This is a genomic window from Colwellia sp. BRX8-5, from assembly GCF_014077325.1.
In the GTDB taxonomy this organism is placed as follows: Bacteria; Pseudomonadota; Gammaproteobacteria; order Enterobacterales; family Alteromonadaceae; genus Colwellia_A.
Window position 1 is genome coordinate 1 of the sequence record NZ_JACGVR010000017.1, and the last position, 88572, is coordinate 88572.

Annotated in this window: 73 protein-coding genes, 7 tRNA genes and 1 pseudogene; 35 read left to right on the forward strand and 46 right to left on the reverse strand. The window is 37.3% G+C overall.

Going from position 1 to position 88572, the window contains the following annotated elements; all coding sequences use genetic code 11:
• Positions 1-225: 225 nt before the first annotated feature.
• The 7 genes from H4J62_RS12210 to H4J62_RS12240 all read left to right on the forward strand — a co-directional run bounded on the left by H4J62_RS12210 (position 226) and on the right by H4J62_RS12240 (position 5612).
• Positions 226-474, forward strand: coding sequence for a hypothetical protein (locus H4J62_RS12210; protein WP_182218683.1), 249 nt, complete (start codon positions 226-228; stop codon positions 472-474).
• Positions 475-569: 95 nt separating this feature from the next.
• Positions 570-3275, forward strand: a complete 2706-nt coding sequence (locus H4J62_RS12215) for a DNA polymerase (protein WP_182218682.1) — start codon at positions 570-572, stop codon at positions 3273-3275.
• Between the two features lie 152 nt (positions 3276-3427).
• Positions 3428-3799 (forward strand): hypothetical protein, encoded by a 372-nt coding sequence (locus H4J62_RS12220; RefSeq protein ID WP_182218680.1) that lies wholly within the window; start codon positions 3428-3430, stop codon positions 3797-3799.
• 124 nt (positions 3800-3923) lie between these two features.
• The gene (locus H4J62_RS12225) at positions 3924-4442 is read left to right on the forward strand and encodes a hypothetical protein (RefSeq protein ID WP_182230909.1); all 519 of its coding nucleotides are present in this window, start codon (positions 3924-3926) and stop codon (positions 4440-4442) included.
• 95 nt (positions 4443-4537) lie between these two features.
• Positions 4538-4678 carry a glycine zipper domain-containing protein gene (locus tag H4J62_RS12230; protein WP_182230910.1) on the forward strand — a complete coding sequence of 47 codons (141 nt, stop codon included), beginning with the start codon at positions 4538-4540 and terminating at the stop codon, positions 4676-4678.
• Between the two features lie 152 nt (positions 4679-4830).
• Positions 4831-5424: a hypothetical protein gene (locus H4J62_RS12235; RefSeq protein WP_182218781.1), complete on the forward strand. Its 594-nt coding sequence runs from the start codon at positions 4831-4833 to the stop codon at positions 5422-5424.
• A complete protein-coding gene (locus tag H4J62_RS12240; protein WP_182230911.1) occupies positions 5421-5612 on the forward strand; it encodes a hypothetical protein in 192 nt (63 codons plus the stop codon). Before H4J62_RS12235 ends, H4J62_RS12240 begins: the two co-directional genes overlap by 4 nt.
• 47 nt (positions 5613-5659) lie before the next feature.
• On the opposite strand, the gene H4J62_RS12245 is transcribed toward H4J62_RS12240, so the two are convergent.
• The 12 genes from H4J62_RS12245 to H4J62_RS12300 form a co-directional block, all read right to left on the reverse strand.
• On the reverse strand, positions 5660-8740 hold the full coding sequence (locus H4J62_RS12245) for a TrlF family AAA-like ATPase (protein ID WP_182230912.1): 3081 nt from the start codon (positions 8738-8740) through the stop codon (positions 5660-5662).
• A 569-nt stretch (positions 8741-9309) separates the two neighbouring features.
• A complete protein-coding gene (locus H4J62_RS12250; RefSeq protein WP_182218297.1) occupies positions 9310-10500 on the reverse strand; it encodes a site-specific integrase in 1191 nt (396 codons plus the stop codon).
• A gap of 420 nt (positions 10501-10920) precedes the next feature.
• Positions 10921-11006 (reverse strand) — tRNA-Leu (locus tag H4J62_RS12255).
• A 98-nt stretch (positions 11007-11104) separates the two neighbouring features.
• Positions 11105-11180: transfer RNA gene (locus tag H4J62_RS12260), tRNA-Gly, on the reverse strand.
• 55 nt (positions 11181-11235) lie between these two features.
• A tRNA-Gly gene (locus H4J62_RS12265) sits at positions 11236-11311 on the reverse strand.
• A 95-nt stretch (positions 11312-11406) separates the two neighbouring features.
• A tRNA-Leu gene (locus H4J62_RS12270) sits at positions 11407-11492 on the reverse strand.
• A 93-nt stretch (positions 11493-11585) separates the two neighbouring features.
• Positions 11586-11659 (reverse strand) — tRNA-Cys (locus H4J62_RS12275).
• A gap of 49 nt (positions 11660-11708) precedes the next feature.
• Positions 11709-11784, reverse strand: a tRNA-Gly gene (locus tag H4J62_RS12280).
• Positions 11785-11921: 137 nt separating this feature from the next.
• Positions 11922-12509, reverse strand: coding sequence for a CDP-diacylglycerol--glycerol-3-phosphate 3-phosphatidyltransferase (pgsA, locus tag H4J62_RS12285; RefSeq protein WP_070373704.1), 588 nt, complete (start codon positions 12507-12509; stop codon positions 11922-11924).
• A gap of 135 nt (positions 12510-12644) precedes the next feature.
• Positions 12645-14495 carry an excinuclease ABC subunit UvrC gene (gene uvrC, locus H4J62_RS12290; RefSeq protein WP_182218299.1) on the reverse strand — a complete coding sequence of 617 codons (1851 nt, stop codon included), beginning with the start codon at positions 14493-14495 and terminating at the stop codon, positions 12645-12647.
• A gap of 3 nt (positions 14496-14498) precedes the next feature.
• A complete protein-coding gene (gene uvrY, locus H4J62_RS12295; protein ID WP_070373705.1) occupies positions 14499-15143 on the reverse strand; it encodes a UvrY/SirA/GacA family response regulator transcription factor in 645 nt (214 codons plus the stop codon).
• A 183-nt stretch (positions 15144-15326) separates the two neighbouring features.
• Positions 15327-15581 (reverse strand): hypothetical protein, encoded by a 255-nt coding sequence (locus tag H4J62_RS12300; protein WP_070373706.1) that lies wholly within the window; start codon positions 15579-15581, stop codon positions 15327-15329.
• A 184-nt stretch (positions 15582-15765) separates the two neighbouring features.
• Here H4J62_RS12300 and fabA point away from each other — a divergent pair, with 184 nt between their 5' ends.
• On the forward strand, positions 15766-16281 hold the full coding sequence (gene fabA, locus H4J62_RS12305; RefSeq protein WP_070373707.1) for a bifunctional 3-hydroxydecanoyl-ACP dehydratase/trans-2-decenoyl-ACP isomerase: 516 nt from the start codon (positions 15766-15768) through the stop codon (positions 16279-16281).
• Between the two features lie 175 nt (positions 16282-16456).
• Positions 16457-19054 (forward strand): EAL domain-containing protein, encoded by a 2598-nt coding sequence (locus H4J62_RS12310; RefSeq protein WP_182218300.1) that lies wholly within the window; start codon positions 16457-16459, stop codon positions 19052-19054.
• Here the strand turns inward: H4J62_RS12310 and H4J62_RS12315 are convergent.
• The 3 genes from H4J62_RS12315 to aroG all read right to left on the reverse strand — a co-directional run bounded on the left by H4J62_RS12315 (position 19051) and on the right by aroG (position 22015).
• Positions 19051-19974, reverse strand: a complete 924-nt coding sequence (locus H4J62_RS12315; protein WP_182218302.1) for an ABC transporter ATP-binding protein — start codon at positions 19972-19974, stop codon at positions 19051-19053. The genes H4J62_RS12310 and H4J62_RS12315 overlap by 4 nt on opposite strands.
• Positions 19971-20783, reverse strand: coding sequence for a hypothetical protein (locus tag H4J62_RS12320; RefSeq protein ID WP_182218303.1), 813 nt, complete (start codon positions 20781-20783; stop codon positions 19971-19973). The genes H4J62_RS12315 and H4J62_RS12320 overlap by 4 nt, the downstream gene beginning before the upstream one ends.
• Positions 20784-20962: 179 nt before the next feature.
• Complete coding sequence (aroG, locus tag H4J62_RS12325) at positions 20963-22015, reverse strand: 3-deoxy-7-phosphoheptulonate synthase AroG (RefSeq protein ID WP_182218309.1); 1053 nt, start codon at positions 22013-22015, stop codon at positions 20963-20965.
• Between the two features lie 304 nt (positions 22016-22319).
• Here aroG and H4J62_RS12330 point away from each other — a divergent pair, with 304 nt between their 5' ends.
• From H4J62_RS12330 to secF, 3 genes are all read left to right on the forward strand, one after another.
• Positions 22320-22757 (forward strand): hypothetical protein, encoded by a 438-nt coding sequence (locus H4J62_RS12330; RefSeq protein WP_182218305.1) that lies wholly within the window; start codon positions 22320-22322, stop codon positions 22755-22757.
• Between the two features lie 125 nt (positions 22758-22882).
• Positions 22883-24733 (forward strand): protein translocase subunit SecD, encoded by a 1851-nt coding sequence (gene secD / locus H4J62_RS12335; RefSeq protein ID WP_404842401.1) that lies wholly within the window; start codon positions 22883-22885, stop codon positions 24731-24733.
• Positions 24730-25650 (forward strand): protein translocase subunit SecF, encoded by a 921-nt coding sequence (gene secF / locus H4J62_RS12340; protein ID WP_182218308.1) that lies wholly within the window; start codon positions 24730-24732, stop codon positions 25648-25650. The genes secD and secF overlap by 4 nt, the downstream gene beginning before the upstream one ends.
• Before the next feature lie 90 nt (positions 25651-25740).
• Here the strand turns inward: secF and H4J62_RS12345 are convergent, their stop codons facing one another.
• The 3 genes from H4J62_RS12345 to H4J62_RS12355 all read right to left on the reverse strand — a co-directional run bounded on the left by H4J62_RS12345 (position 25741) and on the right by H4J62_RS12355 (position 30140).
• Complete coding sequence (locus H4J62_RS12345) at positions 25741-26262, reverse strand: GNAT family N-acetyltransferase (RefSeq protein ID WP_182217638.1); 522 nt, start codon at positions 26260-26262, stop codon at positions 25741-25743.
• Positions 26263-26320: 58 nt separating this feature from the next.
• Positions 26321-27505, reverse strand: coding sequence for a cystathionine beta-lyase (locus H4J62_RS12350; protein ID WP_182217637.1), 1185 nt, complete (start codon positions 27503-27505; stop codon positions 26321-26323).
• Between the two features lie 121 nt (positions 27506-27626).
• Positions 27627-30140: a DNA polymerase II gene (locus H4J62_RS12355; protein WP_182217635.1), complete on the reverse strand. Its 2514-nt coding sequence runs from the start codon at positions 30138-30140 to the stop codon at positions 27627-27629.
• Positions 30141-30280: 140 nt separating this feature from the next.
• Here H4J62_RS12355 and dinG point away from each other — a divergent pair, with 140 nt between their 5' ends.
• The 9 genes from dinG (at position 30281) to H4J62_RS12400 (ending at position 40045) form a co-directional block, all read left to right on the forward strand.
• Complete coding sequence (dinG, locus tag H4J62_RS12360) at positions 30281-32398, forward strand: ATP-dependent DNA helicase DinG (protein WP_182217642.1); 2118 nt, start codon at positions 30281-30283, stop codon at positions 32396-32398.
• Positions 32399-32401: 3 nt separating this feature from the next.
• On the forward strand, positions 32402-33046 hold the full coding sequence (locus H4J62_RS12365) for a pseudouridine synthase (RefSeq protein WP_070373717.1): 645 nt from the start codon (positions 32402-32404) through the stop codon (positions 33044-33046).
• A gap of 4 nt (positions 33047-33050) precedes the next feature.
• Positions 33051-33551 carry an NUDIX hydrolase gene (locus H4J62_RS12370; RefSeq protein WP_182217640.1) on the forward strand — a complete coding sequence of 167 codons (501 nt, stop codon included), beginning with the start codon at positions 33051-33053 and terminating at the stop codon, positions 33549-33551.
• A 63-nt stretch (positions 33552-33614) separates the two neighbouring features.
• On the forward strand, positions 33615-34766 hold the full coding sequence (gene mnmA, locus H4J62_RS12375) for a tRNA 2-thiouridine(34) synthase MnmA (protein ID WP_182217633.1): 1152 nt from the start codon (positions 33615-33617) through the stop codon (positions 34764-34766).
• Between the two features lie 34 nt (positions 34767-34800).
• Positions 34801-35424: a high frequency lysogenization protein HflD gene (hflD, locus tag H4J62_RS12380; protein WP_182217631.1), complete on the forward strand. Its 624-nt coding sequence runs from the start codon at positions 34801-34803 to the stop codon at positions 35422-35424.
• Positions 35425-35474: 50 nt separating this feature from the next.
• Positions 35475-36845, forward strand: coding sequence for an adenylosuccinate lyase (gene purB, locus H4J62_RS12385; RefSeq protein ID WP_070373720.1), 1371 nt, complete (start codon positions 35475-35477; stop codon positions 36843-36845).
• Positions 36846-37118: 273 nt separating this feature from the next.
• On the forward strand, positions 37119-38288 hold the full coding sequence (locus H4J62_RS12390; protein WP_182217630.1) for a cupin domain-containing protein: 1170 nt from the start codon (positions 37119-37121) through the stop codon (positions 38286-38288).
• 20 nt (positions 38289-38308) lie between these two features.
• Positions 38309-38773: a GNAT family N-acetyltransferase gene (locus H4J62_RS12395; protein ID WP_182217628.1), complete on the forward strand. Its 465-nt coding sequence runs from the start codon at positions 38309-38311 to the stop codon at positions 38771-38773.
• A gap of 228 nt (positions 38774-39001) precedes the next feature.
• Positions 39002-40045: an amino acid dehydrogenase gene (locus H4J62_RS12400; protein WP_182217626.1), complete on the forward strand. Its 1044-nt coding sequence runs from the start codon at positions 39002-39004 to the stop codon at positions 40043-40045.
• A gap of 107 nt (positions 40046-40152) precedes the next feature.
• Here the strand turns inward: H4J62_RS12400 and H4J62_RS12405 are convergent, their stop codons facing one another.
• Positions 40153-41601, reverse strand: coding sequence for a glyceraldehyde-3-phosphate dehydrogenase (locus tag H4J62_RS12405; protein ID WP_070373724.1), 1449 nt, complete (start codon positions 41599-41601; stop codon positions 40153-40155).
• Positions 41602-41755: 154 nt separating this feature from the next.
• Here H4J62_RS12405 and H4J62_RS12410 point away from each other — a divergent pair, with 154 nt between their 5' ends.
• Positions 41756-42556: a DUF2989 domain-containing protein gene (locus H4J62_RS12410; RefSeq protein WP_182217624.1), complete on the forward strand. Its 801-nt coding sequence runs from the start codon at positions 41756-41758 to the stop codon at positions 42554-42556.
• A 29-nt stretch (positions 42557-42585) separates the two neighbouring features.
• Here the strand turns inward: H4J62_RS12410 and msrB are convergent, their stop codons facing one another.
• Together msrB and gndA are read right to left on the reverse strand one after the other, a co-directional pair.
• The gene (msrB, locus tag H4J62_RS12415; protein WP_182217623.1) at positions 42586-42960 is read right to left on the reverse strand and encodes a peptide-methionine (R)-S-oxide reductase MsrB; all 375 of its coding nucleotides are present in this window, start codon (positions 42958-42960) and stop codon (positions 42586-42588) included.
• Between the two features lie 14 nt (positions 42961-42974).
• Entirely contained in the window at positions 42975-44513 is a 1539-nt protein-coding gene (gene gndA / locus H4J62_RS12420) for an NADP-dependent phosphogluconate dehydrogenase (protein WP_182217621.1), read from the reverse strand.
• A gap of 200 nt (positions 44514-44713) precedes the next feature.
• On the opposite strand from gndA, the gene gap reads away from it, so the two are divergent.
• Positions 44714-45718, forward strand: a complete 1005-nt coding sequence (gene gap, locus H4J62_RS12425; RefSeq protein WP_070373727.1) for a type I glyceraldehyde-3-phosphate dehydrogenase — start codon at positions 44714-44716, stop codon at positions 45716-45718.
• A 287-nt stretch (positions 45719-46005) separates the two neighbouring features.
• On the opposite strand, the gene H4J62_RS12430 is transcribed toward gap, so the two are convergent.
• Genes H4J62_RS12430 through zwf form a run of 5 tightly spaced genes read right to left on the reverse strand, consistent with a single transcriptional unit; the run spans position 46006 to position 51697 of the window.
• Complete coding sequence (locus H4J62_RS12430; protein ID WP_182217619.1) at positions 46006-46653, reverse strand: bifunctional 4-hydroxy-2-oxoglutarate aldolase/2-dehydro-3-deoxy-phosphogluconate aldolase; 648 nt, start codon at positions 46651-46653, stop codon at positions 46006-46008.
• A 3-nt stretch (positions 46654-46656) separates the two neighbouring features.
• On the reverse strand, positions 46657-47643 hold the full coding sequence (locus H4J62_RS12435; RefSeq protein ID WP_070373728.1) for a glucokinase: 987 nt from the start codon (positions 47641-47643) through the stop codon (positions 46657-46659).
• Positions 47640-49478, reverse strand: coding sequence for a phosphogluconate dehydratase (gene edd / locus H4J62_RS12440; protein ID WP_070376951.1), 1839 nt, complete (start codon positions 49476-49478; stop codon positions 47640-47642). The genes H4J62_RS12435 and edd overlap by 4 nt, the downstream gene beginning before the upstream one ends.
• 15 nt (positions 49479-49493) lie before the next feature.
• Positions 49494-50189, reverse strand: a complete 696-nt coding sequence (gene pgl / locus H4J62_RS12445) for a 6-phosphogluconolactonase (protein ID WP_182217618.1) — start codon at positions 50187-50189, stop codon at positions 49494-49496.
• A gap of 38 nt (positions 50190-50227) precedes the next feature.
• Positions 50228-51697 (reverse strand): glucose-6-phosphate dehydrogenase, encoded by a 1470-nt coding sequence (zwf, locus tag H4J62_RS12450; RefSeq protein WP_182217616.1) that lies wholly within the window; start codon positions 51695-51697, stop codon positions 50228-50230.
• A gap of 372 nt (positions 51698-52069) precedes the next feature.
• On the opposite strand from zwf, the gene H4J62_RS12455 reads away from it, so the two are divergent.
• From H4J62_RS12455 to H4J62_RS12465, 3 genes are all read left to right on the forward strand, one after another.
• Entirely contained in the window at positions 52070-52918 is an 849-nt protein-coding gene (locus H4J62_RS12455; RefSeq protein WP_070373731.1) for a MurR/RpiR family transcriptional regulator, read from the forward strand.
• 73 nt (positions 52919-52991) lie between these two features.
• The gene (gene pyk, locus H4J62_RS12460) at positions 52992-54443 is read left to right on the forward strand and encodes a pyruvate kinase (protein WP_070373732.1); all 1452 of its coding nucleotides are present in this window, start codon (positions 52992-52994) and stop codon (positions 54441-54443) included.
• A gap of 189 nt (positions 54444-54632) precedes the next feature.
• Positions 54633-55637 (forward strand): ATP-dependent 6-phosphofructokinase, encoded by a 1005-nt coding sequence (locus tag H4J62_RS12465; RefSeq protein WP_182217614.1) that lies wholly within the window; start codon positions 54633-54635, stop codon positions 55635-55637.
• A 72-nt stretch (positions 55638-55709) separates the two neighbouring features.
• Here H4J62_RS12465 and H4J62_RS12470 read toward each other — a convergent pair whose 3' ends face one another.
• The 5 genes from H4J62_RS12470 to H4J62_RS12490 form a co-directional block, all read right to left on the reverse strand.
• Complete coding sequence (locus tag H4J62_RS12470) at positions 55710-56921, reverse strand: EAL and HDOD domain-containing protein (protein WP_182217612.1); 1212 nt, start codon at positions 56919-56921, stop codon at positions 55710-55712.
• 171 nt (positions 56922-57092) lie between these two features.
• Positions 57093-58379 carry a hypothetical protein gene (locus H4J62_RS12475; protein ID WP_182217611.1) on the reverse strand — a complete coding sequence of 429 codons (1287 nt, stop codon included), beginning with the start codon at positions 58377-58379 and terminating at the stop codon, positions 57093-57095.
• A 33-nt stretch (positions 58380-58412) separates the two neighbouring features.
• Positions 58413-58985 carry a tRNA-(ms[2]io[6]A)-hydroxylase gene (locus H4J62_RS12480; protein ID WP_070376952.1) on the reverse strand — a complete coding sequence of 191 codons (573 nt, stop codon included), beginning with the start codon at positions 58983-58985 and terminating at the stop codon, positions 58413-58415.
• A gap of 104 nt (positions 58986-59089) precedes the next feature.
• Entirely contained in the window at positions 59090-63547 is a 4458-nt protein-coding gene (locus tag H4J62_RS12485) for a thrombospondin type 3 repeat-containing protein (protein WP_182230914.1), read from the reverse strand.
• Positions 63548-63721: 174 nt separating this feature from the next.
• Positions 63722-64402, reverse strand: coding sequence for a hypothetical protein (locus H4J62_RS12490; protein ID WP_182218024.1), 681 nt, complete (start codon positions 64400-64402; stop codon positions 63722-63724).
• A 162-nt stretch (positions 64403-64564) separates the two neighbouring features.
• On the opposite strand from H4J62_RS12490, the gene H4J62_RS12495 reads away from it, so the two are divergent.
• Complete coding sequence (locus H4J62_RS12495; protein ID WP_182218022.1) at positions 64565-65095, forward strand: DUF2937 family protein; 531 nt, start codon at positions 64565-64567, stop codon at positions 65093-65095.
• A gap of 226 nt (positions 65096-65321) precedes the next feature.
• Here the strand turns inward: H4J62_RS12495 and H4J62_RS12500 are convergent, their stop codons facing one another.
• The 11 genes from H4J62_RS12500 to H4J62_RS12550 form a co-directional block, all read right to left on the reverse strand.
• Positions 65322-65612 (reverse strand): integration host factor subunit alpha, encoded by a 291-nt coding sequence (locus tag H4J62_RS12500; RefSeq protein ID WP_070373739.1) that lies wholly within the window; start codon positions 65610-65612, stop codon positions 65322-65324.
• Positions 65613-65615: 3 nt separating this feature from the next.
• Entirely contained in the window at positions 65616-68027 is a 2412-nt protein-coding gene (gene pheT / locus H4J62_RS12505; RefSeq protein WP_182218021.1) for a phenylalanine--tRNA ligase subunit beta, read from the reverse strand.
• Between the two features lie 11 nt (positions 68028-68038).
• Positions 68039-69019: a phenylalanine--tRNA ligase subunit alpha gene (pheS, locus tag H4J62_RS12510; RefSeq protein ID WP_070373741.1), complete on the reverse strand. Its 981-nt coding sequence runs from the start codon at positions 69017-69019 to the stop codon at positions 68039-68041.
• A gap of 215 nt (positions 69020-69234) precedes the next feature.
• Positions 69235-70569, reverse strand: a complete 1335-nt coding sequence (locus tag H4J62_RS12515; RefSeq protein ID WP_182218019.1) for an ammonium transporter — start codon at positions 70567-70569, stop codon at positions 69235-69237.
• Entirely contained in the window at positions 70556-70894 is a 339-nt protein-coding gene (locus tag H4J62_RS12520) for a P-II family nitrogen regulator (protein ID WP_182218017.1), read from the reverse strand. Before H4J62_RS12520 ends, H4J62_RS12515 begins: the two co-directional genes overlap by 14 nt.
• A 329-nt stretch (positions 70895-71223) precedes the next feature.
• Positions 71224-72327, reverse strand: coding sequence for a phosphoribosylaminoimidazolesuccinocarboxamide synthase (locus H4J62_RS12525; protein ID WP_070373743.1), 1104 nt, complete (start codon positions 72325-72327; stop codon positions 71224-71226).
• 275 nt (positions 72328-72602) lie between these two features.
• Entirely contained in the window at positions 72603-72962 is a 360-nt protein-coding gene (rplT, locus tag H4J62_RS12530) for a 50S ribosomal protein L20 (protein WP_070373744.1), read from the reverse strand.
• A gap of 15 nt (positions 72963-72977) precedes the next feature.
• Positions 72978-73172 (reverse strand): 50S ribosomal protein L35, encoded by a 195-nt coding sequence (rpmI, locus tag H4J62_RS12535; protein ID WP_070373745.1) that lies wholly within the window; start codon positions 73170-73172, stop codon positions 72978-72980.
• 214 nt (positions 73173-73386) lie between these two features.
• Entirely contained in the window at positions 73387-73941 is a 555-nt protein-coding gene (infC, locus tag H4J62_RS12540; RefSeq protein WP_070373746.1) for a translation initiation factor IF-3, read from the reverse strand.
• A gap of 115 nt (positions 73942-74056) precedes the next feature.
• Positions 74057-75967: a threonine--tRNA ligase gene (thrS, locus tag H4J62_RS12545; RefSeq protein ID WP_070373747.1), complete on the reverse strand. Its 1911-nt coding sequence runs from the start codon at positions 75965-75967 to the stop codon at positions 74057-74059.
• A gap of 140 nt (positions 75968-76107) precedes the next feature.
• On the reverse strand, positions 76108-77751 hold the full coding sequence (locus H4J62_RS12550) for an NAD(P)/FAD-dependent oxidoreductase (RefSeq protein WP_182218015.1): 1644 nt from the start codon (positions 77749-77751) through the stop codon (positions 76108-76110).
• Positions 77752-77892: 141 nt separating this feature from the next.
• Here H4J62_RS12550 and fdxA point away from each other — a divergent pair, with 141 nt between their 5' ends.
• From fdxA to H4J62_RS12575, 5 genes are all read left to right on the forward strand, one after another.
• Positions 77893-78222: a ferredoxin FdxA gene (gene fdxA / locus H4J62_RS12555; RefSeq protein WP_182218013.1), complete on the forward strand. Its 330-nt coding sequence runs from the start codon at positions 77893-77895 to the stop codon at positions 78220-78222.
• 62 nt (positions 78223-78284) lie between these two features.
• Positions 78285-79169, forward strand: a complete 885-nt coding sequence (locus H4J62_RS12560; protein ID WP_259364622.1) for a fructosamine kinase family protein — start codon at positions 78285-78287, stop codon at positions 79167-79169.
• A 129-nt stretch (positions 79170-79298) separates the two neighbouring features.
• Positions 79299-79520 carry a CPXCG motif-containing cysteine-rich protein gene (locus H4J62_RS12565; protein ID WP_070373751.1) on the forward strand — a complete coding sequence of 74 codons (222 nt, stop codon included), beginning with the start codon at positions 79299-79301 and terminating at the stop codon, positions 79518-79520.
• 149 nt (positions 79521-79669) lie between these two features.
• Entirely contained in the window at positions 79670-81031 is a 1362-nt protein-coding gene (locus H4J62_RS12570; protein ID WP_070373752.1) for an MATE family efflux transporter, read from the forward strand.
• A 102-nt stretch (positions 81032-81133) separates the two neighbouring features.
• Positions 81134-81210: transfer RNA gene (locus H4J62_RS12575), tRNA-Val, on the forward strand.
• 667 nt (positions 81211-81877) lie between these two features.
• On the opposite strand, the gene H4J62_RS12580 is transcribed toward H4J62_RS12575, so the two are convergent.
• The 4 genes from H4J62_RS12580 to H4J62_RS12595 all read right to left on the reverse strand — a co-directional run bounded on the left by H4J62_RS12580 (position 81878) and on the right by H4J62_RS12595 (position 83866).
• Positions 81878-82660: a class D beta-lactamase gene (locus tag H4J62_RS12580; RefSeq protein ID WP_182218011.1), complete on the reverse strand. Its 783-nt coding sequence runs from the start codon at positions 82658-82660 to the stop codon at positions 81878-81880.
• 171 nt (positions 82661-82831) lie between these two features.
• Complete coding sequence (locus tag H4J62_RS12585) at positions 82832-83047, reverse strand: GDCCVxC domain-containing (seleno)protein (protein ID WP_182218009.1); 216 nt, start codon at positions 83045-83047, stop codon at positions 82832-82834.
• Positions 83035-83424, reverse strand: coding sequence for an organomercurial transporter MerC (gene merC, locus H4J62_RS12590; protein ID WP_182218008.1), 390 nt, complete (start codon positions 83422-83424; stop codon positions 83035-83037). The genes H4J62_RS12585 and merC overlap by 13 nt, the downstream gene beginning before the upstream one ends.
• Positions 83425-83488: 64 nt before the next feature.
• Positions 83489-83866 carry a MerR family transcriptional regulator gene (locus H4J62_RS12595; protein ID WP_182218027.1) on the reverse strand — a complete coding sequence of 126 codons (378 nt, stop codon included), beginning with the start codon at positions 83864-83866 and terminating at the stop codon, positions 83489-83491.
• 592 nt (positions 83867-84458) lie between these two features.
• Here H4J62_RS12595 and H4J62_RS12600 point away from each other — a divergent pair.
• The 3 genes and pseudogenes from H4J62_RS12600 to H4J62_RS12610 all read left to right on the forward strand — a co-directional run.
• The gene (locus H4J62_RS12600; protein WP_182218006.1) at positions 84459-85190 is read left to right on the forward strand and encodes a hypothetical protein; all 732 of its coding nucleotides are present in this window, start codon (positions 84459-84461) and stop codon (positions 85188-85190) included.
• Between the two features lie 560 nt (positions 85191-85750).
• Entirely contained in the window at positions 85751-88087 is a 2337-nt protein-coding gene (locus H4J62_RS12605) for an ATP-binding protein (RefSeq protein ID WP_182218004.1), read from the forward strand.
• A 238-nt stretch (positions 88088-88325) separates the two neighbouring features.
• Positions 88326-88572, forward strand: a pseudogene (locus H4J62_RS12610) (transposase); the annotation flags it as partial.

An 88572-nucleotide genomic window follows, 5' to 3' on the forward strand; every position in this document is an offset into this window, starting at 1 on the left:
TTTTATTTTTATTTTTAATTAAAATCAGTAACTTAACAAAAATACACCTACTTATTTATCATTTGTATTTCTTAGCAAATATAAATTTTCACTAAATTTCACACTATAGAGATAAGAGCAACAAAGCTCTTAATAACTGACCTAATCATTAGGTTTTATTTAAATGTAATGTGCTTACACGTTGCAGCCGAGCATAAAGCTCATAACTTTTATTAAGGTGAAAACATGGCTAAGAAAATATTCTTTCCTAACGGCGATTTTGCTAGGGATTCTATGATTGGCGTTGGTACGCTTACTTCTAAAGGAGTAATGATTAAAGACAATAATTCATCGATGCTAAGTAACATTATTGAACCAGATGAAGTAAAGCGTTTTATCATCCGCGAAGAGATAGAGAAAATTGTTGATGCGTGTGATGCAGGTAGATTTTACCAGCCAAATTGGGATGAACTGCTTAAAGATACAGATGAATAAGTACCCTAAATAATGAAATGCCCTAGCCGCCACCGCTAGGGCTTTTTTCGTTTAACCCTGAAAATTTTCGTATAAAATAAAATGAGTAAATAACTATGACAAAATTAGTAGTAAGCCCTAAATTTCATCAGCAGGAAGCTTTTGATGAATCTTATATTTCAGACTTAGATGTTCTTCGTCTTACAACGCAAGAAATTAACGACGCTGACGGTTCGTTAGATGATGTTGTATCAGCAGAAGGTGGCATCTTATATATCGGTATTGATAGTGAATGGCAACGGATCCGAGATAGAGATTCCAACCACATTCTTTGCTACACAGCCGCAGTGTATACCAAGGATAAAGATGGAGAGCCGCGAGAGCGTTTATACATTATCGATACTGAAGGTCCAAGACGTTCGCAGCGCTTATCACTTGATAAATTCTTAGGTCATATTGTTCACCAAGCAAAAGACGATAAGATGATAACCGTATGGCCTAAAAAAATCGTTGTTTTTTGCCATTTCATGCGTGCTGATATCGTTAATTTCAGTGACTTTTGGAATACAGATAATAAACACAGCGTTGAAGGTTTGCGTAACACAGTAGCAAGCTTAGGTTTACCTAAAAGTATCGTTAAGGAAGCAAACATTGGTCAAGATACCGATATTATGTTTATTGGATCTAACCAACGAGTTAAACGTAGTGCTTTAATACTTAAAGATAAAAACAGAAAGCCTCGTCTAGCCCAAGTGAAATTTATTGATACTTTATTGCTATCACCACTTGCTAGCGGCTCGTTAGAAAATATTGCTAAGCTGATTGGTTTCGACAAGCTTGAGTTACCTCTAGGTCATAGCATTGATAATATGCTTAAGCTAAAGGATGATAAGCCTGAGATATTTGAAGCATACGCTTTACGTGATGCACAAATTTCGCTTCGCTTTGGCTTGCATATGATGAAAACCATCAAGCAAGAATTTAATCAAGATACCCTCCCTTCAACACTAGGAAGCCTTGGTGTAAAACTGGTTAAACAAAGCTTTGATGATGAAAAACATTTTCAAAGTGTTTTTGGTTTATCTCATCATAAATCTTCTTATTTCAATCATAAAAATAAAAGAGTACAAACGCGTGACGAAGTGCTTATCGACCCTGTCGTTGATACATTTTATAAGCTAGCAACTCATTCTTTTAAAGGTGCCCACAATGTCGCCTATGCAATAGGAGCTACTGAAAATGAAGTGGCTACAGACCTTGATTTAACTGGTGCCTATTCAATGGGGCTTTTAGACTTATGTGAGCCTGATTATGACAACGCCAAACACACTACAAACACTGATGACTTCAAAGGACATGTTTTAGGTTTTGCTTATGCTGAGGTTGAGTTTCCGGAAAGCGTTCGGTATCCGACAATTGCTTTTAGAGCTGGCACTAACGGTTTATATTTTACGCGAAAAGGTACCGATTATGTCACTGCTGCTGAGATAGATTTAGCTTTACGTTTAGGTGCCAGCGTTAAAATATTAACGGGTTGTGTCCTTCCTTGGAAAAATGACAAACGCTTTTTTGAACCTGTTATCAAAGACCTTCGAGCTAAGCGCCAACAATTCCCTAAAAAGTCGACTGAAAATGAAATGTATAAACTGATCATGAACAGTATCTACGGCAAAACAGGGCAAGGATTATCAGGTGCTACAGGCTTTAATACCTCTTCTGGTGAAAGTAAGAAAATTCCACCTAGTGATATCACTAACCCTTTCTTCGCAAGTCATATTACAGGGCTAATTAGGGCTGTAGTGGGAGAGTTACTTAACAGCTTACCTGATGACGTAAAATTGATAAATGCTATTACTGACGGTTTTTTATCAACCATCGAGATAAAAGATCCTAATAATATCCAACTACATGAAGTTGATACATCGGGCGAGTTATGCCAACGTTTTCAAGCATTGGTCCACAGAGTTGATCCTGGTGCGCATATGTTAGAAGTCAAAAGTAAATCAAACCAGTTAATCTGTGGTAAGACGCGACTCCACTTTACTACTGAGCCTCATCCTGAGTGGTCTGAGACCAAGAGCCAAGTATTAGCTAAAGGTAGTATCAGCTTGCCTAAAGAGCATTTATCAAAGCCACATAAGTTTATGGCAGAGACTTATCTAAACCGGACAGCACAACAGAAAATCACCAACACGCATCTAATTTCTACTAGGCAGCAATGGCTAACAGAAAGTGATTTGATTGCTTATAAACGCGAAATAACGTTGAACATGGAGTTTGATTTCAAGCGTAGACCTTTTAATCCAAGAATGGTAAATACGCCATACGGTGACTGTTTAACATTTGATACTGAGACTTGGAATACGGTCGACCAAGGTCTTATAGCTAGAGGTATCTTCGATCAATGGCGACAAAGCAACTGTTTAACTACCATTGAAAAATTTCATGAATTTGATGATTATTATCAGTTACAGCTTGCTAAGAAAAATACAGGTTTGAGAAGGTTAGCTTCTGAAAGTTGTGGTGACCTTTTCATTAAGTTATTTATTAGAGCCTATAAGCAAGGAAAGTTTGGCTTAACTAAGGCAGGAACAGATAAATCAATCAGCGAATGGTTGATAGATAGCGGTTATTCCAGTGGCATTAGTAGTTTTTCAAATGCTAAAAAGGGTAAGTTTTTTGAGTATTGTTTGCCTTATACCCATAGTGTGATGGAAGCGGTAAAACTTGTAAAAACTAAATTCCCTGAGTTACCTCTAGCGCCATTCTTTACGGTTGAGGCATTAAAGAATGTACTTCAAGATTTAGCTAAAACCGAATAAATGGCTGTTTTAATAACTTATCACTACTGAAATAAAGTTGTTTTCAACCATATATAAAAAATATGAAGAACGAACTTTAACCCCTCGATATATCAAAACCTTAAAGGCTATCCATTTATTTGGATAGCCTTTAAGGTTTTAGGAATTAAGACATGCAATTAATCAATTATTTTCCTGACATTAATCAGTTACAACTACCTAAAGCTATAGCTAAACGTGCTATTGAATTATTCATTGAACCTTTCGATACTCAAGCAGAGGCACAGTTTTATTGGCAAAGTGGTCAAACACAATTGTTAATACTAACTAAAAGTAATGATGTAGATATGTTATCTACGTTATTAAGCCCTGCGTTATGCCAACAAGTTGATGATGCTATTAATAACCCTGAGTTTGTTGAAGCATTACCTGATGAGTATGCCCTATCGCTCACTATCCATAGTGCTGACGGTAATGGTTTATATGTGATCCGCCCACTTGATATCGATATTGAGTTTATTAACCAAACACCGGCTCAATCATGAACTGTGAGCAACTACTACAAATCATTTGTAATGCTGATATACCGTTAGCACTTCGGGCTGATGCACAGACATTACTTCATTATATTAACCCACAATTTATAACCAACCTTGAGAGAAAATTCTTATGAGTACAATAAAAGCAAAAGCGATAAAGCAAATAAACACTAGTTCAAAACCTGAGTTATCAGTAATTGAAGATAAAGCTGATGTTCAATATTTAACATTAAAAACAGGCACTGCCGCTAAACTATCAACAAAATCTAGTGGAAAAATAGGTTTTGAAATAGCTCAGCATAGTGAAAGTAAAGAAATCTATTTAAGATTAACCACTAATTCGAGTGCTGGCCTTTTCAGCAAAAAATGGATATTGGTTTCTGACATTGTTGAACTTTTAAATAAAAATAAAGATTTAAAGCCTTTTAAGTCATCATTATTCAAGGAAATTATTTCTGGAGGCTCCAGTAACAATATTTCCTTTACTGCTGCGATTTTACGCTCTGATGATATAGGATTTATTAAGCCTTCTGAGAAGAATTTATTCTTACATACTGTTAGTGATGATTTAGATGAACGCGCTGCTTTTATAGAGCAATTAACGCCAATAACTTCAAGTATTTCTCCTGCTGATAAAAAGACGAAGTAACTTCTTGTATTACTTAATATTTATAGCAGGAGTTAATACCGTTGAAATCAAAAAAGACTAGTTCAAACACAAATAATAAGTCACATGTAGAAGTTATGCCTAAACCTTCTAATTCAGCCCTTAATGGAGCTTTGACTGGTGTTATGATCGGCGCACGCTTTGGTCCACAGGGTGCAATTGTCGGTTCAATTATCGGTGGTGTGGTTGGCTTTATCGTTGATGAAGTGAATGATTAATGCTTTCTAGCCCATTTAATTAAAATCAGTTTAACTTAATAAACATAACTGATTTTTTTTGCTTTAATCTTAAATTATGCCCCCTGAAAACCCCTAATTTATCCCCACTTTTTCTTAACAAGTAATTATAAAAATCTACTTAGGAAAAATTTATGAAAATATTATTCTGTTCACTTAAAGGCGGTGTGGGTAAAAGCTCATTAGCTGCTAACCTTGCCACTTACATTAATTCTGTTTATGTAACCAATGACATAGTAGTACCTAATAAAACAGAGGTTTATCAAATACCTCACTCAACTAAACGTATACCCTTCGAATTTCAACACTTAAAGAATGTTGTTTTTGATTTCGGTGCTATGAGCACTAATATCGACCCTAAAGTATCTCATGCGGTTAGATTTTGTGATGTTTGTGTGATCCCTACTTTAATGGATGAGCGTAGTGTACAAGCAACAATTGAAACTTATAAGTTGCTTGAGCCAAGTGGCTTACCAATTGTCATTATTATTAATAATTTTACTGATAAAAAGAAGCATGACAAAGTGCATGATTATTTAATTGAAGTATTGAATCATCCACCTATTTATTCAATTCGTAAAACAACTTTATTTGAACGAGTAGCAAAAGACGGAGAACAATGGCTTAGACTTATCCCCAATGACTTGGGTGAATATCAACTAAACAAATCGCGCCGAATTCATGAACAAGTTTATGACGCGATTATTGCTTATGGTGGTTTTTTATGAAAATACAGACATTAAAAGAAATTGAACATTCGATAGGTGGTAGAACTAAATCTGATAATAGGAAGGTAAGATTAACGTTCTACTTGAACCCTAGCGAAGCTAGGTTTCTTAAAGATTATGCCAGTAATAATGACCAATCTATCAGCGAGGTTGTAAGACGATTATTAAAAAAGGTGATCAATAAATAAATTAACTAGATGAAGTAGCTTTTGCTACTTCATCTTTATTTTATTAATTACATATATTTTATTTTACGATTATCAAAAGCAGGCATAGTTCCTTCTAAAACGTCGACTACTTTGTTATTTATAACGCTGCATTCAATTGCTCCTGAAATATAATTAATATTATGACTGTCAGACCGAATAAATTCACAGTGAATTATTTGTTCGGCATCACAAACTACTGCCAAATTTGGGTTATGGGTAACCATAATTATTTGTCTCTTCTTTTTTGCTTCTGTCAAGACAGGAACTAATAGACTAACAATCGTTTCATTATCCAAATTCTCTTCTGGTTGATCTAGAATAATTGGCTTATTGCCTTTATCAACTAGTAGATAGAAAATAAGAAGTAAAGCCCCTCTCTGCCCTGGTGAAAGCTGCCCTATTTGTGCATCTTGGAACATCAAAGTGTATCTAGGATCTAGGTACTCTAATCCAAATATGAAATCATAAACTTCGTTAGTAGTTCGGTCTTTCTTCAATAATGACTCTACACCTGGTAATTTTGAAACTGTTTCAAGCTTGTCATGCAATTCTTGAACAAATTCCCTAAGAGACAACTTATTACTTATATCGTGTCTATCCATCATATCTTTTAGCACTGCTAAACTTTCACTATCTCCTCTAAATTCACCGGTTGTTTGTTTTACCAGCGCGAACAACTTACTGTAGACAAGCTCGGGGGTACTTTTTATTTCAGCCTTAAATTGAAGCTTGTACTCATCACGTATCAGTGCGTTATTTTGAATCAATTGTTGAACTGGGTTAAATAAAGATTCTCTACTAATACGTTGTTCGTCTAATCTATCAAAAATTTGTTCGGTGATGCTCATACGCTGAGCTTGTAATGTTATTCTTTTTACTGGCAATTCATCTAACTGCTCTAATCGGTGCTTTAACCCCTCGAATGTATCCGGTAAATCTTTTGAACCTAGTATTTCACTTTCTTTTTCTACCCAAACTTTTAATAGCTCTAAATATTGTTGATAATCCTGTTGTGGTCCATTTAATTTTGCATTCAATGGCCCTCTTTTATCCAACCGAGAAGCTATATCTACATCAAGCTGTTGATTATTAGCTGTAATCTCACTGTTTCGAGTTTGAATAAATTGAAGGTTTACTATTAACTGTTCATCTTTTGTTTCTAGCGAAATTAAAGTATCAACTCCCATTCCCAGAATAATAGCATCGGGTGAATACTCTGTTCTAAACTGAGTAATAGCCCTTTTGACAACATCGATTCCTTCTTGAATATTCAAACAAGCCTTTTTCTTTAAAGCAAGTTGAGTCATTTCAGCTTTATTAGCTTCCTGTTGACTCACAATGGACTCAATTTCCAAAGCAATCTGGGTTAGTTCAGCAGATGCTACCTGTTGTTCGGTAGATAATTCGCTAGTAGGCTCAGGAATTTCTTCGGGCTTAATTCTTGTATGCTCTTGAATCAGCCTATTTTTTTGATTTAATTTCTCTTCGATTGATTTGCGAGTTTCATCCGACATTTGACCTTCAATAGATGATATCTGACGGTTAAGCTTATGTAATGCGCTTCTTAAGCTGTCAAAGTAACTTCTCAATGAGCTTTCTTGCTGTTCAATAAGTTGGTCAAAATTATGTGCACCTAACCTAGTGGCATCATCTGCATGAGAGAAAATAACAGATCTTAACTCTTGCTCAAAAGAATCTGACTTACCAGAGACATGAGCATTACATAACTCTTCGAAATGCCCTTGTGGTATATACTTCACATACTCAACATTTTCAGTTGCTGGATTTTCATTCAGGTTTTTTTCTAAAACTTGTCCATCTACCCATATTGCTTTTGCGATAAAGTGTTTAGCTGGCGCTCCCGTTTTACCTCTAAAACGGTTTTCCTTTAAAAATGAAAAGTGATGACTTTGCTTTGAGTTTCCTAACAATGCAGTAATATCTGCTAAAGCACTTTTACCGCTTCCTTTATTACCAATAATAGCAACTAAATCATGATTTAAAGTTAACTTTGTATTGTCTAGCCAATGTTCACTGAATGTCGATTCCGGCTCTTTTATTACTTCAAGTTTATCTATAAATATGCTTCTATTTTCTTTAACTAATTGTATTTTAGGGGGTATTATTCCGATAAAAGAGCGCTTTGCAGGTTCTTTTATCGCCTGTTGTAACCCTTGAAACGTTGGGTTAGCTTTTATCCATGTAGCTTTACCTGATGGATAATCACCATAACCACGGCGATCATTATTTCCTTGTTCACCAATAAACCTGTGGGCGTCACTTCCTGAAACGGCAAGTCTTGGTATGTTATTTAAAGCAAGTTGAAAATCACCGATCCAAGCTTCATTCTGTGTAGTTTTAATACCAGAAAAAGCTTCCCAAAGGCTAAGGTTTCTAGTCTCAAATATAGGCGAGGTTTTGAATAACCCTAAAACATATGCATAATGCTCATTACGTTCTATCCCAGCTAATCCATCACTAGTATCAAAAGGCATAAACCCTATGGCTTGTTCATTTTTTACTTTAGTTATAGCTTGCTTATAACTCTCGCAGTTCAATTCAGCCATTTTAGAACCAGCTTGTAGAGCAAACTCGCGGTCCTCCATCACTCGACCACGATCAAAGGAATGGTGTTTTAATTTTTCGCTAGGGACAAAACGAGCATACTCAATAAGAGCTTGATCAGATAAGTTTCTAACATCCTCTCCGGCAAACTCCAACTTCAAATTAGATTTAAAATCTATAAGTTCTTGGTCATCAATTTGATCGGAGAAGAGAACATGTGCGTTTAATCTACCTTTCAAAGGGGACATCAGACGTAGTTCTATCCCAGGAAAAACGGTTTTTTCCAATTTTGGAGCATCTGCTTGAGATAAGCGATGCTTTAAAGCGAACCAACCGTCAAAAGTCCAATAATCCATAATTGCAAATACTGCTGGCTCAGCCGAGTTAAGTGCATTGATCATTTCATCAACCAAGGAGGCATTTTCAGGAGCGCGAGGGTCGCTGTTGAACCTTTGACCATTCCAATGGAATGAAGCTGGAGTATGTATATGGAGATCCCATTTCCGCCATTCGGATCCATTGGGGTATTTACTATTAATCATTAACATTTCCCTATTTTAATGAACAAGTTGGCTATTAACCTAGTCCATATTTTTATATATGATTGTAACCATCATGTTTTTATTCAACTATCAAAAAAGAAAAATCAATCAACTTTACAGCCCTGAATTAAAAAACACAGTGATCTCACTTACGCAAATATTACTGTACCCCTAAAGGTAAATCAAGTTAATTAGTCTTTAAAAATAATAGGTTATGCGACAAACAAAGAAAATAAAACTATATTTTTATAGTAATGTTTTCGAGTACACATAATGTATAATATTATTGATTTTAGGATGAAATTTATCTACCAAACATTCCCTTATGCCATAAAGTGATCTATTTAGCATCGACCTAAAATTTTATTAAAAAATACTTAAGATTAGTGGACGAACCTTCTTCGTGGGATGCTTTATCCCTCGCTATTTACTTTAATAAAAAAATTACTACTTTCATTACACCGTTAAAACACTGGTGTAATGAAAGTAGTAATTTTAATGGCTTAACTAATCAAGTATTTCCTGTCCATATACGTGATTTTAACGTCTACTTTGAACTTTTAGCTAAATTAAATTGAAATTAAATCGCTAACCGTTTGCCCTACCGATCTTTGACGTTGCTCAGTTACCTTAGAATACCTTTGCGAACTAGCTATATTAGCGTGACCCAATTGGATCATCACATCATACAAATCACGCCCACTCGAAATTAAAGCCGTCGCTACACTGTGGCGACAAGTATGAAAACAAACTTCTTTACGATTTATCCCCGCTTTCTTAAGAATTACGTCGTAAGCCCATCGAGGTTCAGATATGTGTTTACCCGTGATCAAACTCGAAAATATATACGGGTTACTTTCACGTTTAGGTAATTCACAGATTAGCTTCATCATTTCATCGCTAAGATAGATTTCACGGCTTTTTCCTGATTTTGTCATAGGAACATAGAGTTTTCGTTTAACTTTATCTAAATGCTTCCACTGAGCTGTCAGTAACTCCATTTTACGAACGCCTGTGTAAAGCAGTAAAGCTATAAACCGACCTGAAAATATATTAGGATACTTAAGCGCTTGCTTAATTATTTTCTGCATTTCACCAATAGTGAAATAACGTGTTCTGGTGTTATCTTCTTTTAGTAGTTTAATTTTATTAGCTTGATTAACCTCAATAATTCCCCAAGAAATCGCTTGCTGTCCCATTGTTTTAAGCAAGGCCAATGTTCTGTTACACGTAGCCTTAGCAAATATTTTGGTAAAGCCTTCCCCTGATAACATATCCATTTGTAGCCTCTGTATATCTAAAGCTGATACTTCATCGTAATACTTATTACCGAATCTTTTACTGACGTAATCTGTGTATCTTTGGAGATCATGCTTCCATGACCGTTTATTTTGCTTGATGTAGGGTAAGTAACTGTCATTGAAGTAATCATTTAACGTTGGCATTAACTTTTGATTTTCACGCTCTTGCTTAGGGTCAACACCTGATGCAACTTGCGTTAAGTGTTTTCTAGCTATGCTACGGGCATCGTTAACATTGATATCTGGAAATTTACCGATTGTTAATGAGCGTTTTTTAGATTTTATCTGATAGCGAACTAAATACCTTTTGCTTCCTGTCTTACCGACTAATAGCTTAAGGTTTGATACTTCAGTATCAGTATATTCTTGATCAGTTGATCTAGAATCAATGTCATTAGCAGGTAAAGCTTTTAGTTTTGAATTTGTAAACTTGAATCGAGTTTCGTTAAGTACTGGCATTATTAAAATCTCCGCGATTATTTAATGGATCCAATAATTTAATATATGCTCAGAGTTTATTTACTTTCGGACATAGTTCAGTGTATTTAAACCGGATATAGACCATAGAGAATGGTACTTAACGCTACGAGTAGATTGTTTTAATAATGAAATGAATAGCAGTTTTTTAATAAAAAGTGTCTGCGTATAGACAGGAAACTGAATTGTAAGATTAGATGGACAGTATCGCGACAGGAGATTGCTAGGGTTATGTGCGAAAAATTAAGTTTTATATATTAAATGTAGTAGTGTTTCGACGCGTATAAAGTTGATAAAAAGCTAAAATAAGGACGAATAATTGATTATTTTCAATGAAGATAAAACCGAGTGATTTATGGTGTAACTTATTGATTAACAGGGGATATACAGAATAAAAAAAGGTGGTACCCGGAGACGGACTTGAACCGTCACACTCTATGAGCGAGGGATTTTAAATCCCTTGTGTCTACCAATTCCACCACCCGGGCATCGGATAATTCTTTTTAAAGTAGAGATTGGCTCCCTACTAACTCTTAATTACTAAGAGATTTTTACTATCTAGCTTATCTAACTAAACGCTAAATATTGGAGCGGCTAACGAGACTCGAACTCGTGACATTCACGTTGGCAACGTGATGCTCTACCAGCTGAGCTACAGCCGCTTCGTAGATTAAGTAATATATCATTACTTAAGGTTTTCTTTTCTTTAATAAAATTTGGAGCGGCTAACGAGACTCGAACTCGTGACATTCACGTTGGCAACGTGATGCTCTACCAGCTGAGCTACAGCCGCTTCATAACTTGCTATTACAAACAAGGTTTAAATTTTATCTGCATGCGCCAACATACACCATCTTAACTACCCACTTTACTCTGTTAAAAACAAAGTGGTACCCGGAGACGGACTTGAACCGTCACACTCTATGAGCGAGGGATTTTAAATCCCTTGTGTCTACCAATTCCACCACCCGGGCATCGGATAATTATTTTTTATAGTAGTGATTGGTTCCCTACTTCTTAGTATTTAAACTAAGTCCTTCATACATCCAACACTTATAAATAAGTAATGGAGGCGGGTCCCGGAGTCGAACCGAGGTCCACGGATTTGCAATCCGCTGCATAGCCATTCTGCCAACCCGCCGAATCCTTTGAAAAGATAACGATTTAAAAAAATCATTATAAATCAAACTTGGAGCGGCTAACGAGACTCGAACTCGTGACATTCACGTTGGCAACGTGATGCTCTACCAGCTGAGCTACAGCCGCTTCATCTGCTGACTCCCTGTCAACTTGGGACGCATTCTACATTGAAATTATTTGGAGTCAACAGTTTAATTTCAATTTTGTTTTGACTGCTCAAAAAGCGGCTAATTTGACGTTTTTTTAACTAAATATATCATTTTCTAGCTATTTTGTTTCGCTAACTCTGGCCAAGCTACTTTGAAATAGGCCAGCATTGACCAAAAAGTAAGCACTGTGGCTATTGCATAAAAGCTGTAAGCGATAAACATTAATATTTCATGTGGAAAATTAAACAGAATTAGCGGAATATCATAATCAGGTTGCCAAATTAATCCCATAATACCTAGCATTTGCGCAGCTGTTTTATATTTTCCCATTTGAGAAACAGCAATTTCATCGCGTTTACCGCGTGAAGACATAAATTCACGCAAGGCACTAATAAAAATTTCACGAGCAATCATTAATATTGCTGAAATTGAAATCCACCACAGTTGATAATCTTGAATAAGTAGCACTAAAGCAGCAACAACCATTAATTTATCAGCTACTGGGTCGATAAAGGCGCCAAATGCTGAAGATTGGTTTAATTTACGTGCTAGATAGCCATCAAGGGCATCACTAATAGCAGCAAGCCAGAATACGGCAAATGCGCCGAAATGATTCCATGAGACTGGTAAATAAAATACCACTAAAAAAACAGGTATTAATACTATCCGAAACATGGTGATTTGATTTGGAATGGTCCACATAAATTTATTTTACTACTAAAGCAACAAGCGTTACCGCATTCTACACATTACAGGCAGAGACGTAAATTTTTATCAAAAAATAGCAATAATAAGTGTAGACAACAAAGGTGGGTTTATTACAGGAAGACGTTTAACTTATTTATCATGTAAGGCGTTATATATTGTATCGGCTAAAACAGCACTAATACCAGGCACCTTTTCAAGTATTGACCTATCGGCTTGGATAACTTCTTGGAGCCCACCTAAATATTTTAATAAGGCTTGACGTTTTTTCGCGCCAATTCCTTCAATAGATTCAAGTGTCGATTTTTTGCTGGCTTTTTGACGCTTGGCTCGATGTCCTGTAATGGCAAAACGATGTGATTCATCACGAATATGCTGTACTAAGTGTAAAGCTGGTGAGGTTGATGGTAATGAAATTAGCTGATGACTACCTGCTAAGATTAGCGTTTCAAGTCCAGGCTTACGCCCTTCTCCTTTAGCGACACCAACTAATAGTGGAATTTTTTCTAAAGCGGTATCTATTTGCCATTGAGTAAAAAATGCTTCTGCTTTTGATAATTGTCCTTTACCGCCATCAATAAAAACAATGTCAGGCATATTTTCCATGGTGTTCACCTTGCCATAACGTTTGTTAAGCGCAAACGCCATCGCCGCATAATCATCACCCGGTGTAATGCCATAAACATTATAACGACGATAATCACTCTTTAAAGGCCCTTCTTGATTGAACACCACATTAGACGCCACGGTTTGTTGCCCCATGGTATGACTAATATCAAAACACTCAATTCGGTTAATGCCATTATCAAGTTCAAAAACTTCATTTAATGCCGAAAAACGCGCTTGCATTGACGCTTTATGACTATTCTTAGTGACCAATGCATTTTGCGCATTGGTACAGGCCAACTTTAAATATTGGGCACGTTCGCTGCGAACACTCGTTGATATTTTAACATTGCGCTCGGCTTGCTCACTCAAAAGCTTAGTAAGCTCTTCAATGTGTTCAAAACTTTCACTGATCACTATTTCTTTAGGTATCGCAGCACTTTTCAAGTCTTGCCCTAAGTAATGCTGGCTTATAAAGGCTTGGTAAACGTCTGCTTGTTCAGTTTCGGCAGGAATACTAGGGAAATAGCTTTTGCTACCCAGTATCTTTTGATCACGTATAAATAAAACGTGTACACAAACCTGTGATTTCTCAATATAGATACCGATAACATCAAGTTCAGCGACAATACCACTGACAAACTGTTGCTTTTGAACTTGTCGTAACGTAGCGATTTGATCTCGGTACTTAGCCGCAGCCTCAAAGTCTAATGTGTGGCTAGCTTGTTCCATTTCAACCACTAAACTATCAATAACCGTTGAGCTTTTTCCTCGTAAAAATAGTTTAGCTAAGTCAACTTGTTGCTGGTAATCAACCGCTGATATTTTATCGACACAGGGTGCAGAACAACGATTTAATTGATACTGCAAACAAGGACGACTGCGCGCACGATAATAACTATCTTCGCATTGACGAACCGGAAATAACTTTTGCATTAAACGAAGGCTTTCCCAAACAGCACCAACAGTTGGATATGGACCAAAGTATTCACCTTTAACTTTTTTACCGCCTCGGTGAACGCCTAGCTTAGGATGTTTATGGTCTGTTATTAGTAAATAGGGGTAAGACTTATCATCTCGTAATAAAATATTATATTTAGGGAGATATTTTTTAATGTAGTTGTTTTCAAGAATTAACGCTTCGCCCTCAGTATGAGTAACGGTAACGTCAATCGCCATAATATGGCTGACTAATACTTTGGTTTTGGTGCTGCCGACATCTTTACGAAAGTAACTGGCAAGCCGTTTTCTAAGCTGTTTAGCTTTTCCTACATAGATAACCGTTTGGTGTTTATCGTACATCCGATAAACACCCGCTTGCTCAGAAACGGAAGAAAGAAAAGCTTGGTGATCAAAAAGAGATTGAGAAATTGACAAGGTTTATAATGTTTCTGTTTTGATCATACCATGACGAATAGCGAGATGAGTAAGTTCTACATCATTACCAACATTCAACTTTTCAAACATTCTATATCGGTAACTATTAATCGTTTTAGTACTTAAAATGAGTTGTTCTGAAATATGGGGGACTTTTTCGCCACGGGTGATCATCAACATAATTTGAAGTTCACGTTCAGACAAGGTATTGAATGGATTTTCTTCATTCGATTTAAACTGACTTAATGCCATTTGTTGAGCAATATCTGGCGTTATGTAACGCTGACCACTGTTTACTGCTCGAATAGCGTTAACCATTTCATCAGCACCAGCACCTTTAGTTAAATAACCTGCAGCGCCAATTTGCATGACCTTGGTAGGAATAGGGTCTTCTGAATACACAGTTAACACGATAACTTTTATGTCAGGTGAATAACGAATTATTTTTTTAGTCGCTTCTAAACCACCTATCCCCGGCATGTTCATGTCCATTAACACAACATCGGGTTGACTTTTACGACAAAATTGTACGGCTTCTTCTCCGGTTTCGGCCTCGCCTATGACTTTAAGTCCTTTTACGTCGTCTAGAATTCTACGTATTCCTGTACGAACTAACTCATGATCATCGACCAATAAAACATTTATCAACGGAGGTTCACCTTAATTTACAATTTTTATTATCTTGGAGAATACTGTAAGAAATATTCCTTATATGATTAGAGCATATAGGGTATTAGCAAGCAGTACAATTGAATTCAACCATCTTACATTGAAAAAGTGCAGCATAGTTATAGCACTGCTTTATTAACCTGCTGTTAGGCTAAATTTTAACTAGAGATCATGCTTCTTTAACCAATTATTTAACAAACCAATTTGACCATTTTTATAAGCAGCATAAGTCAGTCTAACCGCATTACTTAAAATGACGCTGTCCGTCCATTTCGTCTGCTCGGCTATGAGTTCGTAACAATTTTGTGCTTCTGGAGACAAATAGCCACGCATTTCTTTTTTGCCATTCTCTTTTTGTCGTTCGCGATAGCGCTTTTGTTTCTCTGCGTTACTAAATGCTTTTTTATTCTCTTTCATCAGTGAGTTACCAAATTATCTAAAATAAAAACAAGGTTATGCGTAACCAAATAATATATAAAAAAATGATAATAATCTAACTTTATATTAATAAAACTCAAATAAAGCACTGCTCGGAGTTGTTTAGTGTACAGGTGTTCGCTAAAGTAGCGAATAATTTAATTACTGAAAATAAAGTGACCTCATGTTAGATCAAAATTCATACTCTAAAGAAGACTTAGTAAAAGCAGGAACTGGCGAAATGTTTGGCGAAGGAAATAGTCAATTACCTTCAGACAACATGTTGATGATGGACCGAATTATTTCTATCACTGAAGATGGTGGTGAATATGGTAAAGGTGAGATTATTGCTGAACTTGATATTAGCCCAGACCTTTGGTTTTTTGATTGTCACTTTAAAGGCGACCCTGTTATGCCTGGTTGTTTAGGCTTAGATGCTATGTGGCAACTCGTTGGTTTCTTCCTTGGTTGGTCAGGTGGTCCAGGTCGCGGTAGAGCGTTGGGTGTAGGTGAAGTTAAATTTACAGGTCAAATTTTACCGACCAACAAAAAAGTGACTTATAAAATCACTTTAAAGCGTGTTATCAAGCGCAAATTGTTTATGGGTATTGCTGATGGTGAAGTCTTAGTTGATGGCAAGGTTATCTATACTGCTAAAGATTTAAAAGTAGGCTTATTTACTGACACTACTTCATTTTAGTCTTGTTTTATCTAAGACTTATCTAAGACTCATATAATAATACCTTACGTTATATATGTTAAAGCCTACTTTTAGACAGTAGGCTTTTTTATTTTATTAATTTCCTGCCTTTATTTGCGATATTCTGCTAAATTAACCTTATTAAACTTATCCCGCTATTCTTAAAATTATCCTTATGATCAAGTTACCCTCAAGTGTTTATAACAGTACCAAATTAGTCTTTATCCTAATGATTTCGCTGGTGTTAGCTTTTATTCTTAACAGTGTATGGCAGTTCATCAGTCATATCGATGATCTTTCTTTTAGTGAAGATTCTCCTTTAGTAACAAGTAATTTTAGCTACGCTATTGACCGTGACAATAGTTTAAATATCAAAACTCTCATTAAAAGCAAAGAGGCAGAAGCGCGATTCACTCCCTCGTTAGCTAATGACATTCCTTACGCATTAGGTCTTCAATCCTATTGGGTGAAAATTAATATTAGTAACAATACTCCAACCCCCCAAAGTGTTGTATTGCATGCCGATAACAGTCGTTTGGCTTTTTTTGATGTTTATAAAGTCAATGCTATTTTGGGAAGTACGACACAAATAGCTCAACAAAAACAGACGCCTGAGCAAGAAACCTTATTGGATGTATTTCCACATGTAGCTTTTGATCTCCTTGCAAAGAGTACGGCACAAGTTATTGTGCATGTAAAAAGTAATGGCGCACCAAATATCCCGTTAATACTTTATAGCAAAGACAATTTTGATAAACGTGCTGATTATGTGCAAATGACTTTTGGGATTTTTATTGGCATTATGCTTTTAATGGCAGCCTATAACTTTGTGCTATTTTTTGCGACAAAAGATAAAGTTTACTTGGTATATATTGGCTATTTATTATCTGCTTTTATTGTTATAGCTGGAGTAACGGGGTATGGATATCTAATTTTCTCAAAAAACATTCAATATATAATCCATGAGTACTCGTTATTTTTAGATTATTTTATGATATTTTTCTTGTTACTTTTCTCATTATATTTCTTACGTTATGACCAAATAAAAGGGAATTTTTATAAAGTGGGCCTAACATCTTGCCTACTGTTAATGGTTGTCGCTTTTTATTCATTGACCTTAGATCAAATTGCACAAACCAAACTGTTTTTTTCAATTCAACCGATATTTATTTTATATGCACTATTTATCATTTTTAGAAGACTGTCTAAAGATTTTGCCTGGGCACGATTTTATTTCATTTCATGGGTACCTTTTTTAGCTGGTGCGGCAATTCAACCACTCGTGTTATTAAATTATGTTGATTCGACATTCATTACACGTAATGCATTTCTATTTGCGGTGATGATTGAAATTACTTTTATGGCTTTTGCACTCGCTGAGCGGATGCGCAGGAATGAGCAAGATAGAATTCATGATATTAGTTACCATGATTTTACCAGATTACCCCGTAAGTCGATGCTTGAAAACGCGATGAACGAAATGAAAATTTCGGGTAAAAACGATTTTTGTGTATTAATAATTAAACCAGAACATATCGAACAAATATCACTTTATATTGATGATAAAGCTAACGCGGCTTTATTTAAACGCCTAAGTCGTCGCTTAAGCTCATTGTTTATTCATAATGATGCTATCGTAAAATTATCTTCTAACCACGAAAAAATTTGTTTTTTAGAAAATAACTGCCTGGCTATAATCGTTAATAACGAGAAAAATCAGCAAGACTTGCCTGTTTTGATCAAATCAATACAACAGCTTACCTCTGAGACATTTCAAATAGATGACCTTAAGTTACCCTTGTCAGCAGTAATTGGTGTCGCTAACCACCCAGAACATGGCAGTGCTAACTACTTATTGATTAATCATGCCCAGTTAGCGGTAAACGATGCGCAACTTGTCTATGGACGTTGGGCTTATTATCAAAGCGAAAAATCAGATCACACCAGTTACTTGCTCAAACTTGCCACCGATTTAAAAGAAGCAATAGAGAATGACACATTAGCTATATACCATCAGCCACAAATCGATCTTAAAACCTTACGTGTATGCAGTAGCGAGTGTCTAATTCGTTGGGAACATCCTCGTGAAGGTTTCATCTCACCTGACATTTTTATTCCTTTAGCCGAAGATTTAGGCCTTATTAATCAACTAACGTTATGGGTTATTAAGCGCGCTTTAGCACAGCATCAACAAATTTTAGTCAATAATAATCATATGGTCTCAATTAATATTAGTGGTAAAGATATTGCTCATGAGCACTTTTTTACTAATGCTCTAAGTATTATTGAAGAAAGTGGCATAGCCGCTGACAAAATAATTTTAGAGTTAACTGAATCGGCGTCAATTAGCCATAACAAGCAATCTCTTGAGTTAATCCAAAAATTAGGCGATTTAGGTTTTACTATTAGTATTGATGACTTTGGCACAGGATATTCATCCATGGCGCAAATTAGCCATCTTCCTTTTCAAGAGCTCAAAGTTGACCGACTATTTGTTGAGAATGTTAATGATGATCACAAACGTAAAACCATTGCTGAAGCTACCGTTAAAATGGCAAAGGGTTTAGGTTTAGAAGTTGTTGCTGAAGGTATTAATAGCCAAGAAGATGAAGACACATTGCGTAGTTTTGGCTGCGATATTGGCCAAGGCTACTATTACGCAAAACCAATGCCCATTGATGATTACCTTGACTGGTTGGCTTCACAAAACAATGGTCGAACACAAAAGCGTGTCGACCTTGATGGTGAGTTCATTCCTGCTGATAAAATCTAGAATAATCTATTTTCTAAAGTTTTACCGTTAGTTAATTGTGAATATTGCCATTTGTGTTGATGACAAAGCTTTAATATTTGTAAATCTAACGGTTCGCTTTCAGGAGAAACGATACCGGTAGTAATTAAAAACTCATTGTTTTGCGTCTGTTCAATATGCTGTACTTCGGCAACGCCAGCCATTAAAGGTAAAAAGTTATCGTACGCCTTCCTCATTCTAATTGTTAAGAAACCTTGCTGATCTTCGCTTTGCAAGTTTTGATGTTGTTTTAATTGTCCCTTCTCTATGTATAAGACTTGGCTACACAACCGCTCTAGTTCACTCAAATCATGAGAACTTAAAATAAAGGTAATTTCTGATGATAATGAAGCAACGAGCTGACGAACTTCTCGTGCATTTATCGGGTCAAGTCCAGCTGTCGCTTCATCCAACATAACTATTTCTGGCGAGCCAATTAACGTTTGGGCAATAGCAACACGTTTACGCATGCCATGTGATAACTCATCAGGCTTGGCTTTTAGTGTGTCAGCTAAGCCAACAAGCTCTAACGTTCTTTGTGCTTCTTTTTGTGCATTCTTGCGAGTTAGACCTTGCAGTTGGGCATAAAAGGTTAATTGATGTGCAATAGAAAAACGTGGGTCAAATTGAGCATCTTGTGGTAAAGCCGCTAATTTGCCGAATAGGTTGGCGTCTCCGGCCCTCAATCCTGCAATAGTGATAGTGCCGCTAGTGGGCAACAGGTAACCACATAAAAGGCTAAATAAAGTTGTTTTACCAGCACCATTGGGTCCAACTAAAGCAATAGGTTGCCCTTTTTCTATACTGAATGATACTTTGTCTAAAGCTAGATGATCGCCAAATGATTTTGAAAGATTATCAACTTGAATTAATGGCGCAGATTGGCTATTGAGTAAACTCATATTGATGCCCTCTTTAGTAGTTTATCCGCAACAAATAACAAGACAATCGTTTGTGATATTGGAATTAAATAATGGTAAAAATCGAGTCCATCTAATGAAACTACACTGCTAATTTGTGTACCCGGAAAAATAAAGTTAAGAAAAAGTCCACTGTCTAATTGAAATTGAATAAAACCTATCAATAGTGCTCCTATGGTATAAAACAAAATACCAGCAACAATACTCATTTTTGCTGAGGATAAAATACTATTAAAAAATGACATCAGAGCAATGAAAGGTAAAATTATAATTGCTAATTCAATAAACAAAACTGCAGCTTGTTTTAATGCCGGTAAAAACAAAGCATTATCGCGAACTGTGGCTAAAATAACACATGCCACTAACGTTAGTAATATAAGGCTAACAAGTGTAAGGAATTGACCTAAAAATCGTCCTAGCAGTATTTCACTGCGTGAGGCTCTTAACGTAATAAAACGAAGCGTTCCGCGAGCACGGTCGGAACAAGTTTGATCACTACTGACTAAAAAAGTGAATATTGGAAATGAATAAACCGCGACTAGCCAATAAATAGAAAATTCAGCAACGGGCCATTTCAACAAAGCACTTACTCCCAATGAACCAAATAAAGTACTTGCTGCCACCTTAAATCCATCGGAAAAAACCAGTTCAGTGGCTGAGCTGATCACATAAGTCAAAAGTATGAACCAAACAGCACAAAATGCCGTTAAGGCGATTAAGCCATTTTTAGTATTAAAAATACGCTTCAATTCAAATTGGGTGAGAATAGATAGTCTATGGATGTTCAACAAATTAACGCCTGCTAGTGATTATTTTTCAATACCATAAAGGCACAGCTAACAAAATGCGAGTGTTATTTTGTTTCAAACAGTGGCAATAACATCAGCGCTCGGCATTGAATTTACAAATAAAAAAGCCAATCAAAATTGATTGGCTTTACTAATACACTTAAAGAAGAGGGAAAATAAACTTAAGCTCTACGAGTAACGACTGACTCACTCAGTTGTGCCAACAAGACTTCTGTATCAGACCAGCCAATACAAGCATCGGTAATACTTTGACCATATGTCGCCACTTCTCCGTCAATCAGGTCTTGGCGACCTTCTACTAAGTGACTTTCAACCATGACACCGAATATATTGTCATTCCCGCCGCTAATTTGCTGACAAACATCATCGCAAACGAGCATTTGATTTTTAAACTTTTTACTGCTATTAGCATGACTAAAATCAATCATGATCTTGGTATTAAGTGAAGACTTCTCTAATTGCTCAGTCACAACTTTTACACTGTCTGCGTCAAAATTTGTCGATTTACCGCCTCGTAAAATAATATGACAATCTTTATTACCCGTTGTTTGAACAATAGCAGAATGACCATATTTAGTGACCGACAAAAAATGATGAGAAGCACTTGCTGCGCCAATTGCATCTATTGCCACTTTAATGGTGCCATCTGTACCATTTTTAAATCCGACTGGACAAGATAAGCCTGAGGCGAGTTCTCGATGAACTTGGCTTTCAGTAGTACGAGCCCCGATTGCTCCCCAACACATAAAATCAGCCATATACTGTGGTGTTATCATGTCTAAAAACTCACCCGCTGTCGGCATCCCCATATCATTGAGGTCGAGTAATAATTTACGGCCAATTCGAAGGCCGTCATTAAGCTTAAAGGTGTTATCCATGTAAGGGTCATTAATTAAGCCCTTCCAACCCACCGTTGTTCTTGGCTTTTCGAAATAAACTCGCATAACAATTTCAAGCGTGTCTTCATACTTTTTGCGCAGTTTAACTAGTCGCTGGCCATATTCTAATGCTGCATCGGTGTCATGTATTGAACAAGGACCAATGACAACGAGCAAGCGATCATCTTTATTATTAAAAATGTTACTAATGGCTTTACGTGCAGAAAATACCGACTTAGATGCTTCTTGAGAAGCTGGAAATCGCTCAATAAGTGCGATTGGAGGTAATAATTCTTTTATTTTACTGATGCGAACGTCGTCGGTTTGGTAGAACATAGTCATTTCTCTTTACTTCAATGCTAAAAAGTACAGTTATTGCACCGCTTAGAATTTATTTTCATTGTGTATGTCTAACTCGCTGGCTAGACTCCTAGATGGGTAACCCATCAACAACTTAGCAGTGTTAATCGGACAATACCAATAGAAAATGCCTTAAAAACAATATATCGATAATGTTGGCAACAATGGTGATTTTTCGACAATAATCAACGCGACTTTAGTCAATATATTTTACCTCTGCACTTGAAAAACAAATATTTTGCCACACATACACCATATTAATAATTAATTTACTTTTCTTATGTGGCGTACTTTTTCGATAACCCTGTTTTTATTTGTCTTAGCTGCCACGGCTAATGCTTTACCTATTGAAAATTCAGCTAATAGCGATTTAACTTTTTCTAGTATATCGACCATTGGAAAAAGTCACTCGCACCCGACATCAAACTTTTCGGTATTAATAGATAATATTGCCCCCGATGATGTGGTTAACTTACCGCGCTTAAATTTAATTTCCGCCTCTTTATTTATTAATGAAATACAAACCACGCCAAACTATCTTCTCGTTACTGAGTTTTTTACGCTAAAACTCTCTGCAAGTTTATTTAAAAATCTTGCAAACCCTCCTGCTAAACTTAATTGGTATGAACAACTCAGTCATCGTTCAAACTCTAATCGACTTGCTGGTTGGAAAGATGGCAATACGCTATACACAGCTCGCCTGACTTATCATTCATAGATTCATCATCTAACCATTATTAACTTATTTTTCCTTTTTCCCGTCACTGCTTTAACAGTGACCCTTGTTGCAGGCGCTTTTCTAAAATTTAGAGAGTAAATGTAGCAAAATTTCGAGATTTTATGATGAATTCACCTAGAAAAAAGCCATATCGTTACTTTACATGGCAAAACCTATTAATTATTTTCACCTTAGTTTTTTTATTAGTAAATGCCCTACCCAACATATATAAAGATAAAGTCACAATTGTCCTCTCACCTATTAATGCGAACGTGCAACAACTAACGACTAGTGAGCTTAAAGGTTTATTGAATAAGAACAACTTAACCGTTGATAAAATTCATACTATTGATAAGACAACGTCAATAACACTCAGTAATACAGCCGACATAGCGTCAGTTAACACACGTTTATCTAATGAGTTTAATCATTATCGGGTTGAGACCTCGGTGATAAGTGGCGTACCCTCATGGTTGCAATCATTCGACGCTAAGCCAATAAAATTAGGCTTAGATTTAAGTGGTGGAGTATTATTTGTACTTGATGTCGACACAAAACAAGCTTTATTTGACCGACTTAAAAACATCGCATTAGCAATAAAAACCCTTGCTATGGAAGAACGTATTCGAGGCGTTAGTGTTGTTCAACATAAGATTGATCTTACTAGTGATGCGGACAATCAAAACCTTTCGGTGAATTTTTCTAACGCTGACAAAAGTAAAATGGCTATACTTTTCACTCAAATAAAAGCAGCCTACCCTGATTTATCTCAACAAAAAAATCAAAATGACCAAGTGATCTTGTCATACTCCTCGCAAAAAAAAGCTCAATTTCGCCAAGAAACTATGCAGCAAACATTAAAAACGATGCGTGGAAGAATAGCTGAGTTGGGAATAACCGAAGCGGTTACACTTCAACAAGGTAAAAACCATATTCGTATTGAATTGCCTGGTGTTCATGATCCCGAGGAAGCAAAACGTATTATAGGTGCCACGGCATCACTTGATTTTTATCAGCTTGCCGAAAACTCAAATGCAGCAGGTATATTACGCATGGCGGACGAACATGGCAGAACGTTTACCTTAAACAGTCAGGTAGTTTTTTCAGGTAGTAATATCGAAAATGCTCGCGCAGGACAAGATCAAATGAGCATGCCTTTAGTCAACCTCACCTTAGATGCCTTAGGTGGTAAGAAGATGTCGCAATTTTCTAAGCAAAATATTGGTAATGCTATGGTGACGGTGTTTTCTGAGTTCTATCGAGATGCTGGTGATCAAATGGTCAAAAAAAGTAAAATAATTAATGTTGCCACCATTCAACAACACTTAGGTTCACAGTTTAGTATTACCAACATGCCCAGCCAACATGCGGCACAAGAACTGTCATTATTATTGCGAGCAGGTTCGCTAACAGCGCCAGTAACTATAGTAAAACAGCGCACCATTGAAGCGACACTCGGCGAAAATAATATCAAAAATGGTATAAAAGCACTGAGTATAGGCATGGGGTTTACTTTGTTATTCATGGTTTTTTGGTATAGAACTTTGGGGCTTATCGCTAATGTAGCGTTAACATTAAACTTAATAAGCTTACTAGGGTTGATGTCGTTACTCCCTGGGGCAGTACTAACACTTCCGGGTATTGCTGGTTTAGTATTGACGGTTGGTATGGCTGTAGATACCAATGTACTTATCTTTGAGCGGATAAAAGAAGAGTTAAAGCGTGGACATAAAGTGCTCTCAGCTGTTGAGCAAGGCTATAAAAGTGCATTTTCAACAATTCTTGATGCCAATGTAACCACCATGATCACTGGTATTATTTTATACACCATAGGCAACGGCCCAGTAAAAGGTTTTGCCCTTATTTTGTGTTTAGGTATTTTAACCAGTATGTTCACCGGCGTTTTTGTTTCTAAAAGTTTAACAAACCTTGTCATTCGAAAAAATAAAGCTCAATTATTAGGTGTTAATGTATGAAAAATTTTAAAATAAATAGCACGTCTAAATTAAGTGTTTTTCGCCTAGTGGGTTGTTTTATAGCTATGATTTTTGTTGTTATAGCGCTAGTAGGACTATTAAATAAAGGTTTAGCACTTGGTTTAGATTTTACCGGTGGTTACTTAACTGAATTTTCAACCGAGAAATCACTCAGTCAACAGGATATGAATAACTTACTCAGTAACTATCTTCCAGAAAGCTTTAAACTGACCTCTGCAGAGCAAGGGACTCATTGGAGTGTTCAACAAGCAGATAATAACGTCAGTTTACAAGATAAGGCATGGCTATCTGATTTTGCTGACAAAAATCAACTAAACATTAGCCCTCAAGATGCTATTTACATTGGCAGCCAAGTCGGAGAAGACTTAATTAACCAAGGTGGCTTAGCACTATTAACCGCAATCATTGTTATCTTAATGTATTTGTCTTTTAGATTTGAATGGCGTTTAGCTGCGGGGGCTGTTATTGCCCTTTTTCATGATGTACTTATTGTACTCGGGCTTTTTGCATGGTTTGGTATCCCCTTTGATTTAACAATATTAGCGAGTTTATTAGCTATTGTAGGTTACTCGTTAAATGACTCTATTATTGTCGGTGACAAAATCAGAGAAATAATGAAATCTACCCATGACACCACAATAGATGAAGTGATCAATCAAGCCATTAAATCAACCTTAGTGCGAACGATGATCACCTCAGGAACAACCTTAGTGACTATTATGGCTGTATGGGGTTTTGCCGGGGAGTCTTTAGCGGGGTTTTCTATTGCGCTATTTTCAGGGATTTTAGTGGGCACTTTCTCTTCTATTGTAATTGCGGCAACAGTGCCACAATTACTCGGGCTAACCGCTGATTATTATCAACAAAAAGAGCTAGAGGTTTGTCCTTTACCCTAATGTAAACGGTTTGAGAGGAAATTGGCAACACTAGGATATTTACACTTAAGTCCATATCCTAGTGTTAAACGTTACTGTCTTTAAAGTTGGTTACTGTTCAAAAATTGAAGCCAGTCTAACTTTATAAAGATTATTGGTTGACCCATAAAACTCTATAGTCTGTTCAAATACAAAACCAAGCTTTTTTAATAATACGTTAGAGGGAGTATTTTCTAGTGAGGTGATCGCGACAACATTTGCTGCATAATTATTGTCATAAGCAACTTTTAATACGGCTAATGAGGCTTCTCGAGCAAAGCCTTGCGAACAATATTCAGGTAACAAGGCATAACCTAAGTCAGGGAATTCCAATTCAGTCCGCTTTAACAAACCACAGAGTCCAATCGGTGTATTATCACTTTTCAAAGCGACTAAATTTAACCCAAAACCCTGTTCGCTATAGCTTGCTAGTGGACCATTAACTAAGTAGGCAATTGCATCTTTAGTCTCTCTAACCCCTTTATCACCAATGTTTTTAATAAAAGCATCATCATTCAATAATTGCAGAACAAATTCATGGTCCTGCTCATTCAGGTGCCTAATGGTTAACCTTTGTGTTGTGCATAGCAGCATGTAAATTCCAAACTTTTAACGCGTAAAGCCTAAGCTTTATTTTTTAATAAAATACTGTCTAAGATTTATTTTCTAAGGCAGTGTTCAATCTATCAAAGCCTCGAGCAAGGTCGGCAATTAAGTCATCAACATCCTCTAAACCTATATGCAGGCGAATTAATGGATATTCATAATTCCACTTTGTCGCTGTTCGCAAACGCCCAACATTGGTATTACCCAAAATTAAACTTTCAAAACCGCCCCACGAATAGCCCATTTTAAAATGTTCCATACCATCAAGTAAGGCATTAAGTGATTGCTTATCACCGCGGGTTAACACAAATGAAAACAAACCGTTAGCACCAGTAAAGTCACGCTTAAAATATTCATGGCCCGGACACGATTCGAATGCAGGATGAAGAATAACATCAACTTCTTCGCGTGTTGCTAACCAATTAGCCACTTTTAGCGCACTAATTTGATGTTGTTTTAAACGCACACCTAAGGTACGAATGCCACGCATTGCCAAATATAGATCATCGGGTGAAGTACATTGCCCCATCAGATAACTGTTTTCACGCAGTTGTGGCCAATACTCTTCAGTGGCTATTGCCGTACCTAACATCACATCTGAATGACCAACGATATATTTAGTCGCTGCTTGAATCGAAATATCGACACCATAATCAAAAGGTTGAAAATTAACCCCTGCAGCCCAAGTATTATCGAGCATAACCATACAGCCATGCTGGTGAGCAACTTCAGCTATACCGGGAACATCTTGAACTTCCATGGTAATAGAGCCAGGAGACTCTAAGAAAATAAGTCGGGTGTTTTCTTTAATAAGTCTGGCTATATCTCGGCCAATAGTTGGATCGTAATAAGTCGTTTCAACGCCAATATTGACCAATATTTTATCGCAAAAATCACGCGTGGGTTCATAAGCCGTATCGACCATAAGGATATGGTCACCGGTTTTAACAAACGAAAGAATAGCATTAGTGATCGCCGCAGTACCCGATGGATAAATGGCACAACCAGCGCCTCCTTCGAGATCAGTCATAGCATCGGCGAAAGCAAAAGCCGTTGAGGTGCCTCTTCTGCCATAGAAAAGTACTTGATTACCACGATTTGCTGTTGCGTGATTCATTTCTTTAACCGTATTAAAAACAACGGTTGATGCACGTTCTACTGGGGGATTAACAACGCCACGTGTCCATTTTGATTTTCGTCCCGCATTGACTATTTTGGTATCGTTGATCATGATCTTTCATCCTAAAACATAAAATTCATTTAGCCATCTAAATAGCTAACTCAATAAAGTCACCTTATGATCTTTCCAAGCATGATGCACGATTTATTTATATTAATTAAAACAGCAGAGGCTATTGAAACAAGTTCATTTGATCACTGGTTAATTTTTCGAAACTACTCCCGACAAAAGGTAAAATAGCATCAGCAACGGTCGCTAATTGCCGATCGATATAAAACTGGTAATCGAGTGGCGCGTTAACATAACCTTTTGCTTGCGGTCCAGAAGTCGTGATCAAGTACTCTATCCAACCACGTTGCTGATATTTTAGCGGTTGCTTATTTATCTTGTTTATATCATCGGCTAAACGTGCCGCTTTCACATGTGGAGGCACGTTTTTAACGTAATGATCTAACTGCCTACGAATGCGTTTACGATACACCAGTAAATGATCTAATTGCCCTGCTGATGTTTGAGTAACAATATTGCGTACATAGTCAGCAAAAGGTTCGCCATTAAATATTTTTAAATACAACTCTCGTTGAAAAGTTTTAGCCAGTTCAGTCCAATCGGTGCGGACGCTTTCTAAGCCTTTAAAAATCAATTCTGATGAGCCATTCTTTTCTACAATGCCAGCATAACGCTTCTTAGTACCGACATCTTGCCCTCTGATGGTTGGCATCAAAAATTGGCTAAAATGTGTTTCAAACTCAATTTCAAGTTGGCTTTCTATCGCAAATTCTTTTTTAAGCGTTGCTTGCCACCTAAGATTAATTTTATCTTGTAAGGTTTTACCCAGCTTTTGACATTGCTGGTGACTAAAATCATCGTCAACACTGACAAAAATAGAATCGGTATCACCATAAATAACTTGATAACCATCATCTTCTAGCCACATTTTAGTGGTGATTAATAATTCATGGCTTCGTTTAGTGATTGAGCCCGATAAACGTGGATCAAAAAATCGACATCCCGTAGAGCCTAAGACCCCGTAAAACGAATTCATAATAATTTTTATCGCTTGCGACAATGCCGCATTTTTATCTTTTTTAGCGATATCACGCTCTAACCACAACTCATTAATAATTTCAGGTAAAAAATGCTTATCTCTAGAGAAATAAGCACCATCAAAACCTTTGATACTAGTTTCAGGTGATTGTAAACCTTCAATTAGGCCCATAGGATCAATATTAAAACTTCGAATAATAGAGGGGTAAAGACTTTTAAAATCAAGTACTAAAACATTTTTATATAAACCCGGAATAGAGTCCATCACATAACCACCAGGAGAAATTAGCCCTTGCAAGCCATCGCCCATATTGGGCGCAATATAACCACTACGGTGTAATTTAGGTAAATATAAATTGGTAAACGCTGCCACAGAGCCGCCAATACGGTCTATAGATAAACCAGTTAGTTTGGCGCGCAAACGCGTGAATTCTAGTAATAGAGATTGTTCAAAGATCAGGGTAACTAAATGGCAATCTTCAAGGTTATAAGCGGCTAAAGCTAGCTTGTCATTGGTAAAGTTGTCGTTAATCTCTTGCATTCTATTGTCAACATCATCAACCTTCTTCCCTTTACCTAATAAGGCATTGGCAACAAAATCAAGGGAAAAACTTGGAAAGTTATAAGTCGCGTTTTTTAGTAAATCAATACCATCAAGGACCACTCTGCCAGCGACATCAATAAATTTTTGCTCATTTTGACTACCGCCTGCCGAACGTGTTCGCCAGCGAGGTGACTTATCATTGCGGCCGATATTAAAAGGGATATTATAAATATCACAGCGTTTTTGTAGCAAATTAAAATCAAAGTTAATCACGTTCCAACCAATAAAAATGTCGGGGTCGTGGATTTTTATCCAAGCGATCAGCTCAGCGAGCAACGCTTGTTCATTGTCAAGCCAAACGATGTGCTCTGCGATTTCTGTCGCCTCAGCGTCAGATAACTTGGACTGCGTTATTTTTGCTAAAAACTTGTTTTGATCACCGATCATCAAAACACATTTTATCGGCTTACCATCAGACATTTTATGAGAATGTAAGCCAATAGAATAAAGCTCCCCTGCCATTGAACACTCAATATCAAGTGATACCATAGTTAAAGCAATATCATCAAGTAACTGAGTCTTATCCGTTGCACGGCATTTGTCACTATAAAAGGTAGCAAAGTTAGTCTGTGAAAACTGTTTGGCAGATTCGGTTACCGATGAAGCTGTTAACCGAGGGATAAATTCAATACCAGCGGTAATAAAGCGCTCCATTAAAAAGCGTTCATCAGGGCGAAAATCGTCTTCATAGCATTTTATTTGGGCTTGTTTTAAAACATCGCGTGCGCGATAGAATTCACGCATCGTTGAAAAATAAAAGCCACTGACGAGTTGTTGATTAAAGGTTTTAAGCGCAAGCGGGGTAACTTTAGCCGTTACTATTCGCTGCTCCGACAGGAGACTTTGCGCGAGTAGTTGCTGCGTTTGTTCAACAAAAAATAATGCCTGTTGATTTTGCACAATAACATTAACAGCACCTTGAAGGGTTTTAACCCATAAAGACAATTCGATACCTTGTTTGGTATCATAGGCTTGACGGGTTAATAAAAAGCCATAATTCAAGCTAGGCGTTAATTTTTCTACAGTTAATGACATTAATTATTTTAATTCGTTGCGGATAACGATAAACTGTTAATACATACAGCAGTATATACTCATCCTATTTGAAGATACAGGATTCAGCCTATTTAACTGGAATGAGTATATAACCTAATGAACCCTAAATGGCTAACAGCATGCTAAGCGATAAAATTAAAGTAGCAATTCGCACATCGTATAAAACCATTGGTGAAAATTTAGAAAACTTTCATCCAAGAAAACAGCAAACTTTTTTGATTGCCGAAATAGCTAAAACTCTTGCGGGAGAATACGATAAAGCGCGAAAAATTATTACCATAGAAGCCGGCACCGGTACGGGTAAATCCTTGGCTTATTCATTAGGCGCTATTCCGTTAGCGATGTCACGTCAAAAAAAGGTCTGTATTTCTACTGCAACAGTTGCGCTACAAGAACAATTAGTGGATAAAGATTTACCCTTCTTAAAAAAACATTCAGGCTTAGATTTTAATTTCACCTTAGTCAAAGGTCGCCAACGCTATGTTTGTCGGCAAAAATTAGCGCTGGCTGTCAGTCAAGACGATTCACCTCAGGCCGGTTTCACCTTTGCGCAAAAACCTAATGCCATGGATATAAAGCTATTACATCATTTACATAAAGCGTTAACGGATAATAAATGGCAAGGCGATCTAGATTCTTGGGCTGACCCTATCCCTCATCATTTATGGCAACAAATTCAATGTGACAAACACAGTTGTTTAAAACATTTAGCCGATCACACCCATTGCCCTTTTCATAAAGCTCGAGAAACCATGGAGTCTGCCGATGTGTTGGTCATTAACCATAGTTTATTACTGGCTGATTTAGAGCTTGGTGGAGGTGTTATTTTACCCTCGCCAGAAGACACTTTTTACATTATTGACGAAGCACATCATCTGCCTAAAGTAACCCGTGATCATTCAAGTGCGAATGTTGCCATTAAAGGTGCCATTGATTGGCTAACTAAGTTAAAAGAAACCGGCGATAAGATGGCAAAATTAATAAAGTCGACTTCGGCCATTTCACCCTCGTTAAAGTTAGGGGACGATTGCCAAGATTTATTAATGGAAATGCAAAAAGTAGCGAGCTTTATCGAAAACAATCAGGCGTTATATTTCAATGAAAAAGCTAAAGAAAATAGCCGTTTCTCTCGTGATGACGAGGCGGCATTATATCGTTTTGAAAACGGAATCGTTCCACCGAACTTAAAAAACTCAGCTAAAGATTTAGCAGAGCTCAGTAAAAAATGTTTAGGACATTGCAATAAGCTATATAATTTATTGATGGAGTCAGTGAAAGACGGGGAGTGTAAAATGTTTGTTGCCGAGCCCTTACTTGCAGAAGCTGGTTTTATGATCCAACGGTTAGAAAATTTCAACTCACTATGGAAAATGTATGCCAAAACAGACAGTGAGAAAGGCGCTCCAATGGCAAGGTGGTTCGAAAAACTGACAGGGAAACGTAGTGACTTTTTAGTGTCGGCTTCCCCTATTGAAGTTGGCTTTACCCTTGAAGATATTCTCTGGTCAAAATGTGAAGGGGCGGTATTATGTTCAGCCACTATTTTAGCATTGAATTCGTTTGAGCATTTTCGACGCCAGGTCGGTTTACAAACTAATGATGGCACCCAATATCAAAAAGTCGACTCACCGTTTGATTATCAAAATAATGCGCAACTTGTTATCGCTAAAATGAAAAATGAGCCAAGTAGCCCTCAGTTCACCGATGAATTAATTAATGAGTTACCGGCGTTAATTAAGCAAGAAAAAGCCTGTTTAGTGCTATTTTCTTCGTATTGGCAAATGGAACAAGTAGCTAAATCCTTACGAGAGCAGCACAAAATGGAGATTCTAGTTCAGGGTGAGCAGTCACGTCAGCATATTATAGAGGCCCATAGAAAACGCTGTGATGAAGATAAAACCAGTATAATTTTTGGCACACAAAGTTTTTCTGAGGGTCTAGATTTACCCGGTAAATATTTAACGAATTTGATTATTACCAAATTACCCTTCTCTGTGCCAACATCACCCGTTGAAGAAGCACAAGCTGAATACATTACCGCTAAAGGCGGCAATCCTTTTATGTCGATTTCAGTGCCAGAAACATCCAAAAAACTGATTCAAGCGACAGGAAGATTACTGCGAAATGAGAAAGATACCGGTATCATTACTTTAATGGATAAACGTTTAGTGACCAAGCGCTATGGTAAGCAATTACTTGATTCTTTACCGCCCTATCAAATTATTTCAAAAGGATAAGCTTTGACTAACCTCACTAAGCGTGCAAAAGCGTCAAACTCAACTAATCGTCGATTATCTAAGAGTCGCGCATTAAAAGATGTTAAGCCTCGCCCTGCCCCAGCAGATCGAGTGTTAGTACTTTTCAATAAACCCTTTGATGTACTGTCACAATTTACTGACGATCAGCAGCGTAAAACCTTAAAAGATTTTATTCCGATTAAAGACGTTTATGCCGCTGGGCGTTTAGACCGCGACAGTGAAGGCTTATTGTTGCTGACCAATGACGGGAAATTGCAGCACAAACTGGCTAACCCAACCGAAAAAACTGAAAAAACCTATTGGGCACAAGTCGAGGGTGTACCACAGCAAGCTGATTTACAAAAACTTCGAAAGGGTGTAGAACTAAAAGATGGCCAAACGTTACCAGCGAAAGTAAAAGTGATCAATGAACCAGACCTTTGGCCACGTAATCCGCCGATACGCGATCGAGCGAATATTCCCACGACATGGCTCAGTATCGCGATTACCGAAGGAAAGAACCGGCAGGTCCGCAGAATGACCGCGGCTATTAATTTTCCAACGCTACGACTTATCCGTTACAGCATTGGTCAATACAGCCTTGACGGTATCGAAAATGGCCATTACCAACAACTTAAAAGTGAATAAGAATATGACACTAGCGGTTAACACTGCCGGTAATGACCATGGCGAAGATCAATTTAAGCCCAATGCTACCGTGGCAGCTATTATTGTTCATCAAAATAAGTTTTTATTGGTTGAAGAAATTGAAAAAGGTAAAAAAGTCTTTAACCAACCTGCTGGACACTTAGAGGCGAATGAGAACTTAATTAGTGCCATTGAACGAGAAGTTCTTGAAGAAACAGGCTTAGCACTTTCGCCGAATTATGTTTCAGGTATTTATTATTTTTATCGCCCGGATATTAATCTTTATTACCTTCGATTTTGTTTTGTTATCGAACTTGATGAATTTCTACAAAGTATCCCTCAAGATGATGAGATTATTGCCACCCATTGGCTGTCATTTGATGAAATAAAAGCAAAATCTGCACAATTACGCAGCACGCTGGTCTTGGAATGTATTGAGGATTACTTAGCTGTTTTGAAAAATGGAAAAAAAATATCATTATCTTCATTAAAATCCAATCTTTAATCTATGCCCCTAAATCCTGACATGCTATAATTTTTCGCCTTTTTCTCTAGATTTGTAGTTTTAATGTCATCACAAGTATCATCGAGCGCTGAAAACCAAAACACCGCGCCTATAAGTAAAGCACCACACGACACCAAAGTAATTGTTGGTATGTCTGGCGGTGTTGACTCCTCTGTTTCTGCACACTTATTGATTGAACAAGGTTATCAAGTTGAAGGCCTGTTCATGAAAAATTGGGAAGAAGACGATACCGATGAATACTGTGCAGCGGCACAAGACCTCGAAGATGCACAACTTGTTTGTGACAAACTCGGTATAAAGTTACACACCATTAATTTCGCAACAGAATACTGGGATAATGTTTTTGAGTATTTCTTAGCTGAATATAAAGCAGGTCGCACGCCGAACCCTGATATTATGTGTAACAAAGAAATCAAATTTAAAGCCTTCTTAGAGTTTGCTTGTGAAGACTTAGATGCCGACTATATTGCCACCGGACACTATGTTCAGCGCGAGTTTATTGATGGTCAGTGGTCTATGTTACGTGGTTTAGACAGTAATAAAGATCAAAGTTACTTTTTATATACGCTAAGTGATGAGCAAGTGGGACGGACATTATTCCCTGTGGGTAATATCGAAAAGCCTGCAGTACGCGCTATTGCCGAACAGGCTGACTTAATTACTCATAATAAAAAAGACAGCACGGGTATTTGTTTTATTGGTGAGCGTAAGTTCAAAGATTTCTTAGGTCAATACTTACCCGCGCAGCCAGGTAAAATTGAATCCGCTGAAGGCGATGTCATTGGCGAACACGACGGTTTAATGTACCACACGCTAGGTCAGCGCAAAGGCCTTCGCATAGGCGGTTTAGCTAATGCCGGAGAAGAGCCTTGGTACGTTGTTGAAAAAGATTTATTGCGCAATGTTTTAATTGTTGGTCAAGGTCATAACCACCCTCGTCTATTTTCTAAAGGTTTAATCGGTAATCAATTACATTTAGTGAACCGCAAACCTCTTGATACGCCAATAAAATGTACCGTTAAAACCCGCTATCGCCAAGATGATGTCCCTTGTCATCTGTCTCCGATGAGCGATGGTGAATATTTAGTCATGTTTGATGAAGCACAAAGTTCAGTAACACCGGGACAATCTGTAGTTTTTTATCAAGATAATATTTGTCTTGGCGGCGGTATCATCAACACACTTATCCGTTAAGTTATAACGAAAATTAGTTGAGCAGTTAATAGTTATGAACAGTATAAATGAACAAACCTTAACACTTGCCGCGGTTTTTCAAGTCGCTTATTGGGTACAAAAAATATCTCGTAGTGGGCAAATAGACGAAGACGAACTCGCCTTATTACTTAATAGTGTCATGATCACATCGCCTAAAAACACCATGGAAGTTTACGGTGGTGAAATGAGTCATTTAAAAATAGGATTAACAACACTAGTTAACCATTTAGGCAATAAATCAACTAACAAAGATCCTGAGATCACCCGTTATGTGGTGAGCTTACTGGGTTTAGAGCGTCGTTTAAGTAAATATAGCGATAAAATGAATGCGCTCGGTGAACGAATTAGCCAAAGCCAACGTCAATTAGTACATTATGGCATTACCAGTGAAACACTCGTTTCGAGCTTAGCGTCAATTTATAGCGATTTGATCAGCCCGCTCGGAACACCTATCCAGGTAGCAGGCGAACCCGCTATATTAAAGCAATCAGTCAATCAACATAAGATACGTGCCTTGTTATTAGCCGGTATTCGCTCAAGTGTTTTATGGCGACAGGTCGGTGGACAACGCCGAAGTATTTTATTTTCACGTTCAAAATTGGTTGAATGTGCCGAGCAGCTGCTCAAAGCTTGTTAAACAAATTCAAAATTAGTTTTTAACCTTACTTTAAATATTAGGAAAACCCTATGGAACTTTCAGCGTTAAGTGCAATATCTCCAGTAGATGGTCGTTATGGCAGCAAAGTTAAGTCATTACGCCCTATATTCAGTGAATTTGGTTTAATAAAATACCGTGTTACCGTTGAAGTTCGTTGGTTACAAAAACTTGCAGCAACGACAGAAATTGCAGAAGTTCCGGCTTTTAGTAATGACGCTACGGCAACATTAAATGCGATTGTCGATAACTTCAGTGAAGTAGACGCACAGCGTATTAAAGACATTGAAGCGACCACTAATCATGATGTAAAAGCGGTTGAGTATTTCTTAAAAGAAAAAATTGCTGATCATGCTGAATTAAACGCAGTCACTGAGTTTATTCATTTTGCTTGTACATCTGAAGATATTAACAACCTTTCGCACGGTTTAATGTTAAATGACTGTCGTACCGACGTTTTATTACCAGAAATGGATAAAATATTAGCGGCAATTAAAGCACTAGCAATTGAATACAAAACCATTCCAATGATGTGTCGTACTCACGGTCAACCTGCTTCTCCAAGTACTTTGGGTAAAGAAATGGCCAACGTTTATATTCGTCTTAAACGTCAACGTGCCCAAATTGCTGATGTTGAATTATTAGGTAAGATTAATGGTGCTGTTGGCAATTACAATGCACACCTATCAGCTTACCCTGAAGTTAATTGGCATGAATTTGCTAATGAATTTGTTACTTCATTAGGTTTATCGTTTAATCCCTTTACGACTCAAATTGAACCACATGATTACATTGCTGAATTATTTGATGCCATTGCCCGCTTTAACACCATCTTAATCGATTTTGATCGTGATATTTGGGGTTACATAGCGATGGGTCACTTTAAGCAAAAAACCATTGCAGGTGAAATTGGTTCATCAACAATGCCACATAAAGTTAACCCAATTGACTTTGAAAATTCTGAAGGTAACTTAGGCATTGCTAATGCATTATTTACCCACTTGGCGCAAAAATTACCGATTTCTCGCTGGCAACGTGACTTAACTGATTCAACGGTTTTACGTAACTTAGGTGTTGGTTTTGCTCATGCGATGATAGCTTACGGCGCTACATTAAAAGGTATTAGTAAGTTACAAGTAAATGAAGCAAATCTAGCTGCTGAATTAGACAGCAACTGGGAAGTTTTAGCTGAACCCGTACAAACAGTAATGCGTCGTTATGGTATCGAAAAGCCATACGAAAAATTAAAAGAGCTAACTCGCGGCAAACGCGTTAATGGCGACTCAATGCGCGCTTTCATTATGACGCTTGAATTACCTGATGCGGCTAAAGCACAGTTATGTGAAATGACACCCGCGAGTTACATAGGTCGCGCAGTAGAGTTTATTAACGAATTAGACTAGTTTTATCTAAACGTATGCTAATAAAAAGGAACCTCGCGGTTCCTTTTTATGTTCAGGATGAACGGTATAACGTGATGGCATGGATGCCAATGAACGTATATGTTCAGGATGAACGCAATAGCATGACGTGATGGCATGGATGCCAATGAACGTATATGTTCAGGATAAACGGAAACCTATATGTCTTGGCTTTTTAGCAACGCCCTGATTTATTAAGGTATTAGTGCATTTATGCACGCCAATTAACAGTAGTAAAATAGAGAGTAACACGTAATGCAAAAAATCCATTGGGGCGAATTAACGCCTGAGCAGTTTTTAAAAGAATATTGGCAAAAAAAACCGTTATTAATAAAAGGTGCGTTCAAAGACTTCACCGACCCAATTGATGCCAACGAACTTGCTGGCCTCGCGATGGAAAGCGAAATTGAATCGCGTATTATTGCCTGTAATAATGGTGACTGGCAAGTAGAGCAAGGTCCTTTTGATTCATTCGATAAGTTTGGCGAACAGAACTGGACGCTACTGGTGCAGGCGGTAAATAATTGGTCTCGCGATACCCAATCATTGCTAGCAGCTGTTAATTTTATTCCACAATGGCGTATTGATGATGTAATGGTTAGCTTTTCAACACCCAATGGCGGTGTTGGTGCTCATTTAGACCAGTACGATGTCTTTATTGTGCAAGGTGAAGGAAAGCGTCGCTGGCAAGTTGGTGCGCCTGATAGTTCACTAAAACAGCTATTACCTCACCCTGATTTAAAACAAGTCTCTAGTTTTGTTGCTGTTATCGACGAAATAACCGAAGCAGGTGATTTACTTTATATTCCACCAAATCATCCACACAATGGCGTGTCATTAGAAAACTCGATGAATTTTTCTATTGGTTTTCAAGCACCGAACAATCAGGAATTATGGTCTGGTTTTGCTGATAAATTAATAGATGAAAACCTTGGAGAAACACGTTTTCCTGATAATGAACGTACACTAACCAGTCATCCCGAACAACTTGAACAAATGGATATCGAAAAGTTAAAAGCGTTCATGAAAGCACAACTTGATGACGATAAGTTATTTACTCCTTTTATCGGTAAATATCTTACACAGAACCACCATGCCTTAGAAATATTAATGCCGGTCACGCCTATCGACAGCGAACAACTTTCCGATATTCTGGCTGAAGCAGAAAACACCTTAGTGCCTGTTTCCGGGATAAAAAGCTTAATTGTTCCTTTTCAACATCAGGAACAAGCGCCCAACGAAACAAGCTTTTTATATATTAATGGTGAAAGCTTTTTAATTGATAAAGAAACAATCACATTAGCGACATACCTAACAAAACAGCAAACTTTGACCACTCAAACAGTAAAAAGTTTACTAACAAATTTGAAAAATGAACAATTATTGACTAGTGTTCTAAATATGGGCTTTTGGTATATTGAATAACAACACGTGGAATAGTTATAATGTCGTTCAGTGTCAGTAGAGTAAATTGGGAACAAGCGGCATCACTATTAAGAGATGTCCGCGAAAAAGTTTTTATTTGTGAATGGCGTATTCCACGAAAAATAGAGTTTGACCAAAAAGATCACTATGCATTTCATGTCTTAGTTTGTGATGATATTACTCAAGAGCCCGTTGCAACGGGCCGTATATTATCTACGGGTGAAATTTCTCGCATAGCAGTATTGATGTCTTTTAGAAAAAGAAACATCGACAGAGATGTTGTCAAAGGTTTACTGGCTATTGCTAAAGATCTCAAACTTGATGAAGTATTTATTTATAGTCCACTTGATGATGTTGAATATTTTAGAAAATTTAACTTTATCAGTGCTGGCGCAGTATTTATGGAAGCAGGTATGCCAAGACAGCGTATGACCTGTGCTGTTGAGAATATAAAAAAATCTACCCGCTTCGCTTTTAATCACTAGTTTATTAATTCCTACTCTCCTAATAAGCCACTCTTCTTATCCTTTTGCCACTATTATTAAATTTTGTGCTTTATTCTATACATTTACCCTAACATAGTGACCGTTATATTTTGATCTGACGGCTAGCGCAACATTAGGCTAAGTGGTATTGTGCGCATCGAAACAATACAACTCTTATTACAGAAGTAAAAAGAATATTAACAAAACTTTTTACGTGGAGATTTAGAAGTGGCAATTTTTGATTTAGTAGATTTCGACAATCATGAACAAGTTGTTTATTGCAGCGATGATGCAACAGGCTTAAAAGCTATCATAGCAGTACACAGTACTGCACTTGGACCGGCAGCAGGTGGCTGTCGTTTTTGGGATTATGTAAATGATGAAGCAGCATTAAAAGATGTTTTACGTTTATCAAAAGGCATGACCTACAAAAATGCTATGGCTGGGTTAAAACTTGGCGGTGGTAAAGGGGTTATTATTGGTAACCCTAGACACTTAAAGTCAGACGATTTATTCAAAGCTTATGGCAAGGCCGTTAATAATCTAGGTGGCCGGTATTACACCGCTGAAGATGTAAATATTACTACTGGTGATATGGCTATTGTTAATCAAGTTACCGACTATGTTTCGGGTCTTGAAGGAAAAAGTGGTAATCCAGGCCCCTTCACTGCGCTAGGTACATTTTTAGGTATTAAAGCAGCGGTTAAGTTTAAATTAGGATCTGATGATTTAACCGGTATTAAAGTGGCTGTTCAAGGGCTTGGTAGTGTTGGTTATTCACTTTGTGAGCGACTTCATGCTGCGGGTGCGAAATTAATCGTCACTGATATTAACCAAGAAATTCTAGATAAAGCCGTTGCCGAGTTAGATGCGACAGTTGTTAGCTTAGACGATATTTACAAACAAGATGTTGAAGTATTTTCACCTTGTGCGTTAGGCGCGTCGATTAATGACGATAGCATTGCAGAACTTAAAGCGGTGATCATTGCCGGCTGTGCTAATAACCAACTTGCAGAAAGTCGCCATGACCAAGTCCTTTTAGACAAGGGTATTTTGTATGCGCCTGACTACGTCATTAACGCTGGGGGAATTATAAATGTTGCCCTTGAAATTTATCCTGAACCTTATTGTGCTGATAAGGCGACAAGTTTGGTCGAAAATATTTATCACACACTAATGAATGTTTTTGTAACAGCGAACGAGAAAAACTTACCAACAGGTAAAGTAGCTGATGAAATGGCGAGAGCTATAATAGCTAACGCTGGAAAATAATTTTTCCGTATAAACTAAAAAGCCGCACTATATAAATAAAGTGCGGCTTTTTTTTCGCTATAAATTGTTGGCATCAACTCACACCAACAATGTTATCAACTTATAGACTAATTAACGGGTAATGTTGGTACCTGAATACCTGACATTTCTAGCATTACTCTAACTACCTGGCAGCTGTAACCAAATTCATTGTCATACCATACATACAATACAGCACGATCGCCATCAACAATCGTTGCTTGAGAGTCAACAACTCCAGCGTATCGAGAGCCAACCAAGTCAGTAGAGACGATTTCAGTTGAAGCCGTATAATCTACTTGATTTTGTAACTTAGAATTTAACGAAATATTACGTAAGTAATCGTTTAACGCTTCTTTATCCGTTGATTTTTTCAAATTCAAATTCATGATAGCCATTGAAACGTTTGGTGTTGGTACACGAATCGCGTTACCCGTTAACAAACCTTTCAATTCAGGTAATGCTTTAGCAACCGCTTTAGCAGCACCCGTTGTGCTAATAACCATATTTAATGGTGCACTACGACCGCGGCGAGGAGCTGGATGGTAGTTATCAATTAAATTTTGATCGTTAGTATATGAATGAACCGTTTCAACGTGGCCATTCTTAATACCGAACTCATCGTTAATGGCTTTTAACACTGGTGTAATAGCGTTAGTGGTACAACTCGCTGCAGAAACAATTTTGTCATCCGCTAAAATCATATCTTGATTCACGCCATAAACGATATTTTTAATATCACCTTTAGCGGGTGCTGTTAACAATACCTTAGCAACACCTTTTGATTGCAAATGTTGCCCTAGACCTTCTTCGTCACTCCATACACCGGTGTTATCAACAACTAAAGCGTCATTAATACCATATTGGGTATAGTCGATTTCGCTAGGATTTTTTGCGTAAATAACTTGAATAAATGCGCCATTAGCTTTAATGACACTATTTTCTTCATCGATAGTAATACTACCGTTAAAAGCACCATGCACTGAATCACGACGTAATAGGCTGGCACGTTTTGCTAAATCACCTTTACCACTTGGGCGAATAACAATAGCACGTAGATTTAATGTTGAGCAGGGTCCTGCGCGTTCAATTAACAGACGCGCTAATAAGCGACCGATACGACCAAAACCATAAAGAACAACATCTTTAGACTTTTGTGGGTCAGTATTTTTATTAATTGATACTAATTCTTTTTCTAAAAACTGCTCAATTGACAGACCATTAGCTTTACCAAGAAATAAATAACGGTAGGCCAATTTACCGACATCAATACGTGCTGGTGCTAAATCCATGTGTCTTAATGCATCAATAAAAGGAAAGCTTTCACGTAAACGTAATTTACTGTCTTCATGTAGCGCAACAGATTTATGTGCTTTAATGATATCAATTGCAGAAGCATTAACTAATGGACGACCATAAATAGATACTTCGAGACCTTTGTTTCTGAAAAGTTGCCCTATAATAGGTTGCATATTTTCAGCAAATGTTTGGCGTTCTTGCCAGCTAGCTTGGTATTGTTCCTCAAGATGAGAAGTCATTGCGTAAACCTTTTTATTTCAGTCAATTGAACGATGAGTTATTATTAATATTAGCACTAATAACAATAATAATTAATTGCGGCACTATTGTAATCGAACCTGAAAACTTTCGCCACTAGTTACAGATAATATCACGCTCAAATATGGGACAAAAATGAAGACAATAATAGCCTACTTCTCACTAATTTTTTTATTAACCGCTTGTGATAGCAAGCCAAACTTTGCTGAACTTTGTGAAAGTAATTCTGAAATCTGTAATGAATTTCAAGAAGACTCATGGTGTAAACGAGAACGTATTACGGTGGGTTTTTCTAATTTAGAGGAAAAATTGGCTAGTTCAGATCTACATAAATATCATCAACTCATTGCTTACGAAGATTATGCACAATGTATGGTTCATGCCTCAAAAATTGAGCATATTAAATTAAAACATAAACAAACGATGAGAGTTGATAACGCAATTCAAGCACAGAATCGTATCAAAGAGATATCAAAAGAAACAATAACCTCAGATCACCCTCACCTGCTCTACTATCACTGGTCGAGATATATCAACGAAGAATCTTTAAATAAATTTTTAGCACAAGAAGGGACAAAAGCCCTTGAAAATTCAAGGTCGCAATATAACTTAGCGACGCATTATACAAAAACAGATCCTAAAAAGACCTTAACGTTACTTTATCGAGCTTTGCAATTATACCAACCAGATCAGAAAATAAATGCAGAAATCTTTCAGTCAATAGCAACGATATTTATAGAAAAGCAAGATGTTAAAAAAGCTTATCTTTGGTTAAGAATTTTACGTTTACATTCGCCAGAAAATAAAGAAGTGACTGAAAAGTCTTTAAATAATTATGTTGTAGGTTATAAATTAAATAAAACATTATTAGATAAAATTGCCAATATAACCTTAGATAAAATTGAAGCGGGAACCTTTGAATCACCAAAGGTTTAGGTTTAATCAAGAGATTAAACCTTGTCTTTTTAAAGTGCGCTAAACTGTAAACTTAATGAATTAACACAATAGCGTTTACCGGTGGGTTGTGGGCCGTCATCAAATACATGACCCAGATGAGAGTCACACGTACTGCAAGTGATTTCTGTACGCATCATTCCAAGGCTGTCATCTTCAATGTAGGCGACATTTGGGCTAATAGCGGCAGAAAAGCTTGGCCAACCGCAACCCGATTGAAATTTATCTGTTGAAGAAAAGAGCTCCTTTTCACAACAGGCACAATGATAAACACCGGCTAGCCAATGATCGTTATACTCGCCACTGAACGGTTGCTCTGTGGCAGCCAAGCGACATACTCGAAAAGCCTCGGGTGTTAACTTATCTTGATAAGGGTCTTTAGACATATATTTTCACCTTTTTATTTTGAATGACCAAATTCGATCATTTCGCGCTCAGGGTGTGACCATTCAACATGAAATTTCTTTCCTGGCGCTTGATCAACCCGTTCAAAAGTATGTGCACCAAAAAAATCTCTTTGTGCCTGTAATAAATTTGCAGGAAGAACCGCGGTACGCATCGCATCATAATAGGTCAACGATGAACTTATTGCACTGGTTGAAATTCCCATTAAAGCGGTTTCTGCAACAGTTTTACGCCAATTTAATTGATGAGCATTTAATTGCTCCACAAAGAATGCATCTAGCATTAAATTTTCTAACTTCGCATTACGTTTAAAAGCATCGGTAATAGATTGTAAAAATGCTGCACGAATAATACAACCCGCTCGCCATATTTTTGCAATACTGGCAAAATCTAGCTCCCAATCATGCTCTTGCTCCGCTTGCTTCATTAATTGAAAACCTTGGGCGTAAGCACAAATTTTCGCACAGTAAATCGCATCATGTAAACGAGCAATAAACGCTGTTTTTTCTTTTGCATTTAAGGTCTTAGCTTCAGGGCCGTTAAGCAGACTTGAACTCTGCACTCTTAAATCTTTAAATGAAGAAATGGAACGTGCGTATACCGCTTGGGCAATAGTGGGAGCGGGTGTACCTAATTCTAAACTGCTCATCGCAGTCCACAAACCTGTACCTTTCTGCCCCGCTTTATCGAGAATCAAATCCACTAGCGGGATGTTATCTTCGGTCACCTTATGGCGAAGTACCTCGACAGATATTTCCATTAAATAACTGTCTAGAGGACCTTGGTTCCATTGTTCAAAAATATCAGCAATCTCATCTGTTGATAAATTTAAACCCGCACGTAAAGTATGATAGGCCTCACAGATAATCTGCATATCCGCATATTCAATACCATTGTGAACCATTTTTACATAATGACCCGCACCGGCTGGGCCAATATAGGCGGCACAAGGTTCGCCTTTTTTAATGGTTTCTCCTGGCTTAGTCCGCTCTAAAGGTTTGCCTGTTTCGGCGTCAACCTTAGCTGATATTGCTTCCCAGATAGGTTTGATGCGAGTCCATGCATAAGGAGAGCCACTGGGCATTAAAGCAGGACCAAATCTAGCGCCGACTTCTCCGCCAGAGACAGCGGAAGAAAATAAAATAAAATTACTCTTATACTTTTTCTCCCGAGCAACGGTATCAACCCACAGACTATTACCCGTATCAATAATAATATCGTCGGGTTGAATACCAGCGCCAATCAAACTCTCAGAGACTTGATCAACAGGAGCACCAGCAGGTACAGAAAGTACAATAAGATGGGGAGTTTTTAATCGCGATAATAATTCTGTATATGATGAGCAACCGTGAACACGTTGCTTATTTTCACCATTTTCCAATTTGTCTTGGGCAATAACGCCAAGCACTTTTTCATTATCTAAATCAAAAGCAGCAATACTGTAACCGTTGTCGGCTAAGTTTAGCACCAAATTTTTACCCATTACACCAAGGCCAATAAAGCCGATGTCACACAAACTATTGTCTTGTGTCATAGTAGAAAGTCCATAAATACTGAGAAATACAATGGCATTTATTCTACCATGAACAAAACTAAGCCACTAGCAATTAAAGCCGACCCAATTCGTAATAAAACGTCTTTTTTATCAATTAAAGGCCAAATACGACAAGTATCGCTTGTATAAATCTCAAAATGATGTAATTTTACTACATTATTTTCATTTGGAATTTTAACATGACTATTAAAGTTGGCATCAATGGTTTTGGCCGTATCGGTCGTTTTGTATTTAGAGCTGCTGCGCAGAGAAGCGACATTGAAATTGTCGGTATTAATGATTTAATCGACATTGACTACATGGCTTACATGCTTAAGTATGACTCAACGCATGGTCGTTTTAACGGTACGGTAGAAGTTAAAGATGGTCAGTTGATTGTTAATGATAAAGTTATTCGCGTTAGCGCTATCCGTAACCCCGAAGAACTTAAATGGGATGAAATAGATGTTGATGTTGTTGTTGAATCAACCGGTTTATTTCTAACTGATGAGACAGCACGAAAGCATTTGATCGCAGGAGCTAAAAAAGTTGTACTTTCTGCCCCTTCAAAAGATGACACCCCAATGTTTGTCTGTGGTGTAAACCTCAATGAGTATAAAGGCGAAGATATTGTATCAAACGCTTCATGTACCACTAATTGCCTAGCACCTATTGCTAAGGTTCTTAATGATAATTGGGGAATTGAAAGTGGTTTAATGACGACGGTTCATGCAACTACAGCAACACAAAAAACTGTTGATAGCCCTTCAGCTAAAGATTGGCGTGGTGGCCGTGGTGCAGGACAAAATATAATCCCTTCATCTACGGGTGCTGCAAAAGCGGTTGGTAAAGTTATCCCTGAATTAAATGGCAAACTCACTGGTATGGCCTTTCGTGTACCAACACCAAATGTATCTGTTGTAGACCTGACTGTTAATTTAAAAAGTAGCGCAACCTATCAAGAAATTTGCGATGCGATGAAATCAGCAGCTCATGGTGATTTGCAAGGCATATTAGGCTATACCGAAGATCAAGTAGTTTCTAATGATTTCATTGGCGAAACGTGTACGTCAGTCTTTGATGCGGGTGCGGGTATAGCACTAACCGATAAGTTTGTAAAAATCGTTTCTTGGTACGACAATGAAATTGGTTATTCAAACAAGGTACTTGATTTAGTGGCTTACGTCAGCGCTTATAAAAATTAATCATCTTTAGAATAAAAGTTATATCAAAAAAGCCAAATATCTTTATTTGGCTTTTTTATTGAGATAAATGTTAGTCAAAGCCCCTTACTTGAACAACCTTAACTAGTCGATTTACGGCTCTCACCTGTAAGCCCCCCTATAAAGATGTTATTTAGCTATCGACTGCCTTTACTTGCTTATAAAAGGATATATGAGGATTGATGTCAGGCGGACAAGAAGTCGTATATATAAAAAAGGCTGGAGCACTATCAATAGCGCTTCAGCCTTTTTGGTATTCACTTTACGCGTTATTTTACATGAGCAAGTGCTTGTTTAGCTAATTCAGTAATTTTAGCCCAATCTTTATTTTTAATTATTTCGTCGGTAACCAACCAAGAGCCACCACAACAAGCAACGTTTGATAAGGCTAAGTAGTCCTTAACATTACTTAAATTGATACCACCTGTTGGACAAAAGCGAATGTCAGGGAATGGTCCGCCCATAGATTGAATCGCTTTAACACCACCAGAAGCTTCTGCGGGGAAAAACTTCAAATGGTCATAGCCAAAGTCAATTCCGTCCATCATTTCTGAAATTGATGAAATTCCTGGTATAAGAGCAATATTACCTTCATTACCCGCTTTTAATAAATCTTTTGTTAAGCCAGGACTTATTGCAAACTTAGCCCCTGCTTCTTGACAGCGTTGTAGCATTTCACGATTTGTTACTGTACCTGCGCCAACACAAGCTTCAGGTAACTCTTGCGCGATAATTTTAATCACATCAAGTGCCGCTGGTGTGCGCAAAGTTACTTCTAATACTTTTATGCCTGCAGCGAGTAAGGCTTTAGCAATAGGTAAGGCATCTTCAACATCTTTAATAACAAGAACAGGCACAATAGGCCCCATAGCGAAAATTTCTTTTGGCGATAACTGCCAATTATTTGTTATGGTCATGATTTAGATGTGTCCTTTCATTGAAGATAATTGTTGACGAATATAGGCAGACGCCCCTATCAAACCGGGTTGATTTTCGGTGATCACATACGTCGGAATATTATTAATAAAACTAGATAGTCGGCCTTTTGTATCAAAACGCTGCCTAAAATTGCTGTTTTTGATGAAATCTATAAAACGAGGCACAATGCCACCGGCAATATATACACCACCAAAACAACCTAACGTTAAGGCTAAGTTACCGGCAAAGCTGCCTAAAGTATTACAAAATTGATGTAAGGCTTTTTCACATAGTGGACATGAGCCATCTATCGCTTTAGCGGAGATTTGTTCAGCTGATAAATTACTCTTGGGCAAGTTATCAATTGACAAAAAGGCTTGATAAATTTGCTCTAAGCCTCTGCCACAAAGTAATTGCTCATAGGATATTCTATGTTGTTTAGTTTCAAGTAAATAACTTAATATTTTAATTTCATCAGCATCGACAGGAGCAAAGTCGACATGGCCTCCTTCTCCCCCTAAGCAACACCAACCGTCTCTGGTCGGTACTAAATTAGCAACACCTAGTCCGGTACCAGGACCACAAATAGAAATAGGCTTGTCTGCAATTGCGACCCCTTCACCAATTTGCACTTTCTGTGCTTGTGTTAGCAAAGGTACTGCATGGGCTATTGCGGTATAGTCATTTATTAAAAATAACTGACTAATATTCAATGCGTTTTTCAAGGATGATTGAGAAAATGTCCATGGCAAGTTAGTCATGGTAATTTGATCTGTTTCAACCGGACAAGCAATGGCTAAACACGCATTGATTGTTTTACCTGCAGCGTTATGTAACGCTAAATAAACGCTAATAACATCGGCTAAGCTATCATATTGGTCGCACTGATAAGTTTTAATATCTGAGATTTGACCATCGTCATTAACGAGGCCAAACCTGATATTAGTACCGCCAATGTCAGCGACTAAGTTAAGTATTGACTCACTCACGAAGCTTTACCATCAATATCAGTTTCATCAAATAATGAACAAGCACCGGTTTCAGCGGTACTTAAATTACGACGCATAAAACCAAAAAGCTCTCGGCCCATGCCTTGATGATGACCATTGACTTGAAAAATAGCGTTGTCACGTTGGGCAAGCTCTGCTTCGTCAACCAATAAGGTTAATTCTCCAGTTTCGCCGTCAACTAAAATCATATCACCGGTTTTCACTTTCGCGATCAAACCGCCATCTAGGGCTTCTGGGCATAAATGAATAGCAGCAGGTACTTTACCTGAGGCGCCAGACATACGGCCATCAGTTACCATAGCGACCTTAAAACCTTTGTCTTGAAGAACGCCAAGTGGTGGTGTTAGTTTATGTAATTCAGGCATACCGCGCGCTTTAGGTCCCTGAAATCTAACAACAGCAACAAAATCTTTTTCTAATTCACCCGCATCAAATGCCGCTTGTAATTCATGTTGATCTTCAAAAACGACGGCAGGTGCTTTAATAACAAAACTACCTTCACGCAATGAAGATGTTTTAATGACAGAGACACCTAGGTTACCCTTAAGAACGCGTAAACCGCCAGTAGCTTTGAACGGGCTTGCAACGGTTGCAATAATACTATCGTCGAGAGATTTTTCAACACAGTCAACCCACTTAAGTTCACCGCTTTCGAGTACAGGTTTTTTAGTGTAGCGCGTTAAACCGCGGCCACAGATAGTTTCAACATCTTCAAAAACTAAGCCGCCTTCAATCAATTCTCTAAAGAGTAGTGCCATACCACCGGCTTCTTGAAATTGATTTATATCTGCTTCGCCGTTCGGGTAGATACGTGTTAATAGTGGCACCGCTTCAGACAAATCATTAAAGTCTTGGAAATTAATGATAATACCCGCTGCTTTAGCAAACGCAATAATATGCATGGTTAAGTTCGTTGAACCGCCCGTCGCAAGTAAGGCAACAATTGCATTAACAATTGAACGCTCATCGACCATTCTGCCAATCGGCATATAGTTGCCCGACTGTTGCGTTAAACGAGTTGCTTGACGTGCCGCTGCTTTTGTTAATTCTTCACGAAGCTGCGTATTCGGTGCGATAAATGAAGCGCCAGGTAAATGAAGTCCCATGACCTCAACAACCAGTTGATTTGAGTTGGCTGTGCCAAAGAAAGTACAAGTACCCGCAGAGTGATAAGAGGCAGATTCAGCTTCAAGAAGCTCTTCTTCGTTGGCTTCACCTTTAGCATATTGCTGGCGAACACGTGCTTTTTCTTTGTTTGGTAAGCCTGAAGGCATAGGGCCCGCAGGAATAAATACCGTGGGTAAATGTCCAAAAGTCATACTGGCAATCAACAAGCCCGGTACGATTTTATCACAGATGCCCATCATTAATGCGCCATCAAACATATTATGCGATAAGCCAACCGCTGCAGACATTGCAATAACATCTCGGCTCATTAGGCTTAAATCCATACCCGGTTGGCCTTGAGTAACACCGTCACACATAGCAGGTACACCGGCTGCAAATTGTGCAACACCACCCGCATCTCTCACTGCTGCTTTAATAATCGCAGGATAAGTTTCATAGGGCTGATGAGCAGATAACATATCATTATAAGCTGAAACAATAGCGATGTCTGAGTGATGTATGCCACGTAATGAGGCCTTGTCTTCTTTACCACAAGCAGCAAAACCATGAGCTAAGTTACCACACGACAAACCGGCACGATGTACTGTTTGCGAGCTTTCAGCTTCTATCTTAGCTAAATATTTAGCTCTACTGCCTTTACTACGCTCAATAATTTCATTGGTAATAGCGACGATTTTTTCATTCATTTTAATAGTCATATGTTACTCCGCCCAATACACTTGTGTATTGATATCTGGGTTTTGTAAAAATGCCCTTATTGGCATTTCTGTTTGATTGTTACTTGAAAGTGCTTTTTCTAAAACGACCTTTTTCCCGGCACCACAAACATGCAAAATAATATTTTTACTCTGCGCTAAATGAGCATAAGTAAAAGTTATACGGTCGTTAGGAGCTGTTTTGGGGACAACCTTCATTAGGGCATCTGTATTATCAAGCGCAAGTGCTGATGATATTTGCTCGCTACAAGGGAATAAAGAAGCCGTATGACCGTCTTCACCCATGCCAAGAATAAGCACATCTAAAGGCAATAACTGGCTTTTAGCATCAGTATTTAATTGCACTAGGGTTGATTGATCACATTCACCCTCTTTTTTAAGGTGAAAAAATTGTGCATCGGCTGCTTTATTTTTTAACAGGTTTTCATGTACCAAACGGGTATTACTTGCCTCAGACTCAAACTCAACCCAACGTTCGTCCGCTAACGTGACGGTTACGTTTTGCCAATCAATATCTTTAGTCGATAAAGCCGTAAAAAAACCTTTGGGTGTAGACCCGCCAGAAACAGCCAAGCTTGCTTTACCTTTCTGACTCAAAGCGTTTGATAAAAGTTCAGCGACATTATTGGCTAAGGCATTATCTAAATCTGTTCGCTGAGCGAAATCGTTTAATTGGTACATAGTTATTTCCTGAAATTCACGTTATCTCTAAAATTTATTTATTCAACCCACTGGCGATCATCACGAGCGATCATAGAAAGAGAGGCAACGGGTCCCCAAGTTCCAGCAGGATAAGCTTTAGGTGCTTCATTACTTGTCTTCCAGGCTTCGATAATACTATCAGCCCAAGTCCAAGCCGCTTCGACTTCATCACGACTAACAAATAACGATTGATTACCGTTGATAACTTCTAGCATCAATCGTTCGTATGCATCGACAACACGCTGATTTTCATAAGTTTCTGAAAAACTCAAATCAAGCTTATTTTCTTGAATATGCATTTGTGAAGCAATACCTGGAATTTTATTCATCATCTGTAATTCAACGCCTTCGTCAGGCTGTAAACGAATCGTTAATTTATTTGCCGGTAGATCAGCATGGCTATCTTTAAAGATATTATGCGCTTGAGGTTTAAATTGCACCACTATCTCACTGTGCTTAGCAGGCATTCTTTTACCCGTACGAAGGTAAAAAGGCACGCCAGCCCAACGCCAATTATCAATTTCCGCTTTTATAGCAACAAAAGTTTCAGTATCACTTTTTTGATTGGCATCTTCTTCATTTAAGTAACCCGGCACTGGTAAACCATTTAAGTAACCATCGGCGTACTGACCGCGAACTGTTTTTTCTTTCACATTCAAGCGATTAATGGGCGCGAGAGCTTTAACTGCCTTTAACTTTTCAACACGAATACTTTCTGCACTTAAATCAGCAGGAGGCTCCATCGCTAAGAGTGATAAAATTTGTAATAAATGGTTTTGTATCATGTCGCGCATTTGCCCTGCGTCGTCATAAAAACCCCATCGTCCTTCAATTCCTACACTTTCAGCAACCGTTATCTGTACATGGTCAATACTATTACGGTCCCAGTTATTGGTAAAAAGTGAATTGGCAAAACGCAGTACTAATAGATTCAGTACGGTTTCTTTTCCTAGATAGTGATCGATACGATAAATTTGGTTTTCATTGAAATAACGAGAAACTTGATCGTTAATAACTTTTGATGATGCAAGGCAGTTGCCAATCGGTTTTTCCATCACAACACGGTCAGCGTCAGTAATAAGTTTAGCTGACTTTAAACCGTCGGTAATATCACCATAAATAGCAGGAGGCGTTGAAAAATAATAAACACGTGTATCATGGCCACCTTTTAACGTTGCAGCTAAGTTACTATAAGAGACAGTGTCTTTAAAATCTAACTGTTGATAAACCATACGGCTAATAAAACGAGCAAGTACTTCTTCGTTTAAGCCTTCTTTGACAAACTCAGTAAGATTCTCAATAACAAAAGCCGTAAATTCTTCTACCGAATGGTCTTGTCTGGCGACACCTAAAATTCGACTTTCTACATTTAATAAGCCAGCTTGGTCTAATTGATATAAAGCGGGTAATAATTTGCGACGAGACAAGTCACCAAGTGCACCAAAAATAACAATTTCACTGGCAGACTGAAGATCAGAACTTTTCATAAACAATATCTCTTTTTTTGGCTTTCTTTATTGAACACTGATAATAACTAAAATTACCTCATCAATAAACCTAGCACATATTGTAACTAAACTACATTTATCCATAATTTAACGGGTATATTGGCATCAGTAAAGAACTTTTTGTAATTAAATTACATTTTAGGTATTATGAATAAATAAAAGCTTTACGCGGCAATTTTACTCAAAGTTCATTGTTGGTTAGTGGTTATTCGTATGAAACATTAATTAAAGGTTTGCTAAAAATTGCCAATATGTTTTATATTAGCTGTAATTATGAAATAAATTTTCATTATTCTCGTCATTTAGACAGAAAATTAATTACAATTATTGTAAAAAGTAGGATTGACCGACATGAATATATTAGAAAAGATCGCCGACGAATTAGATACTTTCAGTAAATCTGAACGTAAGGTGGCAGAGGTAATATTGTCTTCTCCGGGTACCGTTATTCATGCCAGTATCGCTGCCTTAGCTAAACAAGCAAATATCAGTGAGCCTACTGTTAATAGGTTTTGTCGTCGTTTAGATACTAAAGGTTATCCCGATTTTAAACTTCATTTAGCCCAAAGTTTAGCCAACGGTACCCCTTATGTTAATAGGCATGTTGATGAAAACGATACGGCTGATGAATATACAGATAAAATTTTTGAATCAACCATGGCAAATCTTGAATTAGCCCGTAAAAGTTTAGATGCAAATGTGATCAACCGATCTGTTGATGTGTTAACACAAGCGAACAAAATATCATTTTTTGGCTTGGGCGCTTCCGCAGTTGTTGCTCATGATGCTTTAAATAAATTCTTTCGCTTTAATGTGCCAGTAGTTTATTTCGATGACATATTAATGCAACGTATGAGTGCTATAAATAGTCGCCAAGGTGATGTTGTTGTTGTAATTTCTCATACGGGGCGAACCAAGTCATTGGTTGAAGTCGCCAGTTTAGCAAAAGAAAATGATGCCATTGTTATCGGAATAACAACGGCGGGTAGTCCTCTAGCAAAAGAATGTAATATCGTTTTATCTGTTGATGTTGCTGAAGACACCGATTTATATATGCCTATGTCATCACGTATCGCTCAACTTGCATTGATTGATGTATTAGCAACAGGCTTTACCCTGAGACGTGGTACAAAATTTAGAGAAAACTTAAAGAAAGTTAAAGACAGTTTACGTAGCTCTCGTTTTGAGCGCAAAGACTAAACAGCATTATCGATGGCGACTAACACTGATTTGTTTATCGTCAAAATCAAACAATATTATAATAAGGATTAAGATGCCTAGAAGAACTAAAATTGTAGCGACCTTAGGGCCAGCCACTGACGACAGAGCCGTATTAAAAGAAGTATTAGCCGCTGGTGTAAATGTGGTTCGTTTAAACTTCTCTCATGGTATTCCACAAGATCATATTGACCGTGCCAACAATGTTCGCGAAATAGCTAAAGAATTGGGTATATATGTTGGTATCTTAGGTGATTTACAAGGCCCTAAAATACGCGTATCAACTTTTAAAAATGGTCCAATTAAATTAGCCATTGGTGATAAATTCGAACTTGACGCAGAATTGCCAAAAGGTGAAGGCTGCCAAGAGAAAGTGGGTATCGATTACAAAAAATTACCACAAGATGTCGTCCCTGGCGATATTCTTTTACTTGACGATGGTCGTGTGCAATTAAAAGTTTTAAGTACACAAGGGCAATCAGTTTTCACCGAAGTAACGGTGGGTGGACCTTTATCAAACAATAAAGGTATTAATCGTCAAGGCGGTGGCTTAACAGCACCAGCATTAACAGCTAAAGATAAAGAAGATATTAAATTAGCCGCAAAAATTAATGTCGACTTCTTAGCGGTATCTTTTCCTCGTGATGCTGCAGATATGCGTGAAGCACGTTTATTAGCACAAGAAGCTGGTTGTGATGCACGCTTAGTGTCTAAAATTGAACGTGCAGAAGCAGTAAATGATGACAAAGTGCTTGATGAAATTATTCTAGCCTCTGACGTTGTCATGGTTGCTCGTGGTGATTTAGGTGTTGAAATTGGCGATGCTGCATTAGTAGGTAAGCAAAAACATATAATCGCTCGTAGTCGTCAGTTAAACCGTGTTGTTATTACCGCAACACAGATGATGGAGACCATGATTGAAAACCCTATGCCGACCCGTGCTGAAGTTATGGATGTTGCAAATGCCGTGCTTGATGGTACTGATGCAGTCATGCTCAGTGCTGAAACTGCTGCAGGTAAATACCCGGTAGAAACAGTAAAAGCGATGGCATCAGTATGTATTGGCGCTGAAGAGCATCGTTCAGTAAACATTTCAAACCACCGTAATGAACTCACTTTTTCTGAGATTTCAGAAACAATCGCAATGTCAGCAATGTATGCAGCTAATCACCTAGTGGGTGTTAAAGCTATTATATCATTGACTGAATCTGGACATACCAGCAAAATCATGTCGCGTATTACTTCAGGTTTGCCTATTTATTCTTTATCTCGTCATCAGAAAACATTAAATAAAACTGCTATTTATCGTGGTGTTTATCCTGTTGAATTTGACTCTACACATTTTCCTGATGAAGAATTATCTAATGCGGTACTCAATAAAGTCTTAACTAAAGCAGACTTAAAAGTTGACGACATAGTGATATTCACCCACGGTGATATGATGGAAACGGTTGGCGCAACGAATACGATGAAAGTGTTAACAGTAACAAAAAAACATCTCAGCTAATCAATTGCTATGACCCATTAAGGTAAAGCTTCAAGCAGTTACCTTAAGCTGGCAAGCAAAAAAGTTTAGATCCAAAAAGGTAGCTCAATAGCTACCTTTTTTTATGTGCAAAAGATAATCAAGGTAAATAATGACGGATGCAAAAAACTTCCTTAGAATAGATTTTACTAGATAAGGTTAAAAACTATTATGACGATAAAAAATATTGCGGTATTAACCAGTGGTGGCGATGCTCCCGGCATGAATGCGGCGATACGTGCGGTCGTACTTGCTGCGCATCACTATGCGTTGCCTACGATTGGTTTTTTTTCTGGCTATAACGGTTTAATTGAAGCGAGTTCGACATTGCTAACACCTGCAAGTGTTAATGGCATTATCCACCGAGGAGGCACTATTTTAAAAAGTGCTCGCTGCCCTGCCATGCTCACTGAGCAAGGTTTAAAATCAGCCGCAGCAACCCTTAGAAAAGAACAAATAGACGCCTTAATCGTTATTGGCGGCGATGGCTCTTTTAACGGCTTACTGGCGTTAAATAAATATTGGTCAGGAGCTATTATAGGTATTCCAGGGACCATAGATAATGATATTGATGGTACAGATTTCACCATAGGTTTTTCTACTGCAGTCAATACAGGTATTGAAGCGATAGATAAAATACGTGACACGGCAGAAGCTTTTGAGCGCATTTTTATTGTTGAAGTCATGGGCAGGCGAAGTGGACACATCACTTTTAATGTCGGTATCGCCAGTGCAGCTGAGCAAATATTATCTTTTGAGAATTTCTCTCAAGCCGACGAGCAAGAAAAGCTCAGTCATTTAGCTCAAGAAATCAAACAAGCACAGCACAATAGGCATGCCAGTTATATTATAGTTATTGCCGAGAACTTATGGCCCGGTGGCGCAGTACAGCTCGCTAAGCAATTAAAACAGACGGCAAACATTGACTGTACTGCGTGTATACTTGGCTATATTCAACGAGGTGGTTCACCGGTAGCTAAAGACCGAATATTAGCAACAAAAATGGGGGTTGCTGCAGTACAAGCGCTAATAGCAGGAAAGAGTAACGTTATGATTGGCGAGCGTAATAATCAATTACTCACAGTCCCTCTGGACGTAGCCGTTCAACATAAAGAAAAAGTCAGTGAAAGCTTAGTTTCAGCCCAAGAAAATATTCTCGCCTTAACAGCGCAGTAACTGCCTAAAAAAAAGCTTAAGCAACAGGCATAAGCTTTTAAGGTATCTATCAAGTCGCTGAGCTGAAATAACTTAAATACCGAGTTCTTTACACCATTGACAAGCGGCAACAAACTCTTGCTGAATATAGGTTTCGTCAAGTGAATACATTTCAATTAATTGCTTTATATTCTCACCATTACCCCTGATGTACTTAACCGTAAAATCAAGTAATTCGCCGAGTAAACCTGAGTGGTCAACTAGCGCGTTTTCAATTGGAATGGCGAGTGGCATTGTTTTAACGATTTCGTTAATCGGCATACGCAAAATAATTTCAATAGCACTTAATAAGCCGGTAATAAAAGCAAAATCACTGATCTCTTTAAAGGCACCTTCTTTGGCTAATGCCGTCATTAATTTTGCAGTAATGAGCGCCTGCTTAGAGATTTCATCGGTCTTGTCGGTGGTCAATTTAGATAAAGCGAGGATAGTCACAAACTGTTTAAGTTTATCTTCACCTAAATAGGCCGCGGCTTGTTTTAATGAAGTAATTTCAATACGAGTTGATGTTGCTACGTTATTAACCATTTTTAACAAGCCAACAGTTAAGTTAACATCATGACTGATAATCGTGGCAATGTTGTCAAAATCTAATGGTGAATGAAATGTTTCACTGATCAAATGCAGCATTTGTGTTTTGATTGGCGCAAGTGTTTGCCCCTCGACTATCTCAGGTTCGTGATAAAAGTACCCTTGATAGTAATCAAATCCCACTTCTGCTAAAGCTTGTAATTGAAAGTTAGTTTCAACTTTTTCTGCGGCAAGTTTAATGTTGTGATCTTTTAAACGCTCTATAACTTTATGCAGACGTTTCGGATTAACTTTATCAGTATCAACTTTAATAATTGATATATATGGAAATAAAATATCCCACTTTGCATCAAGATCATATTCAGTTAATGCAACTTTATAACCTTTATCAAAATAAAACTTAACAATTTTAAACAAGCGTTCCGTTGGTACTTTATGACCAACAAGTTCAATAACAATAGATTTTTTATCAAACATCAGCGGATATTTATTAATAAGACATTTTTCAGTAAAATTAATAAAAGCAAGTTTTCCCATACTGATAGAGCGAATGTCACCTTGTAGGTGATTTTGAATAATTAATTTTGAGCTGGCAACGTCAGAATCAATGTCAGGAAATTTGTTATCTGCGCTATCTCTAAAGAGCAGCTCATAACCAATAGTGACATGGTTTCTATCAAGTATCGCTTGTCTTGCTATATAAGTGTTATACATATATCAGAGCTAAAACTTTATTATTTATTATTGACTTAAACATACCCTATTTTTCTTTGAATTGAAAAGTAAATAAGCCGCTAAGCCGTTATTTTATTATAACTATTTATACGCTACTCAAATAAGCGAATGAAATGGGTAACCTATATACGGTTGATTAATTTCAGCTCTTTATTTAAGCCTAAATGGTGCTGTTAATAAAGCCTGCGCTAAAGGGATATCTTGATAATGATTTTCACGAATATTATGTATAAATTTCAGTGTTTTAAAAGCATCAAACCAAACGACTAGCTGTTTATTAAACTGCTTTTCACTATTATTTATTTGTTTTTCAACAAAAGCTTCAAAACCTATTTGATTTAATGCGGTAACTATTGGCTCAGATAACGGTTCTAACCATGCGATTAAATCGCCACGATAGTGCCATAAATTTGCAAAAGCAGACAATACAGCTTTGAGCAATGTAAATACTTGAGGATGGTAATAACAATAATCGAGGTGACTTGCTTGTAAATCAAGAATTTTTTGCACTGCAGGTCCAGTACCAAACGGCACACGTTGAGACGTTCTGGCATCAAGCTTTACTGTTACCTCTTCAATAAATTCAACAGCACCTAACTTAGCTAATTTATTTATTAAATAAAAATCTTCTCCAGCACTGCGCTTTGGAAAACCACGAGCCTGAACATATACTTCCGCTTTAAACGCTAAAATACTCCCAATAGTAAAAAAGGCATAAGGTGAATCGGCATAATGTAAGCCCGCAACATAATAGCGTAAAGCGCTTTCATAAAGAAAATTAGCCTGATGAATGCTTTTATCTTCACTGCTATGCGTAAAGTTAAAACAGCAAACTACGGTATTTTTATCACGTGTATGTAAAGCGTTAAAATAATCATCGGGTAAGTAAGCATCGGCATCACTAGAACAGATCCAAGTTTGTCTGATCCGGTTTACTGAAATTAAATAAGCACTGAGATCAGTGCCTATTTTACGTGCCAGCCCTACGCCTTGCTCTTTATCGATAGCACGGGTAAAACGGTCAACCACTAACAGCCATGTTTGACTTTGTGCTACCTTAATTAGGGTTAGGTTATCGTATTGCCAGCAGTTATCACCACAAGAAAGTGCATATTGATAAAGTGCTTTTTGTTGATTTATCTCGTTATAATTAGCCACTGAATTATCTTCGCGTAACGATTCAGTAACAGATTCGGCGATAAGTTCGGCGATCGATTCGGTAATAGGTTCGTTAATGACCAGCACCATAAGCACTGGAGATTTTGAAAGTGATGAAGCTAAAAAGCGCTCAATAAAAGCGCTTGTTTCTTGATAAGCAGGAATAACCACAACATGGTCAACAGTAAACTCATCAGGTAACCCTGATTCATATTGAGTTAGTACCGCAACTTCACTTTCAGCATAGCGACTAAAATATTGGTTAAACACTTTTGACATCAGCTTACCCGTTAACCATTTATCGTTAAATAATTAATGCAGAGCCGCTCTAAAGGGAAGTTTTGCACAAATCTCAGCTTCTAATGTCAGTACTTCTTCTAAACGTATATTGACTTCGTCTTTATCAAAATATTCATAAGCGAGTTCGATAAATAAATTTTTATGCTTTTCTTCTGACTTTGCAATCGCGTCATATAAGACTTTGTCTTTGCCTTCAGGCAATGCTTGGGCAATAAGCGAAAAACGTTCGTATCCTCGTGCCTCAATCACACCAGCAACGATTAATCGGTCCATAAAAAACACTTCTGCACCATTACGAAAGGCTTTACGAATTTGGGTAATATAAGGGTCTTTGGTGTCAGCGCCGAGCTGAATGCCACGCGCATTAATTAATTTTAACACTTGTTTAAAATGAATGAGCTCTTCTATCGCTAAGTCAGCCATAGCTTTAACCATATTTTTTCTATCGGGATAATGAGAAATCATTGACATCGCCATACCTGACGCTTTTTTTTCTGCCGTTGCATGATCAAGTAAAAAGGCATTGAAATCAGCAAGAGCAACTTGCGCCCATTCTTTTGGCGTATGGTATTTAAGTTCAAACATAAAACTACTTATTATTGAAAGAGGAAATTTGCCCGCTATTTTATAGGAAAATAGCGGGCGAACAAACATAAATGTTAACTTGTTTGTCAAAGTTACTTTATGACTTACTTACTTAACTTTTTCAATCGTAAGCTCACTAATACCAGTAATAATAACCAGTAAATACTGCCACTACTTGATTGCTCAGGATCGGTTTTCTTGGCAACTTCAGCATTAGGCACAACGGCAACACCACCTGGGTCGTCGATAATACCGTTAACCAAACCATCCGCATCGTTTGCACCGCCATCTTCAATCAATAAGCGTACACATTGATGCCCTTCAGTTAAACCTGTCTGGTATAAAGCACTCTGTGGCGGTGGACATACATCGTTATCTGCTGGACTAGACGCTAAGGTATTTTTGCTGTTTTCAACAAAGTTTTGCCAACCACTGTCACGATTAAATTTCCGGTAAAGCGCATTTTGTGGAATACCATCATTTAACGGAATAACCACAGCAGCAGAGGCACCAAACGGAGTCACCTGATGAATTTCAAAGTCAAAGTAATCACTACGATGATCATAAGTGTCCGTTGCGACTAAACCGGTTGCATCCATCTCTTGTTGTGTCATTTGCACGCCATCTGAAAACTGCTGTAACGCATATTTACCTAAGCGTAATCTTAAGCCTGGCTCAGTTTCCATTAACTTAGTTTTACCGGCATTAACATGTAATGGCTGCAAATAAGCAATATCATTGTTATCTAAAAATGCCGGAACACCATCGTTATCGTCATCAGCATAACCTTCAATATTATCTGCGATACCATCACTGTCTGTATCACTACCATCGAGTCGAGCTAAAATGCTATTAACCGGAATACTAAGGCGATGAGTTTGTGACAATTCGCCACTGCCATTATCAGTAACACTCACTTCTACCGTAATTAATCCTCTTATTTCTTCAGGTAAAACAAAGTTGTCAGGTTGCAAATAGACCTTTAATTGACTGGCACTTATTTCGGCATTGATATACTCAGGCAGTAACCAATTAATAATGTGTGAATCATTTGGATTATCATCATTTATCTGTAGCTCTATGGTCACTTCACCTTGGTCTTTACTGATACTAGAAACCGCTATATTTTGCTGAGTCATACGCAATTGTGTTGTCGGTACTATATTATTTTCAGTAATAACTATGGTGTGGCTATTATTGACACCGGTATTTATTTCATTGCCAAAACTCAGCACAAGCTGTTCATCACTTTCTGCTTGAAAGTCTTTATTAATCAAAATATCAATAAAGCCTGACGTGCCCTCGGTAATAACAATTTTATTGTCTGTTATCTTATAATCAAGGGCATCTACATTACCAGAAATAGCAAAAGGTAATTCAATGGGATAAGCCGGCGCTTTGCCTGACAAGACAACTTCAACCCGAGCCGTAGCACCCTCACCTATTGTTTGCGTCGCACTAAAGTTCACTAACGGATAAACATTAAGCACTTGTGGGGTGGTTGAAACATTACCAGCCTCATCAACCGCTCGCCATATAATATTGTACAACCCTGAGGTAATATATTTTTGTCCGCGCTCAAAACCCACCGGTGTTAATGCACAACAGTTAGCGCCATCACGACCATCTTCAACATAAACGTCGGTTAACTGTACCAATTGTGTTTGTGTTAGCGCAGTAAAGGTATGATCAGCATCAAGGTGAACTGCTTGTGGGACCGTTATCACTGGCGCATAATCGTCAATTAATGGATTGGTGTTGTTACGCTCTTCATCAACATTTGCCGTGCCGTCTGAATCTGTATCAATTAGTGCATCAGCATCGTTAAATGGGTTAAAACCATATTGAAGCTCAAAGACATCACTCATGCCGTCATTATCGTCATCAGGATCGGCATTATTACCTAAACCATCAACATCAAAATCTAGTGACTCTGTCGGGTTTAGCGGTAACTGGTCGAGATAATCAAAGACACCGTCGTTATCATCATCGATATCGTTCACATTGCCAATACCATCACCATCGGTATCAACACTTTCTATCGGATCGAGTGGGAAAGCATCGTCGATATCAAGCACACCGTCATTATCATCGTCACTATCGCTATTATTTCCAATACCGTCGTTATCACTGTCACGTGATTCTAAAGGGTCAAGGGGAAATAAATCAACATTATCTAGAACGCCGTCACCGTCATCGTCGGTATCGAGTACATCACCAATGCCGTCACCATCAGTATCAATGATTTCTCCTGGATTAAAGGGAAAAGCATCATCAACATCAAGAATATTATCATTGTCATCATCAGCGTCTGCATTATCTCCAATACCATCACCATCAGAGTCTTTCCACTCATTAGCATCTAAAGGATATAAATCATTACTGTCTTCATAGGTGTCATTATCATCATCAGTGTCTTCGTTGTTACCTATACCGTCTTTATCAGTATCGAGATTTTCAAAGGCGACTAATGGAAAGTCATCAATGATATCGACAAAGCCGTCACCATCATCGTCGCTATCATTATTATTACCAATCAGATCACCGTCAGTGTCAATAGTCTCAGAATTATCTAATGGAAAGGCATCTATTGAATCTTTAATGCCATCACCATCATCATCATCATCGGTATTATTACCTATACCGTCACTATCAGTGTCTAAATACTCATTTACATTTAATGGAAAAGCATCTGAACTATCAACAAAACCGTCATTGTCATCATCACTGTCGCTGTTATTACCAGTTCCATCGCCATCGGTATCAAGCCATTCGTTGATATTTAAAGGAAAAGCATCAGTTGCATCAGGCTCACCACCAATGCCATTTTCAGTATCTCCATCATCATCGGTGTCTGCAGTATTACCGATACCATCACCATCGGTATCTAGATATTCATTTACATCAAGCGGGAATAGGTCTGCACCCCCAGAATCAAAATCAATAATGCCGTCACCATCATCATCACTATCGGCATTATTGCCAGTACCATCACTGTCGGTATCAAGCCATTCTGTCGAGTCAAAATCAAAGGCATCTATACTATCTGGAATTCCATCGCCAACACCTGTGCCATCATGAGTATCATTATCGAGATCGTCTTCATTAGGGACACCATCACGGTCACTGTCAGTAGTTTTTAAAGGGTCGAAATCATCTGGGTCTGCTAAATTACCAATACCATCATTATCAATATCAGGATCTGAGTTATCTCCGATACCATCGCCATCAAAATCGTATTGTTCAGTTTCATCAAATTGAAATAAATCTACATCGTCTAACACACCATCGTTATCATCATCAGGATCAGCATTATCTCCAGTGCCATCTCCATCGTAATCAAACCATTCATATATATTCAATAAAAAGATATCACTACCGCCAGCATCACTATCTGTAACACCATCACCATCAGCATCACTGTCAGCATTATCTCCAATACCATCTCCGTCGAAATCAAACCATTCACTATTATTTAGTAAAAAAACATCCGTGCCGTTAGAATCACTATCTGTAACACCATCATCATCAGCATCACTATCAGCATTATCTCCAATGCCATCTCCATCGAAATCGAACCACTCAGTCTCATCTAATAGAAATATATCAGTACCGCCAGCATCAATATCTGTAACACCGTCACCGTCAGCATCTGTATCTCTATTGTTACCAATACCATCTAAGTCATAATCTAGAGATTCACTAGCATCCAATGGAAATAGATCAGTCCCCCCCTTATCATTATCAGTTATGCCATCGTTGTCAGCATCAGTATCTTCATTATTTCCTGTACCATCACCATCTAAATCAAACCATTCCGTAGGATCATTTGGAAAGATATCTATACCATTAGAGATACCATCACCATCGCTATCATTATCAGCATTATCACCAAGACCATCATTATCGGTATCAAGTGTCTCCGAGCTATCTAAGGGGAAAGCATCATTAACATCTAAAATTCCATCGCCGTCATCATCGGTATCGGTATTATTACCTATGCCATCAAAGTCAGTATCAAGTTGTTCTGAATTATCGAGAGGAAATGCATCATATAAGTCAATAACACCGTCACCGTCATCATCAGTATCAGCGTTATTACCTATGGTATCACTGTCGGTATCATCCCATTCAGCAGGGTTAAGTGGGTATACATCGACTACATCAACAACCCCGTCACCATCATCATCAAGGTCAACCGTATTACAAAGTGTATCTCCATCGGTATTTAACCATTCGAAAGCGTTCTCGATAGCAGGATCATAGATGTCAATAACTGCATCACCATCACGGTTGTTATCAGAAATATCAGGGACACCATCTCCGTCATCATCAGGGTCATCGTTATTACCGACACCATTTAAATCGGTGTCATACCATTCTGTAGCATCGCTTGGAAACAAGTCATAAGCACCGCCAATATTAACCGTATCATCATAGCCATCGCCGTCGGCGTCAAGAAGAGGCGTAGGCAGAAGACATTGCACGGCTGCATGAGCAGAGAAGTTGATCATAATCGCTGATATAAGTAAAACAGCTTTTAAACGAATTCTTAATGGCATAAACATCCCCACCAATAGCAATATATTTTAAACTTACAGGTGTAAGTTATTACGTCTTGAAATTAAAAAGACCACCTATTTAATGGCGATCATTATTAATTTCTTCTTTAAACTTTAGCAAATATCATCAACAAAGACCTTAAATGCTAGGCTAGACAACTTTTTCTATCAAACTTAATAATCTAAGCCTCGTCCAAAACGATAACTTAGACCAACATAAACAGATGTTATAGCACCAAATTCAGAAAAATTAGGTTGATGTTTAACACCTAGGTTTAATGCAGTATTTTTATTCAACTTATAATGGGCAACAACGCCTAGTACCATGTTTATATCATTTTCTTGCGAAGGGTATATTTCCACTGTATCTGAACTGTTTGGGTCGGTATAGGTAAGTTTATTTTCAGTGAGCGCTAGTGAAGCGCCCAGTTGATATTCAATCGTTAGTTTTTTGAAAAAAGCATTATAACTTTGTATCTTATGACGATAACTAACAAGCCCATCAATGGTATTAATTTTAAAAAAACGTTCGTCGGTTATGGTGAAAGGTAAATCATATTTTACTTCTTCTAAGTTATTATAAGAAACAGTCCAATAGAAATTTCCACCTTTAGTAATGCTGTCTGCTAAAGAAAAACTATAACCTTGGCTGTCAGCGTCTTGACCTTTGTGAATGTTACCTGCTACTTCTAAAGCATTAACACTGTATGAAAAAAGACTTGAAGCAATAAAGATACCGCCAACGGCAAAAGTGTTCCGCAGCTTACTTAAATTTTTAACCATTATATTTCTTCCCAAATGAGAGTGTTGCAATATTAAATTTTCTTGTTCATTGTTATCTATATTAATTTTCACTATTGATACCACCATCAAAAATTTGACTCTTTATTGCATTCATATCAAATGCATAATCTATTTTATAAATATGCAATTTTTAAACCATAAAAATTTTAAAATATAAACAAATATATGCTAATGTTATTTTTTGTGAATATATATTTAAGCGATAGGTTAGCTATGTTTAGAGTGATTAATAATATTATTGACCGCTGTTTCTTCACTGTAATATTTATAGTAGGTGTGCAATTACCGGCATTTATCATTCAATATAAACATCGCCTGTCCGGACACTTATCTGAAGCAAAACTGCACCTAGTAGAATTTCAAAACATTGCAGATCTGCACTACCAAGGTAATTTATCAGCGATGATAACGAAGTATCAAGCTAATTCTGAGCCGTCAATAGTCAATACAGCCGAAATTATTAACCAATTGGTCATACGGGTTGAGTATTTGCAGTCACAACTTAGCGTGATAACTAGCGACGTTTATATTGAACGGATTTATAACTTTATTGTTTATGGCGATAAAGTCATTATTAAAGATACCTTAACTGATTTTTCACTGACTATCCCACTTGAGATAAATGCACTAAGTACTGGAGCGGTCATCGCTATTGCTGGTTTAATAGCGAAGGAAATAATTGTTTCTTTGCTCAAGTTACTAGGTAAAAAGATGTCACTAAATCATCAAAAAAGTTCACACTAAAGCAAGATAGTTAAGCGCTACCTTGGCATCACGCATAGAGACACATTGATACCGTAACTAAACGATATCAATAAAGACTACCCTTGCCCCCTTGCTTGGCTCTATCTTATCTATCCCTGCTTTCTCGCAAGCATAAAAAAAGGTTGCCGTAGCAACCTTCTATAAACATCATCTCATCTATTATTGAATACATAGAAAAACATGCTCTAACTTTATACGTTATTAATTAGCCGTTACCGTTTTCAACGCGACTCTTTAATTTTTGTCCAGGACGGAAAGTAACAACTTTACGAGCAGAAATTGGAATATCTTCACCCGTTTTAGGGTTACGACCTGGGCGTTCGCTTTTAACACGAAGATCGAAGTTACCAAAACCTGAAAGCTTAACTTGTTCGCCACTTTCTAACGTTTCGCGTATTTCTTCAAAAAACACCTCAACCATATCTTTTGCGTCGCGTTTGCTCAGCCCAACTTTCTCGAATAAATGTTCTGCTACTTCTGCTTTAGTAAGCGCCATTACCTAATTCCTCAGTGATGCATTTAGCTCAGTTTCTAATGTGTCTACGACACGTTCAACGACTTCATTAATGTCTTTTTCTTCGAGGGTTTTATCACAATCCTGTAAAGTCATCGCTATCGCTAAGCTCTTAAACCCTTCTTCAATACCATTTCCTCGGTATACGTCAAACAAGTTTAGATCAACTAAATAATTTCCGCCAACCTTTTCAATAAGTTGTAAGACATTATTTGCATTAATTTGCTCTTCAACGATCACTGCTATGTCACGTCTATTGGCAGGAAAGCGAGATATATCACCAGCTTCAGGGATTTGTTGTGTTGAAATTTCAGACAATAATAGCTCAAAAATAAATGTACGACCGTTTAGTCCTAATTTTCTTTCTAATTCAGGATGTAAGGTACCAACATGTCCCACTAGCACACCATTCTTATGGATTGCGGCGGTTTGGCCAGGATGAAGTGCGACTATTTCATCTTTTGAAAACTGATATAACGAAGCATCGCCAGTAAGAGCGAGCAAGGCTTCTACGTCTGATTTAATATCAAAAAAATCACTTGCAGACTTTTCCATATCCCAATGTTCTTCATTACGCTGGCCGGTCACAACACCTGCAAACATTTGTTCTTGTCGAACACCGTTTTCTGCGGCTTCATCTGGAACAAAACGTAAACCTGTTTCAAATAAACGGATGCGAGATTGCTGGCGGTTTTGGTTGTAAATAACCGATTGCAATAAGCCTGTCCACATACTTAAACGCATCACCGACATTTCAGAAGAAATTGGATGCGGCAAAGTCATCACCGCTTGTTCAGGGTGAATAAGCGCTTGAACTTTTGGGTCAACAAAACTATAAGTTATTGCTTCTTGATATCCACGATTAACCATAACGTTGCGTAAACGTTTCAACGGAATGAACTTTTCTTTTTGTTCGCGCATCGCCAACGTTGCTTTAGGCGACACATTCGGAATATTGTTGTAACCAAAAATACGCGCAACTTCTTCAATTAAGTCGACTTCAACTTTAATATCAAAACGATATGCTGGTACCACTACGGTCCAAATATCATTTACAAAGGCAATTTCGAAACCTAAACGCGTTAAAATCTCAGTCACTTTAGCATCTTCAATATGATGACCAATGCGTCCATCAAGTTTTTCGCGGCGTAAGGTTACTGTTTTTTCTTTTGGTAAATGTTCATCACTTAATGCTTCAACGATAGGTCCTGCTTGGCCACCGACAATAGCTAATAATAAGGTCGTTGCACGTTCCATAGCATTACGCTGCAATTCAGGGTCAATACCACGTTCGTAACGATGTGATGAATCAGTATGTAAACCATATTGGCGGGCTTTACCTAAAATAGCCAAAGGAGCAAAGAAAGCACTTTCTAAGAAAATATCAGTTGATTTTTCTTCTTCATCAGATTTAACACCTGATTCTTTTCCGCCAAAAATGCCAGCCATCGCTAAGGCTTTACTTTCATCAGCAATCACTAATGTTTCGCTCGAAAGCGTCACTTCATTACCGTCAAGTAAAACAAGTTTTTCACCTGACATAGCAAAACGAACATTAATACCACCATCGATTTTTGATAAATCAAAAGCGTGCATCGGGTGCCCTTGCTCAAGCAACACGTAATTAGTTACATCGACAACAGGGTCAATTGAGCGAGTGCCACAACGGCGTAATTTTTCTACCATCCATAACGGTGTTTTCGCGGTTACATCTATATTTTTAATCACTCGTCCTAAATAACGCGGACAAGCTTGTGGTGCAGATAAAGTAATGTCACGCACATCATCAATCGTTGCAACAACAGCAACAATTTCAGGTTCAGTAATGTTAACACTATTTAACACCCCGACTTCGCGCGCTAAACCTTTAAGGCCTAAACAATCACCGCGGTTAGCCGTTAAATCAACATCGATGGTAACGTCATTTAAGTCTAAGTATTCACGAACACACATACCGATTGGTGCATCGGGTGCAAGCTCCATAATACCGTCAGCACTTTCAGACAAACCAATTTCTGACTCACTACACAACATGCCATGAGAAGGCACGCCACGCAATTTAGCTTTTTTAATTTTAAAGTCACCCGGTAAAACTGCGCCAACCGTTGCAACAGCAACCTTGAGGCCTAAACGACAGTTTTTAGCGCCACAAACGATGTCAACTAACTCACCATCATTAAACTCGCTACCTAGGTTTATTTTTGTTACTTGTAATTTGTCTGCGTCAGGGTGAGGTCCACATTCAACAACTTCACCAATTAATACACCGGTAAATTCACCCGCAACAGGTTCTACAGCGTCAACTTCTAAGCCGGCCATAGTTATTTGATGAGCTAACTCACTCGATGAAATAGCAGGATTAACCCACTCACGTAACCAAGATTCACTAAATTTCATTGTTGGCTTTCCTACTTGAACTGTTTTAAGAAGCGAAGATCATTTTCGAAGAATGAACGTAAATCGTTTACACCGTAGCGCAACATGGTTAAGCGCTCAACGCCCATGCCAAAAGCAAAACCTGTGTATACTTCAGGGTCAATACCTACTGATTTTAAAACGTTAGGATGAACCATACCGCAACCTAAAACTTCTAACCATTTGCCATTTTTGCCCATAATATCCACTTCTGCTGAAGGTTCAGTAAAAGGGAAATAAGAAGGACGGAAACGAATTTCAACTTCTTCTTCAAAAAAGTGATGTAAGAAGTCGTGTAAAATACCTTTAAGATGCGTAAAGCTTACATCTTTATCAACCATTAAGCCTTCAACTTGGTGGAACATTGGCGTATGCGTTTGATCGTAGTCATTACGATAAACCTTGCCCGGAGATATAATACGTAAAGGCGGTTGCTCTTTTTCCATAGTACGAATTTGTACACCAGAAGTCTGTGTACGTAAAACTAACTTAGGATTGAAGTAAAAAGTGTCATGGTCTTGACGTGCAGGATGGTGCTCTGGAATATTCAGTGCATCAAAATTATGAAAATCGTCTTCAACCTCAGGACCTTCTTTAACAGAAAAACCTAAATCACCAAAAAAGCTTTCTATACGCTCAATAGTACGTGTTACTGGGTGTAAACCACCTAGGTCATTACTACGCCCTGGCAATGTTACATCAATAGATTCAGCAGCTAACTGTTTAGCAATAACCTCTGCACGCAATAACTCACCACGTTCGGTTAATAATTTTTGTACTTGCTGCTTAGCAATATTGATCACTTGCCCTGCTTTAGGTTTTTCTTCTTTAGGTAATTTACTTAAGCCCTTCATTTGCTCAGTGAACAAACCTTTCTTACCTAAAAAATTAACGCGAACTTGATCAAGCTCTACTGGATCTTTTGCTGCAGAAATAGCTTGTTCTGCCTGCAATATTATATCGTCTAAATTCATGAGTTCCTCTAAAACGGCTCTAAAACCGTTCAGTAAATTTGAAGGTTTTGGCTAGACTGATGGTATTAATATAAATGGTGTATGATTTTACACAAAAATCAATTGATTATGTAGTGAAAAGAGTGCTTTTACTGAAAAAACAGCTCAGATAAGAAAAAGGCCTCTATTTCAATAAAGGCCTTGCTGTTTTTTGACGTCTAAATCACAAAATTTAACTACAAATTATACCCTGATTCATCATGTTCAATTAAATCAAGGCCCGTTATTTCTTGTTCTTTATCAACCCTTAAGCCTTTAGTCATCAAAGATACAAGCTTAAACAACACGTAAGAGACAACCGCCGTATAGACAATAACAGCGCCAATTCCCACTAATTGAACACTGACCTGCCCTAACATCGTGGTGATACCCTCTGCATAACCATAGCCACTAAAAGCGCCTAGCTCTGTAGAAGAAAACACACCCGCTAATAAAGTGCCTAAAATACCCCCAACACCATGCACGGGAAAAACATCTAAAGAATCGTCAATTTTTAACTTTTGTTTAATATAGACCGTTGAATAAAAACAAATAAAACCCGCAGAAATCCCTATAACTAGTGCGCCACCTGGGCCAACAAAACCTGATGCAGGTGTTATTGTCCCTAAACCAGCAACCATGCCCGTTACCGCACCTAAGACACTCGCTTTACCAAATTTTTTCCATTCAATAGCCGCCCAAGTCAGTGCACCTGCTGAAGCGGATAAATGCGTGACTAACATAGCCATTGCTGCGTCACCATTGGCAGCTAAGGCACTACCACCATTGAAACCAAACCAACCTACCCAAAGCAAACCTGCCCCCGTAATAGTCATAGTTAAGTTATGTGGCAACATAGGCGTTCGAGGGAAACCATATCGAGGACCTAAAACAACAGCAGCAACCAATGCGGCAACACCACAGGTAATATGCACCACAATACCACCGGCAAAATCATAAATGCCCATTTGGCCTAACCAACCGCCGCCCCAAACCCAATGAGTTACCGGAGCATAAACCGCAAGCAACCATAAGCCACTAAAGATTAAGACTGCAGAAAACTTCATTCTTTCTGCATAAGCGCCAATAATAAGTGCAGGAGTAATAACCGCAAACGTCATTTGAAATAAAGCAAACAAGCTTTCCGGAATATCACCAACAAGGGTTTCTTTGGTTATTCCCATCATAAGTACTTTGCTAAAATCACCTATCCACGCATTACCTTCACCAAAGGCTAAGCTATAACCGACCACAAACCAAAGTATCGAAGAAAGAGCAGCAATTGAAAAACACTGCATAAGAATAGAAAGAATATTTTTACGTCGAACTAATCCACCGTAAAATAAAGCGAGTCCGGGTAAGGTCATCATTAGGACTAGAGCAGTTGATGTGAGGATCCACGCCGTATTTGCCCCGTTCAATTCGTCATTGCTGGCAAAACTTGGCAATGCGACCGCGGACAAAAGTAAAACAAAAAGTGTTAATACTTTATTTATCGTTACGCTTGAGTGTAACTGTTTAAATAGCTTCATTATCTTTTTCACCTGTTCTGATCCTAACAATATGTTCGATGTTAGTGACAAATATCTTACCGTCACCTATTTTTCCTGTTTGCGCTGTTTCAAGAATAGTGTCGATAACACGCTCAACCATTTCATCCTTAACAGCGAGCTCAAGTTTCATTTTTGGTAAAAAATCGACAACATATTCTGCACCACGGTAAAGTTCGGTATGACCTTTTTGTCGGCCAAAACCATTAACTTCGCTTAACGTTAATCCTTCTAGACCTATCTCACTGAGTGCTTCACGAACATCATCGAGTTTAAAAGGTTTGATTATTGCGGTTATCAACTTCATTTGTTCACCTTTAGTGCATATTATTTAAGATTGTTTATATAAATTTATTTAAGCACCATTTGTGCCCAAAGAGACAATCAAATAAAAAACAATAAGTTAAAAAATAATAATTAATATTACACCGCTCAAATGCACCAAGATGTTACACACAAACACAACCCAAACACCATATTGGTGCACAGATTATGACCATTAGTCAGATTCTATGTTTAAGAAAAAGTGTAAAGGGCAAAATTAAAAGTTTAGTATTAGCAAAGGCTAGAGATGATAAATAACGCACAAAAAAAAACCCTACGGGTGTAGGGCTTTTAAGCAGATACAATAACGACTTAATCGATTAGCTGATACTGCTCGCGTAAAATATCAATAATTTCAGCTTTAGGGTTAGCAGACAAAACAATTTTTTGACCGGTAATTTTCTCAGCGATCGCTGTGTATGTTTGTGACACATCCATTAACACGGATGCCGGTAACTCATTGTTACGAGCTAAAGCTAAGCGCTCGTCCATGCGATTTTTATTTAATAAAATATCAGCATCAGGGAAATGTGCTAAAAGTAATTGGCGGAAACCTTCTTTCGAGTTTTCAACCACTTTACCGGCACGATATTGCTCGCCATCCCAAATACGTGAAGAATCAGGCGTACCCACTTCGTCCATATAAATTAACTTGTCGTTGCCAGCTTTGTCTTTTACATAGCCAAATTCAAACTTAGTATCTACAAAGATTTGGTCAAGCTTTGCCAACGCATCAGAAATAACGTCAAAACCTTCCGTTAATAATTTTTCGTATAAAGTAATATCATCAGGCGTTTTAAAATTAAAGGCTTCAAAATTATCTTCAATATTTTTGCGAGTAATATTAACATCATCAATCGCAGGAACGCCCGGAATGCCTTCTAAAATACCTTTTGTTGAAGGTGTTTGTAGAAGTTCAGGTAGCTTTGAATCTTTCAATAATCCTTCAGCTAATTCGATACCACAAAAATCACGTTCACCTTTTACGTATGAACGCCACATAGAACCGGTAATATACTGACGACAGATAGCTTCAATCATTACAGGTTTAGCTTTTTGTACGATCCAAACAAACGGATGTGGAATATCAAGAATATGACTATCGGCTAGACCTTGATCTTTAAATAATTTAAACCAATGATTTGATATAGCATTCAGTGATGCACCTTTTCCAGGTACACCTTGCATACCACCTTCGCCTTGCCAGATACATTCAAAAGCAGAAATACGATCACTAATAACCATAATGGCTAAAGGTGTGTCGTCGGCAACATCATAGCCTTTCTCTTGAATTAGTCGCTTACTATCCGCGTCGGTTAACCAATAAACACTGCGCACTTTACCGCTGTGAACTGGTGCATCGGTACGAATAGGTAAATCATTATTTACCGCTAAAATTTGATCTGCAAGACTCATCGGTTTAAACCTTAATTATCAAGTTAATATTAATTGTAGCGAATAATATCTTTGCGCGTTATCCCAAAAGATAAAATAGTATTCGGTATAATTAATAAAAACATTTTAATACATTATAACCAAGGTGTTTAGTTTAATTTCCAAAGTAAAGAACGGAGCTAATAACTATTAGTAAGTACTTTAAAACGCAGAAAGTGAGCTAAAGAACAAGTTAGTATGATTAAAAAAAGAAAAGGACGCCTAATGGCGTCCTTATCTCAAAGCTTTTTCAAGTTCTATGCAGCTAAAGCAGCTTTCGCTTTTTCAACTAAGAATGTGAATGTTGCTTTGTCGTATACTGCAATATCAGCTAGGATCTTACGATCGATTTCAATAGCAGCCTTTTTAAGACCATTAATGAAAACACTGTAAGATAAACCGTTTATGCGAGCTGCTGCATTTATACGAGTGATCCAAAGCTGACGGAATTGACGTTTACGTTGACGACGATCGCGGTAAGCGTACTGACCTGCTTTAGTTACTGCTTGATAAGCAACACGGTAAACACGGCTACGTGCTCCGTAATAACCTTTAGCTTGCTTTAGAACCTTCTTGTGACGTGCACGAGCTTGTACACCACGTTTTACTCTAGCCATTCTATATCTCTCCTATTAACCGTGACGTAAAAGTTTTTTAACTGACTTAATGTCAGCCGCCGAAATCATGCACTTAGCACGAAGATGACGTTTAACTTTAGTACGACGCTTAGTCAAGATATGACGAAGGCCAGCTTGTTTGAACTTGTAGCCAGAGGCTGTTTTTTTAAAGCGCTTCGCAGCACCTTTGTTAGTTTTCATTTTAGGCATGAATATTACTCCGCATTCATGTTTGTGCTATTACACATAAACATTGCCATTGAAATTTAGCAACTTAGGCGAAAAACTTAACGCGTTTATTTAAGGATAAACAAAAATAAACGTTAGTTTTTACTTTCAGGCCTAAAGTTACCCGTTAAAATCAATAATGGTGAACTTATTTTAATTTACATCAAACTAAGTTACTTGAAATACCGGTTATTGATTATTTTTTAGGTGCTAGTACCATCACCATTTGTCTTCCTTCCGCACGACGCGGGAAGAATTCAAGTACAGTTAACTCTTCTAAATCGTTTTTAACGCGAGTTAGTAGTTGTAAACCGAGTTCTTGGTGAGCCATTTCACGACCACGGAAACGTAAAGTTACTTTAACTTTATCGCCACCCTCTAAAAAGCGCTTCAGGTTGCGTAGTTTTACCTGATAGTCGCCTTCATCTGTTCCAGGACGGAATTTAATTTCCTTAACCTGTATCTGTTTCTGGTTTTTGCGTTGTTCTTTTTGTTCTTTAGCTTTTTCATAGATAAACTTACCGTAATCCATAACACGGAGTACAGGAGGTTTAGCCGTAGGGCTTATTTCAACAAGATCAACACCAGCTTCGTCAGCTTGATCCATTGCTTCATCTAATGTGACGATGCCACCAGGCTCTCCGTCAAATCTAATCAAACGAACTTCATTATCAGCAATACCTGTAATTAACTCATTTAAACGATGTGCTGGCTCTTTTTGCCCGCCTCGTTGTCCACCTTTAATAGCCATGTTCCTCCAAAGAACTTTGTTCCGAGTAGCTGGTGTTATTTTTAACTTAACAACTACTCAGATTAATAAAATATTTTGATGTATGTTATAAACGTTATTATAAGTAATTTCAACGCTAACTGCGAGAGTTAACTTCTTCACTTAGTTTAGAAATAAAGTCATCAACAGACATTTTGCCTAAATCTTCACCACTTCGCGTTCGAATAGCGATTTCGCCTGCTTCCATTTCTTTGTCACCAACAACTAACAAATATGGAACACGCTTCAAAGTGTGCTCGCGGATTTTAAAGCCTATCTTCTCATTTCTCAAGTCTAGTTTTACTCTAAATCCACTTTCTTTTAGTTTTTTAACAACTTTTTCACAATATTGACCCTGTTTGTCGGTAATATTCATCACAGTTGCATGAATTGGAGATAACCAGGTCGGAAACTTCCCGGTAAACTCTTCAATCAAAATTCCAATAAAACGCTCAAGTGAACCTAAAATAGCACGATGAATCATCACTGGGATGTATCTTTCGTTGTCTTCACCAACATAAGTTGCGCCTAAACGCTCTGGTAAAGCAAAATCGAGCTGCACTGTACCACATTGCCAAGCACGACCTAAACAATCCATTAAGGTAAATTCAATCTTAGGACCATAAAATGCTCCTTCGCCTGGTAAATATTCAAATTTGATGTCGCTGTCGGTTAATGCTTGTGCAAGACCCGCTTCAGCTTTGTCCCAAATTTCATCACTACCAATGCGATTTTCAGGACGCGTTGATAATTTAACAACAACATCTTCAAAACCAAATGAACCATAGACATCGTATACCATCTCGATACATTTTTTTACTTCGGCTTGTACTTGTGATTCCATACAGAAAATATGAGCATCATCTTGAGTAAAGCCACGAACGCGCATTAAGCCATGTAATGAACCTGATGGCTCGTTACGATGACAACAACCAAACTCAGCAATACGTAAAGGTAAATCGCGGTACGATTTTAAACCTTGGTTAAATATCTGTACATGACCTGGACAGTTCATTGGTTTTATCGCGTATTCACGCTTTTCAGACTCAGTGGTGAACATACCGTCGGCATATTTTTCCCAGTGACCTGATTTTTCCCAAAGGCTTCTGTCCATCATCATCGGCGCTTTAACTTCGTCATAATCATATTCGTGTAATTTTTCACGAATAAATTTCTCTAACTCAGTGTAAATTGTCCAACCATCGTTATGCCAAAACACCATGCCTGGTGCTTCTTCTTGCCAATGAAATAAATCTAATGTTTTACCAATTTTACGGTGATCGCGCTTTTCAGCTTCTGCTAAACGAACGATATACGCTTTAAGTTGCTTTTTATCAGCCCATGCTGTGCCGTAAATACGTTGCAACATTTTGTTGTCAGAATTACCACGCCAATAAGCACCAGCAACTTTCATCAATTTAAAATGATGACAATGACGCATACTAGGTACATGAGGACCACGACACATATCAATGTATTCTTGGTGATGATATAAAGCAGGCGTATCAGTTTTCTCGATGTTTTCATCAAGAATTTGTAATTTGTAGGTCTCACCACGCTCAGTAAACGCATCGTAAGCGTCTTGCCATGAACCTGTTTTCTTAACAACTTCATAACCGGTGCGTGCTAGTTCAGTCATACGTTTTTCAAGTTTGACTAAATCGTCTTCAGTAATTGACTCTTCAAGGTCAATATCATAATAAAAGCCGTTATCAATCGTTGGTCCAATCGCCATTTTAACATTTGGGTATAACTGCTTAATAGCATGCCCTAGTAAATGCGCACAAGAATGACGAATAATCTCAAGAGCTTCGTTATCTTTATTAGTGATAAGTTGTAAAGAAGCATCTTGGGTAATTAATTCACAAGCATCAACAAGATTTCCGTCGATACGACCCGCGATGGTTGCTTTAGCAAGACCAGGTCCTATGTCTAAGGCAACATCCATTACCGATACTGCATTGTCGAATGAACGTTTTGAACCGTCAGGGAGAGTGATAACAGGCATTAATTTTCCTTTATTTCAGTGGCGTCACACACAAAGTGACGCTTGAATATATTTTTAATAATATAAACTATTTCTTTTGGGAAATATTTGAGGTCGCAAATATAGGGGAATTCCCCTTTATTTGCAATATAAAGACAGACTTATCTTTTTGCCATCATTGCCAGCGCCATCGCTTCTGCGACTTTAATACCATCAATACCCGCAGATAATATACCACCGGCATAACCAGCACCTTCACCAGCCGGATAAAGACCTTCGACATTAATGCTTTGCAGTGACTCTCTGTCACGGGTAATTTGAATGGTTGATGATGTTCTTGTCTCAACAGCCGTTAATGTCGCATCATTCATTGAAAAACCTTTTATCTTACGTTCAAAGGCAGGTAATGCTTCACGAATAGCGGCAATAGCGTAATCAGGTAAGGTTTCACTTAAGTCGCAATATTTAACGCCGGGCTTGTATGAAGGGCTAACTTCGCCATGCTCACCGCTTTTACGTCCAGCAAGAAAGTCACCGACTAACTGCACTGGCGCATCATAATTTTCTCCACCGAGTTTAAAGGCTGTTTCTTCTAAACGGCGTTGAAATTCAATACCCGATAATACGTCTGAAGGATCATCTTTATTAGCAAAGTCGCTAGGCTCAATACCAACAACAATTGCGCTATTCGCATTACGCTCATGACGCGAGTATTGGCTCATACCATTAGTGACTAAGCGCCCTTCTTCTGATGCCGCTGCAACTACAGTTCCGCCAGGACACATACAGAAGCTGTAAACACTTCGACCATTATTACAATGGTGTACTAATTTATAATCTGCAGCGCCTAATATTTCATTACCGGCATTGTCACCAAAACGAGCATCATCAATAACTGATTGCTCATGTTCTATGCGAAAGCCAACTGAAAAAGGTTTAGCTTTTACCGAGACTTTATTTTTAACAAGCATCTCAAAGGTATCACGTGCGCTATGACCTACGGCTAAGGCAACATAATTGGTATCAATACGTTCGCCACTGGCCAGTGTTAAGCCATTAATACGTTTGTGTCCATCAGCACCTTGCTCTTCATCAAAATGAAATTCGTCAACGCGTTGTTCAAAACGAATTTCACCACCAAGCGCAATAATCTTAGCGCGCATTTGCTCAATCATAGTAACGAGCTTAAAGGTACCAATATGCGGTTTACTCACAAATAAAATTTCTTCAGGCGCGCCTGCATCAACAAATTCATGCAGCACTTTACGGCTATAATGTTTCTTGTCTTTAACTTGGCTATAGAGTTTACCATCAGAGAAAGTACCTGCACCACCCTCACCAAATTGTACATTAGATTCAGTATTGAGTATTTTTTTGCGCCAAAAGCCAAAGGTATCTTTGGTGCGTTGACGTACTTCTTTACCGCGCTCTAAAATAATCGGCTTAAATCCCATTTGAGCAAGTACTAATCCGATAAATAAGCCACATGGACCAAAGCCAATAACAACAGGTCGTTGTGATAAGACTTCTGGCGCTTGGGCAACAAAATTGTAGCTCATGTCAGGGCTTACTTTTACTTGGCTGTCTTTAGCAAATTTTTCAAGTAATTCTTCATTAAGGCGAGTGTCTACATCAAGCGTATAAATCAACACTATTTTTGCTTTTTTACGTGCGTCATATCCGCGCTTATGAACCGTAAAATCAATTAGCTGATCTTCAGAAATTGATAATGTATCTAGAATAGCCAGTTTTATATCAGCTTCTTCATGATCAAGCGGCAGTTGGATATTTGTTAAACGCAACATAGTGAGCGGTTCCAAAAAGAGAAAAGGGAATTTTTCGGCATTTTACCTGAACATACCTCTCAGTTAAATCAACAATTGAAATTATTGCTAAGCTAGGTATGATCAGCTCGAAAATATTTCATCTCATCAAAAGAGTACGTTATGGCATTTGTAGTTACCGACAATTGTATAAAATGTAAATACACCGACTGTGTAGCAGTATGCCCAGTGGATGCATTTTATGAAGGTCCTAATTTTTTAGTCATCAGTCCTGAAGACTGTATTGATTGTGACTTATGTCCGGTTGAATGCCCTGCAGGCGCTATATATCAAGAAGATGACGTTCCTGAAGATCAAAAAGAATTTATCGAACTCAATGCTGAGTTAGCTAAAGTATGGCCGAGAATAACCGAAGTAAAACCCGCACCTGCCGATGCACAAGAATGGGATGGTGTACCCAATAAAATAGCTCACTTAATTATTGAAAATTAAAATCAGCTCAGCAAAATAAACACATTGCTCAATTATTAACTATACTCACACCAACAGGGTCAATGAATAATTGGTGCATTATGTGGCAATCTATTGAGCAAGCAATCAAAACTGAAACCGGTGAGCAATTCACTATTGAAAAAAAGCGCCTTATTTCAACAAGTGAAAGCAATTTAGCTTACCAACTAAGCAATAAGCAACATCATTACTTTATTAAAATTAAAGATAAAAATCACTTCAACCATTTTGAATCAGAAGCTTACGCCCTAAATCAAATACGTTCTCTTAAACAAATCACTTGCCCCGAAGTTATAGCATTAGGAAGCACCCTTGATAAAAGCTTTATTGTGCTTGATTACATTCCATTTTCACACGCTACCGAAAAACATTGGTATAATTTAGGTGCACAACTCGCCTTGATGCATAAAGGTTCGTCACATGGACAATTTGGTTGGCAACACGACAATTATATTGGCGACACTTTACAGCCGAACAACTGGCGTAGTAATTGGAAAAAATTCTTCGCAGAACAACGAGTTGCTTGGCAATTACAATTACTGAGCGAAAAATCAATAACACTGGGTAACATTGACCATATTACTGATATTTGTCACGACGCATTAAATCATCACGATGTTAAACCTTGCCTAGTTCATGGTGACTTATGGATGGGTAACTTAGGCTTCACAGACTCTTTGTCAGTCATTTATGATCCTGCTTGCTATTATGGTGACCGAGAAGTCGATATTGCGATGACCGAACTCTTTGGCCAACTACCTTATGATTTTTATCAGGGTTACCAAGATATTTTCCCCCTTGAAAAAGGCTATGAGCAACGAAAGCTCATTTATAATTTTTATCATATCCTAAATCATGCAAATCTATTTGGTGGTATCTATATTGATCAATCGAGAGCTTTGTTATCTCGAATTTTATCATTACATTAATGTTAAAATAAAATTGATTGCACACAGTAAGTTAAATAATTTAGACAACTTTATTTTTGATTTTGTTAGCGATTTTTACAAATATGAACATACTTAATCATCAGTAACCAAAAGAATCTAGGAGGCAAAATGTCCCAGGAATCAAGCTTACAAGCGATAAAAGACAAACGTATTAGCTGCCCTCATTGTGGTCATCACTTACATTTAGCTTTAGATACATCGGCTGGTGATCAAGATTATTACGAAGAGTGCCCTTCTTGTTGTCGAGATATTCACTTAAATATGCATATTGATGAATACCGCCAAAAAATTCAATTAGCGATAGACAGTGATGACGAACAAGTTTTTTAGTAATTATTACTCTTGTTTTCGCTTCACCATTGTTTTTTATAAAGGCTAAATTCACTAGAGAAACATTGCACAACTGCTTTAAACCTATATCATTCTCATCTTGATCATTTTTCTTCTTAAAATGATGGTTTTATAAGCACTCTTCCCTAATGAATATTACTGACTTTAGAAAAAACACCAAAAGCCTAATGAAATTGGCTTATCCTATTTTGATCGCTCAACTTGTGCAAACCCTAATGGGATTTGCAGACACGGTGATGGCTGGTCGAGTGAGTGCAACCGACATGGCTGCAGTAGCGGTTGCTAGCAGTGTTTGGTTACCCTTAATACTAACTATATATGGTTTAGTCATGGCACTTGCTGCCATAGTATCGCAACTTGCTGGAGCAAAAAAATTCCATTACGTTGCCAAAGCGACCTATCAAACCGCATGGATAGCATTAACCTTAGGTCTGTTGTTGATCGTTTTATATTATGCGATCACCCCCTTAGTCATTGAACAAATCCCACTAGAAAGTCATTTAAAACAATTACTTTTTGACTACTTAGGCTATATCGTTTGGGGTGGTCCGGGTTTTTGTTTATATCTTGTCTTAAGAAACTACTCTGAAGGTTTGTCGCATACCAAACCAACAATGATCATCAGTATCATAGGTTTGTTAATTAATATTCCGGCTAATTATATTTTTATCTACGGTGAGTTTGGCATGCCTGCATTAGGTGGTGCCGGTTGTGGTATCGCCACAGCTATCGTTTATTGGGTTATGTTTGTCTCGATGTTCATTTATTGTTACGTATCAAAAAAATTAAAACATGCCTCATTATTTGAACGTTTTTACTGGCCAAATTGGCTAGAAATAAAAGAAATACTGACGATCGGTTTTCCTATTGCAATGTCATTACTGTTTGAGGTGAGTTTATTTGCCGTAGTCGCAATTATTCTGGTGCCCTTTGGCGCAGAGGTTGTTGCAAGCCATCAAATAGCCATTAACTTTTCAGGCTTAGTATTTATGGTGCCATTAAGTTTAGCTATGGCCGTGACTATACAAGTGGGTTATGCCGTTGGTAATAATGATTTAGCTAACGCGAAAGAAATATGCAATTATTCACTGATATTGTCACTTGTTATTGCAGTTGGTACTGCACTATTAACGATTGCTTTACGCTACCCCATCGCAGAAATATATACGCTAGATAGAAAAGTGATTGAGTTAGCCGCTAGCTTAATGTTTTTAGCTTCTTTATTTCAGTTTTCCGATGCAATACAAGTTATTTCTGCGGGAGCATTGCGAGGCTATAAAGATACGCAGTCTATTTTATACATTACTTTCTTTTCATATTGGGTCATTGGCTTAAGTTTAGGGCTAATTTTAGGGTTAACCAACTGGATAATTGACCCGATTGGTCCTTATGGTTTTTGGATAGGTATAATTTTTGGCTTAACAACTGCAGCCGTATTATTAGCTTGGCGACTCAGTATCATTCAAAAAAGAGTCGAAATGGCGCATTAATAAGCAAACAGTTAATTATTTAAATTGAAATACATAAAACTACTTGCAACTAACATTTCATATCGATAATATGACGCCCGTTGGTTAAAGCAACTAACAATTGCTCGCTTAGCTCAGTTGGTTAGAGTACTTGCATGACATGCAAGGTGTCACTGGTTCGAGTCCAGTAGCGAGCACCAAATTAAAGAACGGGATTACAGCGATGTAATCCCGTTTTTGCTTTAATAAACAAATTGTTACGGCTAATCTAAATAACTATCTCTTATTGATTTGTAGATGGTATCTAAAGAAATTCCCTTCAACAAGTGACCAATTTACTACGGACAGATCCTAAACTAAGTGAGTCTGATGATATAAGGTCTTTAGGGGATAAATTACATGATGATTCCGTGCGACCCAAGAAGTAACGCCTCGGTACACATGAAGGTGTTGCAAGCTCATATATACTCGCTGATTCAAAAAATTACATATTGCGAATTTATCGATAGATTGTAGCAATTAATGTAACAAAATAAATTGTAAATAATCGTCCTGTTATATAACAATGTAATTAGACTTTAATTGACTTTTTTACACCTCTTAACCGTAAATCTACACATCTATTAAACCCATCAACAGTTATCAGAGACTATAAAGACCTTAAGTATGTTCTACTTTAGGTTGGTGTTTCCTATTAAGAAGGGTTGTTCTAATCGATTATGTCAGGAAGCTACAAAGCGGTCTTAATTTTTGTTTAATTTATCATAGCCAAAGGTCTGCTTGGCCATTGCCGACATTCATCATAAAACGAATACTAGCTCAGTACCAATAGGGCATTTTATTCTGAAGTGGCTATTTATTATTAAGTTATATTATTCCCGCTAACGATAGTTGCTCTTTTGCAGCATCAATCCTAGTGTTGATGACCTCTTTGAAAGACTTACCATCAATATTTAAAGCAAAATAATAAGTTTCTTTCTTGGTTTCAATAAACCCTACATACCAGCCTAGGGCCTTATCTTTAGCGACTCCACCAGCTCCCGTTTTGGCATATAGTTTATAATCTTCGGTAGTTTCAGCTAACATGATGTCTTTCAACTGCATCAATGAACTTTTCGATACTGCTAACTTATGATTATATAAGCGTTGAAGGAAGTCGACTTGCTCTTTAGCACTTATTTTTATACTTTTATTCAACCAAAAATTATCAATACCTGATGATATATCTTGATTGCCATATTGAAAATCAGCTAAGTATTGACTCATTCTCTTTTTATTAATTTTACTTGCTGTATCTTGATAGATAGGAACTGCCGAATACTTATAAGCCTCCCTTAAAGAAATAGGTGCTTCATACCAAGTTTTAGGCCACCACTTTTGAATTGGATAATCCGCTATATCAAAAGTAAGCTCTACTTCAGTATTTTTAATGACGCCTGTATCTAAAGCTATAAGGGAATGTGGAATTTTGAATGTTGACCAAGGTGTCATTCGCTTAACAGCCCTTTCGGGATTTATAATGCTGTATTCACCAGACTGTTCACTTTTTAGAACAAAGGTGCATGAGCTATAACATAAAGAATTAGCATGAGTTGCTATCGAAAAACTAAACCCTAGTAAAGAAATTAATAACTTTTTAAATTTTATCATTTTTGTCCAATATAATTATTATGGTTTCAATATGAACTGTTTATTACCAAGCTTAAATCAAGCCACTTCAAATGGTTACGTCAACTATGGGTATTTCAAAACACATAGATTTGACCGAACCAATAATTCTCTCATTACTGGCAAAAATGCCACCACAGCGGACATAGACGGTTAGCTATTACAGCAACCTTGTCCTTCTTGAATTGGTGGGCATTTAACAGTTCCATAAGAACAGAAAACGCAACAATCACCTTTTAAGGGCTTTAATAATGCTTTGCATGATTCACATTCATAGAACCACTGACAGGCATTGGTTGGCATTTTTTCTGTTTTATTATGTCCGCACTCAGGACAAGTTATTGTTGAGTTTAATTTTATACTTTGCATATTATCTCCTTTATAGGTTTTACAATATCTAATACTGACATTACGACCATTAAACTTATGCCAAAGTAGAATAAATAGGTACTCCAACCATATTGCCAAAGAGGATATAGTGTTAGTAAAACAGCTGTAGGACCAAGAATACTTAAAGCACCTCTTAAATGGCTTTTATTGCGATACCAATTATATATATTTACGAGTAACGCAAGGGTAGCGAAAATAGGTAGTAAAGTATTTACTGCAACGCCTTCAAAAGACGAAAGAAATCCCAAACCAAATACGGATACCAACGAGCCTAATGCAGGAAAACAGGCAGTACAACTAAGGGCTGCTATCCAAACCCCACCAGAGCCAACTTTATCGAGTAATTTGTTTATCATATAGAATCATTCCTAAGTAATTTATCATCACGATAAACCCCGTATACAGATACGGAGTCAACAATTACTTTAATGAGTCAATAATAGGGCAAGAATATTGGTCTTGATTGGTTTTACATGAATTTGTCATTTTACTAATAACGCTCTCTAGACGCTGTAAATCAAATATTTTATTTCGAATTATATCCAATTTTTGCAAACCTAGGCTTTCTACTTGGGCGCAGTTATTTTCCATAGACATTAGTGAGGATATCTCTTTTAATGTAAAGCCAAGAGCTTTTGCTTTAGCGATAAACCTAAGCTTGTCTGCAATAGCACTACTATATAAACGATAACCATTTTCTGGCTTAATAGGTTGAGAAATAAGTCCTTTTTTTTCATAAAACCTTATGGTCTCAATATTTATATCTAACTCTTTGGCGAGCTTGCCAATTGTCTTCATACCTATAGTCACTTATAAAGTTAAATGATTTCACAATCTGAGAAATGAAGTATATTAAATCATTGCTTATCGTTCAATTAAGTCATTATTGCTAATAACGCTGAGTGTCTTTTTTGAGCCTTGAACTAGACGTTAGCTATAACTACTTGCTAATTTCCGCTTTAGCGCACCAAGGGGACATTAGAACCTACAAATATTAGGCTAAAACTAAATTGGTTTGGACTTTTGTTTAACCGTCACTTATGCCGATTTGAAGACCTAAGGTGTTAGAACCATACCTACAGCTTTGGGACAGTAAGCGCTCGTAAATTGAGAACATAATCACTATTCCTAGCAGTCACAATGAGCCGAAAGCCGACATTTTTTAGGTTTATTTCAATTCAATAATTAGCCCACAGTGTCATCAAAACAGACATTATGAACTTCCCTAACCTTGCTAGAAAACAAATGAGTTACATTGTAACCTCAACTAGAGGTGTTTATAAGCAAAGTCAAGGAAGTCCACTAGGGTATTTGAACAAAACAATAACGTTTCTTTTCCCTCAATTTACATCTGCTATAATTATATTTCGCTCTAAAGGTTGGGTGTTTTATGAAATTTTGTGCTTTTGTTATATTATTATCGTTTTTCTCACTATCAACGTTTTCAAAATCAATAACGTTGAGTCGAGGGGAAGATGCTGTATTACAAAATTTTTCTGAATTAATACTTCAAAAAGCATATCAAAAAATAGGTATTGAATTAAAGGTAATACATGTACCCATTGCTAGATCTTTGGTCTTGGCAAACAATGGCATAATAGATGGTGATGTCTCAAGAATTTCAAAAATTGAAAATCAATATGGCAACTTAATAAAAATTCCAGTACCAATTAATCATATTGATATCAGAATGTTTACTTATAATAAAAAGCTATTGGAGAAGAAAAATAACATAAATGGTTTTTATCGGATGGGATGTGTTCGAGGACTTATTCTTGTGGAAAAAATATCAACAACAATGAAAGTGGACTGCTATAAAGTTAATGGCCACAAAGAAGGTATTAATATGTTAAATAAAAATAGAATTGACGTGTTACTTTTACCTCTAACGATAGGTGCCTATTTTAAGAGCGTCGATTCTAAATTTTCTACCAGCCATTACAGTGAATCACTAGGCCGTGAACCGTTGTTTCATTATCTCCATAAAAAACATCACAAATTGGTTCCTAAACTGACTTTAATATTGCAACAAATGAATATTGATATTTATGAAAAAACTTATAGAGACTCCTTGAAAGAAACTCTTTCCCCCGATGGTAATTCAAGTGTTCTAATAAATTAACTATATCTTTAGTGTGTATTGATAAATAGTAAGCCGATAAAATAGTGATACCGTATATAGTTACAATTAATATTTTTATTAAAATAAAATCTACAATTTCTTTATGTTCAGCTTATTGAGATGTCTGAGTAATATTCGCCAAACCAATCTAAATTTATATGACGATTTCACCTAAATCACCTTAAAAGTAATATTCTACTTCATCCAAACTATAAAAGGTTCATGACTGTTTTTTCTTACTAATTTTGACGCGAAAAATTATAAATTATTTCAGGTGTCCGCCTACAATGATTAGCAGATCACCACGCATAAAAGCTCGAAGTTGATCACTGGCAATAGTCAATGATGGTTTGCCATTGTTCTTGGCTAAGCGTAATTCTCATGTTTATCTCCTAAATTAAGTGGGGAGATAACATACCCGATATCAAACGCTAACAGCAGGTGCCGTTAGCTATAAGGTTACATATAATGTATTGCCTTATCAGTATAGACTTTGCTTTGCTTAATAATGATATTTGGTTTATAACTACAGTAAGAATATTAATAAATCGCCCCAATTGATGACTAATAAATCCATAAAAAACAAATCGATTCGTCTTAGAATAATCTTTTTAATTATTTTGGTTTTTACTCTTGTATTAGTGTTTTTTTCATATTTTTTAAAAGATTTTATTACTGGAGTTGAACAAGATTTAGGTAAAAAAATGGTGCTTCAACATGCCATTATCAACAAAGAAAAAGCCCTCAGTCATTTTACACAAAACTTAAATCTAGTTAAACGTTCCTTGCTCAATAATACATATCAAGACTGGATGAAAAATAACGATAATGAAAAATTTAAAACAAAAGCGATTCAGTCTGTTAAAAAAGACTGTCAAGTTATAGATTGCTATGGCTGGTTTATCCTTTCAATTGCCCCCCTTACTAGTATTGATTGGAATAAAGAGAGCAATACCATAAAAACGGTTCCGCTGAAATTAGAAGAAAATTCTTGGCTACCAAAAAAGCTAAAAGAAAATAATGAGTTTTATGTCGATGCTGATATTAATACTATTGATGGAAACACCTATGTTTTTTTTGATTATATAGTAAGAGAAAATGATCAAGTCATTGGAACGGTTGGAAGCTACGCATTAGTCTCAACTATTACTAATCAATTACTCAGTACCTCTAACCAAGATATTTTAGATGTACTTATTGATAATCATGGTGTATTTCGTACTAGTTTGAATGAAAATACCAGTCGTTATCATCCCTCTCTTTCAAAGTTTTTGTCCAACAAAGAATGGCATCAAGTCATCGGGGATGATCTAGATAAAAGCAGCTTAATAAAACTAAAAAATAATACTAATAGTCATTCGGTAAAAACGATTGATATCAGAATTAATGAAGTTAATTATATAGCCGCTATTGTGTATATCGAGGAAATAGAATGGTATGCAATGAGTTTATTTTCAAAAGAAGCAATGGAAGGAAGTATTGTTATTCTGCCTCTCTTTTTAGTTGGCACCCTACTTCTTTTTAGCGTTATTGCACTTACACTTTATTTTTTGAACAAGCTGGTTTTTAAACGACTTATCGTGATGAACAAATCAGTTAATAACATTGCATTAGGTAATTATAAAGACTTAATTAAAGATTGTCGTTCGGATGAATTAGGTACTTTAGCTCAAGGGATAAACACCATGAGCCAAGAAATTTCAAAGAATCTATCAAAGATAAAGTCTCAGAATAATGCGCTAAATGATGCTATTGATAAAGCAAATGCAGCAAATAATGCAAAATCTATTTTTCTATCAAACATGAGCCATGAAATAAGAACCCCTATGAATGCAGTGTTAGGTTTTGCTGAAATAGGAAGAAACACCAAAGTTTTATTTGAAAAAGATGATTCACTTGAACAAATACAACGTTCAGGTGAACACTTACTGCAAATAATTAATGACGTATTAGACTTTTCTAAAATAGGATCCAAGCAACTTGAGTTGGAAAAAATCTCATTTAGCTTTAGTGCTATTCTTAAAAAAATAACACAAATTTGTAAGTCGGATATTGATAAAAAAAATATATCATTAAATTTCCTATTAGATGATTCGATTCCTAGCCACTTAATTGGTGATCCACTAAAAATAGAACAAATCATCATTAATTTGGTTAGTAATGCTATAAAATTTACGGAACATGGCAGTATTGATATTAACACTCGTCTAAAAAGACAAAACGAAAATAACGTTATCATAGAGTTAAGTGTTAAAGATACAGGAATAGGTATAACGCCAGAACAACAAAAAAACTTATTTATAGCTTTTTCTCAAGCCGATAATTCAATCACTAGAAAGTTTGGTGGCACAGGATTAGGATTAGCGATAAGTAAGCAATTAGTCGAAATGATGGGGGGGGAAATCACACTAAAAAGTGAACGAGATAAAGGCACTGAATTCACATTCACCATACCTTTGACATACTCTACTGAAAAGTTAGAGAAAAAAATAGAAGAATCAGCTGATTTTGATTTAGTAAAATTAAAAGCAGCTTTGTATGGAAAAAAAATCTTGCTAGTTGAAGACAATAGAATCAACCAAATTGTAGCTAAAAAAACACTAGAGCCATTAAGTATTTCAATTGATATAGCAGAGAATGGCTTACAAGCAGTAGAAAAAATGAAAAACAATACTTATTCTTTAGTGTTAATGGATATACAAATGCCTGAGTTAGACGGACTACAAGCCACAGAACAAATTAGAATGTTTGATAATGATACTGTAATTATTGGTATGTCAGCTCATGCTAGTATCCAAGATACTGAAAAAGCGATTAAATCAGGAATGAATGATTATATGACTAAACCCATTAAGCAAAAAACAGTTTTTTTGATGATATCAGAATATATCTTTTAGTTCCGCAGGTAACTAACACCAAATAAATCTATGCCTTTAGAAGCAAAATTTAGGAGATAGGGTAATATGTTTCTTAAACGTTCATGATGATGGTAACTAGTCTATTTTTAGATGTGATTTAAGTAGTGTTATCGGTACTCCTCATAAAAAACATTAATTAAGCCACCCATAATAACTTGTTTGTATTTTCAATAATAAACTACACTTAAATTACCCTCTTATAAGTGTGGTGATTATTATGCCTAAGCCTCGTTCACAACAAATCAGTTTACCTGATACGCCGTATTATCATATTTGCAGTCAAACCGTTCGAAAAGCCTTTTTATGTGGTGTTGATAAAGAAACCGGTGTCAGTTATGCGCACAGGCGTCATTGGATTGAACAACGCATTTTTACATTATCTCAGGTGTTTGCTATTGATATTTGTGCTCACGCTGTCATGAATAATCACTTACATTTAGTCCTTCATGTTGATAGTGAAAAAG

Excerpts from the sequence above, each read along its gene's own strand:
- rplT (WP_070373744.1), bottom strand. The coding sequence starts at position 72,962 with ATGGCTAGAGTAAAACGTGGTGTACAAGCTCGTGCACGTCACAAGAAG.
- H4J62_RS12595 (WP_182218027.1), bottom strand. The coding sequence starts at position 83,866 with ATGAAGACAATTGGCAAGCTCGCCAAAGAGTTAGATATAAATATTGAG.
- H4J62_RS12235 (WP_182218781.1), top strand. The coding sequence starts at position 4,831 with ATGAAAATATTATTCTGTTCACTTAAAGGCGGTGTGGGTAAAAGCTCA.
- H4J62_RS12550 (WP_182218015.1), bottom strand. The coding sequence starts at position 77,751 with ATGTTGCGTTTAACAAATATCCAACTGCCGCTTGATCATGAAGAAGCT.
- H4J62_RS12565 (WP_070373751.1), top strand. The coding sequence starts at position 79,299 with ATGTCCCAGGAATCAAGCTTACAAGCGATAAAAGACAAACGTATTAGC.
- aroG (WP_182218309.1), bottom strand. The coding sequence starts at position 22,015 with ATGTTCTACCAAACCGACGACGTTCGCATCAGTAAAATAAAAGAATTA.
- H4J62_RS12355 (WP_182217635.1), bottom strand. The coding sequence starts at position 30,140 with ATGTCATTAACTGTAGAAAAATTAACGCCTAGCTTGAATTATGGCTTT.
- H4J62_RS12350 (WP_182217637.1), bottom strand. The coding sequence starts at position 27,505 with ATGATCAACGATACCAAAATAGTCAATGCGGGACGAAAATCAAAATGG.
- merC (WP_182218008.1), bottom strand. The coding sequence starts at position 83,424 with ATGATAAACAAATTACTCGATAAAGTTGGCTCTGGTGGGGTTTGGATA.
- H4J62_RS12560 (WP_259364622.1), top strand. The coding sequence starts at position 78,285 with ATGAATAATTGGTGCATTATGTGGCAATCTATTGAGCAAGCAATCAAA.
- H4J62_RS12405 (WP_070373724.1), bottom strand. The coding sequence starts at position 41,601 with ATGACTTCTCATCTTGAGGAACAATACCAAGCTAGCTGGCAAGAACGC.
- H4J62_RS12330 (WP_182218305.1), top strand. The coding sequence starts at position 22,320 with ATGTGGCGTACTTTTTCGATAACCCTGTTTTTATTTGTCTTAGCTGCC.
- rpmI (WP_070373745.1), bottom strand. The coding sequence starts at position 73,172 with ATGCCTAAAATGAAAACTAACAAAGGTGCTGCGAAGCGCTTTAAAAAA.
- H4J62_RS12300 (WP_070373706.1), bottom strand. The coding sequence starts at position 15,581 with ATGAAAGAGAATAAAAAAGCATTTAGTAACGCAGAGAAACAAAAGCGC.
- hflD (WP_182217631.1), top strand. The coding sequence starts at position 34,801 with ATGAACAGTATAAATGAACAAACCTTAACACTTGCCGCGGTTTTTCAA.
- H4J62_RS12220 (WP_182218680.1), top strand. The coding sequence starts at position 3,428 with ATGCAATTAATCAATTATTTTCCTGACATTAATCAGTTACAACTACCT.
- H4J62_RS12210 (WP_182218683.1), top strand. The coding sequence starts at position 226 with ATGGCTAAGAAAATATTCTTTCCTAACGGCGATTTTGCTAGGGATTCT.
- H4J62_RS12455 (WP_070373731.1), top strand. The coding sequence starts at position 52,070 with ATGAATATATTAGAAAAGATCGCCGACGAATTAGATACTTTCAGTAAA.
- dinG (WP_182217642.1), top strand. The coding sequence starts at position 30,281 with ATGCTAAGCGATAAAATTAAAGTAGCAATTCGCACATCGTATAAAACC.
- H4J62_RS12230 (WP_182230910.1), top strand. The coding sequence starts at position 4,538 with ATGCCTAAACCTTCTAATTCAGCCCTTAATGGAGCTTTGACTGGTGTT.
- H4J62_RS12240 (WP_182230911.1), top strand. The coding sequence starts at position 5,421 with ATGAAAATACAGACATTAAAAGAAATTGAACATTCGATAGGTGGTAGA.
- H4J62_RS12580 (WP_182218011.1), bottom strand. The coding sequence starts at position 82,660 with ATGATAAAATTTAAAAAGTTATTAATTTCTTTACTAGGGTTTAGTTTT.
- H4J62_RS12215 (WP_182218682.1), top strand. The coding sequence starts at position 570 with ATGACAAAATTAGTAGTAAGCCCTAAATTTCATCAGCAGGAAGCTTTT.
- H4J62_RS12465 (WP_182217614.1), top strand. The coding sequence starts at position 54,633 with ATGACGATAAAAAATATTGCGGTATTAACCAGTGGTGGCGATGCTCCC.
- purB (WP_070373720.1), top strand. The coding sequence starts at position 35,475 with ATGGAACTTTCAGCGTTAAGTGCAATATCTCCAGTAGATGGTCGTTAT.
- H4J62_RS12410 (WP_182217624.1), top strand. The coding sequence starts at position 41,756 with ATGAAGACAATAATAGCCTACTTCTCACTAATTTTTTTATTAACCGCT.
- H4J62_RS12390 (WP_182217630.1), top strand. The coding sequence starts at position 37,119 with ATGCAAAAAATCCATTGGGGCGAATTAACGCCTGAGCAGTTTTTAAAA.
- fabA (WP_070373707.1), top strand. The coding sequence starts at position 15,766 with ATGTTAGATCAAAATTCATACTCTAAAGAAGACTTAGTAAAAGCAGGA.
- gap (WP_070373727.1), top strand. The coding sequence starts at position 44,714 with ATGACTATTAAAGTTGGCATCAATGGTTTTGGCCGTATCGGTCGTTTT.
- H4J62_RS12605 (WP_182218004.1), top strand. The coding sequence starts at position 85,751 with ATGACTAATAAATCCATAAAAAACAAATCGATTCGTCTTAGAATAATC.
- H4J62_RS12250 (WP_182218297.1), bottom strand. The coding sequence starts at position 10,500 with ATGCCAGTACTTAACGAAACTCGATTCAAGTTTACAAATTCAAAACTA.
- pyk (WP_070373732.1), top strand. The coding sequence starts at position 52,992 with ATGCCTAGAAGAACTAAAATTGTAGCGACCTTAGGGCCAGCCACTGAC.
- H4J62_RS12600 (WP_182218006.1), top strand. The coding sequence starts at position 84,459 with ATGAAATTTTGTGCTTTTGTTATATTATTATCGTTTTTCTCACTATCA.
- infC (WP_070373746.1), bottom strand. The coding sequence starts at position 73,941 with ATGGCTATTAAAGGTGGACAACGAGGCGGGCAAAAAGAGCCAGCACAT.
- H4J62_RS12430 (WP_182217619.1), bottom strand. The coding sequence starts at position 46,653 with ATGACCATAACAAATAATTGGCAGTTATCGCCAAAAGAAATTTTCGCT.
- H4J62_RS12570 (WP_070373752.1), top strand. The coding sequence starts at position 79,670 with ATGAATATTACTGACTTTAGAAAAAACACCAAAAGCCTAATGAAATTG.
- H4J62_RS12345 (WP_182217638.1), bottom strand. The coding sequence starts at position 26,262 with ATGCTGCTATGCACAACACAAAGGTTAACCATTAGGCACCTGAATGAG.
- H4J62_RS12470 (WP_182217612.1), bottom strand. The coding sequence starts at position 56,921 with ATGTATAACACTTATATAGCAAGACAAGCGATACTTGATAGAAACCAT.
- H4J62_RS12500 (WP_070373739.1), bottom strand. The coding sequence starts at position 65,612 with ATGGCGCTTACTAAAGCAGAAGTAGCAGAACATTTATTCGAGAAAGTT.
- pheS (WP_070373741.1), bottom strand. The coding sequence starts at position 69,019 with ATGAATTTAGACGATATAATATTGCAGGCAGAACAAGCTATTTCTGCA.
- H4J62_RS12485 (WP_182230914.1), bottom strand. The coding sequence starts at position 63,547 with ATGCCATTAAGAATTCGTTTAAAAGCTGTTTTACTTATATCAGCGATT.
- thrS (WP_070373747.1), bottom strand. The coding sequence starts at position 75,967 with ATGCCTGTTATCACTCTCCCTGACGGTTCAAAACGTTCATTCGACAAT.
- edd (WP_070376951.1), bottom strand. The coding sequence starts at position 49,478 with ATGAATGAAAAAATCGTCGCTATTACCAATGAAATTATTGAGCGTAGT.
- H4J62_RS12245 (WP_182230912.1), bottom strand. The coding sequence starts at position 8,740 with ATGATTAATAGTAAATACCCCAATGGATCCGAATGGCGGAAATGGGAT.
- secD (WP_404842401.1), top strand. The coding sequence starts at position 22,883 with ATGAATTCACCTAGAAAAAAGCCATATCGTTACTTTACATGGCAAAAC.
- H4J62_RS12475 (WP_182217611.1), bottom strand. The coding sequence starts at position 58,379 with ATGTCAAAAGTGTTTAACCAATATTTTAGTCGCTATGCTGAAAGTGAA.
- pheT (WP_182218021.1), bottom strand. The coding sequence starts at position 68,027 with ATGAAATTTAGTGAATCTTGGTTACGTGAGTGGGTTAATCCTGCTATT.
- H4J62_RS12585 (WP_182218009.1), bottom strand. The coding sequence starts at position 83,047 with ATGCAAAGTATAAAATTAAACTCAACAATAACTTGTCCTGAGTGCGGA.
- H4J62_RS12480 (WP_070376952.1), bottom strand. The coding sequence starts at position 58,985 with ATGTTTGAACTTAAATACCATACGCCAAAAGAATGGGCGCAAGTTGCT.
- zwf (WP_182217616.1), bottom strand. The coding sequence starts at position 51,697 with ATGAAAAGTTCTGATCTTCAGTCTGCCAGTGAAATTGTTATTTTTGGT.
- H4J62_RS12515 (WP_182218019.1), bottom strand. The coding sequence starts at position 70,569 with ATGAAGCTATTTAAACAGTTACACTCAAGCGTAACGATAAATAAAGTA.
- H4J62_RS12370 (WP_182217640.1), top strand. The coding sequence starts at position 33,051 with ATGACACTAGCGGTTAACACTGCCGGTAATGACCATGGCGAAGATCAA.
- H4J62_RS12495 (WP_182218022.1), top strand. The coding sequence starts at position 64,565 with ATGTTTAGAGTGATTAATAATATTATTGACCGCTGTTTCTTCACTGTA.
- H4J62_RS12310 (WP_182218300.1), top strand. The coding sequence starts at position 16,457 with ATGATCAAGTTACCCTCAAGTGTTTATAACAGTACCAAATTAGTCTTT.
- pgl (WP_182217618.1), bottom strand. The coding sequence starts at position 50,189 with ATGTACCAATTAAACGATTTCGCTCAGCGAACAGATTTAGATAATGCC.
- H4J62_RS12225 (WP_182230909.1), top strand. The coding sequence starts at position 3,924 with ATGAGTACAATAAAAGCAAAAGCGATAAAGCAAATAAACACTAGTTCA.
- mnmA (WP_182217633.1), top strand. The coding sequence starts at position 33,615 with ATGTCATCACAAGTATCATCGAGCGCTGAAAACCAAAACACCGCGCCT.
- H4J62_RS12520 (WP_182218017.1), bottom strand. The coding sequence starts at position 70,894 with ATGAAGTTGATAACCGCAATAATCAAACCTTTTAAACTCGATGATGTT.
- H4J62_RS12315 (WP_182218302.1), bottom strand. The coding sequence starts at position 19,974 with ATGAGTTTACTCAATAGCCAATCTGCGCCATTAATTCAAGTTGATAAT.
- msrB (WP_182217623.1), bottom strand. The coding sequence starts at position 42,960 with ATGTCTAAAGACCCTTATCAAGATAAGTTAACACCCGAGGCTTTTCGA.
- fdxA (WP_182218013.1), top strand. The coding sequence starts at position 77,893 with ATGGCATTTGTAGTTACCGACAATTGTATAAAATGTAAATACACCGAC.
- gndA (WP_182217621.1), bottom strand. The coding sequence starts at position 44,513 with ATGACACAAGACAATAGTTTGTGTGACATCGGCTTTATTGGCCTTGGT.
- H4J62_RS12395 (WP_182217628.1), top strand. The coding sequence starts at position 38,309 with ATGTCGTTCAGTGTCAGTAGAGTAAATTGGGAACAAGCGGCATCACTA.
- pgsA (WP_070373704.1), bottom strand. The coding sequence starts at position 12,509 with ATGTGGACCATTCCAAATCAAATCACCATGTTTCGGATAGTATTAATA.
- secF (WP_182218308.1), top strand. The coding sequence starts at position 24,730 with ATGAAAAATTTTAAAATAAATAGCACGTCTAAATTAAGTGTTTTTCGC.
- H4J62_RS12525 (WP_070373743.1), bottom strand. The coding sequence starts at position 72,327 with ATGAGTCTTGCAGATCAAATTTTAGCGGTAAATAATGATTTACCTATT.